This is a genomic window from Paraburkholderia sp. UYCP14C (assembly GCF_004197395.1).
Classification (GTDB): domain Bacteria; phylum Pseudomonadota; class Gammaproteobacteria; order Burkholderiales; family Burkholderiaceae; genus Paraburkholderia.
Window position 1 is genome coordinate 1 of record NZ_SELS01000036.1, and the last position, 84,294, is coordinate 84,294.

General features: G+C 62.2%; 76 protein-coding genes and 7 pseudogenes. 40 read left to right on the top strand and 43 right to left on the bottom strand.

Annotated features, from left to right (window positions below; all coding sequences use genetic code 11):
* Nucleotides 1-1,087 precede the first annotated feature (1,087 nt).
* Nucleotides 1,088-1,435 carry a PleD family two-component system response regulator gene (locus EVC45_RS27490; protein WP_248295276.1) on the top strand — a complete coding sequence of 116 codons (348 nt, stop codon included), beginning with the start codon at nt 1,088-1,090 and terminating at the stop codon, nt 1,433-1,435.
* 2,115 nt (nt 1,436-3,550) lie between these two features.
* On the opposite strand, the gene EVC45_RS27505 is transcribed toward EVC45_RS27490, so the two are convergent.
* Entirely contained in the window at nt 3,551-4,489 is a 939-nt protein-coding gene (locus tag EVC45_RS27505) for a LysR substrate-binding domain-containing protein (protein ID WP_129961365.1), read from the bottom strand.
* A gap of 536 nt (nt 4,490-5,025) precedes the next feature.
* Here EVC45_RS27505 and EVC45_RS27510 point away from each other — a divergent pair.
* The 3 genes from EVC45_RS27510 (at nt 5,026) to EVC45_RS27520 (ending at nt 6,811) form a co-directional block, all read left to right on the top strand.
* Nucleotides 5,026-5,187, top strand: a complete 162-nt coding sequence (locus EVC45_RS27510; protein WP_129961366.1) for a DUF1328 family protein — start codon at nt 5,026-5,028, stop codon at nt 5,185-5,187.
* A gap of 165 nt (nt 5,188-5,352) precedes the next feature.
* Complete coding sequence (locus EVC45_RS27515; protein WP_129961367.1) at nt 5,353-5,835, top strand: hypothetical protein; 483 nt, start codon at nt 5,353-5,355, stop codon at nt 5,833-5,835.
* 109 nt (nt 5,836-5,944) lie between these two features.
* A complete protein-coding gene (locus EVC45_RS27520) occupies nt 5,945-6,811 on the top strand; it encodes a formate/nitrite transporter family protein (RefSeq protein ID WP_129961368.1) in 867 nt (288 codons plus the stop codon).
* 295 nt (nt 6,812-7,106) lie between these two features.
* Here EVC45_RS27520 and EVC45_RS27525 read toward each other — a convergent pair whose 3' ends face one another.
* From EVC45_RS27525 to EVC45_RS27560, 6 genes are all read right to left on the bottom strand, one after another.
* Nucleotides 7,107-7,868: a DUF72 domain-containing protein gene (locus EVC45_RS27525; RefSeq protein WP_129961424.1), complete on the bottom strand. Its 762-nt coding sequence runs from the start codon at nt 7,866-7,868 to the stop codon at nt 7,107-7,109.
* A gap of 257 nt (nt 7,869-8,125) precedes the next feature.
* Nucleotides 8,126-9,229, bottom strand: coding sequence for a PHB depolymerase family esterase (locus EVC45_RS27530; RefSeq protein ID WP_129961369.1), 1,104 nt, complete (start codon nt 9,227-9,229; stop codon nt 8,126-8,128).
* A gap of 41 nt (nt 9,230-9,270) precedes the next feature.
* Complete coding sequence (locus tag EVC45_RS27535) at nt 9,271-9,693, bottom strand: CopG family transcriptional regulator (RefSeq protein ID WP_129961370.1); 423 nt, start codon at nt 9,691-9,693, stop codon at nt 9,271-9,273.
* A 1,264-nt stretch (nt 9,694-10,957) separates the two neighbouring features.
* Complete coding sequence (locus EVC45_RS27550) at nt 10,958-11,305, bottom strand: hypothetical protein (protein WP_129961371.1); 348 nt, start codon at nt 11,303-11,305, stop codon at nt 10,958-10,960.
* A 233-nt stretch (nt 11,306-11,538) separates the two neighbouring features.
* On the bottom strand, nt 11,539-11,838 hold the full coding sequence (locus EVC45_RS27555; protein WP_306770798.1) for a hypothetical protein: 300 nt from the start codon (nt 11,836-11,838) through the stop codon (nt 11,539-11,541).
* Nucleotides 11,839-11,878: 40 nt separating this feature from the next.
* Entirely contained in the window at nt 11,879-12,154 is a 276-nt protein-coding gene (locus EVC45_RS27560) for a hypothetical protein (RefSeq protein WP_129961372.1), read from the bottom strand.
* A gap of 576 nt (nt 12,155-12,730) precedes the next feature.
* On the opposite strand from EVC45_RS27560, the gene EVC45_RS27565 reads away from it, so the two are divergent.
* The 5 genes from EVC45_RS27565 (at nt 12,731) to EVC45_RS27590 (ending at nt 17,131) form a co-directional block, all read left to right on the top strand.
* The gene (locus EVC45_RS27565) at nt 12,731-13,621 is read left to right on the top strand and encodes an SDR family NAD(P)-dependent oxidoreductase (protein ID WP_248295277.1); all 891 of its coding nucleotides are present in this window, start codon (nt 12,731-12,733) and stop codon (nt 13,619-13,621) included.
* A gap of 229 nt (nt 13,622-13,850) precedes the next feature.
* Nucleotides 13,851-14,096 carry a hypothetical protein gene (locus EVC45_RS27570; RefSeq protein WP_129961373.1) on the top strand — a complete coding sequence of 82 codons (246 nt, stop codon included), beginning with the start codon at nt 13,851-13,853 and terminating at the stop codon, nt 14,094-14,096.
* Nucleotides 14,093-14,437, top strand: coding sequence for a hypothetical protein (locus tag EVC45_RS27575; RefSeq protein ID WP_129961374.1), 345 nt, complete (start codon nt 14,093-14,095; stop codon nt 14,435-14,437). Before EVC45_RS27570 ends, EVC45_RS27575 begins: the two co-directional genes overlap by 4 nt.
* A 749-nt stretch (nt 14,438-15,186) precedes the next feature.
* Nucleotides 15,187-15,690 (top strand): TIGR01841 family phasin, encoded by a 504-nt coding sequence (gene phaP / locus EVC45_RS27580; RefSeq protein ID WP_129961375.1) that lies wholly within the window; start codon nt 15,187-15,189, stop codon nt 15,688-15,690.
* 967 nt (nt 15,691-16,657) lie between these two features.
* Nucleotides 16,658-17,131 (top strand): PRC-barrel domain-containing protein, encoded by a 474-nt coding sequence (locus EVC45_RS27590; protein WP_129961426.1) that lies wholly within the window; start codon nt 16,658-16,660, stop codon nt 17,129-17,131.
* A gap of 265 nt (nt 17,132-17,396) precedes the next feature.
* Here the strand turns inward: EVC45_RS27590 and EVC45_RS27595 are convergent, their stop codons facing one another.
* A complete protein-coding gene (locus tag EVC45_RS27595; RefSeq protein ID WP_129961377.1) occupies nt 17,397-17,606 on the bottom strand; it encodes a hypothetical protein in 210 nt (69 codons plus the stop codon).
* Between EVC45_RS27595 and EVC45_RS27600 the strand changes: the two are divergent.
* The 3 genes and pseudogenes from EVC45_RS27600 to EVC45_RS27610 all read left to right on the top strand — a co-directional run.
* Nucleotides 17,566-17,715 (top strand): annotated as a pseudogene (locus EVC45_RS27600) (transposase); the annotation flags it as partial. The gene EVC45_RS27595 and the pseudogene EVC45_RS27600 overlap by 41 nt on opposite strands.
* Before the next feature lie 109 nt (nt 17,716-17,824).
* Nucleotides 17,825-18,499 (top strand): HAD family hydrolase, encoded by a 675-nt coding sequence (locus tag EVC45_RS27605; RefSeq protein ID WP_129961378.1) that lies wholly within the window; start codon nt 17,825-17,827, stop codon nt 18,497-18,499.
* 245 nt (nt 18,500-18,744) lie between these two features.
* On the top strand, nt 18,745-19,680 hold the full coding sequence (locus tag EVC45_RS27610) for a hypothetical protein (RefSeq protein ID WP_129961379.1): 936 nt from the start codon (nt 18,745-18,747) through the stop codon (nt 19,678-19,680).
* A gap of 489 nt (nt 19,681-20,169) precedes the next feature.
* Here EVC45_RS27610 and EVC45_RS45770 read toward each other — a convergent pair whose 3' ends face one another.
* A complete protein-coding gene (locus EVC45_RS45770) occupies nt 20,170-20,337 on the bottom strand; it encodes a hypothetical protein (RefSeq protein WP_168991547.1) in 168 nt (55 codons plus the stop codon).
* 438 nt (nt 20,338-20,775) lie between these two features.
* Here EVC45_RS45770 and EVC45_RS27615 point away from each other — a divergent pair, with 438 nt between their 5' ends.
* The gene (locus tag EVC45_RS27615; RefSeq protein ID WP_248295278.1) at nt 20,776-21,021 is read left to right on the top strand and encodes a hypothetical protein; all 246 of its coding nucleotides are present in this window, start codon (nt 20,776-20,778) and stop codon (nt 21,019-21,021) included.
* A 368-nt stretch (nt 21,022-21,389) separates the two neighbouring features.
* Here EVC45_RS27615 and EVC45_RS27620 read toward each other — a convergent pair whose 3' ends face one another.
* Nucleotides 21,390-21,827: a response regulator gene (locus EVC45_RS27620; protein ID WP_129961380.1), complete on the bottom strand. Its 438-nt coding sequence runs from the start codon at nt 21,825-21,827 to the stop codon at nt 21,390-21,392.
* Nucleotides 21,828-22,193: 366 nt separating this feature from the next.
* Between EVC45_RS27620 and EVC45_RS27625 the strand changes: the two are divergent.
* Nucleotides 22,194-22,756: pseudogene (locus EVC45_RS27625) on the top strand (PRC-barrel domain-containing protein).
* 536 nt (nt 22,757-23,292) lie between these two features.
* Here the strand turns inward: EVC45_RS27625 and EVC45_RS27630 are convergent.
* Nucleotides 23,293-23,530, bottom strand: a pseudogene (locus tag EVC45_RS27630) (HAMP domain-containing protein); the annotation flags it as partial.
* 1,063 nt (nt 23,531-24,593) lie between these two features.
* Here EVC45_RS27630 and EVC45_RS27640 point away from each other — a divergent pair.
* Together EVC45_RS27640 and EVC45_RS27645 are read left to right on the top strand one after the other, a co-directional pair.
* Nucleotides 24,594-25,073 carry a hypothetical protein gene (locus tag EVC45_RS27640; protein ID WP_129961381.1) on the top strand — a complete coding sequence of 160 codons (480 nt, stop codon included), beginning with the start codon at nt 24,594-24,596 and terminating at the stop codon, nt 25,071-25,073.
* Nucleotides 25,074-25,925: 852 nt separating this feature from the next.
* A complete protein-coding gene (locus EVC45_RS27645; protein WP_129961382.1) occupies nt 25,926-26,390 on the top strand; it encodes a PRC-barrel domain-containing protein in 465 nt (154 codons plus the stop codon).
* A gap of 148 nt (nt 26,391-26,538) precedes the next feature.
* Here EVC45_RS27645 and EVC45_RS46950 read toward each other — a convergent pair.
* The 4 genes and pseudogenes from EVC45_RS46950 to EVC45_RS27670 all read right to left on the bottom strand — a co-directional run.
* Nucleotides 26,539-26,699, bottom strand: a pseudogene (locus tag EVC45_RS46950) (glutathione-dependent formaldehyde dehydrogenase); the annotation flags it as partial.
* Nucleotides 26,700-27,245: 546 nt separating this feature from the next.
* Complete coding sequence (locus tag EVC45_RS27660) at nt 27,246-27,983, bottom strand: ABC transporter ATP-binding protein (RefSeq protein WP_129961383.1); 738 nt, start codon at nt 27,981-27,983, stop codon at nt 27,246-27,248.
* Nucleotides 27,984-28,019: 36 nt separating this feature from the next.
* Nucleotides 28,020-29,039 (bottom strand): ABC transporter substrate-binding protein, encoded by a 1,020-nt coding sequence (locus EVC45_RS27665; protein WP_129961384.1) that lies wholly within the window; start codon nt 29,037-29,039, stop codon nt 28,020-28,022.
* Nucleotides 29,040-29,063: 24 nt separating this feature from the next.
* Nucleotides 29,064-29,888, bottom strand: coding sequence for an ABC transporter permease (locus tag EVC45_RS27670; RefSeq protein ID WP_248295279.1), 825 nt, complete (start codon nt 29,886-29,888; stop codon nt 29,064-29,066).
* Nucleotides 29,889-30,539: 651 nt separating this feature from the next.
* Between EVC45_RS27670 and EVC45_RS27675 the strand changes: the two genes are divergently transcribed.
* The 5 genes from EVC45_RS27675 (at nt 30,540) to EVC45_RS27695 (ending at nt 36,583) form a co-directional block, all read left to right on the top strand.
* Entirely contained in the window at nt 30,540-32,090 is a 1,551-nt protein-coding gene (locus EVC45_RS27675) for a PLP-dependent aminotransferase family protein (RefSeq protein WP_129961386.1), read from the top strand.
* A gap of 151 nt (nt 32,091-32,241) precedes the next feature.
* Nucleotides 32,242-32,646, top strand: a complete 405-nt coding sequence (locus EVC45_RS27680) for a nuclear transport factor 2 family protein (RefSeq protein WP_129961387.1) — start codon at nt 32,242-32,244, stop codon at nt 32,644-32,646.
* A gap of 159 nt (nt 32,647-32,805) precedes the next feature.
* On the top strand, nt 32,806-34,617 hold the full coding sequence (gene xsc, locus EVC45_RS27685; RefSeq protein WP_211193486.1) for a sulfoacetaldehyde acetyltransferase: 1,812 nt from the start codon (nt 32,806-32,808) through the stop codon (nt 34,615-34,617).
* A 167-nt stretch (nt 34,618-34,784) separates the two neighbouring features.
* Nucleotides 34,785-35,825, top strand: coding sequence for a phosphate acetyltransferase (pta, locus tag EVC45_RS27690; protein ID WP_129961388.1), 1,041 nt, complete (start codon nt 34,785-34,787; stop codon nt 35,823-35,825).
* Nucleotides 35,822-36,583, top strand: coding sequence for a sulfite exporter TauE/SafE family protein (locus EVC45_RS27695; RefSeq protein ID WP_129961389.1), 762 nt, complete (start codon nt 35,822-35,824; stop codon nt 36,581-36,583). The genes pta and EVC45_RS27695 overlap by 4 nt, the downstream gene beginning before the upstream one ends.
* Nucleotides 36,584-36,653: 70 nt before the next feature.
* On the opposite strand, the gene EVC45_RS27700 is transcribed toward EVC45_RS27695, so the two are convergent.
* From EVC45_RS27700 to EVC45_RS27715, 4 genes are all read right to left on the bottom strand, one after another.
* Nucleotides 36,654-38,372, bottom strand: a complete 1,719-nt coding sequence (locus tag EVC45_RS27700; protein ID WP_129961430.1) for a cobalt chelatase — start codon at nt 38,370-38,372, stop codon at nt 36,654-36,656.
* A 5-nt stretch (nt 38,373-38,377) separates the two neighbouring features.
* Nucleotides 38,378-39,385 (bottom strand): AAA family ATPase, encoded by a 1,008-nt coding sequence (locus EVC45_RS27705; protein WP_373683072.1) that lies wholly within the window; start codon nt 39,383-39,385, stop codon nt 38,378-38,380.
* Between the two features lie 41 nt (nt 39,386-39,426).
* Nucleotides 39,427-40,896 carry an amino acid permease gene (locus EVC45_RS27710; RefSeq protein ID WP_129961390.1) on the bottom strand — a complete coding sequence of 490 codons (1,470 nt, stop codon included), beginning with the start codon at nt 40,894-40,896 and terminating at the stop codon, nt 39,427-39,429.
* A 231-nt stretch (nt 40,897-41,127) separates the two neighbouring features.
* Nucleotides 41,128-42,540, bottom strand: coding sequence for an FAD-binding oxidoreductase (locus EVC45_RS27715; protein ID WP_129961391.1), 1,413 nt, complete (start codon nt 42,538-42,540; stop codon nt 41,128-41,130).
* Between the two features lie 310 nt (nt 42,541-42,850).
* Here EVC45_RS27715 and EVC45_RS27720 point away from each other — a divergent pair, with 310 nt between their 5' ends.
* From EVC45_RS27720 to EVC45_RS27730, 3 genes are all read left to right on the top strand, one after another.
* The gene (locus EVC45_RS27720; RefSeq protein WP_129961392.1) at nt 42,851-43,714 is read left to right on the top strand and encodes an IclR family transcriptional regulator; all 864 of its coding nucleotides are present in this window, start codon (nt 42,851-42,853) and stop codon (nt 43,712-43,714) included.
* Nucleotides 43,715-43,913: 199 nt separating this feature from the next.
* Nucleotides 43,914-45,551 (top strand): GMC family oxidoreductase, encoded by a 1,638-nt coding sequence (locus EVC45_RS27725; protein ID WP_129961432.1) that lies wholly within the window; start codon nt 43,914-43,916, stop codon nt 45,549-45,551.
* Nucleotides 45,552-45,683: 132 nt separating this feature from the next.
* Nucleotides 45,684-47,003, top strand: coding sequence for an MFS transporter (locus EVC45_RS27730; protein WP_211193487.1), 1,320 nt, complete (start codon nt 45,684-45,686; stop codon nt 47,001-47,003).
* Nucleotides 47,004-47,031: 28 nt separating this feature from the next.
* Here EVC45_RS27730 and EVC45_RS27735 read toward each other — a convergent pair whose 3' ends face one another.
* Nucleotides 47,032-47,349, bottom strand: a complete 318-nt coding sequence (locus tag EVC45_RS27735) for a GTP-binding protein (protein ID WP_248295280.1) — start codon at nt 47,347-47,349, stop codon at nt 47,032-47,034.
* 221 nt (nt 47,350-47,570) lie between these two features.
* On the opposite strand from EVC45_RS27735, the gene EVC45_RS27740 reads away from it, so the two are divergent.
* Nucleotides 47,571-48,485 carry an NAD(P)-dependent oxidoreductase gene (locus tag EVC45_RS27740; RefSeq protein WP_248295281.1) on the top strand — a complete coding sequence of 305 codons (915 nt, stop codon included), beginning with the start codon at nt 47,571-47,573 and terminating at the stop codon, nt 48,483-48,485.
* A 76-nt stretch (nt 48,486-48,561) separates the two neighbouring features.
* Here EVC45_RS27740 and EVC45_RS27745 read toward each other — a convergent pair whose 3' ends face one another.
* Genes EVC45_RS27745 through EVC45_RS27755 form a run of 3 tightly spaced genes read right to left on the bottom strand, consistent with a single transcriptional unit; the run spans nt 48,562 to nt 53,109 of the window.
* On the bottom strand, nt 48,562-49,944 hold the full coding sequence (locus tag EVC45_RS27745; protein WP_129961394.1) for an MFS transporter: 1,383 nt from the start codon (nt 49,942-49,944) through the stop codon (nt 48,562-48,564).
* A gap of 58 nt (nt 49,945-50,002) precedes the next feature.
* Nucleotides 50,003-51,661 (bottom strand): AMP-binding protein, encoded by a 1,659-nt coding sequence (locus EVC45_RS27750; RefSeq protein WP_129961395.1) that lies wholly within the window; start codon nt 51,659-51,661, stop codon nt 50,003-50,005.
* Nucleotides 51,658-53,109 carry an aldehyde dehydrogenase family protein gene (locus EVC45_RS27755; protein ID WP_129961396.1) on the bottom strand — a complete coding sequence of 484 codons (1,452 nt, stop codon included), beginning with the start codon at nt 53,107-53,109 and terminating at the stop codon, nt 51,658-51,660. The genes EVC45_RS27750 and EVC45_RS27755 overlap by 4 nt, the downstream gene beginning before the upstream one ends.
* 193 nt (nt 53,110-53,302) lie before the next feature.
* Between EVC45_RS27755 and EVC45_RS27760 the strand changes: the two genes are divergently transcribed.
* The 3 genes and pseudogenes from EVC45_RS27760 to EVC45_RS27770 all read left to right on the top strand — a co-directional run.
* On the top strand, nt 53,303-54,085 hold the full coding sequence (locus EVC45_RS27760; protein WP_129961397.1) for an IclR family transcriptional regulator: 783 nt from the start codon (nt 53,303-53,305) through the stop codon (nt 54,083-54,085).
* Nucleotides 54,086-54,415: 330 nt separating this feature from the next.
* Entirely contained in the window at nt 54,416-54,751 is a 336-nt protein-coding gene (locus EVC45_RS27765; protein WP_129961398.1) for a GNAT family N-acetyltransferase, read from the top strand.
* Between the two features lie 107 nt (nt 54,752-54,858).
* Nucleotides 54,859-55,644: pseudogene (locus EVC45_RS27770) on the top strand (IS110 family transposase); the annotation flags it as partial.
* A 224-nt stretch (nt 55,645-55,868) separates the two neighbouring features.
* On the opposite strand, the gene EVC45_RS27775 reads toward EVC45_RS27770, so the two are convergent.
* Entirely contained in the window at nt 55,869-56,156 is a 288-nt protein-coding gene (locus EVC45_RS27775) for a DUF4148 domain-containing protein (protein ID WP_129961434.1), read from the bottom strand.
* Nucleotides 56,157-56,242: 86 nt separating this feature from the next.
* Nucleotides 56,243-56,731: a MarR family winged helix-turn-helix transcriptional regulator gene (locus EVC45_RS27780; protein ID WP_129961399.1), complete on the bottom strand. Its 489-nt coding sequence runs from the start codon at nt 56,729-56,731 to the stop codon at nt 56,243-56,245.
* Between the two features lie 258 nt (nt 56,732-56,989).
* Here EVC45_RS27780 and EVC45_RS27785 point away from each other — a divergent pair, with 258 nt between their 5' ends.
* Complete coding sequence (locus tag EVC45_RS27785; protein ID WP_129961400.1) at nt 56,990-58,333, top strand: MFS transporter; 1,344 nt, start codon at nt 56,990-56,992, stop codon at nt 58,331-58,333.
* 411 nt (nt 58,334-58,744) lie between these two features.
* On the opposite strand, the pseudogene EVC45_RS27790 reads toward EVC45_RS27785, so the two are convergent.
* Nucleotides 58,745-59,164: pseudogene (locus tag EVC45_RS27790) on the bottom strand (Tn3 family transposase); the annotation flags it as partial.
* Between the two features lie 324 nt (nt 59,165-59,488).
* Here EVC45_RS27790 and EVC45_RS27795 point away from each other — a divergent pair.
* Nucleotides 59,489-59,791, top strand: a pseudogene (locus EVC45_RS27795) (Tn3 family transposase); the annotation flags it as partial.
* Nucleotides 59,792-60,399: 608 nt separating this feature from the next.
* Nucleotides 60,400-60,555, top strand: a complete 156-nt coding sequence (locus EVC45_RS45775; RefSeq protein ID WP_168991548.1) for a hypothetical protein — start codon at nt 60,400-60,402, stop codon at nt 60,553-60,555.
* Between the two features lie 97 nt (nt 60,556-60,652).
* On the opposite strand, the gene EVC45_RS45780 is transcribed toward EVC45_RS45775, so the two are convergent.
* From EVC45_RS45780 to EVC45_RS47985, 4 genes are all read right to left on the bottom strand, one after another.
* Nucleotides 60,653-61,015 carry a hypothetical protein gene (locus EVC45_RS45780; RefSeq protein WP_168991549.1) on the bottom strand — a complete coding sequence of 121 codons (363 nt, stop codon included), beginning with the start codon at nt 61,013-61,015 and terminating at the stop codon, nt 60,653-60,655.
* 27 nt (nt 61,016-61,042) lie between these two features.
* Nucleotides 61,043-61,201 carry a hypothetical protein gene (locus tag EVC45_RS45785; protein WP_168991550.1) on the bottom strand — a complete coding sequence of 53 codons (159 nt, stop codon included), beginning with the start codon at nt 61,199-61,201 and terminating at the stop codon, nt 61,043-61,045.
* Between the two features lie 989 nt (nt 61,202-62,190).
* Nucleotides 62,191-62,790 (bottom strand): transposase, encoded by a 600-nt coding sequence (locus EVC45_RS47980; protein WP_373683074.1) that lies wholly within the window; start codon nt 62,788-62,790, stop codon nt 62,191-62,193.
* On the bottom strand, nt 62,744-63,388 hold the full coding sequence (locus EVC45_RS47985) for a transposase (protein WP_373683075.1): 645 nt from the start codon (nt 63,386-63,388) through the stop codon (nt 62,744-62,746). Before EVC45_RS47985 ends, EVC45_RS47980 begins: the two co-directional genes overlap by 47 nt.
* Before the next feature lie 411 nt (nt 63,389-63,799).
* On the opposite strand from EVC45_RS47985, the gene EVC45_RS46235 reads away from it, so the two are divergent.
* Entirely contained in the window at nt 63,800-64,054 is a 255-nt protein-coding gene (locus EVC45_RS46235; RefSeq protein ID WP_211193488.1) for a hypothetical protein, read from the top strand.
* 174 nt (nt 64,055-64,228) lie between these two features.
* On the opposite strand, the gene EVC45_RS27820 is transcribed toward EVC45_RS46235, so the two are convergent.
* The 6 genes from EVC45_RS27820 to pdhA form a co-directional block, all read right to left on the bottom strand.
* Complete coding sequence (locus EVC45_RS27820) at nt 64,229-64,513, bottom strand: type II toxin-antitoxin system RelE/ParE family toxin (protein WP_129961404.1); 285 nt, start codon at nt 64,511-64,513, stop codon at nt 64,229-64,231.
* Nucleotides 64,510-64,692: a type II toxin-antitoxin system ParD family antitoxin gene (locus tag EVC45_RS27825; protein ID WP_129961405.1), complete on the bottom strand. Its 183-nt coding sequence runs from the start codon at nt 64,690-64,692 to the stop codon at nt 64,510-64,512. Before EVC45_RS27825 ends, EVC45_RS27820 begins: the two co-directional genes overlap by 4 nt.
* Nucleotides 64,693-64,790: 98 nt before the next feature.
* Nucleotides 64,791-65,411 (bottom strand): glycine zipper 2TM domain-containing protein, encoded by a 621-nt coding sequence (locus EVC45_RS27830; RefSeq protein ID WP_129961406.1) that lies wholly within the window; start codon nt 65,409-65,411, stop codon nt 64,791-64,793.
* A 244-nt stretch (nt 65,412-65,655) separates the two neighbouring features.
* Entirely contained in the window at nt 65,656-66,774 is a 1,119-nt protein-coding gene (locus EVC45_RS27835) for a dihydrolipoamide acetyltransferase family protein (RefSeq protein WP_129961407.1), read from the bottom strand.
* Between the two features lie 4 nt (nt 66,775-66,778).
* Nucleotides 66,779-67,759: an alpha-ketoacid dehydrogenase subunit beta gene (locus tag EVC45_RS27840; RefSeq protein ID WP_129961408.1), complete on the bottom strand. Its 981-nt coding sequence runs from the start codon at nt 67,757-67,759 to the stop codon at nt 66,779-66,781.
* Nucleotides 67,752-68,867 carry a pyruvate dehydrogenase (acetyl-transferring) E1 component subunit alpha gene (gene pdhA / locus EVC45_RS27845; protein WP_129961409.1) on the bottom strand — a complete coding sequence of 372 codons (1,116 nt, stop codon included), beginning with the start codon at nt 68,865-68,867 and terminating at the stop codon, nt 67,752-67,754. Before pdhA ends, EVC45_RS27840 begins: the two co-directional genes overlap by 8 nt.
* 385 nt (nt 68,868-69,252) lie before the next feature.
* On the opposite strand from pdhA, the gene EVC45_RS27850 reads away from it, so the two are divergent.
* Entirely contained in the window at nt 69,253-70,386 is a 1,134-nt protein-coding gene (locus EVC45_RS27850) for a substrate-binding domain-containing protein (protein WP_129961410.1), read from the top strand.
* Complete coding sequence (locus EVC45_RS27855) at nt 70,383-73,214, top strand: ATP-binding protein (protein ID WP_129961411.1); 2,832 nt, start codon at nt 70,383-70,385, stop codon at nt 73,212-73,214. Before EVC45_RS27850 ends, EVC45_RS27855 begins: the two co-directional genes overlap by 4 nt.
* A gap of 114 nt (nt 73,215-73,328) precedes the next feature.
* On the opposite strand, the gene EVC45_RS27860 is transcribed toward EVC45_RS27855, so the two are convergent.
* The 4 genes from EVC45_RS27860 to EVC45_RS27875 all read right to left on the bottom strand — a co-directional run bounded on the left by EVC45_RS27860 (nt 73,329) and on the right by EVC45_RS27875 (nt 76,270).
* Nucleotides 73,329-73,961 carry a response regulator transcription factor gene (locus tag EVC45_RS27860; protein WP_129961412.1) on the bottom strand — a complete coding sequence of 211 codons (633 nt, stop codon included), beginning with the start codon at nt 73,959-73,961 and terminating at the stop codon, nt 73,329-73,331.
* On the bottom strand, nt 73,958-75,583 hold the full coding sequence (locus EVC45_RS27865) for a response regulator (protein ID WP_129961413.1): 1,626 nt from the start codon (nt 75,581-75,583) through the stop codon (nt 73,958-73,960). Before EVC45_RS27865 ends, EVC45_RS27860 begins: the two co-directional genes overlap by 4 nt.
* On the bottom strand, nt 75,580-75,777 hold the full coding sequence (locus tag EVC45_RS27870; protein WP_129961414.1) for a hypothetical protein: 198 nt from the start codon (nt 75,775-75,777) through the stop codon (nt 75,580-75,582). The genes EVC45_RS27865 and EVC45_RS27870 overlap by 4 nt, the downstream gene beginning before the upstream one ends.
* Nucleotides 75,778-75,952: 175 nt before the next feature.
* Nucleotides 75,953-76,270: a hypothetical protein gene (locus tag EVC45_RS27875; RefSeq protein ID WP_129961415.1), complete on the bottom strand. Its 318-nt coding sequence runs from the start codon at nt 76,268-76,270 to the stop codon at nt 75,953-75,955.
* A gap of 312 nt (nt 76,271-76,582) precedes the next feature.
* Here EVC45_RS27875 and EVC45_RS46955 point away from each other — a divergent pair, with 312 nt between their 5' ends.
* Genes EVC45_RS46955 through EVC45_RS27890 form a run of 3 tightly spaced genes read left to right on the top strand, consistent with a single transcriptional unit; the run spans nt 76,583 to nt 77,406 of the window.
* Nucleotides 76,583-76,828 (top strand): hypothetical protein, encoded by a 246-nt coding sequence (locus EVC45_RS46955; RefSeq protein ID WP_129961416.1) that lies wholly within the window; start codon nt 76,583-76,585, stop codon nt 76,826-76,828.
* A gap of 25 nt (nt 76,829-76,853) precedes the next feature.
* Nucleotides 76,854-77,063 carry a hypothetical protein gene (locus tag EVC45_RS27885; RefSeq protein WP_129961417.1) on the top strand — a complete coding sequence of 70 codons (210 nt, stop codon included), beginning with the start codon at nt 76,854-76,856 and terminating at the stop codon, nt 77,061-77,063.
* Between the two features lie 58 nt (nt 77,064-77,121).
* Nucleotides 77,122-77,406: a hypothetical protein gene (locus tag EVC45_RS27890; protein WP_248295282.1), complete on the top strand. Its 285-nt coding sequence runs from the start codon at nt 77,122-77,124 to the stop codon at nt 77,404-77,406.
* A 191-nt stretch (nt 77,407-77,597) separates the two neighbouring features.
* Here EVC45_RS27890 and EVC45_RS27895 read toward each other — a convergent pair whose 3' ends face one another.
* The 3 genes from EVC45_RS27895 to EVC45_RS27905 all read right to left on the bottom strand — a co-directional run bounded on the left by EVC45_RS27895 (nt 77,598) and on the right by EVC45_RS27905 (nt 81,170).
* Nucleotides 77,598-78,293: a glycine zipper 2TM domain-containing protein gene (locus EVC45_RS27895; RefSeq protein WP_129961418.1), complete on the bottom strand. Its 696-nt coding sequence runs from the start codon at nt 78,291-78,293 to the stop codon at nt 77,598-77,600.
* Between the two features lie 234 nt (nt 78,294-78,527).
* Nucleotides 78,528-79,901 carry a M14 family metallopeptidase gene (locus tag EVC45_RS27900; RefSeq protein ID WP_129961419.1) on the bottom strand — a complete coding sequence of 458 codons (1,374 nt, stop codon included), beginning with the start codon at nt 79,899-79,901 and terminating at the stop codon, nt 78,528-78,530.
* Nucleotides 79,902-80,261: 360 nt separating this feature from the next.
* On the bottom strand, nt 80,262-81,170 hold the full coding sequence (locus tag EVC45_RS27905; protein ID WP_129961420.1) for a LysR family transcriptional regulator: 909 nt from the start codon (nt 81,168-81,170) through the stop codon (nt 80,262-80,264).
* 108 nt (nt 81,171-81,278) lie between these two features.
* On the opposite strand from EVC45_RS27905, the gene EVC45_RS27910 reads away from it, so the two are divergent.
* The 3 genes from EVC45_RS27910 to EVC45_RS27920 all read left to right on the top strand — a co-directional run.
* Complete coding sequence (locus EVC45_RS27910) at nt 81,279-82,511, top strand: CaiB/BaiF CoA-transferase family protein (protein ID WP_129961421.1); 1,233 nt, start codon at nt 81,279-81,281, stop codon at nt 82,509-82,511.
* Nucleotides 82,504-83,643 carry an acyl-CoA dehydrogenase family protein gene (locus EVC45_RS27915; protein WP_129961422.1) on the top strand — a complete coding sequence of 380 codons (1,140 nt, stop codon included), beginning with the start codon at nt 82,504-82,506 and terminating at the stop codon, nt 83,641-83,643. The genes EVC45_RS27910 and EVC45_RS27915 overlap by 8 nt, the downstream gene beginning before the upstream one ends.
* A 28-nt stretch (nt 83,644-83,671) precedes the next feature.
* Nucleotides 83,672-84,294 (top strand): electron transfer flavoprotein subunit beta/FixA family protein (locus EVC45_RS27920; RefSeq protein ID WP_129961423.1); only part of this gene is annotated, 623 nt, incomplete at its 3' end.

Below are 84,294 nucleotides of genomic sequence, written 5' to 3' on the forward strand. Positions count from 1 at the left end.
AGCGTCATGCTCCGCGTGTCTCTAGGTGGGGGATTTTAGGTGCCCACAGGTGGGGGAATTTGCCCGCCCATCGGGGCAGGAACTCGTGAGCTTTCCGGAGCAGTTCGATTTTCTCACTGAGCGGGAAGCGTTCAAGTACGGAGAAAATCGGGCGTACACTTTTGTCGATTCGATGTTGTCGACGCCTTCTGAAAGGCGCAGGCTGCACGACGCGCTCGCGCAGCCCGGTACGCGCCAGGACGTTTAATGGTTCGCGCTAGCGCGAGCGCTCTTGCTGAGGCGGGAGCGCAGTCGCGTGGGATGACATTCAACTCCCCAGGCCGCGCTGCCAACGACCACGATCGACGTGCGGTGGCAGCGCAGGAGCTTCGAAATCTCCATGGAGGACGGCATGGCCGACACGGCCAATCGGCCATCGCCACGCTTTCGCCCGCTTACTGCGCACTTGAGGCAGCCGTATCCGACGCGCCTTTAGCATGCGATCCTTTCTGTGGGAGCCGGGTGGGCGATTTCGCCGTCGAACCTTTCGACATGGAGGTGGAACCATTGGTCGCACCTGTATTCGGCGCACTGGATCCCGCACCACCTTGGCCCGCTCCGTTTGCTCCTCCAGCCACTCCAGCTCCAGCGCTCGTGCCACCGCCACCGCCCTGCCCATACGCCGCGCCGAGCGACGCCAGCGCTAATGCGATACCAACGGTTACCGTTTTCATTGCTTTCATGATTACCTCCCTTGAATAACCGCAAACCCGCCGCAACGCCGGTGGATGAATCCGAGCGATATGCGTCGGGTGTCAACTCTCGCGCGGCGGCATTTCCCGAAGCGCAACGAATATGCCAGACCCTCGTCACAGCCGCATCTCGCCTGCTGCCGGCCCACAACCTTCCATCGACGCCCAATTCCGGCCGTCAGGATGGCGCCCCTGCCCCGAGGAAAGGCTAGTCAGGAACCTGTGCACAGTACGGCTACCAAAGGCCTCATGATCTACCGACGGGAAGCTCGATACGCCGCGCGAACGAATTCGCGCATGTGGGTACTTTGAGCGGCACGAAGCTGCCAAGAATTTCCCGACCTAGATAAGTTTTCATGGCGAGCGTGCTGCTGGTAGACGATGATGTGGACACGTTTGCCGCGTGGGCCGCCATCTGTGTCGCCGACGGATTTGAAGTAAGACGCGCGACCGATGGGCAATCCGCACTGAGAATGTTTATCGACTTTCCCGTCGATGTGGTTGTCGCCGATTGGCGGATGCCGGTTATCTCCGGGAGCGAGCTCTGTCACCGTTTGCGCACTCTCCCCGAATCTAGCAGACGTTGCTTTTATCCTGATTTCCGGCGAGCCCAGCCCACCTGCCTTCGTCAGCTACGACGGGTTCCTCCACAAGCCCGTAGATGGGCTACTTCTATTGAATACGATCCGACGTCTGCTAGCTGAGCCCATAACCCACCGACGACGACCGCGGGACGGGATAGCGTAGCCAACGAACCTTCTACTTCTGAACGTTGTGGGGCCGGCGCCTATGCAGCAATACCGGGCCCTTCATCCCGCCGATTCAACGGACGGCTCCGCTTGCTCCCTCGCTCGCCGCTTCATGAGCTCGGCGGCTCGCGCCACCACCAATGACCCAAGACATTCAGCGGTCGAATCCGGAACATGGCAAGTTACAGCGCTTGTGCCGATCAACTGACTCCAAGCTTTCATTGCGCCGGCCTCCGCAGCACTACTTCTGCATTCGAATCGTCGTGACATCCCGTTCCCTCTCGCTCGTGACTCGCACATCCTAGTCGCCGCCCGCAGTTCATCACGAAGGGAACGCCTCCATACCGACACCTCATGGACGCCCCGTATCCGATTTCAATGATGCTCCATTGGTTATGAAGCCGGCTTCGATGTGGCGTAACGGCAAGGCGCCGCAGTTTTTTCAAGACGCCAGCCGTCTAACGCGCGGTGCTATTAGCACAAAACATCTTGCGAGCCATGCCGCGCAATACCTGAATCAGAACGGCTCCACGAATCACGATGGGACATCCTCGGTGGCAGGGTTGCCGTCGACAGCACGGCATGCGTTTTGCATTAAGAACACTTAAGCGCAGGCGCAGCGAGGGAGCCAGTCGATGAAAGTGCGAGTGATTCTTTCCGGGCAGTCGCTGATCGTCGAGCCCGACCCCGCCCTGGCGCTGGTCAGTGAGCCGATGTATTGGGAATTCGTTGCTGCGGCGCGCAATCTGCTGATCAGGTGGGAGTTTTGTTTTGAGGACTGCACTCCTTTCGGTTCCGCGCTGAAACGCCCTGTGACTGAATTCGCGCCGATTGCGCCTGCTGGTAGCACTGTGGCTTGCCACCGTCGGCCGTCGCCGTTGTGCCGGGCGACTACGAGTACTGTGTCCGCGCCTACGACGCAACCACCGAAGAGATGCTCGCGGACTGAGATCCGCAGCTGATCATTTTGTCGTAGCGCCTGAGCGCGCGACCGAAACCATCCGTCCGTGACCATCATGTCGGCGACGCAACGATCGCAAATGATGCGCCGGGATCGCAGGCCAGAGTAAGGTGATCTGGCATTGAGAAAGTGGTAGCGCGCGTACCTGGTCTTCCTGTGTGTAGGAGGAGCCTCACTTAGCTTGAAGGGAGATGCTTGCTTCGACCGGCGCGCGCGCAAATTCATCTATGTCCCATGCGCTTGCGTCCTGACGTACGACGGATGCCACGGATGGCAAAACACTGCCCGACTCTGCTTTGAATCCGCGGCCCGGCATTCGGCGTCCTTGTCTAAGATGAACCATCATCCCCGAACAAAGGCCCGAGAGACTTCAGAAGTCTCGCAAGCCGTGCTTGCTGCTCCGGAGCCAGCCCCTGTGTTGCTTTTACCTGTTCAACCCGCGCGCGCCAGTAAGTCCGGCTGAATATGGAGTCCGCGCCATCGGTTGACAGGATCCGTTCAAGGTGGGTTATCGCCGCTTCGGCAGTATGTCGGGTATAAGGACTCGTCTTTTCCGCAGGCCCTCTTTTTGTTGCTTTTGTTTTCATTCACTTCTCACTTGCGGTAACCCGGCTGAATTCGGTCATACCTCAGCTCTCTCGTCGAGCCCGATTTCTGTCAACCAACTCATGCTGCCGGTCCTTTCCGGTGTTATCTGAGAACTCTCGTCTCGTCTCGTTTCCCACGCGAGGCGGTCCGACCACATTCGCCCATGCGTTTGATGCCCCCATTCCTGACGGTTCAGATGTCGTAGTATCCTTGCCCGCGACCGTTCACGGCGATAGTGACTAATCATCATGAACATCGCGATGCCAAGCGACGAGCCTCCGATGATGAGACCCATGCAAGTTTCCCTCATGACTCATTCCCCTGATGGAAGCACGAGGCTGTGCTTGAGCCGGCTCATCTCACCGGGTTGAAAATGGTCGGCGCATTTCCGTTTGCCGGCAAACGACGTTAACTCACGGCGTGTGAATACTGCTCACGCTCACAAACGAACGTCGGCGGGACCGCTGCCGGAGATTGCCAGCGCGATCGTTGAATTTTGGCGGCCTTTTTTCACCGGACGCTCAGCCGGAAACGACGCAGGTCAGCCATCCGGCCGACTCTGCCCAGGCTGCGATGGACAGCTCCGTGTCTCGACCCTCCTTGAGTAACCATTCATAGAAACTTTCGGTCACGGGGTTCATGTGGCTTGCGCACGCAAAGTACTTCCGATATCTCGCTGCCCGCGCGCCAAAGGGGACGCATAGCCGGCTCGAAACGATCTCGTCGATGGCGAGGAAAAGCGGCACCAGGGCGATGCCGAGTCCCTCGGCCGCCGCGTGCAAGGCGTAGTACATCTGTTCGAACTTCAGTTGGGCGATTGGCTTCAGGTCCGGTACGCCGGCCTGGTCAAGCCATTCGTTCCAAGGGTACGGCTCTGTCACGTAGTGGATGAGCGTGTGGCCCGAGAGGTCACCGGGTTCGCGCAGGCGTCCTCCCTCAAGGAGATCACAGTGGCAAAGCGGCACGATGACCTCGGTCATGAATGGCAACGACACACAGCCCTGGATCGGCTCGCACGCACCACGAATCGCAATGTCATAGGTATTTTCATGGAAATTGACTGGTGCTATCGATGTCGTGAAGCGGATCTCGACATCGGGTCGCTTGCGCTGAAAACTGGAGATGCGCGCAATAAGCCAGCGCATCGTAAAAGTGGGTGGTGCGTTGATGGTTAACGTGCTGGGCGCCGCCTGATCCGCAAGATGCATCGACGCGACGGCAAGGCAGTCGAGCACCGCGGTCGCCTCGGCGAGATACCGACGGCCTGCTTCTGTCAGCACCAGCTGCGAGGCAGTGCGAAGGAATAGTGGTACGCCGAGCCATTGCTCCAGCGTCGCGACCTGCCGGCTGACGGCGCCATGGGTCACGTTCAGCTCCGTGGCGGCCCTGGTAAAGCTCACATGCCTGCCCGCTGCTTCGAAGGCTCTTACAGCGTTGAGGGGTGGAAGTTTTCTCGGCATCTCAGAAATTGGCCAATTTGGCGTCGCTAGCGAACTTTGTCATGGGCCTGCGGGGTTACCGGTCTTCCGGCTTCGTCATGCCATGCAAAACGAACCCGACATGCCCATAGCCAGCAGAGCAGAGCGCGCGCAACGAGTATTCCCGCCTCTGCCCTCAATAAGCCTCGACGTCAAAATGCGCTTTGAAACAGGAGCCTTCCCTTGGAAAGCACTCGCAAAGACGCCGCAATGGACTTCAAGCCGCCCGACCGGAGCAATGTCCTTTGTCTTTCCTGGGGACTTCGCGCCGCGCGGGCAGCAAACCGCTTCGTCCCCGACCCGGAGCACCGCCGCACGATCGTGCCACCTGGGACTGCCGGCCAACCCATGACTTTCTTTCCATCGGGCCTATATGTGCTTGTTCGCTTCCAGCACATGTTGCCATTGCCCGCTTATAGGGTTTCTCCGCTCAAGACATCGAAGCCGCCGGCCCCATTCCCATAAGGAACGGTGCTTGCTGCATGAGGACATCACGTGCGATCGTAGGAGGGGCCGTCATGTTGTATTACGCACTTGTCTTTTTCATCATTGCGATCATTGCGGCAGCTTTCGGCTTCGGCGGCATCGCCGCAGGCGCCGCCAGTATCGCCAAAATCCTTTTCGTCATTTTCATCGTCATTTTCCTTATCACGCTTGTGATGGGGCTCATGCGGCGCTGACAGGATTCGTATTGGTTGTAAAGCCGGATATGGTCTCGGTCGCGGTGCAACGCCGCTACAAGCGCTTGCGGCCACCACCAATGAGGTTGCGATGGAAGTCTGCGGTGCTTGTCCCGTCGGGAAACCACTTCAGGTCCGGACCATCTGGCGATCCTTGCAAAGACGATGTTCATCGTCCCCTTCGATTCCCGGATCTTCCCTGCACTGCATCTGATCATCGGCATAGTCATGGTCGTTGTCTTTGCTGCTGGCCTCTCGCCGAACGAACGCCATTTTGCGAAAGCCGGGCGCATTAAAGGGGCTGGTCTTTACTGGCATTCGTCGACGTCGGGTGGATTTTCCTTCATCCCTTGCTTTGCCTCAGTGGATGACCCTGGGGCGCGTGGAATAGCACGATCATCTTCTTATCGTGGTCGTGAAAGCGTTGCCTGTGGCGATCTGCTTCATGGACTCCGCGCTGGCTCGCCGATGCTGCGCATCGCCGCGGTCACTCAGTTGCTGGCACTCTGCCTGCTGTTCGGCTTGAGCGGTACCGATTATTCGACGCGAACCATCCAGGTAGCGTCCTGGCAGGAGCCGGCCGGGACGCCAGATGCGGAAGCCGCTGGTCATAGAGCCGTCCGGCGACCGCCGAGCGGATGCGCTTAATCTCGGAGTCGAGGATAGTGCGGACGACCTCTAGACGTCGCTGCTACAGGTTGCAGACAGGCGCGCGGCGTGCGGGGGCGATCGCGGCAAACAACATGGAGCGTTGTGAATGACAAGCCAGCCCGAAACAAACGACGAGCACCCGGCCGGACATGCGTCGCCACATCTCGATGACGAGGAGCGCGACCAGGCCTCCGCGCATAGTTCCCCTCGCGCACTCGTCATTCACGAGATCATCCGCGAGGAAGGAGAGACGGCGCTCGCACGCGCGCCGCTCGCATTGCTGTGGTCCGCGCTGGCCGCTGGACTGTCGATGGGCTTCTCGTTTTTAACAGAGGCGGTGCTGGAAAGCAAAACGTCGTCCAGTCACGACGGCACCTCGCTGACCGGCGCCGCGGGCTACTGCGTAGGCTTTATCATCGTCGTGCTCGGGCGCCAGCAACTATTCACCGAAAGCACGTTGACCGTGCTGCTACCGGTCCTGACGAGGCGCAGCCTGCGGGTTGCCGCTATCGCGCTACGGCTATGGCTGATCGTGCTCGCCGCGAATCTGGCTGGAACGTGGATGTTCGCGGGGATCCTCACGATGCCGACTTCCTTCGCGCAGAATCTCTCGCCGGTTCTCGACCAGTTGTCGCAAGCGCCGTACGGATCGAACTTCGTGTCTACCGCCTTGAAGGCGGTTCTCGCGGGATGGCTGATCGCACTGATGGTTTGGCTGTTGCCGAGCGCGAGATCCGCTGCCGTGCTCATCGTCGCCGTCCTCACGTACGTCGTTGCAGTGTGCGATCTGGCGCACGTGATCGCGGGCTCGGTGGAAGCGGCATACGCGGTGCTACGCGGCCATGCCGGCCTGCAGGACTACCTGCTGCGTTTTTGCGCGCCCACGTTGCTAGGTAATGTGGTCGGCGGTGTCGCACTCGTCGGGCTTCTGAACCACGCGTCGATCGCACCCGAGATGACAGGCCACGGCTGATTTCGGCCACGCGTACCGCCTTGAATCATACGTTCTCGCGGCCGCACGTGGCGGTCTTGGAAGAAATCGCCGTCCTCGCCCATTGCGTGGCAGGCGCCGCTTGCCGAATAGATTCGCGAAGGCTTTCCGTTGCCGCTGGGGACGTTTGCGCGCGCATCGCGCAGGCAATCGTCCACGCCCCGATATCCCCGGCCAAATCATCTCATGCCCTTCGAGGAGCGCGTCACGCGGACCTTTGACATCCTGATGGACTCTTGAAGAGATGTGGGCGCCATGATCTCCTCGACGGGCTAATTTAGCGAGCGGCCTCCTCCAGCTTCGCCATCAGTGTTAGGGCGTTAGGGACCGCTTCACCGCGCGCGGTATTGTCGAAAATACACCAGACCTCGGAGGCAGAGTGTCGAGCCTCCAAGAGCCGCGCAGCCACCGCTTCGAGGAACGCCTCGTCGTATGCCGAATAATAGATCTCTGGCGAGCCATGCAGACGGACGTACAGCGTCCCCGGATCACCAACCGGTTCGACGCCGGCGATCGGCGAAGGATGCGCGCGCACGCAGGCGATCCCAGCATTTTTCAGTGTTTGCGCACTCTCCTCGGTAAACCATGTGACATGGCGCGGTTCGCAGACGATATGCGCTGCCGTGAGGCTACGCATCAGCGTAAAAAAATCTCGTGTCGCGACTTCATCGAACGCCAGGCTGGGTGGCAGCTGCAGCAACAGGCACCCCAATTTTCCGCCCAATGATATGACCTCCTGCACGAATTCGCTGACGACCGCATCCGCGTCGCGCAACCTGAGTTCGTGCGTAATCCTCCGTGGAACCTTGACAGAGAACCGGAATGCATCGGGTACGCTTGCAGCCCATCGGGCATAGGTTTCCGGCCGGTGCGAACGATAGAACGACGAATTGATTTCAACCGAAGAAAAGATTTGCGCATATCGTTCGAGATGGCTACCTTGCGCGGGAAACCGGGCTGTCACCTTCGCTGACAGTCCCCATCCGGCACATCCGATTCGTATCGGCGATGCAGTGGAAGGACTCTCGCGATGCGTCACATGGAGCGTGGGGTTTCTATTCAGCAAAGTCGGAGCCAATGTTGGGTTCGTCAATCCGCAGCGTTGCCGACAGATTCTACTGATCGCGGTGAACCTGCCGTTCTCGCGCTGCCCATGCGGTGGGGGCCACACCCGGGCATGCTCGCGGCGAGTTTTTGATCGGTCTGCACGTTTAACGGTTTCAGAGGCGGGTTTGCTCAGCAATCGGCGTGGCGAAAACAACAGCCCGGGTCTATTTCGCGGCCCGCTTCATCGGGTCATCGCCGCTGATGATGCGCAAGAAAAAATCTCAGGATTTCCGCACTTGCATCAGGACCGACGGGGTCGGTGTAGCTGCCTCTCGCATTGCCGCCTGCCCACGCGTGCGGCCCTCCGTGAATAGTCCACAGTTCTGCATCGATACCGTCCGCTGAAACCAGCTGGGATACGGTGCAGGCACGTCGACCTGTATCGTTCCGACGCTGTTCGCGGTCGCCATGCGGTCGTGCGGCGAAACCATGAACAAGCTGCGTGGCATTCCGTATGTGAACAGTGGCGTCCGCATCTCCGTGGAAGACGATGACTGGCCGTTTCGGCAATGAAGTGACAGCGTCCATGGCATGCCGCGCCTGTCTGGAACGCCTGCCGCCCTTCATCGCCGCCAGCGCGGATGGAAGATCGTGTGCGCATCGAGCCGGAAGACCGGAATGCACCCCCGCCGCCGCGAACAGTTCGGGATACGTGTCAATCATGATCGCCGCCATTGCACCACCCGCGGACAGACCTGCGACGTACACGCGCTCAGGATCGACGTTGTGGGCTGCGATAATTTCCCGTGTTATGCCTGCGATCAATGACGGTTCACCGCGTTCGCAACGCTGATCATCGGGTTTGAACCAGTTCCAGCACTTCGACGGATTCGCCTGCTGCGGTTGCTCGGGATAGGCGACAAGAAATCGGTGCCGCTCAGCCAGCGCATTCATCTGCGTGCCTGCGGCGAAATCGTCGGCGTTCTGTGTGCAGCCGTGCAGCATCACGATCAATGGCAGCGGCTCGCTGTGGTTGCCCGCCGGCACATATAGTCGATATTGCCGGCGTCCCGCCGCATTCGAATACGCATGCGAGCTGAAATATGCCCGGTCCTCGACGTCAATGTGGGCTTCTCGCGCGTTGAGCGTTTCGGCGCCTTTTTTCGTCGGCGCCTCGTACACAACGGTGTCGGCTTCCGGGGTTACGCCGCCAGACGCCGCCCTGTTCGCGACGCCATCAGTTTCCCGCCGTAGGATACGCTGTATGGCCTGAGTAGCTTCAGTGGGTCCGCGGGTGCGCAGCAAAGTCATCGCTTCGCGCATTGAGTTCAGAAGGCTTTCTTCGAGTTTCATTCTGTTGGTCCGTTAAGGATTGAATATCTGTCGTTGCGCTGCTAGCGGATTCTGTCTGCGAGCGCCGTCTTGACTGCAGTCGACGCGTGAAAGGCCCCCAACACCACGACGCTTTCGATGGTCATGAGTGCGAGTTCCGGGGTGACGTCGCCAGCGATGCTGGCGAGTCCAAGCACCTGGATGTTGAGCCTCTGATGGGCGGCACGAACTGCCTCAAGATCCTGCCGGGAAAAATGCTGCAGGCCGAGCACGAGCGCACGGCGTGTCACCGTTTCCTGAACGACCTGTGCATGCAGCGCCAACTGATTGCGAATGGCGGTACGGATCAAATCTGTCCGGTTCGAATAAAAACCTTCTTCCACCAATAGATCGATTTGTCCGAGGTCGATAGGCCCGAGGTTGACGGTAATTTTTTCCGTCTCACCCTTGGGCCGACTTGTGCTGCGGAATCCAATTTTTTCCATTTTTCCATCCACCCAACATCCATATGGATGGTTATAGGCTTCTTTTCGCTGCATCGCAACATAAATTTAGTTCCGGCGACGTGCCCACAAAGCCTGGTTAGCGAAGCCGTGTCCCGGGCGACAGCGATGTACCTGTCAGGACGATCAGCCGTCGTCGGTTGCAGCATCGGGATTCGCTTCGCGCTATCGCGAGGCCACTACAGACTGACGGCCGTTCAACCTAAAGCTCCCTCGTCGGTGTCGTGTCGTAGGCTTCTGACATGCCATAGCCGGCATCGCAACTTGCGCACTGCAACCGTTGACGCGCCTGATCGCTTCCCGCTCCGCGGGCCGGTAGTCAGATCGCTCGAAAGCCTCTGATCGTCGTATGGTCGGTGTCGGTTTCGACTCGTGACGGCTGCAGTTGTCGAGGCGCTGCTCGTGTCGGGAAGGACGCAGACTGCGGCAAAACTGCTCGAGCAAGACAGGCGCAGCGGCGTCTCGAACGCGCCGCGCGGGGTTCTCATCTCGGCCGCCGGCGCGAGGGCAAGTCCGACGGTATTGCGTCGAGCTCATTACATCTTGACGTGCTGCGCGACCTCGTGCGGATCCAGTCGCAAATCTGCGTCCTCCCTTATCCGCTTCTCAAGCGAGAGGCGGATAACGATGCCGATCCGCAGGTCGCATGAAACATTTTAACGAGGCAGCTTCGGAGTAAATCAGGTGGCCTTTGTCGCAGATACATCGATCGTTCCTCCATGCGCCAGGACGATTTCCCGTTCGACGAGAAGACCCAGACCGAGACCGGCGCCAGCGCGAGGTGGCCGGATTCGCGTGCTCTTCAACGACGCCGAGTGCCGGTGGCGCTACCGCAGCGTTTGCCCGCAGGCACATCATGCGTGCTTGCGCGGCGTGCCGTCGACTGAAGTAGCGAAGGCCACGCTCGAACTGACCGAAGAGACACGCAGGCCCTTGCCTCCCGAGCAACCAGCGGCCGGGCGAAAAGGAAACCGCAGTGGCTGACGATCACGTATGCATGCAACGTTGACGTCCTCTTCTTAAATTCGTCAGTCGTATGTCTGCGTTTTCCGACGAAAATACAGGCGCCGTCTGTCGGCGCCAGTACACGTGCGGTCGTCACAGACCGGCATGAGTGCGCAAGCGACGTGTGCAACGAGCACTCGCCCGTGGCACGGCCAGGAGCTTCGCCCCGAAGCCGCGGATTGTTGGAGCGCATACGCAACAATTCGCCCCAAAGAACAGCATAGTCTGCGTGCAGTGGGGCTTACCGCTTCACCGCTTGCGTCGTCAGTTCGATCGCACGCTTGCCGGATTTCGAAGCCACCGACGCCGCAAGATCGAAATTGGCGCGCGTGACTTCGACGGCCTGCTGCCCGGCTTGCTGCAGCGTTTGATAAAGCATGTTGGCGACCGTCAGCGCGGAATCGAGTGCAGTGACGACTGGCACCGAACCAGCGGGAGCGAGCAACTGGCGGTTACAGGCCTGCGCCTTTTTGGCCGCGAGTGCGAATTGATTGCTCTGCAGCGTCCACCATTCCTGCGGCTCCTTCACCGACACAGTCTTCCGCGACAGGTCGAGCGCTTCATCGAGCGTCGAGCGGATCGTTTCCATACCCAGTCGGTAAGCTTCTTGACGATCTCAGCGTAGGCCACGCACAACTGAAAGTACATCTCGATGTTCATCCGCTGGCTCGCAGTGACCTGCTCTTCTGCCTGCATGATGGGTCTCCGTGAATGGCGATCCGGCACAGGCGCGCTTGTCATGCACTGGACAGCATGAAGACGCCCGCGATGCGACGACCGATAGCGGCGGGATCGGGCGGTGATCGAATGCGGAAAAGATACTCAGTGCTTTCCTGCTGTTGCCCGAAGCAACGATTCGCCGTCGAGCGTCAAGCGGGGACGTCGCACGCCGGAGGCGCGTCCTTCCAACGCGATCAGTTGCCGTTCGAGCAGTTTGTCGAGTTCTGCCCGATCGAGATCAATATCGTCGGGCAGGACTTGACCAGCATAAGCGTGGCGAACTCGTGAGGGCTCAGCATGTCTCGTCTCCGAAATATCGACTTGTTTTTGCCCCGACAGCTGCCGTGCCGCGACATCCGGGCAAGCGCTATCGTCTTTTATGACGACTGCGATCTGATCCAAGGCAAATCTTCTTGAACAGCGTTGCGAGTGACCCTGTCGGTCATTGCTCCGGAGGCAACGGATATCTCCTGACGTACTCGGCCACATCGCGTCGACCGCGCGCATCCAGCCTCGCTGCCAGGACATCCAGAAACGCCTCCAGCCGGTTCGCGCCATGCGTTTCGAGAAAGGTGAGTACGGTCCGTTCGACTTCTTCGCGCAAACTTGCATCCTGCTGGCAGCTTGCGATACAGGACGCACCGCGCGAGAGCTCCAGCTGAAAATCAATTTCACATTGGCTGTACGAAAGCCGTCTGCTTTGGACGCTGCCAGACATTTCATAGCCTCCCATGGACATTGTCATCGTTTTACGAATTGTATGCGGCATCTGTTATGAATATTATGCGGAGCTGTGTCCGTAACTCGCCATTTACGGACGATTGATCTGACCACGTTGAGCGCGGCGGAAAAACCATGGATGGGCGCCTCAGCCGCACCGGTACCATGTCCACTGTAGCGGCGAAACAGACATCGCACGGTCGGTTCAACGATCTCAGCGATAACTTCATACCGTAGCTTGACAGCCTATGTGCCCGCGGCCACATAGTGGTCGCAACGCCTTCAGAAAACCTTCAGCTTTTGCATTTACCGCTAACCGGCGATAGAGGCGGAACAGCGGGCTGCCAGCGCGCATTAAGCTCGGCACGCCTTATACCTTGCGCGGCATGGCGTCGTACCGCTAGCCGGAGTGCCTCAGACATGGACACCAGACTGCTCTGTCTCTGGGTCAATGCCGCCCCGAATGCGAGCCCGACGATGGGATGCTCACACGCGCGAGGTACAGGCGACCTGGCCGCTATCTGCTTGATGGTCCCAACAATGCGCATCGACGGATCGCTGCGTGAATGACTGCATGGCCCACGGCATCACGCCGAAGGACCTCTCTACCTTCGATGGATCAGCGATAGCCATGGCCGTTCCACAACTGGAAGACAAGTGGGTACTGGTGACGGGCGCGGGTTCCGGCATTGGCCGGGCAACGGCCATGGCGTTTGCCCGCCGTGGCGCCAGACTCGTGATCGCGGACAACGACCCGGAAGCGCTCGATGAAGTGGGCCTCGAGATAGCTGGGCTGAGACTCGAGTGCATCGCATTCCGGGTAGATGTTGCCGACGAGGCGGCAATGCTCAGGTTCGCGCGCGCGGTGCACGTCCTGATCGGTGCCGTGGATGTGCTCATCAACAACGCCGGCATTGGCTACCTCGGGCCCTTCCTGTATAGCCCGCTGGAATCATGGCGGCGCGTGCTCGATATCAATGTCATGGGGGTCGTGCACGGCTGTCACGTTTTCGGGCAAGATATGGTGAATGCTGGCGGCGCGCGTCAGATTGTCAACGTCGCGTCGCTCGCCGGTATTGCGCCGGCGCCGAACATGAGTGCCTATGCCGCTTCGAAGCATGCTGTGATGGGTCTATCCGATGTTCTGTCGATGGAACTGGCGGACACTGAGGTGGGCGTGACAGCGGTTTGCCCCGGCATCATCAATACCCCGATCACTACCGCCGCAGGCGCAATCTCATCGGCTATTTCCCTGGCCCAGGCCGACAAGCTACGCGCGTACTATGAGACAAACGGCGCCTCGCCGGACGTTGTTGCGCAGGCGATCGTAGATGCGGTGCGAAGCGGACGCTCGCTCGTGCTGGTCGGTCCTTATGCGAAGCGGATGTATCACTTGAAGCGTCTATCGCGCGCGCTTACGAAAGCACTCACGATCAGCGATGCGAGAAAGAACGGCTATCTTTAACGCCCGTGCTGGTGTCTTTGGGCCCGGTGCCGGAAGGCCCTCTCTCCAATCCTTTGCGGGACCGCAAATGAGCGCCATCAGCAGGACAGTGGGAGCCGATGTTAACTTCGCCGATGCTGCGCGAGCATCCATTTGCAAAGCGCGATGTTCGCATTTGAGAATGCGAAACAGGTGTCATGGATGCGAGCCCGAAGATGACGCGCTCCCGCCAAGGGGCAACAGGCGATCCTTGTCCTATCTGCTCGAAGGACGCGTGGCCGCGCCAGCGAAGATCAACCCGTGGCTGCTGGAGCTTGCAACGGACATCAATTTCCACGGTCCAGCGGACGCGTTCTGCTTCGACTCGCTCGCGGCGGTGCGCTGCGGAATCGATACGCGGGACGGGACGGCCGAGGCTCAAGGCTGGCTCCGTTGTCCGCCATCCGGTCGACATCTAGCCGATGACGACGCATCGACGGGGTACGTCCAGCCATGACCAGGACCGCCTATCTCATCGATCCCTGGACGCGCACCGTAAAAGCGGTGGAACGCACCGCAGTCGATGTCTCCAGTGTCCTGCAGGAGATCTATTGCCTGATGCACTGCGACTACATCCAGGCTGTGCATCTGCACGACGCGGGCTCGGACGTCATGTATCTCGACGAGGACGGCTACTGGAAGGACGCGCAGGCGTATTTTCACTGCCGGCTGTGGTCGGATCAAACGGTCGCGGGTCGCGCGCTGTGGGTCGGTAAGACAGCGGACGGCGACGACGCCAGTCCCTCGACGCCGCTCGACTATGTGCGCTCGCACATTGTATGGGGCGGCTTCAGATAGACATCGTTGCGCGCAAGGGCTTTGCAACGATGACAACACTTACCAGAGCATCCGCGCATGCCGTACTGCACTGATGTGACTGGCACCAGCCCTTCTCGCGCAGCGTCGCCTCCTGGCTGAGCAGCATGGCCTTCAGCGTTTCTCATCGTCGGGAAGTGGGTTCGCGCGCGTCACGCAGGCAGTTTACGCGCTAGCAACGACGTTGACAACGCTGAGGTCGGTCGTGCCGTTCTCGTCGTCCATGGCGGATCTGGCGTGTGGAACCCAGCTGCATCAGTACTACAACCGACGACCATACTGGTCCGCACCTGACGCGGGAGATGTGCCGCTGAATCCAACAGATGTGTGATTAGCATGGCCCACTGCGAGCGACCGGCGTTACAGTTCGAGACGGCATTGGACGTCCTTAAGTTAAGTATCCCTGGCTGTGCATTTTTTCGGCGCTGCTACCGCGCCCGTTCAATGACGGCCGTGTAGACCGCCAAGCCCGACAATTGCGCTTCAATCGTTACTGCCGCTTTCGTGGGTGACTCACAAAACCGTTGCGCAAACCTCTGTGCGTCCCACCTCGAGGGTGCGGACCAAATATCTCGTGTTCCTTGCCGGTGGGCCCCCCCCCGTGAATTTTATGTGTCAGACCGTTCTTTGATATGTCGCGGGAATAGTGATTGCGGCCCATAGGCCGCGTCAGTTCCACGCTGATGTTTTTCGACGGTAACCCTCCACTCCAATCCATTGAGGAAACGATCATGGCAAAAGAAGCCCTCGTTGTTGTTCCTGAAAACGGATACAAGGCAACCGAGCACGCGACGACGAATACTGCAGACGGGTATGCAACAGCCAGTCTTTACGTCGGCGCAGCGGAGAAGCTCTTCGAACTTAACCGCACCGCGGTTCTGACTTCAATCGATGAACAATGTGCCGTCGCGATCAAGGCAGCGGACGAGAGATCGCTTCTCGCCGCGTGGCGGCTGCAAGCCAGCTATGTATTTGCGGGGACGGCCAAGGCCGTTGCGTACTGGCGGCACGCCAGCGAAATCCTTTTGGATACCTATGCGGATGCGGTAAGCGATGCCGAGAATCGACTGAACCGTGGCTTCCTGGCGATGACAGGTGCACTGGAAGACATGACTGTCGGAGTGGGTTCTACGATCCTGACGGGAGATCCGGACCTCGCAACCGAGCGAATGAAAGAAACGGCGGACATCATTGCCCCCCCTGGAAATGGAAAATTTTCCGGGGCGGCGCGATAAATCACATCCAGGGTGCGCTTGCCCAGCCCAACCGCCAACACGACCTGATCGCTTTTCTCCGCGTGCCGGCGGTCAGATCGTTCGGAAGCCTCTGATCGCCGTATAGTCGGTGTCGGCTTCGGCCCGTGAGGATGGTAGTTACCACACGCACGAGCTAGCGCGCGTCGCCATTCTGGAACGCATGCAGATGTCGCGAAACGCGTTGGTCTTGGCGAACCGAACCGCCGCGTTGCCGGCCCCTCGGGCGGTATCGCGCTCTTCCGGCAGTAATGTGATCGCCTCGCTCGCCCAGGCACCGCACGTGGGGCTGATCCTTGCCCTGGCGGTTGGCGTCATTGTGCTTGGGCCACGCCGTACGTTGACGATCGCAAGTCGGGCCGGTATTACCGCGTGGATCGCTCGCACTGCGCGGCGGTCAGTCGCGCCTTGAAGCGGGACGCCGCTGCGTCGACGGCCCGTCACTGCACGAAATCGTCGCAGGGACGATGTTGCTGGCACAGCCTGCCCGGTCGGGGGCGACGTCTTTCCCTCCGTGATCGAAGAAGAGCAAGAGCGTCGCCCCGCACCTGGCTCCTGTTTTGCATTCGAGCTTGGCATTCGCCTACCCAAAACACGCACAACGTAAGAGTAGCGTGTCACCCGAGGTCGAAGGCTAACCCGAGCAGAAGTCCGTTTCGGACCAACTGCCTGTGCAACTAGCTGGTCCTCGGGGAACTTCGGTGATCGTTTCACCCGCAATCACCAAGAGCGGCGGCCACCGAACTTCAGCATCTGTTGTTACGCCGATGATCGGACTCCTTCACATACTGCGCGAGTGGGCGAGCAGGACGTCCATGGCGGCGGGCCGCCCCGCCGTTCGTCCCAGCCCCCGACGACGGTTTCTTCGGGTTGCGGAACAGATAACAACTCCCTGTTGGGCACGAGCCTTGCGGGCTAATGGAACACCATTCTTTGATGGAGGTGAATGATGGGCTCAATTAACCCGCAACGCGGCACTCAAAGCGGAGCTAACATCGTCGGCGCAGGCGTTGGCGAAGGCCCGGGGCCTGAGGTCATGGCTGCCGCGACGCTCGACGGGACCAAGGTGATGTCTTCAGACGGCGAACACGTCGGGAAGATTTCAGACATCATGCTCGATGTTCGCAACGGTCGCATCGCCTACGCCGTGCTCTCCGAGGGCGGCTTCCTTGGCATGGGTTCCAACCTGCACGCCATCCCGTGGAGTGCGCTCACTCTCGATACGGACCAGAAGTGCTTTTTTGTTGATATTGCGGCGCAGCGCCTCAAGGACGACCCGGGCTTCGACAAGGACCATTGGCCGGCGATGGCAGATGCGAAGTGGGGAGAGACAACGTACAGCTACTACAACAGGCAGCCGTATTGGTCCGCGACCCAGGAGGTAGTGGAAAACGACCCAACGTTCCGGCCGAGCGAGCATTAAGACGCTATCCGGTAAGCCGTCCGCGGCGGATGCCTAATTTGCCCGCTCAGCGCCTCTGCCACCATGACCTGCTTTGGTGGCATAGGCGCATTGCTTTAGCCACCAGACGCGCGAGAATACTCGCCACCTCAGGCTGCATCGCGCCCACCGCAAAGGCGGCCAAGGCGCCATGGCGATGCGAGCGGGCGTGGACAGCGTGAGGCGCGACAGCCTGCGCACGCGATATCCGAACGTGTCGAGCGGCGACGCGTCGCACTGGCGGAACTCAGTGCTGGCAGGCAATATTTATTTCACTGGAAGCCCCGCGATTGCTGGTGTTCAAGTGTTCTACATCCCAAATCCCGATTTTAAAGGCAGAGAAGTAATCCGATATATCAACGGTGGCGCGCCGACCGTAACGAAAACCGCGATTATGGACGTTCGGTAGCGTTGATAGCTGCAGCCCCCGGCACCTCGGCGCCACGATCGGCTTCATCGCACTGCTGCACATCTGGGGGCAGAATCTGGTTCACCATCCGCATCTGCACTACGTCATTCCTGGCGGCGGCCTTGCTCCCGACGGCACGCGCTGCAGATGGTCGTTCACTGTCGAGCGTGCCGATTCGGACAATTCATCGACGGAGGGTGGCACGTGTTGCGGGCTGGACCATTCATTGCGGCTAGCGGATATCGACGGCCATTTAGGAGCGCGCGATGGTGGAAGCGGCTATTTTTGACATCGATGGAACGCTCGTCGATTCGGTCGATCTACACGCGCTTGCGTGGCGCGAGGCGTTTGCGCATTTCGGCCATGATGTGAGCTTCGAGCAGGCTCGCAGCCAGATCGGCAAGGGCGGAGACAAGTTGCGGCTTGTCTTTCTCAGCGACGCTCAGAACCGCGATCACGGTGATGCACTGGAGCAATGGCGAAGTGCACACTTCAAGAAGCACTATCTACCGCTCGTGCGCCCGTTCTCGGCGGTGCCGGATCTGCTGCGCCGCATACGTGACAAGGGCCTGAAGCTGGGCGCCGCGTCGTCGGCGAAACAGGATGAGCTTGAGGTCTATCTGGAGATTGCCAAGGTCGGCACACTGTTCGACGCGACCACTTCGTCGTCGGACGCCGACCAGTCCAAACCTGCCCCGGACATCTTCGAGGCTGCGCTACACAAGTTGGGCAGCGCGCCGGAGAACGCGATCGCGATCGGCGACTCTCCTTACGACGCGCAGGCTGCCGGACGCCTCGGGATGCGGACCATCGGTCTCTTGTCGGGTTGTTTCACCGAGCAGGCACTACGGGATGCCGGTTGCATCGCGGTGTATCCAGGACCGGGAGCGCTCTTCGCGTGCCTCGATGCGTCCCCGCTACTCGCCGGCGGCGGATACTGACGGAGTGCAATCGAACCCACTGTCGTAACAGAACCTTCCCGACTATGCCACCAACCAGTTTGCAGGGTCGCAAGAGTTGCTCGCGTGCCCAACGCGTGGCGCGGTGATTCCCGTCGACAGCGAATGACGGCGACTGTCGCGGCACAAAAAATGCGATAGGCGATGCGTTCATGCCCCGCAGCTGGTGATCACCAGGGTAGCGGATAACGCAGAGGTCAGCGTCGACAAATTCAGGGAGATGGCACATGGAATCAGCAAAAATTCCAACGGATTATCCTTTTTCAGCAAATGATCCTGCCACCTTTGCCCATCGATACGGTGGTGCGGTCTCATGGGAAGCGGTATTCGCTGGCGGCGTTGGCGCGGCAGCATTCGCACTGATCCTGTTGACCCTGGGCACGGGCCTCGGTTTGACGTCGCTTTCTCCCTGGTCGTCCGGCACCGCGAACGCAAAAGCGTTCGGTTTTGCCGCGGTGATCTGGGTATGTGTCACGTCCATTCTCACGTCCGGGCTTGGCGGTTATCTGGCCGGACGTCTGCGCCGCCGCTGGCTGGACGTCGACGCCGACGAAATGCATTTTCGCGACACTGCACATGGCTTCCTCAGCTGGGCCGTGGCCACCCTTTTCACCGCGGCTATCCTGACTTCGGCGGTCTCGGGCATCGCCCGGATTGGCGCACAAACCGCCGCGGCGGCAGCATCGGGGGGCGCCCAAATCACGACGGAGTCAATGCAGCGCGGAAACGCGGTCGCCGGAATCAATACGTGGCCGCTCGGCTATCTGATCGATTCACTGTTCCGCATGCCTGCGGGTGCGCAGATCGCGCCTGCCGCGGGAACATCGGTACGCAGCGCTGTACCGCGCGCGGAAATTGCGCGCATCTTTCTCAATAGTGCTGCGACAGGCGATCAGTTGTCGCCCGAAGACACGGCCTATCTGAGCCAACTCGTCGCACAGCAAACTGGCCTCGCTCCCGCTGCTGCGCAAGCGAGAGTCACGACGACCTATACAAGGCTACTGCAAAAAATCAGCGCGCTCGACACAGCTGCGAAACAGGCCGCCGACAAGGCCCGCAAGGCCGCGATCGGAGCGTCGTTGTGGCTCTTCGTTTCTCTGCTGATGGGTGCATTCTCAGCCAGTCTGATGGCAACGTATGGTGGCCGCGCGCGCCAGCTCTAACCGGAACTTCGATCACTTTCTCAAGGGGAATTTCATGCGCTCCATTCTTCTCTACCTGCTCGGCGTACCGATTCCGATCATCATCCTCATTGCGTTGTTCTGGCATTGAGTGCGCGGTATCGGGGGCACGAGGCGCGCCACTGTTCGCTTGCGGGCGGGCTTTCCGGCTCGTCCGCATCAGACTTGTGCACAGCCCCGCGAAGAAACCTGAAGGGATTCCAGTGTTTCGGATCAGTGGTCGTCGTTTCCTCCTCAATAAACTGGAACGTGGGAGAACCGGATTCCGTTATATGCTGGCCGAAAGACTGGGCGCCGTTCCGCCAGTTCAGTGATGCTCGCCGGGGTTGCGTCTCCAGACGTGCCGGCGCACGTGTCCAGCGCCGCTCAGACTTTCAAGCGGCTCCCAGGTTCCTCTCCCTGGTTCCTTCCAGTGAGACACCCGCCGTCAGGCACGCCATTCATGCCGCCTTCGACCACTGCATCACTCACTCATCGTCCTCGGGGGGCGAACTCGCCGGGCTCGAGATCGCGTATCTCGAGCATTTCGCGATCCACGATCGTTTCCGATCCGGGCTCAATAGTTTCACCGGATACCGGGTCGCCGTCCACGACGATCCGCATGGGAGTATCGCACTCATTGGTCAGTCTTACTTTCATCGCTGAATCTCCTGCATGGCTATTAGGTACTGTTGAAGGTATTCGGCAGAAAGTCGCGGCCAGTGGTGGTGAGATGCAATATGCCTCCTCGGCGAACCGCTGCAGTCCCGCTACCCGCCTGTGAAGGTCTGCCGTCGAGCACGAGCTGATGCAAACTTGGAGTGGGAATGAGCCTTCCGGATGCTATGCGGCGCATCAATCCACACGCGCTGTTCGTTGCAGCCGCAAAGCCGTCTTTCTCCTTCAAGTCGACAACCGCCGACCTCCATCAAGACTTCTTGCCCGGCTGAAGCGCCCGCTCTGCAAGTGCCCCTGCGCGAACACTCGCCGCTTCTCTTGCCGGTCCGATAAAGCTCGCAGTAGCGATAAGGCCTGTGGGGCGCCTCAGGGTGGCCAGGAATGTGACGGATCCCTGGGTTCGGTTATGATGTAAGTCCGATGACCTTGACTATCCGCGGGAATAACGTGAAGCCGATCATATTGCGAGTGCCGCGCGATGAATCAGACGATCTGCTAGACGATTTGACTGCCTGGGCGAGCACCAGCGGCATCGACCCCGGGCTTTCCACGTTCCTTGAGCCAGGCGCTGCGTCGAACACGAGTTCACCCGTCCTCTATCAGGTCTATGTGAGCGAAAGCTTCTTCGAGCAGTTCCCGGAGTGGCGAATGTTCATCGAGCAGTAGTGCACCGCCCCGCAAACCAAGCCATTCATTCCATGCCGTTGGAGCTGTACCCTGGCACCCGAGGGGGCAGAAAGGCCGCGTCAACAAAGATCCCGCCTTTGGTACAACGGCGCACTCGTTCTACTGCCGACCCTTGCAATGGGCCGTGATTTTCCGCGTGGCACGAGCGGCCGGCCATGAATCGGCCGCTGCACCGCTTGCTAACCTTCTAGCTTGCTGCCTCCGCGGTATCCTGGCCGCAGGAGAGTGGAGGCAAATAGCGGGCCACCGCCGACGCCCGAGATGCGCTATGCCATCGTGGGACCCGTGGTGCTACTCGCTCGGCTCTGCAATATCGAGGAGATTGGCGACGCATTATTCCGCTGCCTTCAAGGCCAGCAGCGCGGATCGATCGCACGCCAGCGAGACGGTAGGCCTTCCTTGCAACTGCGCATCGTCTGTTGAACAGACAGGCGACGGGCAATAAAGTGATTGACGGTCGACAGAAGATGTTCGATCGGCGCGGGTTTTCGAAGGAATGCAGAACAATAAAGAGACGCCGACTGCGGCTTATCCATCGCTGAAAGAAGGATGATGGGAATGTCGGAAAGCATCGGTTGACACCTGAGGCGGCGGCATAATTCGGTGCCGTCCATCTCCGGCATCTGCCAGTCCGTGATAACAAGCTGAGGGTTGCAGTGTCTCGCTTTTTGGAGCGCGTCGCGACCATTTTCTGCGAGTACGACATGATGACCAACGCTCTCCAAGGCGAGTTGGAGGGCCCATGGGTTATCGAAGTCATCATCGACGAGCAAGACGGTAGACATGGTTGCGAGGCCCTTCTTTCGTTTGCCGAAGTTTCGCAACCATCATGCCCGCCACAGGTTCGCCGCAGTGGGTCCCCGAGACGATATATCGCTTCAGTCGCGCACGGTAATGACCGTCGAAACATGTCTGAAGGTTCCATCCAGCCTTCGCCTGGAAAACTCGATCGTGCCTCCACCGCCACCTCTCTGCGCACCCTACTAATGGGCGCAGGCACGGACTGCGACGGTGGGGTCTTTTTCGCAGTTCTGAGACCAGCACAGAATCGTCCGTGCTGGCGCTATTGACAGTTGAAGTGAGTGGCAACCGCATCCTGGGCATGTTCGTTGCAGCGACGAGGGTTCTCACTCGAGATTCTCGAGGGCGTCATGAGCACACTAGACCCACAAAGCGTCCCCTCTGGCGGTGCGCAAATCGTCGGCGGCAGAATAGGTGATGGGCCGGGCCCAGATGTCATGGCGGCATCAACATTGGAGGATACAAAAGTGGTGTCGTCCGACAATGAACACGTCGGCAAGATCTCGCACATCATGCTGGATGTGCGGAGTGGGACGCATTGCCTACGCTGTACTGTCGGAAGGCGGCTTCCTCGGAATGGGCACCAATCTGCATGCCATTCCATGGACCGCGTTGACACTTGATACCGCCGAAACATGCTTCCGTGTCAGCACCCCCGCACAGCGAATCAAGGACGACCCGGGGTTCGACAAGGGACCACTGGCCCTCGATGGCAGACGCTGCGTGGGCCACAACGGTTCACGAGCGCTACAACCGTGCCCCTACTGTCCATCTCGCGGGATTTAGGCGCACCGAGCCAGTCCGAACTTTAGCCTGGGTTGCCGTGCCTGCAGCCGCCTTCAGGCACGGTAAGCACGACGTATTGGCCCTACCTCTGCGATTTAGGGTCTCTGTGCTGCGTGTCGGTCCGTAACACCCCTGCCGTTTGTCGTGCTTGAGGATGCAGCGTACGGCGGTCCGCGTCGTAGTAACCAGGACTGATGCGTAAGTCGGCGTCAACGTCAGGATCCGCACCCCGGCCACTGACCAAGTGACGCTGGAGTATGTTCGGGCCACACCGCCCACGCCTGAACGAGCCAGGCGCAACTGCAGCGACGTTGGGCCGGGAGTTGGCCTGTGCATCGCAAGCGAGATCGTATGGCACATGACGCGGTTATCGACGCTGAGTCCCCACAGCTCGCTGAAACCCGGCTCTCGATTCGTCGGCCACACAGTAATCGCATTCTACGATCAAGACGCGGATACCGTTCAGAGAGTGTGCAGACATCAAGGATCCTGCGGCATCGTCGAGACAATGCGATCGTGCAGCGCACGCCTTTGGGTGTAGTAACATAGGTCATCTCCAAGGGCATCGTGCGTCCGATTAACTCGCACTCATAGCCTGCGCGGTCCGGCTTTTCCGTGGCGGACCGATTCCAGCTCCGGAGCGCCTCAACGCCAGGGGTGGGTTTCGCTACCCACCTCCCGCGCGACCCGCGTCACTTCCGATGCGAACGAGCGCAACTGGTCGACCACCGTACTGATCGTGTTCTTGAGTTCAAGAATCTCGCCTTTCACGTCCACCCGTGATTTTCTTCGACAGATCGCCCGCCGCCACGGCCTTGGTTACGTCGGCGATATTGCGCACCTGGCTGGTCAGATTGCCGGCCATGAAGTTGACGTTGTCGGTCAAATCTTTCCAGGTAGTGACGATTGGCGCGATGGAGAAACTGATCGCGTGGCTGCCACTTCTCGGTCGATCGTGGCTATGGCGCAGTTCATGCGGCGCAGCGCCGCTCAATCACGACCAATACTTCGTCGCCCTGCTTCGGCCGTGTCGCTGTCTCCGTGGGCCAAACACCCAAGCCAATCGCCGGAATGCGTCGACAAACACTAGTGGCCCTCCTCTCGAACCTCGTCAGATTTTGTACACCGTCGGGATACCAGCCCAGATATCGGGGGGGACGCGCGAGTGCGCCGAACCGCGGCACAGGTCGTGCTTCCCCGTTAGGAAGTAGAAGAGGGGATGGGCCACCAAATGGCAGAGTATTTGATCGCAGTCTTCCGCTCATATCGCGATGCTTCCGACGCACGCGACGCTCTCGCTGAGTCGGACTTATGTGACTTGGAGGTGCTCCTCTTCCCCCTTGCGTCTTCCCCGGGTTCCGCCAAATCGGTGATTCCGTCGCACGAAATGGATCATGCGGAATACGCGGCTCACGGGGAACGGGGATTACTGGCCGTCAACCACTTCATCGCGCCGCAAGCCGACTGTTTCGTTCCGAGCGTCGGTGAGGTCAGTAGAGCAGGCCACACACTGCTGGTCGCAACAGATCCTCCGGCCGCGCTCCTCGGGCGGATTTGCGCGAGGCTACGCGATTGCGGGGCCTTCGCGGTGCGGCCGCCAGGATCGCGCTGGCGGTTTTGCACCTCGCGGTGAAACTATTGCCACGACTGGCCGCCGCGCGCAGCAATCGTCCTCTTGCAGGCGCAATGCAATGACAGGGTCGCCGGGAACAACGGCGTGATGCGCCCAGTAGAGAGCTACGCTTGTTCAAGCGATCTCCTCGGTTGCGGCACACGTTTCTGCCAGGCATGGCGGTTGCGCACTGGATCATACCTTGAAAAAAATGGGAGGACACCTGGAAAGGCACGGCTGCGTTGCAGCTACCGCCGCCCCCGTACCTTTTGTTGCGAAAGCATTACTTTTCACCGATTAAAAATTAAATCGACTAGCACTGGACAAGTGTCTTTCCCTGGGAGGAAGAATCATGAAGAAGATTGTCGCGGCTCTTGCATCGGTCCTGCTCGTTTCCGCGGCGCTCGCTCAAACCGCGACGCCATCCGAAGCCGGCAAGGCACAATTGAAGGCAAATAGCGAGAAAAGTGAGGCGCAGGCCACCGCCAACAAGAAGAAGGCGGAAGCCCAGAGCGACGCCGACAAGGCTCAGGCGTCGGCGAACGAAGACAAGGCTTCTGCTCAGGCGGATGCTGACAAAAAAGCAGCGAAGATGGACAAGGCTACGTCGCCGAAGGAAGCGTCGGAGGCTCGTGCAGACGCAACGCGAGCACAAGCCAACGCCGACAGGAAGAAGCGCGACGCCCAAGCCAAAGCCGACAAGAAAAGGCACGACGCCACCAAGGACGCGAACGTCGCTCAGGCGAAGGCAGACAAGGATAAGGTCGAGGCGCAAAACGATGCCAACAAGAAAGCAGCTGATGAAAAGATTGACGCTGCCAAAAAACAATAACTCGGAGGTGGCTCCATCTGTACTTAGCGGGAGCGGCTAAGAGCGCAGGTAAGCGTAAATCACGCTCGGGGTGAGCGCGGGTTCACCCCGATTGATTCGCTTATCGTGCGACCGAACTCTCTGCCGCAACGATCATGAGCCTGTAGCAACGACGTACGTCCGAGCATTCAACGCCACGAACACGACGACAACACGACTGCAAGTAACGTCAGTGTCCCGTAACCCGTTCCCACCCATGTCGCACTGCAGCCTTGAAACGTTCCCACCCACTCTCTGGATAACGCGCCTCCCAATCATCACGCGCACTGGACTCGATTGATACTCACGTGGCCTTTTCTGCGCGAATTCCTCAGCAAATGCGCAGACGGTCAGGTTACGTTGGGTATGGCTCCTGAAGCGCCGGCCAGTCCCGTCCCCGGGGGTATCGACACACAGGCTTCGCCTCAATGTGACTACTGCGGATCAGGTTCGTCCTCGTCGACTTTCTCACCGTCCTCTGATTCAATGCGGGTGGGTCCCCGGGTCGCGGGCGGGTCACTGGCCGGGAATGTGTCTTCAACCGCCCTGTCGACATCCTGCTCGGACCTGTCACTTGCGGGGTTCTGCTTCGGATTGGTAGCCATGTGAGTCTCTGGTGGGTGGAAAATTGATATCAGCAAGGGATGCTCCGCGAGCCGGGGTGCGCGCAGGTTTCCGGTGAGACTGCTCCGAGCACGGGCGCCCGACGCCGGCGTGCGTTTCGACGCCATTCCGGTCTTCCAGGGCTTGCTCGGATCCCAACGCCGGGTGCTGTCCCCGTGGGCATATTCGTTGCGCCGATGCAGTTTTCCACCTCACCATCGGGAGAACATCATGAGCGCATTGGACCCACAAGGGACCGGATCTGGCAGCGGCGCGCAGATTGTCGGAAATGGTACGGGCGACGGACCCGGTCCCGACGTCATGGCCGCATCGACACTTAAAGGGACAACCGTCGTTTCGTCAGATGGTGCGGACGTCGGCAATATTTCCGACATCATGCTTGACGTACGCAGCGGCAGGATTGCATACGCGGTGCTTTCCGAGGGTGGATTTCTGGGGATGGGTGCAAGCCTGCACGCGATTCCGTGGAATGCATTGACGCTCGATACCGACGCGGAATGCTTTCACGTCAGCATCGCCGTGCAGCGAATCAAGGACGACCCGGGTTTTGACAAGGACCATTGGCCCTCGATGGCGGATGCCTCGTGGGGTGCGACGGTCCATCAATATTACAACCGTGATCCGTACTGGTCAGTATTACGCGATCTAGACGAACCACGACAGTCCGACGTTTAACCCATCAGCGCACCGTGCCTGGGACGCAACCAGGCACGGTATATACGTCTTCTTGTTCGCGACTCTATTCGTAGGGCTAAATTGCATTTCCCATATTCGGCCCGCGGAATGTCAGCCCCTTGTTCATTGCGGCGCCGAAAGGGAGTTATGGATCAGACACGCCCGGAATCGACAGCACGACCGCCGACGGGCACACATAGATCATTTCGCGCAACACCTACGGGTTCCGTCGCTCATCAAAGCCTGCTTCGCGCGGTCGTACAGCGAATCGAACGACCGCGTCGCATGCGATTCGATGCCGACAGCGTCGAATCGCGGCCTGGCCATCGAATCGAATGCTCATCTTCTCTATCTCCACCGTTAGCTTTTGGAATCAGTACGTCATGTCCTGGGCCGTCGCGACACCGGGCGGCGTACCATGCAAACGCACGGCGACACCAGCCCTGCGACAACGACCCACACGGCAAGTAGGCCAGATCCGAAGCGCAAATGTAGCTACCCCGCGTAAGGTAGGGCGATTGTGAGCGGGAAACGTCGCCGGTATCTTGACTGCGTCGAGCGCCGCGAAGTTCGGATACCCCGATTTACCCGGACAAAATCGAGCCATCGAGCGATGGCTGCGCGAATGGCGCCAACACGAATGAATATTCTGGAGACAACCATGCAGATGCTCACTCGCCATCAGCAGGAGAAGACCTGCTCACCATCGATTCCAGCAAGGAACCCTGGGTCAAGGATTTTCCGCATCCGGGCTCGGATGTCTGCGCTCGGCCATACAGCCGAACGCTCGGCCTCGGTTGCCGTCGTACTGTCTGCGCGATCTTTATCGATTGCATTCGATCTTCCGGTAGAAGATCAATGCGCGAGAATCTCCATCGCACTTTTTTTCAATTCCAGGAAGCGCGGTTCGAAAGCGACCTGCGGGGTACGGGGCCTTTCCAGTTCGATAGGTACGTCGAGTGCAACCCGTCCCGGTCGCGCTGAAAGCACAACAAGGCGCGTACCGAGAAAGATCGCTTCGTCGATGTCATGAGTGATGAAGACGACCGTGCAGTGGAGTTGCTCCCACAGCGCGGTCAAAAACGTCTGCATGGAACTACGCGTTTGCGCATCCAGTGCGCCGAAAGGCTCGTCCATCAGCAGCACCTTCGGCTTCATCACGAGCGCCCGGGCGATCGCCACGCGCTGTTGCATGCCTCCCGAAAGCTCATAGGGCTTGTGCCGGGCGAAAGACTCCAGACCGATGATCCGGAGAATGTCCGCCGAATCCTTGTGCCGTTGTGCCTTCGGCACCGAATGCAGTGACTGCCCGAACTCGATGTTTTCTTCCACGCTGAGCCACGGAAACAATCCGGCCTGCTGGAACACCACGACACGATCGGCCCCGGGCTGGTCTTTAATCTCGCCATCGATATAAATATTGCCGCGCGTGGGCGAGGTCAGACCGGCGAGCAAATGCAGCAAGGTCGTCTTTCCGCAGCCCGAGGCACCGAGCACAGTGATGAATTCTCCGCCCCGGAACTGCAGGTTGATGTTCTCGAGTGCCGATGTGGCGCCGAATGTCTTGTACAGTGAATCGATGACGATGTTCAAGTTCGTCTCCTGCGTGACAGTCAGACAGTCAATGGTTCAATGCGCCAAATGTTTCGAGTACTGTGGCGCGACGTTGTTGTCGAAACTCGCTGGCACACTCGGAATGCGGCCTATCGAGTTGAGCACCTTGGCCGTGTTCACCAGAGTCAGGTACGTGGCGGACGTTTTGACGCCGGCGTCGAGGCCCATTACTTTCGGCGTGGACTGGTCCGCGCCCGAAAACAGCTCATAACCGGCGAGTTCGCTCGTCGCGACGGGCACCGTCACCCCGGTTGCTTTCGCCATCTCGGCAAGCGCCTTGTCGCGCTCCTTCATCGTCACCTGATAGCCCTGGTCGAGCGCGGAGACAAAACCGCGGACCAGGTCCGGATGCGCCTTCGCCCACTCGGAGTTGGCAATACAGACGTTGTAGCTCGAAGCTTCGCGCGGCAAATCGCCGTCCGTCTTGATCGCGTTGCCGCCAGCCGCGCGTAGAGCGCTGAATACCGGATCCCAGACGATTGCCGCGTCGATCGCACCGGTCACCCAGGAAGTGCGCATCTGCGGGGGCGCCATATTAATCTGCGTGACAGAGTCATATGGCACATGCGCGGCCGCCAGGAAGGTCGCCAGTTCGAACGAGGCCTGCGAGCCGGCAACGATGGCGATCTTCTTGCCCTTCAGGCCCGCGACGTCGTGGATGCCGCTATCCGGCTTGACCACGATTCCGGCCGCATTGGTATATCGCTCCTGGTTGTACACGATGGTCATCGGCAGGCCCTGTGCAATCGCGGTGACGAGCGGTGGAACGCCAAGGCCGCACATGAACGTGAGACTGTTCGATGCCAATGCACTCATTGCCGCCGGCCCCGAACTGAAGAGCTTGTACTGGACATCGGCGTTCATCTGCTTTTCGAACATATGCTCGGCCATCGACACCATGTACGGATCGGCGCCGTTATCCTCGTAGCCGATGATCACCTCGGGCTTGCTCTGCGAATAAACCGCGCCGGGAATCAGACAGCTACCGGCAAGCACCGCTGCGCTCACGCCATAGACCCATTGCATCTTTTTCATTTTTCGTCTCCTCGGATCACCCGATTAGTTATGTCCGCGCCAGGGAACGACCAAATTTTCGATCTTGCGAATCACGAGCTCCATTCCATACCCGATCAAGCCGATGATCACGATGCCGACGATCACGATGGCAACCTGCAAGGCCTGTCCGGCGAACTGCACGAGCCAGCCGAGCCCGCTGCTCGCCGCGATCAGTTCCGCGGCAACGAGACACGTCCACGCCACGCCGATACCCACGCGCATTGCGGTGAAGATCTCCGGCATCGCCGAGGGCAGCACGACCTTGCGAAAGATTTGCGCGTTGGTCGCGCCGAGCGTGCGAGCAACTTCGATGCGCAGCGGCGGCGTGCTTTTCACGCCCGACATCGTGCCGATGATGATGACGGGAATCGTGCCGACCAGAATCAGAATGGCCTTGGGCAATTCGCCGATACCGAACCACACCACCAGCAGCGGAATGTAAGCGAGCGGCGGAACCGGGCGGACGAACTGAAGCAGCGGATCGATGATGTCGAACACGATCTTGTTACGTGACATCAGCAGCCCGATAGGTACGCCGATCGCAATCGCGCCCACAAAACCAATGACGATGCGAAAGCAACTGATCAGGATGTCGCTGACAAGCGACTGGCCGCCGTATCCGTTATGGACGATTTCGACGAAGGCCTGCCACACCGCCACCGGCGAGGGCAACGCGAACGCTGGAAAGACGCCCGCCATCGATACCGCCTGCCAAAGCGCGACGCATATTACGAGCACGGCAGTGGTCAACCAGTAGGAATTCAATTTCCCGTGGCCGCGGCGGATCTTGATCACTGGCTCGATCGCCGGGTCCGCGGAATGCTTCATCGTCTTTAGTCTGGGTAAGGCTCTCACCGCCGTCTCCTCAAGTTGAAAAACAATGCGCACGCCAGCGAACGCCCGTCGTCGCCCCATTCGCGCCCGCACTGCACGCGTGGCGCAAGGATGACGGCAATCCACTACCTTTGGGCAGTGCGAAGTTTCGCGTCCGGTTCTGGAACCATGTCAAATCAAGTATAGTCAGCGGCTACCTGGGGGAATTTTTGGATTCTTTTTGTTCGCACTCGCAAACTCGCCCGTTGAGTCAAGGATTCTCAATCAATAAGTCGGCGGGTAGTACCAGGCGGGAAGTTCCTATGGGGCCAGTGCCGGATGCGCGTTGCCTGCCGGTTTCCCTTGGCGGCACAGGCACCCCTCGATCAGATTTCCTCCGATTATTTGAATCGCGCGCGCTCGAAGCCCCAATGCCCACCCAGCGGTGGGACAGCGGCGCAGCAAGGCCCTGGCGAGCGCGCGCATGCCGAATTTCTTCCCACAAGTGCAGTGCTGACTGTCTCGTGGCGAACCGTTGCTCCGAAATACACCTAATCGACTCGGACGGCCGGTGTTGAATATCGTGTGTCGATTGACTGGCCGATCTAGCCGATACCCGGCCGCTCGAATGTCCTCTCACCGCCGCGATCAATCACAGGAGCAAGCATGCCGACCCGTACCCCGTCCGCCCTTTGGGCACAGCAATTCCGACGGCCATCGGAGTCGAAGACAAGTCTGCAGCATCAGATCCGCGAGATGCTGGTTGCCTCCATCCTCGACGGGCAGTTGCCCCCGGACTCCGCCTTGCCTTCGAGCCGTGAACTGGCCGAGCAGCTTGGCGTGGCACGCAATACCGTCGTGCTCGCCTACCAGATGCTCGTCGAGGAAGGCTATCTGGTCTCGCGCGAGCGCAGCGGCCACTTCGTCAACCCCGCGATGCTGGAGGGCCTGCACGGCGTAACCGTGCAACAGCGCGTTCAACAGCGCGTGCAGCAGCCCGACGTCGTCGAGCCCCATGGCGCTCAGTCGGCGGCCGCGCCCGCATGGAATCTGCGCATCGTGCGCCCGCCCTCTGCGCAGCGCAACATCGTCAAGCCCGCCAATTGGCAGAACTACCCTTATCCGTTCATCTACGGGCAGTTCGATCAATCGCTCTTTCCGACCAACGATTGGCGGGAGTGCTGCCTGAAGGCGCTCTCGATCATGGAGATCCGCAACTGGGCGCCCGACCTGATCGAACGCGATGACGAGTCGCTGATCCAGCAGATCCGCACGCGTGTGCTGCCGCGGCGCGGCGTGTTCGCGATGCCCGAGGAGATCATCATCACGAACGGCTGCCAGCAGGCGCTCTATCTCATCGCCGACCTGCTCTGCGGCAAAAACACGACAGTCGGCTTCGAGAATCCGGGATATCCCGATGCACGCAACATCTTCGTAAATCGCAACGCGCAGCTGCTCGAACTGCCGATCGACGACGAAGGGATCGATCCGGTAGGGCTTCGCGACTCGCTTGCACGCTGCGATTACGTGTTCGTCACACCGAGCCACCAGTGCCCGACCACGGCCACCATGCCCATCGCTCGCCGCCAGGCGCTGCTCGAACTCGCCCAGCAACACGACTTCGTCATCATCGAAGACGACTACGAGAGCGAAAACACCTTCTCCGGCACGCCGCATCCGGCCTTGAAGAGCCTCGACACGGCTGATCGCGTGATCTACGTCGGCAGCCTTTCGAAGACATTCGCCCCCGGCCTGCGTCTCGGTTACGTGGTCGGCCCGCAAGAGCTCGTGCGCGAGCTGCGCGCGCTGCGCCGCCTGATGGTCCGGCACCCTGTGGCCTATATCCAGCGCGCGTTCGCGACGTTCCTCGCGCTCGGACACCACGACGCGCTCCTGCGCAGGCTCGCGCATGCCTATAAGGAGCGCGCCGGCGCGTTGATGGCGGCGCTCGACACCCATCTGCCCGAAGTGCGTTACGTACCGATCGGCGGCGGTGCGTCGTGCTGGGTTCAAGGGCCGACGTGGCTAGACTCCGCGCGCCTTGCGGATGATGCGCGCGAGGCCGGCATTCTGATCGAGCCCGGCGGCGTCTTCTTCGCCGACGAGGCCGAACACAGCCCCTGGTTCCGTATGGGATTCTCCGCCATCAAGCTCGAGAAAATCGAACCCGGTGTGCGTGCGCTCGCCGAGGTCGTGCGCAAGCAGCGGCCCGCCTGAGTCTGTCCGGAACTGCCCGGGCGCTGGCCCAGGCGAAAGCTCCGCACTGGTGCTACCGCCTGCGACAGCCAAACCCTAACGTGTCGACATACCGTGCCGCGCGCGAGTTCTCGCGCACCGGACGACACCGTCTTTTCCACTGGAGACACGTATGGCAGACACGCTCAGCGCCCAACCCGCCGTCACGGCCGACACGCTCGCCGCCTTTTCCGACGCATTCAACAACCATGATGCCGCCGCGCTGATGGGGTTCATGACCCATGACTGCGTGTTCGACGCGGCCGGTGGCCCCGAGGTGTATGGCACCCGCTTCGTCGGGCGTGAGGCGGTGCGCGCCGCTTTCGAAGCGGTCTTTCGCAGCTTCCCTGATGCCCACTGGGGCGCCGGCCGCCATTACGTCGCCGGCGATCGTGGCGTATCCGAATGGGTGTTTACCGGCACGCATGCCGAAGGCTGGCGCATCGAAGCTGAAGGCTGTGATCTGTTCGAATTCCGCGACGGCCTGATCGCTGTGAAGCGCGCGTTCCGCAAGGAGCGCCCGAAGCAGCCCGCTTGAGCCGAATGTATCGGCGCATCCGCGCGGTAGCGTTTTGAAACGAAACGTTCCATTCCATTTCAGATTCATCCATCAAGGACGGAATCCCTTGACCCGCATTGGACGCCGAATAGCATTCAAAGCACGGCATTCCGTCAAACGACAAACCGGAGACAGTAGATGAGCGAAAAGACCCCAACCCAGACGGCCAGCGGCCCCCAGGACATGACCCCGTCCGAAGCCTTTGTCGAGACCCTCGTGGCCAACGGCGTGACTGACATGTTCGGCATCATGGGCTCCGCGTTCATGGATGCGATGGACATCTTCGCGCCCGCCGGCATTCGCCTCATTCCTGTCGTTCACGAACAGGGCGCGGCGCACATGGCCGACGGCTATTCGCGCGTATCGGGCCGCCACGGCGTCGTGATCGGTCAGAACGGTCCCGGCATCAGCAACTGCGTGACGGCCATCGCGGCGGCGTACTGGGCCCACAGTCCGGTCGTGATCGTCACGCCCGAGGCGGGCACGATGGGCATCGGCCTCGGGGGCTTCCAGGAAGCGAATCAGTTGCCGATGTTCCAGGAGTTCACGAAGTACCAGGGCCACGTGACGAACCCCGCGCGCATGGCCGAGTACACAGCGCGCTGCTTCGACCGCGCCATGTCCGAAATGGGCCCGACCCAGCTCAATATTCCGCGCGATTACTTCTACGGCAAGATCAAGGCCGAGATTCCGCAGCCGCGCCGGCTCGACCGGGGCCCCGGCGGCGACGAAAGCCTGAACGAAGCGGCGGATCTGATCGCCGCCGCGAAGTTTCCCGTCATCATCTCCGGCGGCGGCGTCGTCATGGGCGATGCGATCGAGGAGTGCAAGGCGCTCGCCGAGCGCCTCGGCGCGCCCGTCGTGAACAGCTACCTGCACAACGATTCGTTCCCGGCGAATCATCCGCTCTGGTGCGGCCCGCTCGGCTACCAGGGATCGAAGGCCGCGATGAAGCTGATCTCGCGCGCAGACGTCGTGATCGCGCTGGGCTCGCGCCTCGGACCGTTCGGCACGCTGCCGCAACATGGTATGGATTACTGGCCAAAAGACGCGAAGATCATCCAGATCGACGCCGATCACAAAATGCTCGGCCTCGTGAAGAAGATCTCGGTGGGCATTTGCGGCGACGCGAAGGCGTCCGCACAGGCGCTGACCGAGCGCCTCGCGAATCGCACCCTCGCGAGCGACGCCACGCGCGCCGAGCGCGCCGACCAGATCGCCACCGAAAAGGCCGGGTGGGAAAAAGAACTCGACTCGTGGACGCACGAGCGCGACGCCTACAGCCTCGACATGATCGAAGAGCAGAAGCACGAGCGCACGCCTACCGGCGGCGAGTATCTGCATCCGCGCCAGGTGCTGCGCGAACTCGAGAAGGCGATGCCCGAGGATGTCATGGTGTCGACCGACATCGGCAACATCAACTCCGTCGCGAACAGCTATCTGCGCTTTAACAAGCCGCGCAGCTTCTTCGCCGCGATGAGCTGGGGCAACTGCGGCTATGCGTTCCCGACCATCATGGGCGCGAAGGTGGCCGCGCCCCACCGCCCCGCGATCTCGTATGCGGGCGACGGCGCCTGGGGCATGAGCCTCATGGAAACGCTCACTTGCGTGCGCCACAACATTCCGGTGACGGCCGTCGTTTTCCATAACCGCCAGTGGGGCGCGGAGAAGAAGAACCAGGTGGACTTCTACGATCGCCGCTTCGTGGCGGGCGAGCTGGAAAGCCCGAGCTTCGCCGGCATCGCGAAGGCGATGGGCGCGCAAGGCATCGTCGTGGACAGGTTGGAGGACGTGGGCCCTGCGCTCAAGCGCGCGATCGATCTGCAGATGAACCAGGGCAAGACGACCATCGTCGAGATCATGTGCACGCGCGAACTCGGCGATCCGTTCCGCCGCGACGCGCTCTCGAAGCCCGTGCGCCTGCTCGACAAGTACAAGGACTTCGTCTGAAGAGACAGCGACAAGCCGCGCGCGCCGTAAGTTGCAGGCCGGCGCACGCGGGTTGGCGCACGCGCCGGCCGCAGGCGGGGCATCCGCTTGTGGCCGGTTTTCGTCTGGACGCGCGGTGCGGGCGTGAGTCCATCCGCGAGTCCATCTGTTTGTGAGCCCATGAGACCATGAAAGCCCTGAACCGTATCGTCGAAAGCGCACGCCTCGCGCCCATGCGCATCGTGCTGTGCGAAGCCGATGACCCACGCGTGCTCGCCGCCGCGGCGCGGGCCAACCAGGAGGGCATTGCGCGCATCATGCTCGTCGGCGACCCGAGCACCATCCGGACGGCCGCCGCGCGCGAGTCGGTCGACCTCGGCGAAATCACGCTGATTGACCCGCAAACCAGCGCATGGCGCACCGCTTTCGCCGACGAACTCGTCGCGTTGCGCGCGAGCAAGGGCATGACGCCCCCGCTTGCATGGGAGCAGGCCGCGAAACCGCTCGTCTTTGCCAACCTGATGGTGCGTCTCGGCCACGCGGACGGTTCGGTGGCGGGTGCCGTTCACACGAGCGCCGACGTCGTGCGCGCGGCCATCCAGCTGATCGGCGTGGAGCCGTCGTTCAAGCTCGTGTCGAGCTTTTTCCTGATGATGCTGTGCGAGCCGTTTCATCGCTATAAAGGCGGCCTGATCTTCTCCGACTGCGCGCTCGTGGTGGATCCCGACGCCGCGCAACTCGCCGAGATCGCCATGGCCGCCGCCGACAGCGCCCGCAGTCTCCTGATGGAAGAGCCGCGTGTCGCGATGCTGTCGTTCTCGACGAGCGGCAGCGCCCACCATGCCAACGTGGACAAAGTGATCGAAGCGACCCGGCGCGTGCACGAGCAGCGCCCCGCCCTCTGCGTGGACGGCGACGTGCAGCTCGACGCGGCGCTCGTCGCGGAGATAGCCGAGCGCAAGATCGAGCATTCACAGTGCGGCGGACACGCGAACGTGCTGGTCTTCCCGAATCTCGACGCGGGCAATATCGGCTACAAGCTCGCGGAGCGTCTTGGCGGCGCGAAGGCCATCGGCCCGCTGATGCAGGGTCTGAACCGGCCCGCTAACGATCTCTCGCGTGGCTGCAGCCCCGAGGATATCTATTTCGTGATCGCTACGACGGCGGTCCAGGCGCAGACGGCCCGCCAACGCGACGTTACTGACTCGAAGGAACCCCACGCAGCATGACGCATGAGAAGGTCCTGGTACTGATCGCCGTGATCGGCGCAGCCAGTTATTTTCAGACGATCACGGGCTTCGGCCTCGGCATGATCGTCATGGGCGCGACGAGCGGCTTCGGGCTCGCGCCTCTCGCAAGCATCGCAACCCTGCTAAGTCTCCTCACGCTCGTGAACAGCGCGACGGCGCTGCCCGGCAAGCTCCACCATATCGACTGGCGGGCAGTGGGCGCCGCGGCGCTAGGTGTGCTGCCGTCGGTCGTGGCGGGCGTCCTGGTGCTCGACTACCTGAGCGCCTCGGCCTCCGGCACGCTGCAATTGCTGCTCGGCGCCGTCGTGCTGTACGGCGGCCTGAGCGCCGCGCTGCGGCCAGCGCCGCTTGCGCAACGCTCGGGCGACCGCAGCTTTTTCGTGAGCGGCGTCTGCGGCGGCCTCCTGAGCGGCATGTTCGGCGTGTCCGGGCCGCCGCTCATCTTCCAGTTCTATCGCCAGCCGCTCAAGCTGATCGAAATTCGCTGCGCGCTGATCCTTCTCTTCACAGTCACGTCGCTCACGCGCGTGCTGTTCAGCGCCTGGGAGGGCGAACTGCCCTCCTCGAGCTGGATCGAGGCTGCGCTCGCCACCCCCGTCGTGATGCTGATGACGCTCGCGGCGCGCCACTATCCGCCGCCGCTCTCTTCCACCACGATGCGCAGGCTTGCGTTCGGCGTGCTGACGATCATTGGCGCTTCGCTGGTGCTGTGTGCGGTGAAGGGCCTGATTGATTGAGGCGATCTGGGGGCACGTTGGAGCGCCCGGCGCGGCAATGGATAGCGGCGCGCGGGCGGCGTCGATTGCGCTAACGGAGCGCCCCGATCCACCGCGCGAGATCGATCAGCCGCGCCATATCGAGCGCCTCACCGGAGTCGATGGCGACGCAATGCCGGTAGTACGGACCGAGATCCAACCCGACACCTAAGCCGATCACATCGACGTCACGCATCGCCTCGTGCCTCGCCAGCACCTCTTTCAGGTGGTTGTCGAGATAGAAGGCGTCGTTCGTCTGCGCCGTCGCAGTATCCATCGGGCTGCCGTCCGAGATCACAACGAGAATGCGCCGTGCCTCGGTGCGTCCCGCGAGCCGCGCGCATGCCCACTCCACGGCCTCTCCGTCCACGCCCTCGCGGAACAGGTCCCCCTTGAGCAGCGCGGCGATGGCCGGGCGAGCGCGTCGCCAGCTTTCGTCCGCCGACTTGAACACCATGTGGCAGGTCTCGTTCAGGCGCCCCGGATGCTGCGGCCGCCCGCCCGCGAGCCAGTCCGCGCGCGCACGGCCGCCGTTCCAGGCGAGCGTCGTGAAGCCGAGCACCTCGGTCGCGATGCCCGCCTGCTCGCAGGCGCGCGCGAGCAGATCGACCGTCATCGCGACGGGCTCGATATGTGCCTTCATCGACCCCGAGCAATCGATCAGGAAGCCCACCACGCAATCGCTGCGCGGCTCGAGTCGCTCGCGCCTGAACACGCGCCGCTCGGCGGGCGAACTGACGACTTGCGCGAGGCGTCTGCCGTCGATGCGGCCATCCTCCTCGCCAAAGAGCCAGCCGTCACGCTGCGACACCGCAATCGCCGTCTGCAGCGCGCGCGCCAGCCGGGCGACGTTGATGCCGCACGCGGCGATGCGCGCGTCGAGCCGCTCCCGATACTCGCGCAGCAGCGCTTCACGCACGCGCGCGGCGGGCCGGATCTCGCGGTCGTACAGCGTCGTGTATGCGCGATAGCCATCCGACGCTTCGGCCAGCACGCGGCTCACGCCGCTCGGCGCGAGTGCGGGCAGCTCGACACTCGTTTCGTCGAAATCGACCCAGAGCGAGAACGAGGTCAATGCGTCGTCGGGTGCGCGTGCTTCCTCGGCGTCATCCCCTGCACGTGCCGCGCGCGCGTCGTCGAGCATCGTCGCGACGCGGCGCGCCAGCTCGCGGGCGTGCGCCGCATAGGCACGCTGATCCGCCCGACTCGCCCGTAGCCCGGCAAGCTGCACGCCGATCTGCGGCACGATGCCGGCGCGTGTCGCTTCGATCAGATCCTCGGTCTCGTCGAGCACGGGCCAGCCGCTCACGCGCGACCATACGATCTGCGCCACCGTATAGAGCAGGATGCCGAGATGGCCTTCGCACAAGCCCGCCCGGCAGTAGGCGCGCGACCACGTTTCGAACCGGTACCGCAGGTTGTGCGCGAGGCCCGGCATGCCGGGCGGCAATTGCGCCTCGCAGCGCAGCTGCTCGAACAGCTCGAACAGCAGACGCTCGATCGGGGCGTCGGGACACAGCAGCCGGTGCAACGCCGCGTCGGAATGGAGAAGCCGCTGCGCGGCGGCGTCCGCGGCGCCACGCAGCGAGGCGAACTCGTCTTCATAGACGTTGCTGCGCAGATGCGGCGCACGCAGCGGCAAGGGCCGCGACTCGCGGCAAAGCCGGCCGCCGCGATAATGCAGCGCGGCGTCGCCGGTGAGTGCGCGCACGGCGGCCGCGCATAGCGCCTCGCGGCGCAGCGCGGTGCGCACGGCCTCGGGCGTAGGCATCGAAGTCACGCGCGCGGCTCCGGTTGCTCGCCTCCCGCTCCGCCGCTCGCGCTGGACGCTACGTCCAGCTCGACGCCAAAGCAGCGCTGGTAATACTCGGCCACGATCGGCCGCTCCGCCTCGTCGCACTTGTTCAGGAACGTGAGCCGGAACGCCAGCGCGGGATCGCGGAAAATCTGGCAGTTCTCGGCCCAGTCGATGACGGTACGCGGCGACATCAGCGTGGAAAGATCGCCGGTCGCGAACCCTTTGCGCGTCATGGCCGCCATGCTGATCATCGAATCGACGAGTTGCCGGCCCGCGTCGTCGGTCATCTCCGGCACGCGGGCGAGCACGATGCCGGCCTCCTCCTCGCGCGGCAGGTAGTTGAGCGTGGCGACCACGTTCCAGCGGTCCATTTGCGCGTGGTTCAGCATTTGCGTGCCGTGATACAGGCCGTTGAGATTGCCGAGGCCGATCGTATTGGTGGTCGCGAAGAGGCGGAAGTGGGTGTGCGGGCGGATCACGCGATTCTGGTCGAGCAGCGTGAAGCTGCCGTCGCGCTCCAGAATGCGCTGGATCACGAACATCACGTCGGGGCGGCCCGCATCGTACTCGTCGAAGATCAGCGCGACCGGACGCTGCAGCGCCCACGGCACGATACCCTCCTGGAACTCCGTGACCTGGCGGCCGTCGCGCACCACGATGGCGTCCTTGCCGACCAGATCGAGCCGGCTGATATGGCCGTCGAGATTCACGCGCACGCAGGGCCAGTTCAGGCGCGCGGCGACCTGTTCGATATGCGTGGACTTGCCTGTGCCGTGCAGGCCCTGCACCATCACCCGACGGTTGCGCGTGAAGCCGGCGAGTATCGCGAGCGTGACTTCGGGGTTGAACCGATAAGCCTCATCCACGTCCGGCACGTGGGCGTCGCGCTCGCCGAAGGCCGGCACCATCAGGTTCGAATCGAAGCCGAAGCGCTCGCGCACCGACACCAGGCGGTCGGGTCCCTCCATGGCGCGTTCTGTGGTCATCGCGTTCTCCTTGTCGCTTTCATGACTGCATGCAGGCGGTTTCATTCGCCGAAGCGACCCGCACCCGTCTCCGCAACAGCGGGCGGCCAGGTCGCGAAGGACGGCGCGTACTCGCGGGCACGCTCACGGATGCGCGCGCGTCGCTGCAGCCATGCGTAGGTGGCCAGCAGCACCACAAGGCTCACAACGCCGAGCCAGAGCGGTTTGCGCTGCTCGGGGATGAACGCCATCGCCACGAGAATACCCACCATGCCGGTGATCGCAACCCATGTGAGGTAGGGGAAACACCACATCTTCACGCGCAGCTCGCCAATTGCCTCCGGATCGAGGCGTTTGCGCAGGCGCAGCTGCGACAAGGCGATCAGCAGATAGACAAAGATCGCAACCGTGCCATACGAATTGACGAGGAACGCGAACACGGTATCGGGCGATACGTACGACATCACGACCGACACATAGCCGAACACGGTGCCAATCAGGATCGCGCGCACCGGCACGCCGCGGCGGTTGACCTTCGCGAGCGCCGCCGGTGCGTCGCCGTGGCGAGTCAACGCGAACAGCATGCGCGACGCCGCATAAAGGCCCGAGTTGAGCGCCGAAAGAACGGCGGTCAGCACGATCGCGTTCATGATGTTCGCGGCAGCAGGCAAGCCCATCGCCTGGAGCGCGCTCACATACGGCGTCGACATGGCCGGCGAATTCCACGGCACGAGCGCGACCACGAGCAGCACGGAACCCACGTAGAAGACGAGCACGCGCGTGATGACGGAGTTCGTGGCCTTCGCGACGGCCTTGGCGGGCTCGCGCGCCTCGGCCGCCGCGATCGTGACGATTTCCGCGCCGAAGTAAAAGCCCGTTGCCGCGACCGCGCCGCTCAACACCGGTCCGATCCCCTTCGGCAAGAGGCCGCCATGGCCGAGCAGCGTCGGCAACACGGCGGTCGTGTGCAGCGACGACGGCCACAATCCAAGTACATAGAGGCCCCCGAGAAAGAGGAAAACGACGATCGCCGCCACCTTGATCGAGGAGAACCAGAACTCGAATTCGCCGTAGCTGCCCACCGAAATCAGGTTCGTCGCGCTCAGGAGCACGAGCAACACGAGGCTGATCATCCACGCGGGCGCGTCGGGTAGCCAGAACTGGACGAGCTTGGCGCCCGCCACTGCCTCGACGGCGACCACGATCACCCAGAAATACCAGTACATCCAGCCGGTCAGGAAGCCAGCCAGCTTGCCCGGTCCGCGCCAGGTGGCGAACGCGAGCCGGGAGTACTCGTAGAACGAACCGACCGCGGGCATGGCACACGCCATTTCGCCGAGCATGCGCATCACCAGCACGACGAGACCGCCCGTGATGAGAAACGAGAGCACGGCGGCGGGCCCTGTCTGCTGTATTACGACGCCGCTGCCGACAAAGAGACCGGCTCCGATCACGCCGCCTAGCGCGATCATGGTCATGTGGCGCTGCTTGAGCCCACATTTCAGTTCATGGTTGTCCATCGGGGGTTGCATGTCACCTCCACAGAGTCAATTCCGGGTTTGCATGGTTGTTCGGCGTGGCCGTCGCGCGCCCTGCGTGATTGGGTCGCGCACGCGACTCGTCCGGAGCGTTGTCGTCGGCTGTCAGGTCCGGGGGCTGTTCGCTTCGTGTTCCGAACGGATTTTCGGCGGCCAGGCGGCGCACGGCCATGACGCCAGCGGCGGCCGTGTCAAAGGGTTCGTGCGCCGAGGCGTGCTCGGTCCTTAGGGCTTCTCGTCGCGCCTGAAGTACTGCACATACAGCATGCGCTGACCGATGCGCCTGAACGGCGCGAACGGGTGGCCGGGCAGTGGCGTGGTGAAAATCGGCAGCGTCTGTTGCGCGCCCTTGCCCGCGATGCGCTCGGCAAGCCGCCGCCCGGCCTGCTGCGAATAGGACACGCCGTTGCCGCCATAGCCGAGTGCGTAGTACACCGATTGCCGCGGATCGGGCTGGCACACGCGCGGCATCATGTCGTGGCTCACGTCCACCCAGCCCCACCACGAGTAATCGATCTGCACGCCGCGCAAGGCCGGGAACTTGCGCGCCATGCCTTCCTTGAGCAGATCGAGATGGCGCGGATTGGGCGCGTCCTCGCCGGTTATCGCGCTGCGGCTGCCGATCTGAAGCCGGCCGTCGGGCAGGAAGCGATAGTAAAAGCGCAGCGTGCGCGTGTCCGTGAGCACCTGAGTCGTGCGAAACCCGCAGGCGGCGATTTCGGCTTCGGTGAGTGGGCGCGTGACCATCGAGTTCGAGAGGATCGGCATGACCTTGCTGCGCAGCGTCGGATGCAGCGTCTGCGCCGTGTATGCGCCGGTCGCGATGCCAACCGCGCGTGCCCGCACGACGCCGCCCGGCGTGCGCAGGTGGTGCACGCCGTTGATGGTTTCCCATCCCATCACCGGGCTGCTCGTGTGGACCTTGGCGCCGGCGGCCCGCGCGAGGCGCAGATAACCGAACGCGAGCTTCAGCGCGTGTATGCCGATCCCTTCGGGTTCGTGCAGCGCACCGGCCGCCTCGTGGTCGTCGATGAATTCGCGGCGAAACGTCTGCGCACTCAACAGCTCCGACGGGTAGCCGAATACGTCCTTCCAGACCTTCGCCTCGGCGGCGAGCTTCGCCATGATGCGCGGGCGGTGTGCGATCAGGAAGTGTCCGCCCGGCTGGGGATCGCAATCGATTTCGGCAACGAGTTCCTTGAAGTGATCAAAGCCCTGCTGGATCTCGTCGTGCATTTTGAGGGCGACGTCTTTACCCCAGCGCTCGATCCATTGCGAGCGCGAGAGGCGTCCCGAGGCGTTCTGCCCCTGCCCGCCGTTGCGGCTGCTGCAGCCCCAGCTCGTGCGGTTTGCCTCCAGCACCACCGCCTTGATGCCATGCTCGCGCGCGAGGCAGAGCGCCGTGGCGAGCCCCGTGTAGCCCGCGCCGATGATCGCGACATCCACGTCCAGATCTCTCGTGACCGGGCCGTCGTCGGGTGGCGGACTGCCGGCGGTCGCGACCCAGTAGGTCGGCGCGTAGTCCTTGCCGACCCCTGGGCCCGGCGAGACGAGCGGATCGTACCTGGGGTCGTACTTCGTGGCGCCGGAATCGCTTGCGGCAAAACCGGCGGTGGAATCGACTGTGCTATATCCCATGATCAATGCTCCACAGGCTTCGTGAAGACCCTTGCACGCGCCGCTGCGAGAGCGGTTCCTGCCGACTGCCTGTTCGTCATGCCTGTCTCCTGTCGTCATTCTCTGGCGCTCTGTTAGAAAAAATTCTAGGCAGACCAGAATTGCGCAGGTAGAGCCAGTGGCCCGCTATCGCCTGGTACAGCGCGAGGAAGATTTGCGTGACGCATCGGGGTAATCCGCTACGTAACCCCGTGAACTTTGCGCTCATACTGAAACGCGCCCGGAAAGTCGAACAATTCGTTTCAATTCCACGCCTACGAGGAGCAGACCAATGCGCGACACAGCGCGAGAGACGACGCAAAATCCAATACCAAACACGACGCCAGACAGCGCCCCCGCGCTGCGCGAAGAATCGTCGTCGGACGACGCTCGCGTATTGCGCGCGCTCGTGGTGCTGGAGCACCTGGCGTCCGCGGGCCATCCGTACACGCTTTCGCAGTTGTCCGCCCGCCTTCATATTCCCAAGGCGACGCTGCTGCGGCTCATCGATTCGCTGGAAGCACGCGGCTACGTGATCCACATGCCCGACTCGCGCGGGCACGACCGCAGCATCGCGCTGGGCCCGCGCGCGGCGCAGCTCGCGCTTGCCACGCTCGCGAACAACACCTTCACCCGCTCCTGCCGGGTGCTGCTGCGCACACTGGTGGAGTCGCTTGGCGAAACCTGCAATCTCACCGCGCTCGACGGCGATCGCGTGCTCTACATCGAGCGCGTCGAGACGACGGAGCCGTTGCGTATGGAGATGCGTCCGGGCATGCACGTTCCGCTGCACTGCACCGCGAGCGGCAAGCTCTTTCTGTCGCAGATGACCGTGCTCGAGCGTAACGCGCTGCTCGAACGCCTCGTGCTGACCAGGATGACGCACCGCACCCTGACCGCTCCGAAGGCGCTCGCGGCCGAACTCGAACAACTCGCGGTGCGCGGCATCGGCGTCGACAACGAAGAGTTCGTGCGCGGCATGGTCGCGATTGCGGTCCCAGTGCGCGACCCCTCCAGCAAACGCGTGCTGGCCGCGCTCGCCGTGCATGCCCCAACCGCGCGCGCGACCCTGGAGGAACTGCTGGAGTCGGTGGGCCGCATGAAGCAAACGGCGAGTAGACTCGCGCCGCTGCTGCAGGGACTCTCGCTGTCCTGAACGGGCGTCCGGCTCGCTGCCATTGCGGCGGCAAAACGTGCGCGCTTCGCCGTGGACTTCTGATTCCGTTTCGGCAGTTTCCGTTTCACTTTCGGCCTGCGCGCACGATCGCCGCTTGCGGTCCGCCCCCCCTTCCCCGACATTGATCCGAAAAACGCGGCACGTCATGCCGCTCGTGGAATGCGAGGAGACGGGATCCATGGATCATGAGGTCGACTACCTGATCGTCGGAGCCGGATCGGCCGGTTGCGTGCTTGCCCACCGGCTGAGTGCCGACGCGTGCAACGCCGTGCTGCTGCTAGAAGCGGGTGGCGAGGACAATAATCCGTGGATCCACGTCCCGGTCGGTTACTTCAAGACCATGCACAACCCCGCGCTCGACTGGTGCTATCGCACCGAGCCGGACGCGGGTGTGGCCGGGCGCCAGATCGACTGGCCGCGCGGCAAGGTGCTCGGTGGATCGAGCTCGCTCAACGGCCTGCTCTATGTGCGCGGACAGCGTGAGGATTACGATCGCTGGGCGGCGCTCGGCAATCGCGGCTGGAGCTATGCGGATGTTCTCCCTTACTTCAGGAAGTCCGAAGATCAGGAGCGCGGCGCGAACGCCTGGCACGGCGTAGGCGGCCCGCTGAAGGTCTCGGACCTGCGCTTGCGCCGGCCCATTGCCGACCATTTCATCGCCGCCGCACAGGATATTGGCATCCCGCCCAATGACGACTACAACGGCGCGGTCCAGGAGGGAGTCGGCTACTTCCAGCAGACCGCGTACAAGGGCTTTCGCTGGAGCACCGCAAAGGGTTTTCTGAAGCCCGCACGCAAACGCAGCAATCTGATCGTGGAAATCCGGGCGCAGGCGAGCCGGATACTGTTCGAAGGGTGCCGGGCCGTGGGCGTGGAGTATTGGCAGGGCGGCGTGCGCAAGCGCGCGCGTGCGCGCGTCGAGGTCATTCTGGCTTCGGGCGCGATCGGTTCGCCGCAGATCCTTCAGCACTCCGGAGTCGGCCCTGCGCACGTGTTGCGCCACGCAGGCGTTCCCGTACTGCACGACTTGCCAGGCGTGGGTCAGAACCTGCAGGACCATCTTCAGGTGCGGCTCGTCTACCGCACCCGCGAACGCACGCTGAACGACGAGGTCAACCATCCGTTGCGCAAGGCCTGGATCGGCTTGCAATACGCGCTCTGGCGCACCGGGCCACTCACGCTGGCGGCGAGCCAGGTGGCGGTCTTCACGCGATCGAGCCCCGCGGCCGAGCGCCCGGACATCCAGTTCCACATGCAGCCGCTCAGTGCCGACAAGCCCGGCCAGGGCGCCCATCCCTTCTCGGCGTTCACGGCGTCTGTCTGTCAGTTGAGGCCCCATAGCCGCGGCAGCGTCGAAATCCGCTCCGCCGACCCGCTCCAGTACCCTGCCATTCGCGCCAACTACCTGTCCGATCCGCGCGACCATGCCGTCGTGATCGGCGGCATCCGCGTGGCGCGCCGCATCGCCGCCGCGCCGTCGCTCGCACCGCACATCGTGTCCGAGTTTGTGCCGGGCGAGCGCTATCAGAGCGATGCCGAGTTGCTGGATGCGGCGCGCAAGTTCAGCCAGTCCATCTATCACCCGGCGGGCACCTGCAAGATGGGCCGCGACGCAACCTCGGTCGTGGACGACCGCCTGCGTGTGCATGGCCTCGCCGCGCTGCGCGTGGTCGATGCGTCGATCATGCCGGAACTCGTCTCGGGCAACACGAACGCCCCCGTGATCATGATCGCGGAGAAGGCCGCCGACATGATTCTCGAAGACCACCCGGCTCTTACCTCGCCACAAGAAAAGTACGTCGAGACACACCTGTGACGTCAGCAGGCTCCGGGGGCCATGCAGCACATGCAGGATGAACGCGACACGCAGTAAACAAAGGACGCCTTACGAAAATATCAGCAATTCAAGGAACCGCACCGCACAGGTGCGCCCTCAAAGGAGACAGCCATGAACGCATTGCCCCGCACCGACGCCCGGCAGATGAGGCGCGTGGTCGTCGCGAGCCTGATCGGCGCGACGATCGAGTGGTACGACTTCTTCCTCTACGGCGTTGTCGCCGGCATCGTCTTCAACAAGCTTTACTTCCCGAGCGGCGACCCCCTCATTTCGACGATGCTCGCCTATGGCACCTTCGCCGTGGGCTTCCTGAGCCGCCCCCTCGGCGGCATCGTCTTCGGTCACTTCGGCGACCGGCTCGGCCGCAAAAGCATGCTGATCATGACGCTTTCGATCATGGGCGTCGCCACAGTGCTGATCGGCGCGGTGCCGACCTATGCGCAAATCGGCTTGTGGGCGCCCGCGCTGCTGCTCGTTCTGCGCGTGGCGCAAGGCTTGGGCCTTGGCGGCGAATGGGGCGGCGCCGTGCTGATGTCGTTCGAATACGCGCCCGAAGGCAAGCGCGGCCTCTATGCGAGCATTCCGCAGATTGGCCTCGCGATCGGGCTATGCCTTGCGTCCGGCGTGGTCGCCCTGCTCTCCTCCGTACTCAGCAATGCGCAGTTTCTCGGCTGGGGCTGGCGCGTTGCGTTCTTCCTTTCCTTTGCGCTCGTCGCGATCGGCATGTATATCCGCCTGCGCGTGCTGGAAACACCCGAGTTCGAACGCGTGAAGCAACAAGGTGCCGAGGTCCGCGTGCCGATCGCCGAGGTGCTCTTCCGCTATCCTGGCAACGTACTCGCCGGGATGGGGGCGCGCTTCATCGACGGCGTGTTCTTCAACGTCTTTGCCGTCTTCGCGATCGCCTACCTCACGCAGACGCTCAAGCTCTCTCGCACCGACGCGCTGCTCGCCGTCATGGCCGCCGCCTTCACGATGATTTTCACGATTCCGTTTTTCGGGCGCCTTTCGGATCGCATCGGCAGAACGCGCATCTACTTCTGGGGCTCGCTCTTTACCGGCCTGTCGTCTTTCTTCGGCTTCTGGCTCATGAAGCACAGCGGCGGCTCGCCGGTGTTCGTGTGGATCGCCGTGATCATTCCGCTCGGCGTGATTTACGCTTCCGTCTATGGGCCCGAGGCGGCGCTCTTCGCAGAACTGTTCGACGCTAACGTGCGCTACTCCGGGATCTCGTTCGTCTATCAGTTCTCCGGCATCTTCGCGAGCGGCATCAGCCCCATCATCGCGACCTGGCTTTTGCAGCGCAATGGCGGCGATCCTTGGCTCATCTGCCTCTATACGATGTTCGCGGGTATCGTTAGCGCGCTGTCGGCCGCGTGGGTGGGACGCCGGCATCACGCGCGGCATCTTGCCATCAGCGGAGTGCGGTGAGAGATTCGCCGCGCTTCGTGCGCGGCATTCAATGCGACACTTCTACACGGCGGCACGCGAGCAGTCCGCCGCGCAGCACCGCTTCGGTCTGCGCATCGATGAATCCGATGAAGACGATGACGCTCTGAGTCCCGTGCGCCGCATGTTCGCCCTGCATAGGCGGCGTCATGCGCAGCCGGCGCGCCGCGACCTGACACGCGCGCGTGCTGACGCCGCCCGCTGCATCCACCACGCGCGCGAAGCCCTTCGCGCGCAGGATCGTGCCCGGCAGCGTCTCGAGCCATGCGCGCAGGCGCGCTTCTTCCAGCACGTCGGGCGCGGCGAGCGCCAGGCTCGCGAACGACAAGCGGGCGCACCAGCTCCGGCGCGTCTGCCACCACGAGCACTGCCCCGAGACTTCCGGTTGCCCTCCGGCGAGAGGTCGTCGACGAGATCGGCCGCTGTCGTCACGCCCGCGAGCGGCGCGCCGCGGCAGGCTCTGCCGCGTGCAGACGGCGCTCAAGCGCTGCGCCGATAGCTGAGATAATGAAGTCACCCCAGCCTCAAACCCCACCCCAAGGAGCCAATGTGAGTCAATCCGCATCCCCGTCTGCCCCCAATCCGGTACGCCGAGTCGCGTTCCTGGGCCTCGGCGTTATGGGCCATCCGATGGCCGGTCATCTCGCCAAAGCCGGGCTCGAAGTGACGGTCTACAACCGCACCGCCGAAAGGGCCGCACAGTGGGTCGCCGAATACGGCGGACGCGCGGCCGCCACGCCGCGCGAAGCGGCCCAGGGCGCCGATCTGGTGCTCGCCTGCGTCGGCAATGACGACGACCTGCGCAGCATCACACTCGGCGCGGACGGCGCATTCGCCGGCATGGCGCGCGACGCCGTATTCGCCGACCATACGACCGCCTCCGCCAACGTGGCGCGGGAGCTTTCCGCGAGCGCCTCCGAACATGGCCTGCATTTCATCGACGCGCCCGTGTCGGGCGGCCAGGCGGGTGCCCAGAACGGCAAGCTCACAATTATGTGTGGCGGCGAAGCCGCGGCTTTCGAGCGCGCGAAGTCCACGCTCGCCCACTATGGGGCGGCCGTAACGCTGGTGGGCCCGGCGGGCGCCGGCCAGCTTGCCAAAATGGTCAACCAGATCTGCATTGCCGGCCTCGTGCAGGGGCTTTCCGAGGCAATCAACTTCGGCGAGCACGCCGGGCTCGACATGGCGCTGGTGCTTGAGGTGATCGGCAAGGGCGCCGCCGCGAGCTGGCAGATGGACAACCGCGGCCAGACGATGATGGCCAACAAGTTCGACTTTGGCTTCGCTGTGGACTGGATGCGCAAGGATCTCGGCTTCTGTCTCGACGAAGCGAAGCGCAATGGTGCTTCACTGCCGGTTACGGCGCTCGTCGACCAGTTCTACGGCGACGTACAGCGCCTGGGCGGCAGCCGCTTCGACACGTCGAGCCTCATCTGGCGCCTGCGCAAGCTCGGCGGCGCATAACGCGTAACTGGGCGGCGGTCCCCGGAAGCCGAAAGGGCCGCCGCATGCATTGCCTCACACCCGCGTCCAGCCGGGCTCAGCGCCACCAGCGCAGCGGCCGCCGCAACGTATGCCGCTCGAGCCGCACCGTCGGCATGCTGTCGAGGAACGCAAAGGCGCCAGCCTCCTGCGTGCCCATGCGCCGCTCGCGTTCCTCGTCGGCTTCGACCGTGCGCGCGGTATCGATGAAGAGCGCCGCGACGATCCCCAGCGCAAGCAGCCCCGCCGAAATCATGAACGGCACGTTGTAGCTGCCGGTGTGCTGGATCAGATATCCGAACACGACCGGCGACACCATCCCCGCAATACCGAAGCCCGTGTTCATCATGCCGCCCGCCGTGCCCGCGTACTTGCCGGCGATGTCGAGCGGCAGTGTCCATAGCACCGGATTCGTGATCTCGAGGAAAAAGAACGAAGCGGAGAGGAACAGGACCGCGACCATCGGATTGGCGACCGACACCATGGGCAGCAGGAAAGCGAGCGAGCCGCCCATGCCAGTCACGAGCACCGCACAGCGCGCGAAGCGCAGCCGGCCCGTCCATTTGTAGAGCCGGTCGGAGACCACGCCGCCGAGCGTGTCGCCCACCACGCCGGCGAGCAGCGGCAGTGCCGTGAAGAGCGCGAGCTGCTTCAGGTCGAAACCGCGCGACTCCTTCAGATAGGACGGCAGCCAGGTCAGATAAACCCACAGCAGCCAGCCGTAGCAGAAGTCGACGAAGGTGACGAGCCACATGCGCCGCACGAGCTTGCGCCACGGCGTGGCCGCGCGCTTCGCGCGGTCGCAGTCGCCCTTGCGATAGCCGATCTCGGCGGTCTCTTCTGGCGTGATGCGCCGGCTTTGCTCCGGCGAGTTCGTGAACACGAAGAAGTAGAGCACCGTCCACATGAGGCTCACGATGCCGAGCAGGATGAACGCGTCGCGCCAGCCGCCCGCAACCACCACCGCGAGCACGAGCGGCGGCGTGATCGCGCCGCCGAGGCGCGCGAAGCTGTGCGTGATTCCCTGCGCGAAGCCGCGTTCGCCCACCGGCATCCAGTACGTGAAAGCGCGCGTGGCCGTGGGAAACGCCCCACCTTCGCCGACGCCGAGCGCGAAGCGCAGCCCCACCAGCATCGCGACGCTGCCCGCAAAGCCCGTGGCGAACGTCGCCGCGCCCCAGATCAACGAGAGCACGGTGAGCACGAGCTTCGGCCCTAACTTGTCCGACAGCCAGCCGCCGATGATCTGCATGACGGCATACGGATAGGCAAAGGCGGAGAACACGAGTCCGAGCTGCACTGCGCTCAGGCCCATCTCATGGCGAATAAGCGGTCCCGCGACCGCGATGTTTACGCGATCGATGTACGAGATGAAATACATCAGGCACATGACCGCGAGAATGATATGGCGCGTCTTGACGCGCTGCGCGTGCTGTTTCATGTTGTCGTCTCCTGAGTCTCTCTTTTGTGTCGGCGGATCGGATCCGCACAGGCGCGTGTCAGTCCGAAGGTGTCACAAGCTTCAGACGCTGGACCTTGCCCGAGGGGCCGCGCGGCAGCTCGCTCACGAAGCGGAACTCTCGTGGCGTCTTGTAGCGGCCCAGTTCGCGCAGGCAGTGCTCGCGCAGATCGGCGGGGTCGGGCGCGCCCTGCGCTTCGCGCGGCACCACAAACGCGACGATCTCCTGCCCATAGGCTGGATCGGGCACGCCGACGGCCGCTGCATCGAGCACGCCCGGATGGCGCAGCAACGCCTCGTCGATCTCGCGAGGCGCAATGTTTTCGCCACCCTTGATGATCAGCTCCTTCGAGCGGCCGTTGATATAGAAGTAGCCTTCGTCGTCGCGGTAGCCGAGATCGCCGGTGCGCAGCCAGCCGTCGGCGGTGAACGCCTTCGCGGTGTCCTCGCGGCGCTTGTAATAGCCGCGCATCACCTGATCGCCGCGCAACACGATTTCGCCGCACTCGTTCGGTCCGCATTCGCGGCCGTCGCGATCGATCACGCGCGCCTCGCCGCCCGATGGCAGGCCGATGCTGCCAATCCGGCGCCGCGATTCCTCGTACGGATTGCTGAAGACTGGCGCGGCAGTCTCGGTCATCCCCATCGTCTCGATCACGCCAATGCCAAAGCGCGCCTCGAACGCGCGATGATGGTCGGCGGGCAGCGCGGCAGACGCGCTGCGGCAGAACTTGAGCGCGGACAGGTCTAGCCCTCGCGGTTCGTCGCCGGCGAGCAGAAAGGCGACGATCGTCGGCACCACGTTGATCCACGTGCAGCCGTAGCTGGCAGCGTCGCGCCAGAACGTGCGCCCGGAGAAACGCGGCGTCAGCACGACTGAGCCCGCGTGCCAAAGCGGAGCAAGCAAGGTCACGACGAGGCCGTTGATGTGATAAAGCGGCAGCGATGCCAGCACGCGGTCGTCGGCGGCAAGCCGGTGCTCGAGGCTGATGTTGCGCGCGTTCGCATGCAGGCTTTCGTGGCTGAGAAGCACACCCTTCGGCGCACCGGTCGTGCCCGAGGTATACATCAGGAGGGCGACGTCGGCAGACACGGGCGCGGCAGTGATTTCCGCTGGCGCAGGCTCGAGGCCAGAGAGAAACGACGCCGGCACGGCGCTCGCCACATCGGTGCCCGCCGTTCCGAGCGCGGGCAGCACCGGCAATGTGATGGCATCCGGCTCGGTACGCACGAGCGCAATGTCGCGCGACATGCCCTGCTCGCGCAGCGCGGCGAGTGCCGCTGCGAGCGCGACGCTGGTCTGCGCGCTCGCGAAGATCATCCGCGTATCCGAATGCTCGACGACATAGGCAAGCTGGGACGTCTGGCAAAGCAGGTTGAGCGGATGCGCGATCAGTCCGCTGTACATCGCGCCGAGCAGCAGCGTGGCAGTCTGGATGCCGTTGCCCATCAGGACCGAAACGACGTCGCCCGGTTTCAGGCCGGCGTCGCGAAAGCGGATGTCGAGCGCGCGACACCGCTCGAGCAGCGCGCCGAAGGTTAGCGTCGCGCCCGCTGTGGCGCTGTCGGTGCCTGCGCCGGCCTCTTCGTTGTCGCCGTCCTGCACACGCTCGTCCGGCACAGCCAGAAGGAACGGCTTGTCCGGATACTGCGCGGCGCGCGCTTCGATCAGCGCGCGGATCGTCGCAGGCGCGCTCATTGGCCGAACCTCCGGAAATAGTCTCCGAGCAAGGTGTCGAGCTCGGGAACGCGCTCCGCGATCGAATACGCTACACGCGTGATGTTCAGGTACTGGCGAAAGCCGAGATTGTCCGAAAAATTGTTGCGCCCCCAGGTGCCGCAGCCCATCGAGAGCGAGAATGGCAGGCCGTTGTCGAAATTGCCGCCCGTCGCGAAGCAATGCGCCTGGTTGACGATCACGCGCGCCACCGGCAGCGTCGAACCCAGCGTCTCAGCTTCGTGCAACTCGCCCGTGTGCAGGCCGACGGAGTGACCCGCCCCCATGTACGCGTAAAGACTGCGCACGATATCCGCCGCATCGCCGAAATCACGCGCGCGGTAGACCGTCAGCACCGGGGCGAGCTTTTCGCCCGAAAAAGGGTGGGTCGCCCCGAAGCCGCTCTCCTCTACCATCAGGAACGCGCTGTCATGCGCCGCCGCTTCGGCCACCTCGTCGAGTCCGGCGGTGCGCGCGATCTGCGCCGCAGACTTGGCGGTGCAAAGCGCGGAGAGCTTGCCGTCGGTCCACATGGCTTTCTGCAATTGCGCCTTTTGCTGGGCGTCGAGCAGCACGCCGCCACACGCGGCGAGCTCGCGCAACATCGCGTCGTAGACCGCCTGGTCGATCACGACGCTGTTCTCCGACGAGCAACTCGTCGCGTAGTCGAAGGTTTTCGACGCGGAGATCTTGTGCGCTGCATCGCGAAGGTTCGCGGTAGGCGTGACGATCGACGCCACATTGCCGGCCCCCACGCCGAACGCCGGGGTGCCGCTTGCGTAGGCCATGCGCACATTCGCCTGCGAACCGGTTGCGACCACGAGGTCGGCTTCGCCCATCAGCGCGGCGGTAGCGGCCTTGTCCACCGGTCCGGGCAGCATCTGCACGAGCGCCGGGTCCAGCCCTGCCTTCGCGAACTGCGCATGGATGAAGCCAACGAGCGCCGCGCACGTACCATAGCCCTTCGGCGACGGCGCGACGATCACCGCATTGCCGCATTTGAGCGCGTTGATGATCTTGTTGGCCGGGGTCGCGGCCGGATTGGTGGAGGGCGTAATCGCCGCAACTACCCCGACCGCGCGCGCAATCTCGACAATGCCGGCGGCCTCGTCTCGCGCGATCACGCCAGAGGTCTTTTTCCCTTGCAGGTCGCGCAGCAGTCCGAGCGTCTTGCGGTAGTTTTTGCGGAATTTGTCTTCTGCGTTCCCGAGCCCGGTGTCTCGCACCGCCAGCTCGGCAAGCTCACGGTTTCGGCCGGGCTCCATGATCGCCCAGGCGGCCGCCGCCGCAGCGGTATCCAGGGTTGCTTGTCCGGCGAACTCGAATGCTCTTTGCGCCGCACGCGAACGCGCAACGAGCGCGGCGATCTCCGGCGCGGGCGGGTCGGATCGACCCGCACCGGCGACGACTGCGGTGTCCCTCACATTCATCGGTGAACTCCGTTTGAACAATTGGCTGTACTGCCAATTTATTCATCGGCGCGCGAATGCGGGTCCCGATTCCCGCGCAATCGCAGACACACGGATGCAAAGGCGCGGAATCCGCGATTTTCGGGACTTTCACCAGTCCCGGAAATTGCACTGGGAGATGCACAATGGCGGGAAGACTCGCGTCAACCGCACAATGCACCCGACGCAGGAGACAAGTGTGTCGAACCAATCGAATGCGGCGGCAGTCCGCGCGTTCCGCGTGCTGGAAACACTAGCCCAGGCGGGCCGTCCTTTGGCGATGATGGATCTGGTGCAGGCGCTGGGTTTGCCCAAGCAGACCGTACACCGCATCCTGACCCAGCTCGCCGACGCGTGGCTCGTCACGCGAGGCGCCAACGACAAGCTGTACGAGTGTTCGGCACGCGTGAGAATGATGGCGGTAAACGTGCTGATGCATGCGGGGCCGGCTGCGGCGCGGCATCTGCTGCTTGAGCAGCTCGTCGAAAAGATTGGCGAAACCTGCAATCTCACCATGCTCGCCGGCAACGACGTGGTGTATGTCGACCGCGTAGAAACCGAATGGCCGTTACGCATGCACCTGCAGCCGGGCTCGCACGTGCCGCTGCACTGTTCAGCAAGCGGCAAGCTGCTGCTGAGCTTTCTACCCAAGGAGCGCCGCGATCGCGTGATCGAGACGCTGCCGTTGCGCGCCCATTCGGAGCAAACGATCACCGACCGCGAAGCGTTGCGCAAGGAGCTGGCGGTGACGCGTCGCCGCCAGCTCGCGATCAATAATCAGGAGCATTTACAGGGCTTGATCGCAATCGCCGTTCCCGTGATGTTGGACCGTAACCGTGCGTGCGCGGCAATCGCCGTCCAGGCACCGGTCGGGCGCGTCGCGCTCGACGACTTGCTCGCGTTCGTGCCCGACCTAAGGCATGCCGCAACCGAAACCGCGAAGACTTTCCGCGTGTAAAGGTCTGTGTAGCGCTCAAGCGCGCGCAATTTTGATTGAGGCAGTGGCGACTTCCGCACACGATCGCATAGCTTCATCGTTGGCTCGTGGGGAAGCCATGGCGGGCCATGAATTCGACTGCACGTTTGCTCCCATTTGCGGCACCGCCACCACGGAGTTTACGGGTGCAAGTTGATAGTGCATCATTTCGGGCTGCATTCTTTCGAGTCGCAAGACACGGCACCGACCTGGTACCGACGCTCGGCTTCCGCGGGCGTTGAACTGCGACGTCCGCCTGCGATCCGGCGTGAGTCGCTGCGAGGCAGCGCCGCTTGACATGAGCCTTTGGCGATGCATACGTATATCTTCAAGGACCGTTGCGGCCGTGTTATCCATGTCGAAACTGACGACGAAGGCGAAAACTCAGTCGCTTATCACCATGCCGAACCCGTAGGGCGGTTGTCCATCTCGCATGATGATTGTTCCGGCGCCTCGTCAGCCGTTCTGCTTGAGCTCTTTGTCGAGCCTTCATATCGACGCAGTGGAATCGCCCACACATTGGTGGCATATGCCTGTGAGGCAGCAGGAAGTCCAATCCGCGTGAGACCACAAATGGCAAGCCAAAGCGACGCGTTTAGTACGCTTTGTCGCTGCCTTGAATGCGAAGGTCTCTTGCTCCTGCACTGATCCATCATCCGCCACTATTTCAGCAGACGAATGTCGTAACGCAATGGACCGCCAACCGGCAAGAAACATTCACGGCAAGCAAGCCGGCAGTCCCCTATGCCGATGCACGCGCGAGAAGGTTTCAGCTGATCGAATTCTTCGCAATGTACGAGGTCTGCACCGTCGTCATGGAAGCGTGTGCTGGCTCTCATCACATGGCGCGCAAGCTGGCCAGTTTCGGCCACGAGGTGAAGCTGATTTCATCTCAGTTCGTACGGCCATTCGTGAAATCGAACAAGAACGACTTTGTCGACGCAGAAGCGATCTGCGAAGCCGCAGCGCGTCCAGCAATGCGTTTTCTGACGCCCAAGACCGAGTCGCAACAGACACTTTCAGTTCTGCACCGCGTGCGTGAATCGATGGTGCGGGACCGTACGAGAACGACCAACCAGATGGATGGCTTCCTGCTTGAGTCAGGCGTGAGGCTGCCGGTCGGCAAGACCGCCGTTGCGCGACTGCCGGAATTTCTCGATGCGCAAGCATTGCCGCCCCGGCTCATAGCGATTCTCGAACGCCTCCATGAACACCTCAAGTACCTTGAAAAGCAGATCGGTGAGATTGAACGGGAGCGGGCGCACCAACTCGCCGATGACGACGTTGGGCAACGGCTCATGAGCATTACTGGGATCGGTCGGATTACCGCGAGCGTGCTTGCCGCAGAAATGGGCAATGGCAGGCAGTACGGATGCAGTCGCGACTTCGCCGCGTCAGTTGGACTTGTTCCGCGCCAATACAGCACCGGCGGCAGGTCCAACCTCGTCGGGATCAGCCGTCGAGGTGACAAGCACGTCAGATGTCTTCTGGTCCTGTGCGCCCGAGCCTATCTGACCTTGATCCGCGGCCACCGCGCGCGTCAGCTGCTTCTTTGTCTTTTGCCTTTCTCGTTGCTTGTGCGCTCTATAACGCCTGACGTATTAGGTCTGTGTTGTTGGTTGTTGAAAAGGCAGCGACGAGCCGTCGCGTCAGGAGCAACGTGCGCAGTCTACAAACGAGAACACCCGACGTTCCCTGCTAACGAGGGCAAAGGAACCTCGGCCGCAGTTGCACCATTTTTGATTGTGGCGCCTTACGTCAGCTATCACTGACCGCCTGCCGTGCTGGAGCGCGATGTTCCGTCTGCGACACCACCATAGCCCGAAACGGTCCCCCGAGTCGTCGCATACTGTGCCGCAACTTTCGCCTGAGCAGCTTGAATGTTCTCGGGGTAATCAATCCAATCCTGCGGACCATTGCCAGCTTTTTCGAGCTGTACCAGTTCAGCGCGCACTTGCGCACGGCTTACTGGCGACTGGCTGGATTGCGCAAAGGACACAACTGGTGCTGCAGCAACGGCAGCGACAATGACCATTTTGCCAAGCGACTTCATCATCTGTGCCTTCGTGATTTTTGCTGATGGCGCGCGACAAGAAGGATCAAATAACGGTGGGCGACAGCGTCAAGAGCGGCCACCCGTCAGACGGCTTCCTGCTTTGCCTCGTCAGGGGCAGCGCCGAGCTCACGGTCAGTCCGGTTCACCAGAACCTTCAGCATTGCCATGAAATTCTCACGCTCGGACGCGGGCAATGGTTCGAGCATGCGCGCCTGCGCCCGCAACATGGCAGGCCTGACTTCGTCGAGTAGCGCTTCACCCTCGGCCGTTAGGGTCAGCAACCGCACGCGCCGGTCATCCGGCGAGGCGTTGCGCCGCATCACCCCCCTCTTCTCCAGTCGGTCGATAACCCCGCCGATGGTCGACGTATCGAAACCAATGGCACGTGAGAGCGAGCGCTGATCGAGTTCAGGGTGGTCATGTACGGTCTGCATTGCTGCGTATTGCACGGGAGTAATCCCGTAGGCCGACGTCTCATCCAGAAAGATCGCAACGGCCATCTGCTGGAGGCGGCGGATGCAATGGCCGGGTAGCTCGTCAAGGGGTAAGTCAACGGATCGATCAGCGGTCATGGAAGTATGCCGGACAGGGTAAACACAGATAGAGCATATCGCATTTTATCGGCACACTTTTCGTCAGTATGCTGATGATATGTTGACACATCAAATCCGGCGCTTGATTCATCTAATGAAATGACCGACACGTCCCGCTCAGGACGGAGAAGATGACGCGGTCGGGACCGAATGGGATTTGGGACGCATCGGTGCAACGGCTTCTTTCGCACAAGACAGCGTGACGCCACTCGATTAGCTAATGGACTGGAGAAGATAATGAAGATGGATATCAGGGAGACGATCAATCAGGGCGCAATGAGCCGCTTCCAGATTGCTGCGGTCACGATCTGTATCGTGCTCAACATGCTCGACGGATTTGACGTCCTGGCGATGGCGTTCACGGCATCTTCGATATCTGCCGACTGGCATCTGAACGGAAAGCAGCTCGGCTTGCTACTGAGCGCCGGCCTGTTCGGCATGGCAGGTGGCTCACTCTTTCTCGCGCCGTGGGCCGATCGCGTTGGACGGCGACCGGTCATCCTGCTTTGCCTCGGGATGATTTCGGGCGGGATGCTGTTGTCCGCCGGGGCACCCGGCATCGTTTCGCTTGCAGCGCTGCGCGCGATCACGGGTATTGGTATCGGCGGCATGCTCGCGAGCCTGAACGTGATCACCTCCGAATACTCGTCAAACCGGTGGCGCAGCGCCGCCATCAGTCTGCAGGTAACGGGCTATCCGATCGGGGCGACGATCGGGGGATCGATCGCCGGCGCATTGTTGATGCATTACGGCTGGCGCAGCGTCTTCGTGTTCGGGACGCTCGTTACTGCCGTGATGATTCCGTTCGTTCTCGTGCGGCTGCCAGAGTCGCTCGACTTTCTGATCGCAAAGCGCGGGACCGGCGCACTGACAAAGCTTAATGCGCTGCTCGCAAAATTGGGCCATGAAGCAGTCGCCGAGCTTCCACAGCCACTCACCCCAACAGATGGAGCCGCGACGCAGAGTAAATTTCGCAGCTTGTTCGTCGGTTCGCTTGCGCTGCAAACGCTGATGATCTGGGCGTCATTCTTCCTTGTGATGCTCTGCTTCTACTTTGTACTGAGCTGGACGCCGAAGCTGCTTGTCTCAGCCGGCCTGTCGGCTCAGCAAGGCATCACCGGCGGCGTGCTGCTGAATGTGGGCGGCGTAGTGGGTGGCGTGCTGTTCGGTTTTATCTCGTCGCGCATCCGCCTCAAGCCGCTGCTGTGGACCAGCCTTGCGCTAACGTCAGCCCTGATGCTGTGCTTTGGCATGTTTGCCTCGACGCTCACCGTCGCGTTCGTCATCGCCATGCTGATCGGCGCGGGGATCTTCGCATGCATGGCTGGCCTGTATGCGTTCGCCCCCCTTCTTTATCCGGCCGAAACCCGCGTGACCGGAATGGGCTGGTCGATTGGTATCGGTCGTGTGGGTGCGGTGCTGGCACCGCTGGCGGCGGGGGCCCTGGTTGATGCGGGCTGGACTACCGGGAGTCTGTACTGCGTCTTCTCCGTGCCCTTGCTGATCGCGATGTTCAGCGTGACGTTACTCGGGCGACAAATCCAGCTGGCCAAAAGCGCCTCGCAGCCGGCCATGTCTTAACCTTGGGTCTGTTGCAGTCCTGACACCGGGAGCGATGACGGCCCCCTCAAAGTTTCGTTGCACTGTGGCGGCCGGCCACCGCAGGCGCGCCACAGACCGCGTCCAGATACGTCGATGCGATCGTGACGTTCTGCGAACCGCTCGAAAGCTTCCCGTTTCGTGGCGTGCCGCGCAATGACGGCCTACCCTTGATTTCAATGCATTTGCGACGGCAGGTTGATCTTGGCTCGATGCGGGTTTGCGAGGCGGCCCCGTTAAAATACCTCACCCAATCAGACACTTCCTGTCTCCCTGCCTGGCCCCTTCCTTTTTTGATCGACTCGCCGAACTTTTTGCGCGCCGAAGTGCCGCTCGCCCTGCGCCCATCGGGCGGAACTTGAGTAGCGGCGCACCGATAGAGATCGCTGCGGTTCAAGCTAGCCGTCGCTGCTTCGCATTCAGGTCGGCGACGCTCGGCAGCAATTGATGCGCATAGCGTTCGATCGGGAAATCGAACGTTCCGCGCAGGTTGATACGTTCGAGATGCGTCGGCGCGATGCGCCGCAAGTCGCCCGCCTGAACGGCCTCTACACTCATCGCCTCTATCTGGTCGACCGCGCGCGGCATGTGGATCGTGTTCCACGCCATCCCCGCATTGGAGAGCAGCGCCAGTGCTGAGGACACCGCCGCGAGCGTGTCATGGTGCCTGGTCAGTTCCAGTGGAATCTTGCCGATATGGATTGCCCGCTACACCGTATGGACCGCCTCCCCACGATTGAGCACGTGCTGCAATTCGGCGCGGAAGGCCGCATTGGTGAAGTAGTCGATCAGGTAGATCGTGCGGAATAGCCGCCGCCAATAGCGCCTTGTACCGGTCATAGCTGTCGATCGTTTCTCGCCAAGCCCGCCCGAGCCGGATTACAACGCGGTCCGGTAACAGGTAGACCTTACGGGCATAAAGTTCGCGCAGCACGTCAAGTGCGCTAACGACGGGATGGACGGTTTGCGCTTCGAACGGCAGGCGGATCAGCCTGGCGAGCATCGCGCGGGCCTGCCCTCCTTTTTGCGAGCAGGCGCGCGTGAACCAGACTGCGCCGGCGCCGCGTACGTTGGTCAAGCGTTTGGTCGGCCAGCTCGCATACCCTCATGCTGAGTTCTTCGCGCGCCAACGCCGCGTCACGGCTGTTGGCACAACCTGACAATGACCATGCGAGCCTGCAGCAATGGTTGTGGGCCGTGCCCCTGCGGCAGTCTACGCATCAAATGGGGGAGGTGTGCACAAAGATCGATCCCCTCTATGCGATTGGCGTGCATGAAGGCTGGCCGACGCTTTGCAACGACGCCGCTGTGCGGCAATACGCGCGGCGCTGCGCGCGCCGGCCGCCTTCGATCAGTAAGCGCCTCGAGCAAGGACCGCGCTGGCTGGAAGCAGCCTGCTTCATGCGTTACGCGCTGTGCTTCGCAACCGATCAGCCGCTATCGACGACGCCTACCTTATGTCAGTCCACCCCAAGACTGGCAATCTGCTCTTCTCTGATGCGATCGACGAGCCGGAACGTGCCTGTCTGGTGGTGACCATAGGTGTCTGGGCAAGACGCCCACTGCAGCACAGGCGGCCTACCTGGAGGCGCACTACAAGCGCTTCCTCGAGAAGCAGGCAGAGCGCAGCTCCAAGCTGCGCAATGTAGCCCTGATCTAGCGGGCTCCAGCGGGGAGCCTGTTGAGGCGGCCACCTCGACATCGTCCGTGCCTGCGAGAATCGCCCACCTATGATGACGGCACGTTACGGCCTACAGAAAGCTTTCATGCACGAAACGCTCAAGCAATTAAGCATCCACTGGCGACAGGGTGTCGCACTGAGCGTGGGCAAAAACCATTTATAGTGCACTGCACAAGCCCGTGCGATCGGTAGGTGCGATCTGACGGTCGTGTTATAGTGCACTGCACAAGCCCCGTCCGATCGGCAGGTGCGATCTGACGACCGCGTCCGGCGTTGCCGGGTTGCGGACAGACATACCGCTGAAGGTGATTCGACACGCCTGTCAGCTTCGCCCAGTTTCTGTCTACACCATCAAAATGAGGTCCCTGTGAAATACCTTTCCCGCATCGCCGCGTCTGGAGCACTCCTGGTCGTCGCTCTCGGTATCGTCACCTTCGCCCAGATCAAGTTCGCGCCGCAATCCGCAGACAACAACCCGGTCGCACGGATCGTTCTGAACGTCGAGTCGCAACTGAACGACTGAGCGACTCCACCGCTGTATGTAGCCCGTGCCCCGCAGGCAAAGAAAAACCCGCCTGGCTCGAAAGAGAACTGGCGGGTTTAAGCTATTCATTTTGGATTCACATATCAGGCGATGGTAACGGAGTTGACGTCTGCTCAGGCTCCTCCAGCGACCAGTCAGCCTCCACGTCCACGGCATCCAACACCTTGGCCAGGTGACCAATCGCCAATTCGAGACGCTTCATCGTGGCCTCGTGAGACAGGCAATCTTCCCCCTTCGACGTTTCGATCATCAGAAACTTGAAGAGCGTGTCGCCACACTGATCCAGCTCACCCCGAAAAGCCTCGAGGGTCGGATATCCCGGCACGTACGCAAACTCACCATCGGCATACTTTCTGGCAATCGTCACCTGCGACGGTGTCAGTTCAAGCTTTGACGCGGGCACGGCCTGAGCGGCTTGTTCAGCCTTGCGTGCCGCCATAGAGGAGCGCGTGGCGCGTCACTCGCTTCATCGAGCGCTTCCTGAATCAGGCCATCGTCGTCCCGGAACATACCCCTTCATCTGCTCAACCGTTTCGAGCGAATCGACCGCGCCAATCAGCTCCCCGGCCACTTCCTTCCAGTTCACCGCAGGGACGGCAACATTCTCGACAGATTTCGTGTTCATAGTGCCTTCCTCGTCGTTTATTTGGCCTTGGCGTGGACGAATTTCCACGCTGACGTACAGGCACCTGGCGACCTACCCGGAGGCTACATCTAACCCAGTTTACGGAGTTTGCCCGGAAGAAGTGAAGCGCAATCGAGGCATTAAGATAGTCCAGGTTATCGCACCACGCCTTGCCCCAGAAGGTCTTCGCAATGGCCCCGCGATATGGCGCGATGGGCGACAGCGTCTTGCCAGCCTTGATCGCTCTCGCGACCAGCTGTTCCGCTTTTTTCCAACGCTCGGCCACCGGGACGTAAGGTTTCCATCCCCCGTAGTCAGCCATCTGCGTTCGACCGAGGGCCAGCAGGTTCAACCCGGTGGACACACCCATCTCTTAAGCCCCTTGACGTAGCCACGCCGATCGCGCGTGGCCGTCCCCGCGGCGCACGCTGACTCGAAGGATTCAGCCCCAGGCTTCTATGAGCAGGAAGTTGTCAAGGCCTTTCACGCGAACTGACTCACGAATCACATTGGCCAGGTCCCATCGGGCGGCTCCGTAAAGAAGCGCCGTAGCGGGGGGTCAAGGGCCAGGGCGAAGCCCTGAGCGCAGCGACCCTTGACCCCCCGCTACGGCGCAATAGGCTGGCCGAGGCTGGCGAGCGCAGGTTATTGCGTTCGCCAGCCCTACAGGCGTATTTCGGCCCCGCGTGTTCCGGCGGAGTTTGATCAGTCGTCAACCATTGCTGCGATCCATTCGACGTCCGTCTGGTCTGAAGCCAAATCCGGCGCGTGAGACTTGACGTCACACAGACTTCTATCCGCTGGTACGTGGGCCAGCCTCATCCGGTATGCGCGTTGCGCCGACATCATCATCAGCGGGAACATGCCCCATCTCAAAAAATCGGTTGCATGAGCAACCCGCCTGGGGCACGGGCATGTTCGCTTCAGGGCCGATGCACCTCCCATGACTCGTCCAACGGATTTCCCCTGATCCAGGGCGCGAGGGGAGCTTAAGCGGACTTCAACTGTGCTCCCGCAGGGATGACGCCGTCCTTCAGGTAGCGCCACAGCGCGATCGCCAGGCGTCGCGCCACCGCCACGATTGCGATGCGCCGCGCGCGGCGGTTCGGGCCGGTGCCCTGCGTGCGCTGGTTGAACCACTGCGTCAGTGCGCTGCCGGGCTGGTGGCGCAGCCAGCACCACGCCATCTCGACCAGCAGGGCACGCACCCGCCGGTTACCCTGCCGGCTGATGCCCTGGTCAGTCTGGCTCTCGCCGCTGTCCCAGGGCTGCGGCACCAGCCCGACGCACGCGCCCACCTGGCGCCGGTTGCTGAACTCCCGCCAGAACAACTCGAGCGCGAGGCGTGACGCGCCCACTTCGCCAATTCCCTTCAGGCGCGCCAGGTCATCGCTTCGCTTGCGCGCGGGCGCCGGCACGTTCGCCTGTCGCGTCTTCTCGAGGGCGGCGAGCTGCTGCTGCGCCAGCGCCAGCCGTTCGCACTCGCGCAGCAGGCGCTCACGCAGCTCGGGCGGCAGCGGCGTGCCGTCATGACACCGCACCTCATCGCGGGCGAGCCGGCTGGCGAAGGCATGGTGACCGACCTTCATCGCGGGCGAGCCGGCTGGCGAAGGCATGGTGACCGACCTCATCCCAGCAGCCGAGCGTGACCAGCAGTTTGCGCATCCGGTCGCGATGCTGCTGGACTTCCTTCTGCAGTTCGCCGCGATCGCGCATCAGCTGGCGCGACGCCTCGTCCTGCGGCGACGGCACGTGCACCACATGCATGCGGTCGCGCTCGCCGCGCAGCCACGCACGCAGGTTGGTGACCAGTTTGATGACATCGAGCCGGTCGGTCTTCGCGCGCCGCTGGTGGCGTTCGACCGGAATGCTCGCCGGATCGACGACGTAGCACTCGATGCCGCGCGCCTGCAGCGCGCGACAGATCCAGAACGCGTCCTGGCCGGCTTCGTAGCTCACGACGGTCCGCACGCCCGCCGGCAGCGACCACTTCTCCTTGTGCGCCTCGATCAGGTCCAGCACCGCCTGCAGGCGGGCGGCGGCCTGCGGCTGCGCGACCGTGTGCACGGCGGGCTTCTCGTGCCCGCCGTCGTGCAGCGCGACCTTCCAGCTTGCTGCGGCCAGCTCGAGTGATACTGCCAGCACCAGTTCCTCACTACCCGTCGTGAACGTCTGATCCGTGCGCATGATGCTCTCCTCGTAGCAGGTTCGACCGACTGATTTTATGACTCAGTTCGACCGCAGAAGGCCCTGATTCATAGGCTCAAGCGCCGCGTCATGTTTTACCGGCGAGCGTCGCTCGAACAATGGTTACTGCTCGACGCGAATCCGAACGTGGTCACCTTCTGCGAGCGTCCGGGCTATGTGCTGATTAACGTGCACTACGTCGATCGCGGTGGGCTGGTTGTACTGAGCGAATCGTTTTTTGGGATCCGATGCAGACAGGTCACGCCCCGTGCCGCTGGCACTGCTGGGGTCCGCTTTGTCGTATCGGCTGAGCTCGTTGCGGCGCGTGCGTAGACGGACAACTGGCAACGCATCCTTCCCTACCTTATTGCAAACCGGGGCCTTGTGCCGGCATCGTTGCCATCGGCGATCATGCAATTTGTGAAGGATCCGCAGCGGATGCTCGATATCGGGCGCGGGTTCCTGACCAGTGACCCGGTGATCGTTCGGGCTGCCCTGTTCGGCCTGCGCCTTATCGGTCGCGTCAGCGCGCGGGCACTTCATACGCAACAGCTGTCGCCGCTCACCTCTTTCCCATCTTCGGATGGCGGCATCATGAGCCGCCGCAAACCGGAGTTACAGGCGATTGGCGTCAAGGGCACTCCGCGGAGCTTCACACGATTTTGAGCGGGCAAAGCCGCAGACGTGGTTACGCGGACTGACGGTTCGTTGCAACTTCGACGCAGCGACGCGAAGTGTCAAATTTATTTGCGAAGTTGATACACATCTAATCCGTTCTACGCCTCTGGAACCGCCGGATCTCCCCCTTGGGTGGCCAATACGAGATCAGTGCTCGTTCAGCTAATACGACGGGTCCATTCGTAGGTGGAGGATGCGGATTACGTCTATCAGGTGCTCGTCTTCCTTGAAAAAAAGCACATGCGTTCCGACAAGCACTTTACGGTAACCCGATCGTACATGTTGCGCAGACTGACTCGGCTGCGTACTGTCAGTTAGCCCGATAACCGTGTCCTGGATCATCCGGATATATCGTTCCGCCTGCCGCTGTCCCCAGTCTTCTACCGAGTAGCCCCAGATATTGTCGAGACCATCCTCTGCCGCGGGCGAGAATACTAAGGCCTTCACGTCGCGGACTTCCGTTTCCGTGCAAGAAACGCGTCAAAGTCGAACGGTCTTGATTGTCCGGAACGCTCACCCTTCTCCAGTTCAACGCGCAGGACGTCGAGTTTCGCCTCCTGTTCCTCCAGCAAACGCAGGCCCGCGCGAACAACGTCACTCGCAGTGCTGTATCGACCCGCACGCACGCGATCTTCAACGAATTCGGCGCATAGAGCGCCGGCTTTGGCGTGGTCGCTCGCCTGGCTCCTCCACGGCTCATGTCGCCAGGCGACAGTCCCCGCAATCAGTAGCGGGAAAGCTGGCTGCCGTTGACCTGCACGCGCTCGCCCGGGCGCAGGTCGCCGGGCGTCGGCACGTCGAACGCGCGCGTTGAGCCGTCGCTCAGCTGCACGTCGATCTGGTAGCCGGCGGGCTGACCCATCTGCTGGCCGATCTGGTTGCCCGCATAGGCTCCACCGAGCGCGCCGATGACGGTCGCTGCGTCGCGACCGTGCCCGCCCCCGATCTGATTACCGAGAACGCCGCCAACCAGCGCGCCGACGACGGTTCCCGCGATACCCGAAGTACCCGTGGCGCTACTCAAGGGCCGGACGCTTGAGATCGTGCCGTACTGCGTGCCATATTGGTTGCCGTATTGCGGGTTGTACTGCGACCCGTACTGGCCGCCGTTTTGCGTGTCATACGACTGTTGCGGCGCAGGCTGCGGCGCGTAGGCGGGTTGCTGCACGGTGCCCGGTTGCGCGTAGACGGGCTGGCTATACGCGGGCGCTGCATACTGGCCCTGATAGCCTTGCTGCGAGCCGTACGGCGCGTAGCCGGGGGCAACGCATGCCGACAACGAAAAACTTGCTGCAACGACAAGCGCAGCGGTCAAAGCGGACTTGGTAGAGAGCATGGGCATCAAGGTATGGTTTGCGTTGCCGCCGCGCCGGGCACGGCGAGCATAAAGAGGAAGGCGGGTTGCGCGGCAGTATAAGGAAAGCTCGCCCAAACGTCCGCTGCGCGACGGTAACAACGTGTAAAGTCCGTTGCCAGGTAAATGTCGACGAGCGCCGGCATATCCGGATCGCGACGACATTGCGAAAACTCTGGCGGTTGTTGCGCGCGTCTCGCTGCCGGCAACCATGCATTGATAGAACTAACCGCGCTCACGCGTTCTGCAAATCCGCAATCGTGGCTGCGAGGAAGCGCGCTGCCTCGCCCCCTGTCACTACACGGTGATCGAACGTCAGACTGAGCGGCAAGATCCGGTGCACGGCAGGCGCACCGCCTACCGCGACCACCTGTTCATGGATGCGCCCCGCGCCGAGGATCGCGACGGTCGGCGGCACGACGATGGGCGCTGCGTACTTTCCCGAAATCATCCCGAAGTTCGACAGCGTAATCGTGCTGCCGCGCATTTCCTCCGGCGGAATCTTGCGCGCGCGGATGTCGGCGCGCATCCGGTCGAGACCTCCGCGCAGATCCGCCGCATCGCGATGCGCGACGTCGCGCAGCACCGGCACGAAAAGCCCATCGGGTAGATCGACGGCAATGCCGAGATCAATCTTCTCCAGTACGTGGCGTCGCCCCGTATGGCCGTCGAACCATGCGTTCAATGCCGGCTCGACGCGGCAGCCCGCGACCAGCGCGCGGATCAGACGGATCGTCACGTCGGTGTCCGGCGGCCATGCGTGAATGTCGGCATCGTCGATCACGGTCGCGGCGGCCACTTCGCTTTGCGCGCGCGCCATGTTGTGCGCCATCGCACGCCGCACGCCGCGCAGCACTTCGGGCGGACCGACTTCGCCGAGTATCTTCGCGACTCGCTGCACGTCAGCTGGCGTGATGACACCTTCCGGGCCGGAAGGCGTCACCATCGAGAGATCGACATCCAGTTTGCGCGCAAGCGCCCGCGCCGCCGGAATCGCCTTGATCACACTGGCGCCCGCGCCGACGCCGCCGCCCGTGCCCAGCGACGCAGGTGCTTCCTGCACGACATGCTGGCCAACTTCCATATGGCCGACGACGGTGCCCGCGTCTGCATCATCGCCCTCGCCTTCGAACGCGACCAGCGGCGCGCCCAGATGCACGATATCGCCCGCGCGTCCGAACAGCTTCGTGATGCGGCCGGATTGGGGCGACGGAATATCGACGATCGCCTTCGCCGTTTCGACCGACAGCAACGGTTGATCCGCCCGCACTTCATCGCCATCGTTCACATGCCATTCGACGATCTCCGCTTCCTGCAAGCCTTCGCCCAGGTCGGGCAGTTTGAAGATTTTCATGGTCTTATGACGCCTCCAGAGCTTGCCTCACCGCGGCCACGATGCGCGAGATACCTGGCATGTATTGATTCTCGAGCCGGTACAGGGGCACCACGACGTCGTAGCCGGTCACGCGCTGCACAGGCGCGAGCAGCGAATACAGTCCGCGCTCGGCGATGTTGGCGGCGATCTCCGCGCCGATGCCGCCCGTGCGCGACCCCTCGTGCACGATCACGCAGCGTCCCGTCTTCGCCACCGACGCCAGGATCGTGTTCATGTCGATCGGCTTGAGCGTCGCGACATCGATCACTTCGGCCATCACGCCCTCCTGCGCGAGCAGATCGGCGGCCCCCTGCGCGTCCTGCACGGCCCCGCCCCAGCACACCAGCGTCACATCCGAGCCGGCGCGCAGCGTGAAGCAGGTGTCGAGCGGCAGCGCTTCGCCGTCGTCTTCCACAGTCTGCCGGAACAGCCGATAGAGGCGCGTCGGCTCGAAGAAGATCACCGGGTCGGGATCGCGAATCGCGGCCAGCAACAACCCGTACGCGCGCGCCGGCGACGAAGGCGTGACAACGCGCAAGCCGGGTATGTGCGCGAACAGGGCTTCGGGGTTTTCGGAGTGATGCTCGGGTGCATGGATGCCTGCGCCGCACGGCGCGCGGATCACGAGCGGACAGGTGAGGCGCCCGCGCGTCCGATGCCGCAGACGCGACGCATGATTGAGCACGTGATCGATCGTCGGATACAGAAACCCGCTGAACTGGATCTCGGCGACGGGCTTCAGTCCCATCGCCGCCATGCCGATTGCCGTGCCCGCGATCGCCGTCTCGGCGAGCGGCGTATCGAGCACGCGTTGCGCGCCGAAGCGTGCCTGCAGGCCGACCGTCGCGCGAAACACGCCGCCATTCACGCCGATGTCCTCGCCGAGCAGCACGACGGCGGGATCGTGTTCGAGTTCGTACGCGAGCGCCAGGTTGAGCGCGTCGATCATGTTCAGATCAGCCATGGCCGTTGCCCCCGTTGCGACCATTCCCGCCATTGCCCGCTATCGGCGCGAATCGCCTCGCGCTCTCCAGTTGTTCGCGCATGGCATGCGGCAGGGTCTCGTACAAGTGGTCGAACATCGCGGACGTATCGGGCGGCGGCACGGCGAGATAAGCCTCGACGGCTGCTTCGACCTGCGCGTGACACGCGCGGCCGAGTTGCTCGTCCTGCGCCTTATCCCAGACGTTCATCCGCATCAGATACTTGCGCAAACGCAGCAGCGGCTCGTAGTCCCATTGCTTCTGAATCTCATCGGAGTCGCGATAGCGCGTTGCATCGTCGGCCGTGGTGTGATCGCCGAGTCGATAGCTGAGCGCTTCGATCAGCGTCGGGCCGTCGCCTCGCCGCGCTTTCGCGAGCGCCGCATGCATCACCTGATGCACGGCGATGACATCGTTGCCGTCGACCTGCAAACCGTCGATGCCCGCCGCGATTGCCTTCTGCGCAAGCGTCTGCGCCGCGCTCTGCGTGCTGCGCGGCACCGAGATCGCCCACTGGTTGTTGTTGACGACGAGCACCAGCGGCGCCTGCCAGACGCCCGCCATGTTCATCGCTTCGTAGAAGTCGCCCTTCGACGTGCTGCCATCGCCGCAAATCGTCACGGCGACGCGCGGCTCGCCGCGAAGCTTGAACGCGTAGGCCGCACCGGCGGCATGGCAGACCTGCGTACCGATCGGCACGCAATTCGGAAAGTCGAGTCGCGGCACGCTGAAGTCGCTGCCGCGTTCGTCGCCGCCCCAATACAGCAGGCTTTCCGTCATCGTGACGCCGCGCAGCAATTGCGCCGCATGATCGCGGTACGAAGGGAACAGCACGTCGCCGGCCTGCATCGCGCTCGCGACGCCCACGCCGATCGCCTCCTGCCCCACCGACGATGCAAACGTGCCGAGCTTGCCGGTGCGCTGCAGCGCAACTGCTTTGGTATCGAATGCGCGAGTCAGCACCATCGCGCGATAGAGGGAAATCAGCGCCTCAGGTTCCCGCGCAAAGGACGGCAATGGCTGCACGGGCTCGCCTTCGGGACCGAGATATCGCGTATGCCCGATGTGAAAACTGGCAGTCGTGGTCATGACCGCCTCCCTGTTCTTCAGATGTCGAATGCGTGCAGGAAATCACGCGCACAACCCGTGCCGGTAGGCGCGGACGTGGCCGCCGCCTCGAACGGCGGTTCGGGCGGCCTGATGTTTTGACAGGGAAAGCGGGTATAAGGTGCGAAAATTCTGCTCTGTACTGCCCGCCGATGCAGGCGGAGAAACCCAGCTCGACAACATTCTTCAGGCATTTTCGCTGGCGAAGCTGGATCAGGGGCTGATGGGTGATGTATGTCCTTGATGGCCCATTGATGGACCGTCGAGTGGTCCACTGGAAACGCGTTGTAATATCCTGCTCGAGAGATCCTCCGCGAGCAGCATTGGGAGACACCCATCGACCGCGACGGACCCCATGGGGAACAGCATGAGGGGCTTCCTTCTGGCATTGGCATGCACGTGTGTGCTGTCGCACGCCGCGGCGCAGCAAAGATTGCCTGCCCGTGGGCCCGAAGCCACGGTCCCCGCGACCGACTTCCTGGCCTTGGCAAAGCGGGTGGTCGATGCCGCTTCGCGACCCGCCGCACCCTGGAACGGGCCGCGCAACGGGCCGCGCGCGCAATCCGGCAAACACATCGCCGTTGTCGCCGAGGACTTGCGCAACGGCGGCATCGTCGGTGTGGTCGATGGTGTGCTGGAAGCGGCCAAGGTGATAGGCTGGCGCGTGAAGATCTTCGATTCCGGCGGTGCAGATGACCTGCGTCTGAAGATGCTCGCGAATGCGCTGGCGAGCCACCCCGACGGTCTGATCCTCGCCGGGGGCGATGCACACGCTCTGCTCCCCGCACTGCGGCCGTTTGCCGAGAGCAACATCCCGATCGTCGGCTGGCACGTGGCGGCGCGGGCCGGACCTGTACCAGGCACGCCCGTCGCGATCAACGTGTCGACGGATCCGCTCGAGGTCGCGCGGGTAACCGCGCTAGCGGCCATTGTGCAGTCCGCCGGACATGCGGGGGTCGTGATCTTCACCGATACCGGTTTCCGGATCGCACAGGACAAGGCGGACGCAATGGCTGCAGTCGTTCGCGCGTGCAGTGGCTGTACCCTGCTTGAAGTGCGCGACGTGGCGATCTCGCGCAGCGAGGAGCGGGTGCCGGGGACGACACGCGCCCTGCTCGCCCGGTACGGCGCGCGCTGGACCTGTACGTTGGCGATCAACGACATCTACTTTGACTACGCCGCCCCCGTGTTGACCCAGGCGGGAATGCCAAACGATGCAATGATCATGCTGTCCGCAGGCGACGGCAGCGAGTCGGCCTTCCTGCGCATCCGCACGGGAACGTTCCAGACAGGCACCGTGGCCGAGCCCCTGAACCTGCACGGCTGGCAGCTGGTTGACGAACTGAACCGGCTTTTCGCTGGAGAGGGCGTCACGGGCTACGTCAGCCCGGTTCATCTCGTCACGGCGGAGAACATCGCCGCGGACGGCGGCGATCGCCTGCTCTACGATCCTGACAACGGCTATCGCGACATTTATCGTCGAATCTGGCAACGACAGTGAAACTGCCTTTCCCACAATCGCTCACCGCCCAGTTTGCGCTCGTTGCTTCGTGCCTGGCCGCGCTGGTGGTCGTGGTCGGTGCCACGTCGATCTACTCGTTGGCCGCTTCGACCCACGCGATCCGTCAACTGGCCGAAGCACGGCTCGCGCGCCTCGGTGACGCCCAGGATCTGGTGCAGCACACGCTGACGATCGAACGCCTCGCGTTGCAGTTGCCTCGCGACGATACGGTCGAGGCCGTGCGCGAGACGCACCGGCATGTGCTCGAACAGTTGGCATCCTTCGATCGCGTGGTTGACCGCCTGGCCACCGCGATCGCAAGTGACGACCCTGGTGTCGACCCGCTGACGCTTTATCGATCGAGCCAACGCTTTCGCAACATCGTCAACATCGAGGCACAAGTGCGCGAGACCGCGCTCGGCCCCCGGGGTGCGGCGGCGTCCGGGAAACCGCCTGGCCTGTCGCTGGCGAGCCTCGACGAGGACCTGCGCGGCGCGGCCGACGCGCTCGCCGTCGCGGCGCACCGGCAATCGGACGATTTGACGCGCGACTACCGCGAAGCGGTCCAGGATCTGGCCGCTCGCGCGGATCGCACACGTAACTGGGTCGCAGGCGGAGTCGCGGTAAGCCTGCTGCTCACCTGGCTGATCGCTCACGGATTCCTGGGCCGCCATGTCGTGGCGCGCCTGCGCCGCGTCAGCCACTTTCTGCGGCACGGCGATGCCGGGACCACGCGAGCCGCCGTGCCCGTGCATGGCGGCGACGAGATTGCCGATATGGCGCGTGCGGTCGAGCAGTTCATCGAAGACCGGCGCCAGCGCCGCCAGGCCGAGGACGCACTCAAGGAGCTCAATGCTGGACTCGAGGCACGCGTCGCCCAGCGTACAGCGGAACTCAGTACGGCGCTTGCGGGACAGGCGGCAGAAATCGCCGAACGTCAGCACGCCGAGGCTGCCGTCCGGGAAAGCGAGAACTTTCTCGACAGCATCATCGAAAACATCCCGGACATGGTCTTCGTCAAGGAGGCCGCGACGTTGCATTTCGTGCGTTTCAACAAGGCGGCGGAGCAACTTCTCGGTTATCGGCGCGAGGAACTCCTCGGCCGCGCAGTCCACGACCTGTTTCCCCCAGAGGAGGCCGAATCCTTCGTGCTGAAGGATCGGGCCGTGCTGGAGTCGCGACAGATGATCGACATCCCGGAGGAGCCGGTACATACACGTCATGGACCGCGCGTCGTACATACGATGAAGATTCCGATCGTCGATGTGCGCGGCGTACCGCAGTTCCTGCTCGGCATCTCACGTGACATTACGGAGCACAAGCGTGCCGAAGCGGAATTGCAGCGCTATCGCGAGCACCTCGAGGACATGATTCGCGAGCGGACAGCGGAACTGGCCGTCGCCAAGGAACATGCCGATGCGGCCAACCAGGCAAAGAGCGACTTTCTCGCACACATGAGCCACGAACTGCGCACGCCGCTGAACGGAATCCTTGGATACGCACAGATTCTCAAGCGTGACGCGATCCTCGATCAACGCGAACTGGACGGACTCACGGTAATCCAGCGCAGTGGCGAGCACCTGCTTACGATCATCGACGACATCCTGGATATGGCCAAGATCGAAGCCGGAAAAATGGAACTCAACCTTTCTGGCGTTCGGCTCGAACAGTTCGTCCAGTTTATCGCCGAGACGATACGGGTAAAGGCAACGGAAAAAGGCCTGGTCTTCGCTTGCGAGATGCCGTCCAATCTACCTGCGGCTGTGCGCGTGGACGAAATGCGGTTGCGCCAGTCGCTGCTCAACCTGCTTTCCAATGCGATCAGATTCACCGAGCAGGGGAGCGTGCGTCTGAGCGTCGCTTTCGTGCCGCCCGCGCGACTGTGTTTCGAAGTCCGGGATACGGGCATCGGCATAGATGAAGCGCGGCTGGAGGCGATCTTCAGGCCTTTCGAGCAGGTCAGCGACGACCGTCACCGCTTTGGCGGCACGGGGCTCGGGCTCGCCATCAGCCGGCAACTCGTGCGTCTGATGGGCGGCGAGATCCATGTCGAGAGTCGCCGGGATGTCGGCAGCACCTTCTCGATTGAGCTGGACGTCGAGGTGGTGGCGCCTCCCGCGGCTGTCGCCGCACCCGAACGGATCGTGAGCGGCTACGAGGGGCCGCGCAAGACTATCCTGGTCGTGGATGACGTGGCGGAGAACCGTGCCGTGATGGTCGACATGCTGGCTCCGCTCGGATTCGACATGGCGGAGGCCGGTAGTGGATCTGAAGCTCTGGAGAAAATCGGATCCCTACATCCAGCGCTCGTCCTGATGGATGTCGTGATGCCCGGCATGGACGGACTCGAGGCCACGCGTTGTCTGCGCCGGATGCCTGAGTTCCAGGATCTGCCCATCGTCGCGGTCTCCGCACGCGCCTCGGGAACCGATGCTGCGCAGAGTCTCGCGGCCGGCGCAAATGCATTTCTTGCCAAACCGATCGACTTCGGCCGGCTACTGTCCCATGTTTCCGCTCTACTCGATGTCGAGTGGCTCGACGAAGCTACCGAGGAACATGTGACTGAAGCGGGCCAAACGGCGGTATCCGCTGCCGCTCGTCTTGCTGGCCCCTTGATGGCGCCGCCGCCGGAGGAGATCGAAGCGCTACACTACCTCGCGCGACTGGGCGATATGCGTGCCATCGTGCAACACGCCGAACATCTGACCGAGCTTGACGAGCGCTATCGACCTTTCGCGGACCACCTCTGTCGGTTGGCGAAGGCTTATCGGTCCAAGTCGATCCTCAGGTTTGTCGAGCAATATCTGGAAAGGAGGCTAAGCCGGTGATTTGCACCGCAGAACCTGAACCACTTCGTCCTCCGTTCAAAACATGCCTGCCACCGCGCTGGCCACCGCTCGCGCACTTACGCCATCCCGGCAATCGCCGGCACGAACATCCCTCTACTCGGCGATCATTCCGTGCCGGATCGCATACCGGATCACCTCGGCGTTGTTGGAAAGCCCGAGTTTCTGCATCAGCCGCATCTTGTGTGTACTGATCGTTTTCGCGCTGAGCGCAAATGCGTCGGCGATGTCATTGATGCTCCTGCCTGCCGCGAGCATCTGCAGCACCTGGAATTCGCGGTCCGACAATACTTCATGCGGCGGCACGTCGCCGCGCTGTGTTTCGAACACCATTGCATCGACGAGCTTCGGATCGATGAAACGGCCGCCGTCCGCGAGCTTGCGGATCGCCGCGAGCAGCACCTCCGGGTCACTGTCCTTGGTCAGATATCCCGTTGCTCCGGCGCGCAGCGCACGCGAGGCGACCTGAGCCTCGTCGTGAATGCTCAGCACGAGCACCGGCAACGAAGGATGTTCCGCCCGTACTCTACGGATCAGCGCGACCCCGCTGATGCCGGGCATCGTCATGTCGAGCAATAGAAGATCGACTGCGCACGCGCGCAGCTGGTCGATCACTTCCGCTCCTTGTGCCGCTTCGGCAGCAACTACGATATCACCCGTGGTAGCGACGATCTGCCTGAGTCCGCCACGGACGATCGCATGATCGTCCGCAATGAGTATCCTGATCATGTTCGAGGTCTGCCATCGAGCGGAATATGAATCGAAACCACCGTGCCCTGCCCCGGTGAGCTGTCGATTGAAAGCGATCCGCCAATCAGCCGTGCGCGCTCGTTCATGCCAAGCAGACCGTAGGAATAGTCGCGCCTCACCACCTGCTGGTCGAAGCCGCGGCCGTCATCACACACCTGCAGCAAGAGCTTCGCCGGCGTCGAAATAAGCGTCACCTCGACACGTGTGGCGTCTGCATGACGCGCGACGTTTGTCAGCGAAGCCTGCGCGATGCGGAACAGGGCCGTCGCATGGGCGTCGGACAACGCGGGTTCGCCGCCTTCGATGCGCAGTTCACACGCAATGGCGTGGCGGCGGTTGAACTCGTCGACAAGCCATTCGAGCGCGGACACAATTCCGAAGTTAAGCGCGGCGGGCCGCAGGTGGCTCGCGACATTGCGTACCATTGAGATCGTGCCTTCGACCAGTTGGCGCATCTCGTCGGCTTTTTTTGTCGCCTCCGTGTCGTGCGTGATGCGCATTTTGAGCAGAGACACGTCCATCTTGAGCGCAGTCAGCAATTGCCCCAGTTCGTCGTGAATTTCCATCGCAATGCGCTTTCTCTCCTCCTCGCGGATCGCCTCCATGTAAGCGGACAGTTCGCGCTGCTGCTCGCGCGATTCGACGAGTTCCTGTTCCATCTGCTTGCGCCCCGTGATGTCGTTCAGGCCGACATAGATCGCGGGAGAATCGTCGTAAGTCGCGACGCGCGCCGTCGCCATCGCCCAGAACCGTGTACCGTCCGGGCGCCGGAACTGCACCTCCCTGTTGCGCAAGCTGCCCTGCGTCCGCAGATGCTCGACCAGACGTTCGCGCTCGTCCGGCTCGGCGTAGAAATCGGCGATATTGGCGAACAAGCGTTCGTCCATGCCGAAGAGTTCGCGCAGCGGCTGGTTCGTGTACAGGATGTGCCCATCCGGCATCGACGTGATGCACAGCGGCACCGGGCTCGTTTCGACAATTGCACGAAAGCGAGCCTCGCTTGCCTGCAGGCGCGCGTCCGCGCGCAGCCGCTCGTCGATCTGCGCCTGCAGATTCGCGTTGGCGCGCGCCAGTTCTTCGGTGCGCCACGCAACACGCCGCTCGAGATCGTCGCGCGCTTGCGATAGCGCAGCCTCCGTTTGCTTGCGCACCGCGACTTCTTCGAGCAGTTGCCGGTTCTGTGCGAGCACCTGCTTGTGCATCACACGCAGTTCGAGGTGCACGCCAACGCGCGCGACCATCTCGTCGACGAGCAACGGCTTGACCACATAATCGACACCGCCCGCCAGAAAACCTTCGACGCGGTCCTCGTTGCCCGTCAGCGATGTCATGAACAAGACGGGAATATCGCGGGTGCGCTCATCGAGCTTGAGGCGCCGACAGGTTTCGAAGCCGTCGATGCCTGGCATCTTCACGTCGAGCAGGATCACATCGGGCTGCGAGAAGGCCGCGCGCTCCAATGCTTCGATACCGTCGAGAGCCACCAGCACGCGGATGCCGCGCGCTTCGAGACTGTCGAGCACCACGCCAAGATTCCCCGGCGTATCGTCGACGATCAGAATGGTGCCGGTACACGCGACCGATGCGGCGAGATGGCTCACGATGCGGCGTTCCCCTCGAAATACCGCTCAACGAGTTGCAGGATGGCTTTCCACTGACCGGCGGGCGCGGGCTGATGCAGTCCGGTCATTGTGTCGACAGCCATAGTGGCTTGAAATCCCGGAACTCTATGCGGTGCGACGCCGGTCTTGCACGGCACGCCGCTCCAGCATGCGTCGAAATCGTCGAGCGCCATATATCCCCGCGAGTGCCGCCGTCGTCGGTCTCCTATTCTGCACTCGATGCCAGAGCCCGGTCTACCGCGCCCCCCCCCGGTTCTGAAACATCCGACGAAACCGCCCTGCCGCTGCCTCACGGTCGACGCACGCTGCCCGCCCGCTTTTCTACGCTTTTACCTGCGTTGCTGTTCGCTATTCCGCCACCGCGCCCACCACCGCCAGCAGGCGGACCGTGCGCGGCTCGGTCAGCTCGTCGATCAGGTCGGCCACTTCGCACAGCGCGCGAAAGTCCCCCTCGTCGATCTGGTCCGCGTGATTGCGCCGCAATTCTCGCAATGTTTCGCCCAGACGCCTGAGCGCGTTGGGCGTGCTGTCGATCAGCGGCCAGCAGTGCATCAAATATGCAAGCGATCTTATGCAGCGCGCCTCGCACCAGGTGTCGAACAGCCGCATGCATATCGAGTCGACCTGCTCGACGACGTTCTCCCGCTCCGACAGATAGCCCATCATGATCCATCAATTCGACATCGCATTTCGATAGGTCATCATCGTCGAGCGGCACGTGTGTCGCACTCAGCGCAAGCTGGAAAACCAGGGTGAGACATCCTGATTCGCGTGTCAGGAAATCCTTACTGCCACTCATACGGAAGAGCCCCGCGCCGACGGGCAATGACCTTTAACTGACGTTGGGCATGCCGATTCTGATTCAGGAAGTCCTGACCGCTCAAATCAGCACTTCCTGAGATGACATTCCGCCACCGCCGATTGGATGCACGCTCCGATCGCAATAGCATCGAATCATCGTAGATCGAGGGGAAAACCATGGCGGGCAACAGATCGCTGCGTTCTCAGGTCGAAAAACTCGTTGGCCCGATGCGCGACCGCGGGGCGCGCGTGCGTCTGCTGGACCGCTCCCGTGTGGGTGGAACATGCTGTGTGCGCATTCAGATCGATCGGCCGACCGGGACCTCTTCACTCTTCCTGTTTCGCCATGCCGACCGCACGTGGCACGTGTTTCCACCGGGCCACCTCCGCCCGGAAATGGGAATAAGCCGCAGGGCAGCCTGATCGGCCGCAAGCAAGGGAAATGCATATGCACGACGATGCTTCGGTTTCACTGTCGCAGGACCTGATCGAACTGCACGCGTGGCTCAGCGACTGGTACGACTATGTATCCGCCGTGGGCTACATCCATCCGCCCTTCACACTTGATGAAGCGACTGCTGACCGGCTCGAAGGCTACTTCAAGGCGGGCCTGACGCCAGCCGAGGGTGCATTCCTGTTCTTCGGCATCGTGCATTGAGAGGCGAGCGCTTCCGGTGCTGTAGAGGCTGTCGCTCCAAAAGCGGAGAAGTCAATCCATGAAACCTCAAATTGTCGGGCGTTATCGCGGATTCGTTATCGAAGCGCACATGGAGCCGCGGGCGGCCCGTTCGCCCAATGGAATCGCGCCGACCTATCGCGTCACCTGGCTGCTGCGTAGAAGGACGCGAGATCAAGACGTCACCGAAGACTTCGCCGATCCCATCACATACGAATCGGAGAGCGTTGCTCTCACGTGCGTCGACCGCAAGGCTCGCGCTCTTATCGATGCCAGGCTGGCGGATCATGCAGATTACGCGTCAGGCAGCGTTCTTAAATCGTGACTGTGGAGAAATTCGACGCATCCTCCACGCCACGGAAACACCTGCTATCCACAAAATGAAGGTGCGCTTCATGCTCTTCTCCCACCCTCTTCGCGGGTATCGGTTGTTGCTGCTATTGAACGAGTCGATTACGTGAAGTGCCAGTTCGGTACCCGCTCATAGGGTGGTGTGCCCTCCGCTTTGCTGCGTGCTTACGAAGGATTCAACGAATCGCCATAGACATGTACACGTTCACCAACCTGAACGGAAGGCTGCGCGTTGTAGTTGAAGTTTCGATAACTGCCGTCCTGCATTCTGACTTGTACCTGGTAGGCGGTATCTTTGCGTACTGCATGTTCGATGCTATTGCCGGCAACGCCGCCGCCGACTGCACCCGCTATCGTTGCCAGAACACGGCCGCGCCCTTGCCCCACCTGATTGCCCAGCAGCCCGCCTGCGACCGCGCCGCCTACTGCGCCGAGCCCGGTGGTCGGCTCAGGCGTCTGGACCGCGTTGACGGCGACCACCTCACCTGCATTGGGGTCTGCGGCAATGGACCGAGGTGACGATTGGGGCGCATCACGGTAAGTGTCGTCGTGCGAGTATCTGGGCGCTGGCGATGACACGCTGCGATGGTGGTGATGAATATCGGGTTCGCTCAGCGTGTTAGTCCGCGTGCCTTGTTGCACCGCATGCGGCTGGGCGGCGTCGAGCGTTGTGCTGGCTGGCTGTACAGCGACCGAGGCAGTTTGCGCCGCCGGCGGCGTTACCGCCCGGGATGTCGGAAGCAGACCGGTCATGGCGGCAATGCCGGTGCCACTCGCGAGAATCACAGCAACGGCGGCTCCGGCGACCAACGGATGAATGCGGCTGCGCTGGGACGAATCAGAAGACAAGTTTGTGTTCATTGCGGGCTCCGTGGTGGGTGTCTGCAAGAACGCCAAAGCCATCAAGCCGGTGGACCCGGCTATTGTGAGATTCGTAAGCAGTTGTAGCTCGCCCGCCAGAAAATACACGAAAAGGACGAACACCCCCGACACCTGCTGGGTATCACAAAGGCGCGTATCGGGAGGCCGCGCAATAGCGGCTCAAAGGCACGCGCCACCGCGTCGCGCTGGTCGACGCGCTCTGAACCGGCACGCTCACTTCGCCGCAATACAAAACGCCAGCAGCCCGCAAGTGACCTCATCGATGATCTGCTTCATCTCCGTATACACGGGATGAAACGGCGTCGAATTGTGCTTGCTCCCCCACTCGATCGTATAAGAGAACACTTTCGCCTTCTTGGCATCGATGATGTGGCGGCTGTACGCGTAGTCGTCGGAGGTGCCGGCCGTCGGATAGAGGCTCATCGACTGCTCGGTCTTGTACACGCGTCCGCGCGACGCCTTGATCGCGTCGCGCATTTCGTTGGCAAGTCCGACCGCGATTTTCCTGTCCTCCGCTTCGATGTACTCGCGATACGCCTGGTCGTTCGCGATACCGCGTTTGCCATCGTACGCGGGGTTCTGGAAGTTCATGTCGGGATGGCTGCTCTGGTCCTCGTCATCACCCCAGTTGTACAGGATGTCTTCCGAAAAGCTGTGCAGATCGACGAAATACTGGATGTGCGGATACGTATCGAACATCCACACAGCGTTCTTCGTCTCCGGCTCCGACTCGGCCGACGGTCCAATATAAACCTGGTAGTCGCAAGGATCGGTGGAATTCTGAATGGGACACTCCGGATCGAAGTATTGCGGGAAATTCCACAAGAAATTGTAGTTGCGGTTGATATCCACGCCGCAACACTGCGGCTCCGTATGCCCCGCAGGCGCGGGCCGCCGGTTCTTGCGCCACATCGACTCCGCAGTCATGCTGTAATGCCGTCCATCAGGATTGGCTTGTGGAAACACAAAAAGGTCTTTAGTTTCTATAACGTTCTTGATATCCGCCGCGTCGAATGTGCGGGTGCCGATCGTGATCGGCGTGTTGGTTCGATACGCATTCGAAAGCAGTTGCACAAAATGAATCAGGATATCTGGACTTCCCCATTCGCGTGCATGCACGCCGCCCAGAAAATAGATGCCGGGACGCTTCGCGCCGCCGCCTTTTGCGATCTTCAGCGCGTGACAGATGCGCTTCTCCCAGGTCGGATGAGGCAGCTCGATCAGTTGCGTGAAGCTGTCGTTGGGCGCGGCGCTCTCAGCGGCGAGCGCGGCTTCCACCTGGTCGACATCGAGATACGCCGTGGCCGCCGCCACCGACAATGCGTCGGCCGTGTGCGGCACCGCCGTCCGTGCGCGCGCCTCCGACTGCCGCACCTTGCCTTGTGCGTCCGCGTCCTCCAACTGCTGGACCTTATACCCCGCCGCCGTAAGCGCCGCGGTCTGCTCACCGGTTATGTGCACGTCGACACTGTAGCCGTCGGCAACCTTTTCGATCGTGTGGCGCGCGACCGTGACCTTGTACTTCGTCACGAGATGTGCCAATGCAGCGAAATCTTTTCCTGTGACACGAGCGTGATATAGGGACATTTCGATCTCCTTTGACACATGGCCGGTCGTTCATATCCAGAACGGGGAGCGAGTCGAATATTTCAATTGCGATACGGCGCACCGCACGGAAACGTTAAGCGTAAGCGTTTCGTACCGTGCATCGTTTGATGCCCGACGCACCATAGATCAGTTTGCGCGAGCCATTTCCGCACACAAAGGCAAAGTTGCGTCTATCGATGCTGCATCGCAAGAATTCCGGCCTCGCGCGGCCAGATAAGGCCGGAACGCCAACACCCGTTGAGTTGATGACCTCACGGATGAGGGATTGCGCGAATCGGCCCAACGAAAGCACCGGTCAATATACGGAGTGAAATTCGAGCTTCGGATAAAAGACCACTGTCACTTACCCACGCGCTGACGCATCGCGTCAGCCACCGCGCCACGCACGCATTCGGTGAGCAACTCCGACGCGCGCGTGCGCGACGCGTCGCCCGGCCGTGCAATCACAAGCGGCTGTATCACGCTTACTTCACGAATCGGTCGCTCGACGACGAGCGGCGTCTGCGCCGCCGTCGAACTTTGCGTGATCAGCATCGATACGCCCAGACCGTTTGCCACCATCGCTCGCACGAGTTCGATCGATGCGGCCCGGTACCGCACGTCGGGCGAGATGCCGTGCTGCCAGAACGGCGCCATCAGAAAGTCCCGGCTTTGCGGCAGGTCGATCTGGATAAAAGGCTGCGAGGCAAGCTCGTGCAGCGAGACCGCGCGCCGCCTGGCAAGCGGCGAGTCGCCCGGTAAGAGCGCGTAGGGCTTGAGTTCGGCGAGGCATTCGCGATCGATATCACGGGGCAGACCGACGTCGTACATAAGCGCGAGGTCGATCTGACGCTTGTGCAGCCATTCTTCGAGTTGCGCCAGATCGCCTTCACGAAACTGCACGGTGAGACCCGGATAGCGCGTCTGCGCGAGTTTGAGCACCCTTGGCAGGTAGATGGGCGCGATAGTACGAAAAACGCCGAGTTGCACAAGGCCACGATCGGCTTCCCCGACGTCGTCGGTGGCGAATGCCGATGCAGACGCGAGCAAGTGACGCGCCTCTGCCAGCTTCCTTTCGCCGAATTGTGTAAGGGTCATGCGCGTGCCCGCGCCACGCGTGAAGAGTGGCGCGTCGAAGAGCGTTTCCAGTTCGCGAATCGCCACGGAGATGGAAGGCTGCGACACATTCAGATGCTTCGCCGCGGTCGTCGTACTACCCATCTCGGCTGCGGTGACGAAGTAGCGCAGCAATCTGAGCGACAAGGCCATTAAATTTTCGTATAACAGTTAATTTATTCCAGTATTTTATCTTATTGGCTGCACGGCTCAGAATCGGTTCACCAGCTAAATGGGCTGGCTGTTCTGGAGGAAGACGCTGTGACACTGCCCGCGCTGCCGCTCGACGGCATTCGTGTGATCGACTTTTCCCGCGTGCTGGCGGGGCCGCTTTGCTCCGCATTGCTCGGCGACCTGGGCGCCGAAGTCATCAAGATCGAGCCGCCCACAGGGGACGACTACCGCGCAATTGGTCCGTTCTCTGGAGGCGAAAGCGGTCTCTTCAATGCGATGAACCGCAACAAGCAGAGTATCGTGATCGACCTCAAGCGCGACGAAGGGCGTGCGCTCGCCCAGGCACTCTGCGCGCAGGCCGATGTCGTCGTGGAGAACTTCCGGCCAGGCGTGGCCGAGCGTCTTGGCATCGGTTACGCCGAGCTATCCGCGCAACATCCCGCACTCGTCTACGCGAGCGTGTCGGGTTTCGGCCAGACCGGTCCCGAGTCGCATCGTCCGGCGTACGACATCATTCTGCAGGCCATGTGCGGACTGATGGATGCGACCGGCTCGCCCGACGGTGCGCCGACTTTGGTGGGCGATTCGATCTCGGATGTGGTCAGCGGCATTTTTGCGTCATGGGGTGTGCTGGCCGCCTTGCTGGCGCGCGAGCGCACTGGCAAAGGGACGCTGGTGGACGTATCGATGTTCGACGCGACACTCAGCCTCACTGCGGGTCTCGTCGCCCGTTATGCGACAAATGGCGTCGCTCCGCGGCGCGTGGGCAACCGGCATGCGTCGTCGGCGCCATTCGGGGCCTATCGTGCGAAAGACGGCTATTTCGTGGTGGCGGTGCTGAACAACCGTTTGTTCGAGCGCTTCGCGCAGACGATCGGCCAGCGTGAACTGATCGACGACCTCCGCTTTACCGACGATGCGACGCGCAGCGATAACGAAACCGCGTTGCGCGTTTGCATCGAGTCCTGGTCCGGCACCCGCAGCATCGCGGAAGTCAACGCGTGCTTGAGCGCGGCGGGAATTCCGGTCGCACCGATTCAGAACATCAGCGAAGCGCTGGAATGCGAGCAGGCGCGTGAGCGCGGCCTGCTGGTCGAAACGAAGGGCGCAGACGGCGCGACGGTGCGCCTGCCAAGGCAGCCGGTCCACTTCTCCGCGTGGCCCGCCACGCGAACCACGCGTGCGCCCGGGCTGGGTGAACACACGCAGGCAGTGCTCGAAAAATATCTCGGTCTGGATGGCGCTCGCATCGCCGAATTGCGCACGAGTGGCGTGCTGGGTAGGGGCAAAGACATGATTCAGGAGACGAACAATGCTTAAACGTATGGGTGTGACCGACGCGGACTACGAGATTGCGGAAGCCATCCGGCGCTATGCGCAAGCGGAACTCGCGCCGCACGCTGCACAAGTCGACCGCGACGAAATCTCCACGACCCGCTATGTGCCGGCGCTTGCCGAACTGGGCGTGCTTGGCATGAATCTGCCGGAGCGTTGGGGCGGTATCGGCGCATCGCCTGCCGCCATCATTCTTGCACTCGCGGAGATCGCAGCTGCGTGCGCGTCGACATCATCGATGATCGGCGCCCACTATCTCGCGACCGATTCGGTCCTGATCGGTGGAGACGATGCACTGCGCGCGCGCTATCTGCCCGATGCGGCGAATGGCACGAAGCTCGGCGCATTCGCGCTGACCGAGCCGCAAGCCGGCTCGAACCCGGCAGGAATGAAGACGGTCGCAATTCGCGAGGGCGATGGCTATCGTCTGCGCGGCGTTAAACATTTCATTTCCAACGCGGCGGCGGCCCAATTCATCGTGGTCTATGCGAAGACCGCGCCCGAACTCGGCACACGCGGAATCAGCGCTTTCGTCGTGGACCGCGATACACCCGGCGTGTCTGTATCGGCGCCGGAGAAGCTGATGGGTATTCGCGGCGCGCCGGCGCATGAGATCGCGCTCGATTGCTACGTCCCGGCCGTCAACCGTCTGGGTGAAGAAGGCACGGGCTTTCGCACGGCCATGAAAGTACTCGACAACAGTCGCCTCGACGTGGCGGCGACCAGCCTCGGTCTTGCCGAAGCCGCGCTAGCCGATGCCGTCGAATGGGCCAGGACGCGGCATGTCGGCAACGAGCCGCTCGCGGCAAAGCAAGGGCTGCAATGGAAATTCGCAGACATGAAAACGCAACTCGAAGCTGCATGGCTTCTGACGCTGCAAGCGGCCGCGCGGCGCGCGGCAGGAGAACCGTTCACGGACGCGGCTTCGATCGCGAAGCTCTACGCATCGGAGATGGTCGGATTCGTTACCGATGCCGCGTTGCAGATGCATGGCGGCTACGGCTTCACGCGTGAGATGCGGATCGAGCGTCTCGTACGTGACGCGCGAATTCTCCGCATCTACGAAGGGTCGTCAGAGATTCAGCGCACCGTGATTGCGCGATCGGTTCTGATGTAACGACAGTCAATGACAGGAGAGAAAGAGCGTGAAATTTCTGGTGGCGGTGAAGCGTGTCGTTGATGCCAATATCAAGGTGAGCGTGAAGTCGGATGGGACGGGCGTCGACATCGCGAACGTGAAAATGTCGATGAACCCGTTCGACGAGATCGCGGTTGAAGAGGCCGTGCGTCTGCGGGAAGCGGGTGTCGCCACCGAAGTGATCGCGGTGTCGGCCGGTGTGACGCAATCGCAAGAAACGTTGCGCACCGCGCTCGCGATCGGTGCGGACCGCGCGATCCTGATCGAATCGAACGAAGACCTGCAGCCGCTGGCAGTCGCGAAGCTGCTCAAGGCGCTGGTCGACAAGGAACAGCCGCAACTGGTGATTCTCGGCAAGCAGGCCATCGACGACGATTCGAACCAGACCGGCCAGATGCTCGCCGCGCTGGCGAATCTGCCGCAGGCGACGTTCGCGTCGAAAGTTGTCGTGGCGGACGGCAAAGCGACGGTGTCGCGTGAAGTCGATGGCGGCGCGGAAACGCTGTCGCTGACGCTGCCCGCTGTGGTCACGACCGATCTGCGCCTCAATGAGCCGCGCTACGTGACGCTGCCGAACATCATGAAGGCGAAGAAAAAGCCGTTGGAAACGATCAAACCCGAAGATCTCGG

Coding starts and splice junctions, on each gene's coding strand:
- EVC45_RS27835 (WP_129961407.1), bottom strand. CDS start 66,774: ATGAAAATCTTCAAACTGCCCGACCTGGGCGAAGGCTTGCAGGAAGCG.
- EVC45_RS27535 (WP_129961370.1), bottom strand. CDS start 9,693: ATGGAAAAAATTGGATTCCGCAGCACAAGTCGGCCCAAGGGTGAGACG.
- EVC45_RS27725 (WP_129961432.1), top strand. CDS start 43,914: ATGGATCATGAGGTCGACTACCTGATCGTCGGAGCCGGATCGGCCGGT.
- EVC45_RS27870 (WP_129961414.1), bottom strand. CDS start 75,777: ATGGCGCTCGACGATTTCGACGCATGCTGGAGCGGCGTGCCGTGCAAG.
- EVC45_RS27750 (WP_129961395.1), bottom strand. CDS start 51,661: ATGAGCGCGCCTGCGACGATCCGCGCGCTGATCGAAGCGCGCGCCGCG.
- phaP (WP_129961375.1), top strand. CDS start 15,187: ATGGCAAAAGAAGCCCTCGTTGTTGTTCCTGAAAACGGATACAAGGCA.
- EVC45_RS27565 (WP_248295277.1), top strand. CDS start 12,731: ATGGCCCACGGCATCACGCCGAAGGACCTCTCTACCTTCGATGGATCA.
- EVC45_RS27900 (WP_129961419.1), bottom strand. CDS start 79,901: ATGTCCCTATATCACGCTCGTGTCACAGGAAAAGATTTCGCTGCATTG.
- EVC45_RS27665 (WP_129961384.1), bottom strand. CDS start 29,039: ATGAAAAAGATGCAATGGGTCTATGGCGTGAGCGCAGCGGTGCTTGCC.
- EVC45_RS27610 (WP_129961379.1), top strand. CDS start 18,745: ATGGAATCAGCAAAAATTCCAACGGATTATCCTTTTTCAGCAAATGAT.
- EVC45_RS27680 (WP_129961387.1), top strand. CDS start 32,242: ATGGCAGACACGCTCAGCGCCCAACCCGCCGTCACGGCCGACACGCTC.
- EVC45_RS45770 (WP_168991547.1), bottom strand. CDS start 20,337: ATGAAAGTAAGACTGACCAATGAGTGCGATACTCCCATGCGGATCGTC.
- EVC45_RS27490 (WP_248295276.1), top strand. CDS start 1,088: ATGGCGAGCGTGCTGCTGGTAGACGATGATGTGGACACGTTTGCCGCG.
- EVC45_RS27510 (WP_129961366.1), top strand. CDS start 5,026: ATGTTGTATTACGCACTTGTCTTTTTCATCATTGCGATCATTGCGGCA.
- EVC45_RS27875 (WP_129961415.1), bottom strand. CDS start 76,270: ATGATGGGCTATCTGTCGGAGCGGGAGAACGTCGTCGAGCAGGTCGAC.
- EVC45_RS27505 (WP_129961365.1), bottom strand. CDS start 4,489: ATGCCGAGAAAACTTCCACCCCTCAACGCTGTAAGAGCCTTCGAAGCA.
- EVC45_RS27895 (WP_129961418.1), bottom strand. CDS start 78,293: ATGAACACAAACTTGTCTTCTGATTCGTCCCAGCGCAGCCGCATTCAT.
- EVC45_RS27590 (WP_129961426.1), top strand. CDS start 16,658: ATGGGCTCAATTAACCCGCAACGCGGCACTCAAAGCGGAGCTAACATC.
- EVC45_RS45780 (WP_168991549.1), bottom strand. CDS start 61,015: ATGGCGGCACGCAAGGCTGAACAAGCCGCTCAGGCCGTGCCCGCGTCA.
- EVC45_RS27915 (WP_129961422.1), top strand. CDS start 82,504: ATGCTTAAACGTATGGGTGTGACCGACGCGGACTACGAGATTGCGGAA.
- EVC45_RS27905 (WP_129961420.1), bottom strand. CDS start 81,170: ATGGCCTTGTCGCTCAGATTGCTGCGCTACTTCGTCACCGCAGCCGAG.
- EVC45_RS27890 (WP_248295282.1), top strand. CDS start 77,122: ATGAAACCTCAAATTGTCGGGCGTTATCGCGGATTCGTTATCGAAGCG.
- EVC45_RS27530 (WP_129961369.1), bottom strand. CDS start 9,229: ATGAAACTCGAAGAAAGCCTTCTGAACTCAATGCGCGAAGCGATGACT.
- EVC45_RS27695 (WP_129961389.1), top strand. CDS start 35,822: ATGACGCATGAGAAGGTCCTGGTACTGATCGCCGTGATCGGCGCAGCC.
- EVC45_RS27840 (WP_129961408.1), bottom strand. CDS start 67,759: ATGGCTGATCTGAACATGATCGACGCGCTCAACCTGGCGCTCGCGTAC.
- EVC45_RS27720 (WP_129961392.1), top strand. CDS start 42,851: ATGCGCGACACAGCGCGAGAGACGACGCAAAATCCAATACCAAACACG.
- xsc (WP_211193486.1), top strand. CDS start 32,806: ATGAGCGAAAAGACCCCAACCCAGACGGCCAGCGGCCCCCAGGACATG.
- EVC45_RS27885 (WP_129961417.1), top strand. CDS start 76,854: ATGCACGACGATGCTTCGGTTTCACTGTCGCAGGACCTGATCGAACTG.
- EVC45_RS45785 (WP_168991550.1), bottom strand. CDS start 61,201: ATGAACACGAAATCTGTCGAGAATGTTGCCGTCCCTGCGGTGAACTGG.
- EVC45_RS27605 (WP_129961378.1), top strand. CDS start 17,825: ATGGTGGAAGCGGCTATTTTTGACATCGATGGAACGCTCGTCGATTCG.
- EVC45_RS27785 (WP_129961400.1), top strand. CDS start 56,990: ATGAAGATGGATATCAGGGAGACGATCAATCAGGGCGCAATGAGCCGC.
- EVC45_RS27700 (WP_129961430.1), bottom strand. CDS start 38,372: ATGCCTACGCCCGAGGCCGTGCGCACCGCGCTGCGCCGCGAGGCGCTA.
- EVC45_RS27780 (WP_129961399.1), bottom strand. CDS start 56,731: ATGACCGCTGATCGATCCGTTGACTTACCCCTTGACGAGCTACCCGGC.
- pdhA (WP_129961409.1), bottom strand. CDS start 68,867: ATGACCACGACTGCCAGTTTTCACATCGGGCATACGCGATATCTCGGT.
- EVC45_RS47985 (WP_373683075.1), bottom strand. CDS start 63,388: ATGCGCACGGATCAGACGTTCACGACGGGTAGTGAGGAACTGGTGCTG.
- EVC45_RS27765 (WP_129961398.1), top strand. CDS start 54,416: ATGCATACGTATATCTTCAAGGACCGTTGCGGCCGTGTTATCCATGTC.
- EVC45_RS47980 (WP_373683074.1), bottom strand. CDS start 62,790: ATGAAGGTCGGTCACCATGCCTTCGCCAGCCGGCTCGCCCGCGATGAG.
- EVC45_RS46955 (WP_129961416.1), top strand. CDS start 76,583: ATGGCGGGCAACAGATCGCTGCGTTCTCAGGTCGAAAAACTCGTTGGC.
- EVC45_RS27675 (WP_129961386.1), top strand. CDS start 30,540: ATGCCGACCCGTACCCCGTCCGCCCTTTGGGCACAGCAATTCCGACGG.
- EVC45_RS27730 (WP_211193487.1), top strand. CDS start 45,684: ATGAACGCATTGCCCCGCACCGACGCCCGGCAGATGAGGCGCGTGGTC.
- EVC45_RS27515 (WP_129961367.1), top strand. CDS start 5,353: ATGTTCATCGTCCCCTTCGATTCCCGGATCTTCCCTGCACTGCATCTG.
- EVC45_RS27710 (WP_129961390.1), bottom strand. CDS start 40,896: ATGCAACCCCCGATGGACAACCATGAACTGAAATGTGGGCTCAAGCAG.
- EVC45_RS27595 (WP_129961377.1), bottom strand. CDS start 17,606: ATGAAGCCGATCGTGGCGCCGAGGTGCCGGGGGCTGCAGCTATCAACG.
- EVC45_RS27850 (WP_129961410.1), top strand. CDS start 69,253: ATGAGGGGCTTCCTTCTGGCATTGGCATGCACGTGTGTGCTGTCGCAC.
- EVC45_RS27860 (WP_129961412.1), bottom strand. CDS start 73,961: ATGATCAGGATACTCATTGCGGACGATCATGCGATCGTCCGTGGCGGA.
- EVC45_RS27760 (WP_129961397.1), top strand. CDS start 53,303: ATGCACCCGACGCAGGAGACAAGTGTGTCGAACCAATCGAATGCGGCG.
- EVC45_RS27755 (WP_129961396.1), bottom strand. CDS start 53,109: ATGAATGTGAGGGACACCGCAGTCGTCGCCGGTGCGGGTCGATCCGAC.
- EVC45_RS27745 (WP_129961394.1), bottom strand. CDS start 49,944: ATGAAACAGCACGCGCAGCGCGTCAAGACGCGCCATATCATTCTCGCG.
- EVC45_RS27645 (WP_129961382.1), top strand. CDS start 25,926: ATGAGCGCATTGGACCCACAAGGGACCGGATCTGGCAGCGGCGCGCAG.
- EVC45_RS27520 (WP_129961368.1), top strand. CDS start 5,945: ATGACAAGCCAGCCCGAAACAAACGACGAGCACCCGGCCGGACATGCG.
- EVC45_RS27550 (WP_129961371.1), bottom strand. CDS start 11,305: ATGGAAACGATCCGCTCGACGCTCGATGAAGCGCTCGACCTGTCGCGG.
- EVC45_RS27640 (WP_129961381.1), top strand. CDS start 24,594: ATGAAGAAGATTGTCGCGGCTCTTGCATCGGTCCTGCTCGTTTCCGCG.
- EVC45_RS46235 (WP_211193488.1), top strand. CDS start 63,800: ATGCAATTTGTGAAGGATCCGCAGCGGATGCTCGATATCGGGCGCGGG.
- EVC45_RS27615 (WP_248295278.1), top strand. CDS start 20,776: ATGACCTTGACTATCCGCGGGAATAACGTGAAGCCGATCATATTGCGA.
- EVC45_RS27775 (WP_129961434.1), bottom strand. CDS start 56,156: ATGAAGTCGCTTGGCAAAATGGTCATTGTCGCTGCCGTTGCTGCAGCA.
- pta (WP_129961388.1), top strand. CDS start 34,785: ATGAAAGCCCTGAACCGTATCGTCGAAAGCGCACGCCTCGCGCCCATG.
- EVC45_RS27715 (WP_129961391.1), bottom strand. CDS start 42,540: ATGGGATATAGCACAGTCGATTCCACCGCCGGTTTTGCCGCAAGCGAT.
- EVC45_RS27575 (WP_129961374.1), top strand. CDS start 14,093: ATGACCAGGACCGCCTATCTCATCGATCCCTGGACGCGCACCGTAAAA.
- EVC45_RS27560 (WP_129961372.1), bottom strand. CDS start 12,154: ATGTCTGGCAGCGTCCAAAGCAGACGGCTTTCGTACAGCCAATGTGAA.
- EVC45_RS27620 (WP_129961380.1), bottom strand. CDS start 21,827: ATGTCTACCGTCTTGCTCGTCGATGATGACTTCGATAACCCATGGGCC.
- EVC45_RS27670 (WP_248295279.1), bottom strand. CDS start 29,888: ATGAAGCATTCCGCGGACCCGGCGATCGAGCCAGTGATCAAGATCCGC.
- EVC45_RS27705 (WP_373683072.1), bottom strand. CDS start 39,385: ATGACCACAGAACGCGCCATGGAGGGACCCGACCGCCTGGTGTCGGTG.